Below are 112939 nucleotides of genomic sequence, written 5' to 3'. Positions count from 1 at the left end.
CTGACGGTAAGACCACGCTGTTAAAAAAATAGTGACTCTTACCCTCTGAGTTTTTCCTCGCTTTCAATCAGACTCGTCTAAGTGGTGCTCAGGCTTTCGCCCTCGCCAAGCCCGCGCAACGGCGGGCTGAGCGAGGGTAAAAGGGCGTTTAACGCCCTTTTTTCTTGCGCCCTGGCTGGGTAAAGCGCTTGCGGCCGGCCGGCGCAGCGGCTTTGTCGGCGCTTTTGGGGCCGCCGGCACTCGGTTTTTTCGCCGCGGCGGATTTGGCCGGGGCCTTCTTCGCCGGCTTGGCCTCGGACGAGGAGCCCTCGATCAGTTTGAACAGCTCGATCAGCTCGTCATCGGTCAGATCGCGCCATTCGCCCAGCGGCAAGCCTTTGAGGCTGACGTTCATGATGCGCGTGCGTTCCAGCTTGGTGACCTCGTAGCCGAAGTGTTCGCACATGCGGCGGATCTGGCGGTTCAGCCCCTGTACCAGCGTGATGCGGAACACGAAAGGTGCCTCTTTCTTCACCTTGCACTTTTTGGTCACCGTGCCCAGCATCGGCACGCCGGCGCCCATGCCGCGAATAAACTCGTCGGTCACCGGCTTGTTGACCGTCACCAGATACTCTTTCTCGTGATTGTTGCCGGCGCGCAGGATCTTGTTGACCAGGTCACCGTGGTTGGTCAGAAAGATTAGCCCCTGCGAATCCTTGTCCAAACGGCCGATCGGGAAGATGCGTTTGCTGTGGTTGACGAAGTCGGCGATGTTGTCGCGCTCGCCGTCTTCGGTGGTGGTGACGATGCCGACCGGCTTGTTCAGCGCGATCAGCACCAGATCTTCTTCATTGCGCGGTTCGATCAGCTGACCGTTAACCTTCACCACATCCCCGGCAAATACCTGAGCGCCAACGGTGGCGCGCTTACCGTTGATGAAAACGTTGCCCTGTTCGATGTATCGATCGGCGTCGCGGCGTGAGCAGATACCGCTCTCGCTAATGTATTTGTTCAGACGAATGGATGAGTTAGTCAGCATGGGATCTCCGTAAAACGCGGACTATACATTACCCGGATGACGCTGCGAAGCGAATCATGCAGGGGGGCTGGATAAGGGTATCCTGACCGCGGCTACTACAAAGGTATTTGCAATATGTTTTTTTCGTTTAATTAATTATAGAAAATCGATGAGGATCTTTCTGCAAATTATTCAAGTTATAAATGGATTGTGCCAAATGCAACTCTTTAAGAGTTCATGTATAGATTCATTTTAAAAAAGCATTAGGATATTGATAAATTCAAGGAGGGATAAATGAACGCATTAGCTGAAGAGGGGACGTTACGACGTATGACCATGGGGGAAATAAAATTGGCTCGCCATATATATGGAAGCTCAATTATATATGGTCGTGTATGGATACACTGTGATAGCTATTTCCCGTTTGGCTTACAAAACAGAAGTTATGCCATGGCACCTAATGGTGAGTTATGGTTACGAAGGGAACTCTATAAAGACGATTTTTCTGATAACACGGTTCTGATAGAAGATAAACATCTTTTCATCCATGAGTTGGGGCATGTATGGCAGCATCAGCATGGACAATGGGTAAGAATGCGTGGGTTGTTTAGTTGGGCGGCTGAGTACAACTATCGTCTTGATAAGAATAAAATTACTGATTACTCGCTGGAGCAACAAGCTTCGATTTTTGCTGATTACTGGCTGCTGTTGGTTTATGGTATTGAAACGTGGCGTTATTATCAACGTCCTGGACGAGTGGGTAAGTACAGGGGAACCGATAGTTTGCGTGACATTCATGCACTTTATCAAAAAATTATTAAGGGGTGAGAGGGAGCATGAAAAAATATGTGGTTCTATTCACGGCCTGCTTCCTGGTCGGCTGTCCGGGGCCTGGCGATAAGCTGGCTCCGCGCTTCCCCGCCGTTGTCACTGCCAAAGATAACCATGTCTGCATTCTTTCTTCTATGAAGGCGGGGGATAATATCCGCTTCGTTCAGATTTATAGCGAATCAGGCGATAAGCTCATTAAAGCTATCGATAATGACGTTTTCTTCGTTGAGCCGGGGAGGTGCATGCCGGTATTCGACTATGCTTTTCGGCCAGGGAAGCGTTATTCCGTCGCCTACGATATACAGACACCCGAAGGTTCGCATTTGATTACCGCCGCATTCATGGTTGTCTCCGACGAACGGGGCAACCTGAGGGTTAACCATTAACGCATGTTCTTAGGTTCAGTTTGTTGGACTGCGTTAGGTTGTAGAATGAAAGGCCATGAAAAAACTTGCCCTGTTGCTCGCTAACGTATTGGCTGTTGTTGGGCTGGCTGTGCTGACAATAAAGCTTTTTCCTGTACCCAGGCTAAACCAGAACCAAACCGCTTGGCTGATTGACGCCAGTGGGTTTTTTCATTTTAACGATACGGAATGGTTTGGTGCGCTCGTTTTTGGCGCGTTTTATCTGCTGGTCGGGTGTCTGGAGTGGCTCTTTATCCGCCAGGTTTTTCAGCGGGTGAGCTGCGGGCACCGCCACTAACTCTCATCACCGTTCCTCCACCTTCACCACCCGGGTATTCAGCGGGGTGAGCGTCTGCCCGGCGCTGCCGATCGGCGTCAGGCGCGGGACGGGGCGGCCGCTGTCGCTTTCCACCAGCGTTGAGTGCGCTTCTCCCTCGGCGAACAGATGATCTTCCCCCCACTGGCGCAGGCCGACGATCACCGGAAACAGCGCGCGGCCTTTCTCGGTCAGCACATACTCCTGATAGGCGCTGCCGTCTGCGGCGGGCACGATTTCCAGCACGCCGTGCGTCACCAGCGCGCGCAGGCGGGTGGCAAGGATGTTCTTCGCCATCCCCAGCCCTTTTTGAAATTCGCTGAAGCGGGTGACGCCGTCGAAGGCGTCACGCACGATCAGCAGCGACCACCAGTCGCCAATCACATCCAGCGTACGCGCCACCGGGCACGGCGCGTTTTCCAGGCTTTTACGTTTCACGACGGTTATCTCCAGCTGCATATTCTGGTTGCATTATAAAACCTCCGCACCTAAAGTTCATTGGGTTTAATAATGAAACCAGATTGAGGTGTGCGATGAGCGACAAACTGCTGGATCCCCCCTGTGCGGCGCTGGGGCGCCTGCCGGCCCCTCTGGTGCTGCTGTTGGTCGCCGCCAGCGCCTTTAGCGTGGCCAACGTTTACTATGCGCAGCCGCTGCTGGACGCCATCGCCCATGATTTTTCCATCAGCCTGGCGGCGGTCGGCATGGTGATCACCGTGACCCAACTGGGCTGCGCGCTGGCGCTGCTGTTGGTGGTGCCGCTCGGGGATCGGCTGAACCGGCATTGGTTGCTGGCGGGGCAACAGCTGGGGCTGATCGGCGCGCTGCTATTGGTGGGCTGGGCGCACAGCGCGCCCTGGCTGCTGGTAGGGATGTTGCTGGTAGGCTTATTGGGCACCGCCATGACGCAGGGGCTGATCGCTTTCGCCGCAGTCCTGGCGGCGCCGCAGGAGCGCGGGCGGGTGGTCGGTGCGGCGCAGGGCGGGGTGGTGCTGGGGCTGTTGTTGGCGCGCACCCTGTCCGGCGCGCTGGCGGACGTTGGCGGCTGGCGCACGGTGTACTTCTTCTCCGCCGGGGTGACGCTGGTATTGCTGCCGATCCTGTCGCGCCTGCTGCCCGCGCCGCGCACCGCTCCCAGTACGCTGAGCTATCCCGCGCTGCTGCGTTCGATGCTGAGCCTGTTGCTGCATGACCGCACGCTGCAAATTCGCGGCATGTTGGCGCTGCTAATGTTCGGCGCTTTCAGCCTCTTTTGGAGTTCGCTGGTGTTGCCGCTGAGCCAGGCGCCGTTCAACTTCACCCATGCCGCGGTCGGGGCGTTCGGCCTGGTCGGCGCGGTGGGCGCGCTGGCGGCGGTACGCGCCGGGCATCTGGCGGATCGCGGGCTGGGGCAGGCGGCCAGTGGCGTGTGTCTGCTGCTGTTGACGCTGGCCTGGCTGCCGCTCGGTTTGCTCGGCAGCGGCCTGGTTTGGCTGGTGGCGGGCATCGTGCTGCTGGATCTGGCGGGCCAGGCGATCCACGTGCTAAACCAGAGCATGATCTTCAGCGCGCACCCGCAGTCGCACAGCAGGCTGGTGGGCTGCTACATGCTGTTTTACGCCGTCGGCAGCGGGTTGGGCGCCTTTGCCGGCACCCATATGTATGCCTGGGCGGGCTGGAGCGGCGTCTGCTGGCTGGGGGCGGGCGTCAGCCTGAGCGCGCTGCTGTTTTGGCGGCTGACGCTGCGCGGCATGCCGCCCTCAGCGGCGGCGGTGGAGCAGTGAAAGCTGGAAGCCCAGCGCACCGCACAACTGCTGAGGCGCGGTGAAGCCGCTTTCCGCCAGGAGGAGACGGCTGCGTGCCGCCGTCATCGGGTGCCAGTTGCGGCGGGTGCGTTCGATCACCTCCTGCGCCTGCGCCGCGGAATGCCCGGCGCTTTGCAGCCAATGTTGGTAGTGGCTGACGGGCAGGCCCTCCGGTTGATAGTCGAACAGCAGCAGCGGTGCGGCGGGGGAGAGGCGCTGTGCCAGCTGCTGCAGGAAATCCAGTTTGGCGCCATCGTCGGCGATAAAGTGCAGCACCAATGAGCACACCGCAGCGTCGTGGCGGGTTTGCGGCGCTTGTTGCAGCAAGGTGGGTTGGAAACTCACCCGCTGTGCATAACCCGCGGCTTCGGCCTTGGCGCGCGCGGCCGCCAGCATGCCGGCGGAGGGTTCCACGGCGCTGAAACGCCAGCTGGCGTTGGCGGCGGCCAGCGCCGACAGTTCGCTGCCGGTGCCGCAGCCGGCCAGCAACAGCGTGGCGTCATTCGGCAGCGTTTGCGCGAGCGTCGCCGTCAGCAGCGCCTGGGCAAACTGATAGCCGGGCACCAGGGTCAGAATACGGCGATCGTAGTCCGCCGCCGCGGCATCGGGGAAGCGAGTATCCGTTTGGTGTTGCATAACCTTCCTTGCAAAGTTCATTGAGAGAGACAAGGAAGGGTATGCTTAAGTGATAATGAAATCCATTATCATTAATAAGTTCTGTGACGGGAAAGGCAGCGTTAGCGGGCCGGCGAATGCAGCAGGTAATAATCTTCTTCGCCGTCGTTGCCGGTAGAGATGATGCGCCAGCCGTGTTTGCGGTAGAACGCCAGCGCCTTTTCATTCTTCACCAGGCATTTCAGCGAGCCGGTGGCGGTGAAGGTAGCTTCCGCCGCCTGCAGCAGCGCACTGCCGACGCCGCGCGGCGGCTGATGGGGATCGACATACAGGTTATGAATGAAGTTGTCTTCGCGGTAGACGGAGACGAATCCCTGCAGCACGCCGCCGTCTTCCGCCACCCAAATCGCTTCGCCCAGCGTCGCGCCGTCGAAATCTTCCAACTGATAGTTTGAGGTATCGCGCCAGCCGAACGCCGCCTTGCGCGACGCCAGGTACAGCGTGCGCAGGAAGGGGCGATCGGTTTCTTGATAAGGTCTTATCTGCATGGCATCTCCCGGTGGTTTGTGCTCACTATAGCGCATAGCGCGGCGTATGCCCGCCGGGCAATTTATTCGCTTGTTTGTCTGCGTCGCCGCTGGCATGATCCCCTGCAGGGATTAACGCAACGTTGATCACAACCTATTGATTTTCATGACTCGGGGTGCCCTTCTACGTGAAGGCTGAGAAATACCCGTATTACCTGATCTGGATAATGCCAGCGTAGGGAAGTCACGGCCGCCCAGCCGGCGCCGCCTTCTTGAACGCCGGTTGGGAGGAATATGATCGCTCGACCTGATGCACTACCCGGCGCGCGCGCCGCGGCCTGTCTGACCCAATTCCAACAGCGGCCTCCGCTGATCCACTGCCTGACCAACGAAGTGGTGCAATCGCTGACCGCCAACGTGCTATTGGCGCTCGGTGCCTCCCCGGCGATGGTGGTGGAGCCGCAAGAGGCGGCGCAGTTCAGCGCGCTGGCCGACGGCCTGCTGATCAACGTCGGTACCCTCAATGCGCTGCGCGCCGAATCGATGCGGGCGGCGGTGGCCGCCGCCAATCAGGCCGGCAAGCCCTGGACGCTGGATCCGGTGGCGGTCGGCGCGCTCTCCTACCGCACCGCCTTTGCTAAACAGCTGCTGGACGAGAAACCGGCGGCGATACGCGGCAACGCCTCGGAAATCATGGCGCTCAGCGGGTTGCTGGCCAGCGGCCGCGGCGTGGACAGCGGCGACGATTCGCTGGCGGCATTGCCCGCCGCGCGTGAGCTGGCGCAGCGCAGCGGCGCGGTGGTGGCGGTCACCGGCGCGGTGGATTACGTCACCGACGGCCAACGCGATTGGGCGATCGAAGGCGGTTCCCCGCTGATGACGCGGGTGGTGGGCACCGGCTGCGCGCTGTCGGCGGTCGTGGCAGCGTTTTGCGCCCTGCCGGGCGATCGCCTGGACAACGTGGCGACCGCCTGCCGGGTGATGTCCCACTGCGGCGGCCTCGCGGCCAGACAGGCCACCGGGCCGGGCAGCTTTACGCCGGCGTTCCTCGACGCCCTTTATCAGCTGCGCGGGGAGGATCTGTGATGAAACGCATTAACGCCTTGACCATCGCCGGCACCGATCCCAGCGGCGGCGCCGGCATTCAGGCCGATTTGAAGGCCTTCTCGGCGCTCGGCGCCTACGGCACCTCGGTGATCACCGCGCTGGTGGCGCAGAATACCCGCGGCGTGCAGTCGGTGTATTACATCGATCCGGCGTTCGTCGCCGCGCAGCTGGACTCGGTGTTCAGCGACGTGCGCATCGACAGCGTCAAGATCGGCATGCTGGCCAACGCCGACATCGTGCAGGCGGTGGCCGAACGGCTGCGCCATTACCGGCCGGAATTCGTGGTGCTGGACACCGTGATGCTGGCGAAAAGCGGCGATCCGTTGTTGGCGCCGGAGGCGGTGGCGTCTATTCGGCGCGAGCTGTTGCCGCTGGTGTCGATCATTACGCCGAACCTGCCGGAAGCGGCGGCGCTGCTGGCGTGCGCGCCGGCGGAAGATGAAGCGCAGATGCGCGAGCAGGGGCGGGCGCTGCTGGCGATGGGCTGCCGGGCGGTGCTGATGAAGGGCGGTCACCTGAGCGAAAGCGAGAGCCCGGACTGGCTGTTTACCGCCGAAGGCGAGCAGCGCTTTACCGCGCCGCGCGTCGCCACCCGCCACACCCACGGCACTGGTTGCACGCTCTCGGCCGCGCTGGCGGCGCTGCGCCCGCGCTATGCCGACTGGCCGGCCACGGTGGCTGCCGCCAAGGACTACCTGCAACAAGCGCTGCAACAGGCGGACACGCTGGAAGTGGGGCATGGCATCGGGCCGGTGCATCATTTCCACGCCTGGTGGTGAGTCAACTTTTTGCCGCAACCGTGGTCTGACTAGTTCAGGCCCGGTTTTATGGGCGAAACCTGATTTAACCTAGGGAGAAGGACTATGACGGGACACCAGGCGCTGCGTTGCGCCCTCTTCGGCGCACTGCTCAGCTTCAGCGCGGGCAGCTTTGCTCAGCAGATCGTCACCACGTCGGATTTGATTCAGCAGCCGGGGTATCAGGCCAGCTGGCAAAACATGGTGAAAGGCCAGGCGCGGATGCCGGGCTGGGCGCGCAAAGGCGTCGGCACCTCGACGCCGGCGCAGAACCTGAGCTGGAAGGGCAAAGAGTATCTGGTCGGCAATCTGTGCAAACCGCACGACTGCGGCAACAACTTTTTGATCGTGGCGTTCAGCGCGGACAAATCCCAGGCCTGGGGCGTGCGAGTGGCGGTGGAAGACCGGCCGGAAGCCGTCGATCATCCGAAGAAGTATGCCAAGTATCAGTGGCTCGGCAAGCCGGATGACGACATGAAGGCGCTGCTGAAGCAGCAGTTCGAGAACAATCCCGACTGGAAATGATCTGACTGGGGGCGCCGGTGACGGCGCCCCCGGCGTTGATCAGCCGATGCCGGCCTGATGCAGATCGTGCAGGTTGAGCGCCCCTACCAGCACGCCGTCCATATCGACCACCGGGGCCGCGCTGATGTGCTGTTCGTGCAGCGCTTCCAGCGCCTCGCCGGCGCGCCACTGCTCCGGCAGCCGATAGCCCGGGCGGGTGATTGCCGGGCTGAGCGGATCCTGCAGGCTGTTGCCCTTCACCAGCCAGCGGCGCAGGTCGCCGTCGGTAAACACGCCCACTACCCGCTGCTGCGCGTCGCAGACCGCCACTAACCCGAGCCCGGTGCGGCTCAGTTCCAGCATCGCTTCCATCACGTTGGCGCTTTCGCTCACGCGCGGCAGGCGATCGCCGGTGCGCATCAGGTGATGCACGCGGTTCAACAGGCGCGCCCCCAGGCTGCCGCCCGGGTGCGAGCGGGCGAAATCTTCCGCGTTGAAACCGCGCTGGCGCATCAGCGCCATCGCCAAGGCATCGCCCATCATCAGCGTGTTGACCGCGCTGGAGGTCGGCGCCAGCCCCATCGGGCAGGCTTCGCGCTCGACGCCGATATCCAGCACGCAGGCTGCGGCCAGCGCCAGCGGCGACTCTTTGCCGCCGGTGACGGCGATCACCGGAATGCCGTTCTCCGCCAGCAGCGGCAGGATCAGATCCAGCTCTTTGGCGCGGCCGGAGTAGGAGATGAACACCACCACGTCGTCGGCGCCGATCATGCCGAGATCGCCGTGCAGCGCCTCCGCCGGGTGCACAAAGAACGACGGCGTGCCGGTGCTGGCCAGCGAGGCGGCGATTTTCTTGCCGATATGGCCGGACTTGCCGATGCCGGAAATCACTGCTTTGCCACGGCAGTTCAGCAGCAGTTCGCAGGCGCTGACGAAGTTGTCGTCCAGGCGCGCCAGCAGGCGTTGCGCTTCGGTCAGCTCGATCTCCAGCGTTTCGCGGGCGAAGGCGAGCAGGGCGTTGGCGTTACTCATCGGGGTCTCCTACCAGAAGGATATTGATGCCTTTCGCCTGCAGGGCGGCGAGGTAATCGGGGTTGATGTCTCGGTCGGTGATCAGCGTGTCGACGGCGCTGAGTTCGCACACCACGTTCGGGCTCTTGCGGCCGAATTTCGAGGAGTCTACCAACAGAATAATGCGGCCGGCGGCTTCGCACATCGCTTTGCTGACGTTGTGCACTTCGTTGAAGGTGGTGACGCCGGCGTTGAGATCGACGCCGTCCGCGCCGATAAACAGCTTGTCGAAGCTGAACTGCTGAAACGCCGATTCGGCCAGGCTGCCGTGGAACGAGGCCGATTTTTTGCGGTAGGTGCCGCCCGGCATCAGGATGGTCTGATCGTTGTCCAGCTCCACCAGCGCGTTGACGATGGTCAGGCTGTTGGTCATCACCGTGATGTTATTGAACTGCGCCAGGTGCGGCACCATCTGCAGCACCGTGCTGCCGGCGTCGAAGATCAGCGAGTCGCCGTCGGCGATCAGCGCCACGGCGGCGCTGGCGATGTGGCGTTTTTTCTCGGTGTTGATATGGGTTTTGCGGTCGATCGGCTGATCGCCGTCGTCGCGGCTGAGCACCACGCCGCCGTAGGTACGTATCACCTCGCCTTCTTCTTCCAGCAGGGTGAGATCCTTGCGGATGGTGGTGCCGGTGGTGGAGAAATGCTCGGCCAGGGCATCCACTGCCGTTTTGCCGTGCCGCTGCAGATATTCAAGGATAGCGGCCTGCCGCTGCTTTGGTTTCATCGCGATTCCCGTTCACAAGAGTTGGGCATTTCCCCTCGCTGAATAATTCACTATGAAAGGTAATGTCTTTTAATGTGAAAATATCACGATTTGGGTTCAATCGCTAACGATAGTGCAGACTGGCATGCGCGATCCTCGGGGAAGATCACATCCGGGCGCAAATCCCGCTGATGCAAACCGTGCAATCGAGGCAGCGGGCGGGGCCGGGCGAAAACGGTCAGGCCGCGCAGCAACAGGCTGCCGCACACCCGCCGATCGGCGTCGAAGGCCAGCGCCAACACCACTCGCGGGCGGAAGCGGCCGCCGGAACGGCCGACGCCGACGGCGCCCAGCCGGCACAGGCCGTCGAAGGCGCGGTTGAAGCGCTGCAGTTGCCACCAGCCGAAGGCGATTTGCAGCAGCCAGGCCAGCAGCGCGAAGGCGATCAGAGCTTGAGTCATGGGGTTCTCCTTAGGCCCCCTTCCGCCGAAGGGGGCATCGATGGCGTCAGAACATCACCTGGCCGCCGGTGATGTTGATCGATTGGCCGGTGCAGTAAGAGGCCTTGTCGCTGGCGTAGAACAGCAGGGTGTTCAGCACGTCCTGGTAGTCGCAGCCGCGCTTCAGCGGCACTTTGTCGATGTAGTACTGCTCCACCTGGTCCGGCGCGATGCCCAGTTTTTGCGCGTACTGCGGCAGCAGCGACTGGAACATCGGCGACTTCAGCAGGTTGCCGAGCATCAGCGAATGCACGGTAATGCCGTACTCCGCCAGATCGAGCGCCAGCGACTGCGTCAGCCCCACGCCGCCGAACTTGGCGGCACTGTAGCCGGAGTTGTGCTTGCTGCCGACCTTGCCGGACTTGGAGTTGATCTGAATGATGCGCCCGGCGATGCCGTCGCGGATCATCAGGCGCGAGAACTCGCGGGCGCAGAGGAAATAACCCACCAGGTTCACCTGCAGCGAGCGATCGAAGTCGCCCAGCGGAAAATCGGTGATCGGTGCCGCCTTGGCGATGCCGGCGCTGTACACCAGCAGGTTGGCCTGGCCGAACGCCCGGTCAACCGCCGCCGCCAGCGCCATCACGCTCTGCTCGTCGGTGGCGTCGGCCTGAAAACCGCAGGCGCTGCCCGCGCCAAACGCTTCGTTGATCTGCTGTGCCACCTGATTGGCATTGTCGGCGTTCAGATCGGCTACCGCCACCCGATAACCGGCCTGCGCCAGCCCGTGGGACAAAAAGGCGCCTAACGTTTGGCCGCCGCCAATCACTACAGCTACTTCAGACATGGTCTACTCCTTATGCGATAAATGACAGCGTGCTGCCCAACGGGATATCGGTCGGCGTCGGGCCGGATACGTGGATCGAGCCGGGGAATTCGGCTTCGGCTTCGCCGTCGAAGCGCACGGTGATGTGGCCCAGCTCGCGCAGATTCTGCGTGGCGACGCTGCCGACGGCGGTGATGGCGTAGCGCCGCTGCGCCAGTTCCATCACGCCGCCGACCTGCAGCTCGCCGGCGGTCGCGCCGTGGCGGTGGATGAAGCAGAACTCTTCGATATCCGCCGGCGCGCCTTCACGGAAGGTGATCAGCATGTTGTCCAGCAACGCGTCGCGGGCGCAGCCGCCGATCTGCGTGATGGTGGTGTGAAAAATGGTGTGCATAAACGTCTCCCTGGAAATCAGCTTATTGATAAATGAAGGCCGAGGCGGCCCAGGCGATCAACACCGTCGGCGCGCCGGTCAGGAAGCGGCCGACCAGCACCGAAGGCACGCCGACCCGCACGGTGTCCTGCTTGGCTTCCGCCAGCGACAGGCCGACCGGAATGAAGTCGCAGGCGGCCTGCGCGTTGATGGCGAACAGCGCGGGCAGCGCCAGCTGCGGCGGAATATGGCCGAGGCCGATCTGCACCCCGACCAGCACGCCGATCACCTGGGCGATGACCGCGCCGGGGCCGAGGAACGGCGACAGCAGCGGGAATGAGCAGATCAGCGCCAGCGTCACCAGGCCGATCGGGCTGTTGGCGAGTGGCGTCAGGCCGTGAGCGATAAAGTCCCCGAGGCCGGAGGCCATGATGATGCCGATCAAGGCCGAGACGAACGCCATAAACGGCAGGATGGTCTTCAGCACGGTGTCGATGGTGTCGCGCCCGGCCTGGAAGAACACCGCCACCACCGATCCCATGCCCATGCCGACCTTCGCCAGCAGCCCGTCGCTTTGCTCGGTGATCTTCTTGCTGGTGTCGTAGTCGCGCGCCTTGGGCGGCGCTGCAACGGTGGCGGCGGGTTGGCTATCTGCCGCTTCGATTCGGCTGATGTTGTGGTCGCGCACGCCGGAGACATAGATGTCTTCGAGGATAAACTGCGCCAGCGGGCCGGACTGGCCGGTGGCGTGGATGTTGACCGTCGGAATGCGGCGTTTCGGATACAGGCCGCAGCGCAGGGTGCCGCCGCAGTCGATCACCGCCACCCCGATCTCTTCCGCCGGCGGTTCACCTTCTTTGAAGCCGTCGACGGCCGGCCAGCCGGTCAATTCGCTGAGGCGATCGACGATCGAAGGTCGGGTGCCGGCGGTGATGTACACCACTTTCTTGCCGGGCTCTATCGGCAGCTCCAGGGGGCCGCCCCAGCCGCTGGCGCCTTTTTCAATACGGATATAAGCACTCATGCTGCACTCCACGAATTAAAGTTGCACCTGGCGATCCAGACGGATGCCCATCTTGCGTTCGAACAGGCTGGTGGTGAGATCGGTGACCCAGCCGCGGAAGAAGTTGGTGAACAGCCCCACCAGGAAATAGCTCACCGCCAGCGGGCCGAGCGGCAGGCCGAGGGTGGTCAGGCCGCTGGCGATGCCGAGGTAAACGAACAGCTCGCCCGGATTGATGTGCGGGAACAGGCCGTTCATCGAGTGGCAGCTGTAGGAGGCCGCCGCGTAGTAGCTCGGCTTGTATTTCTCCGGCATGAAGCGCCCCAGGCTGAGGGTCATCGGGTTGCAGAAGACAAAGGTGCCGATCAGCGGCAGCAGCAGATAACGCGACACGGGGTTGCCCGCGCAGCGCTGCGCCAATCGTTCGATACGTTCCTGGCCAACAAATTTGATCAGCGCGTTCATGATAACCAACAGGCTGATCAACAAAGGTAAAATGCCGGTCACCATGCCGACAAACACTTCACCGCCTTTCTGAAACAGGCCGATAAACCACTCGGCGCCGTGGGTGATTAGCTCAATCATTATGTTCTCCTGTAATGGACTGATATGGCCTGGAGCGAACGGCGGCTCTGTCGCCATGGGCCTTACAGTAGTCACTTTGTTGGGCCATTTGTTTTAAATAGATCACAATTTGAAAGATAAATATTTTATTTTGAAAGTTTAAAATGAAAGAAAGAGAAGGTCTGTGGCATGAGGGGGAGAGCGCGGGCGCAAAAAAGCCCGGTGAACCGGGCTTTGGGTAGGGGGTATACGGAAATCGCCGTTGTTAGCGTGTTTCTGTTACTGCTCGAGAATCTTTTGTATTGTCTCTACGGAAGCACCGTTTCTTTCGGCCGTTTGAGCCAGTTCTTGCTTTTGTTTGTCTTTTTCAGCGATTGCCATATCTTTGGCGGCGGCTATCGCGGCCAGGAAAATTTCTTTTTCCGTCGCGGTGAGCGGGCCTTGTAGTCTGGCTTCGCAGACGCGATACAACGTATCGCGGATAAAATTTACCGTGGTGGTGCGCCGAGCCAGATCGACTACGGCGGTGCTGAACTCTGCATCGCCACTGACTTTTTGAATTTGTTCCGTGCTCATTTCAGCTTTCAGCGCGGCAATAACGGACTGCGCGACATCAGGCGGTGGAGCCACGCAGTACTTGATATTTGAGTCTGCGGGAATATAAATGGCGCTGCTTCTTGTTGAGTCATAGTCAAACCAATACGTTTCTCCAGGTTTCAACTCATGCCTAGAGGCCGGAGATTTAAATAGCGCGCAAGACGATAGCGAAAGGATGAGCAGGGAGATGATTACAATATTGACTTTCATGATGGCACCACCATAAAAATGTGGGTTAACTAGCGTAAAATTTAGTCAAAAGTCCATAAATAACAATGAACTATAATAATTATTAATGCGCTAAGTTTTTGTGTTTTCGGAAAAGGTGGGGAATTTGAAATTTGATAAGGTTAACTTTTAATCTTTAATGATTTATGTCGTTCTCTTTCGCATATTTGGAATAAAAAAAGCCCAGGGAGATTAAATAAAAACCAGCTCTTATTTTTGCTCATAAAATACATTCGGTTGCATTATTTCCTTGTCAAGACCTCCCTCGATGCACAAAAAAGCCCGGCGAACCGGGCTTGAGGACAGGCGGTCCGTCACATCAGGCGATGGTGACCTTCTTGTCCAGGTAGGCGTCTTGCACGGCGTTGATCAGCGCCACGCCGTCTTTCATCGATTTCTTGAACGCCTTGCGCCCCAGGATCAGGCCCATGCCGCCGGCGCGTTTGTTGATCACCGCGGTGCGCACCGATTCCTGCAGATCGTTCTCACCGGCGGCGCCGCCGGAGTTGATCAGCCCGGCGCGGCCCATGTAGCAGTTGGCCAGCTGGTAGCGCACCAGATCGATCGGGTGATCGGTGGTCAGCTTGGTGTAGACGCGATCGTCGGTATAGCCGAATTTCACCGCGCGGTAGCCGCCGTTGTTTTCCGCCATTTTCTGTTTGACGATGTCGGCGCCGATGGTGGCGGCGATGTGGTTGGCCTGGCCGGTCAGATCGGCGCTGGAGTGGTAGTCCACGCCGTCCTTGTTGAATGCCGGGTTGCGCAGATAGGCCCACAACACGGTGACCATGCCCAGCTCATGCGCGCGCTCGAAGGCGATCGAGATCTCTTCGATTTGGCGGCGCGACTGCTCGGAGCCGAAGTAAATGGTGGCGCCGACCGCCACCGCGCCCATGTTGAACGCCTGCTCGACGCTGGCGTACAGGGTCTGGTCGTACTGGGTCGGGTAGCTCAGCGTTTCGTTGTGGTTGAGTTTGACCAGGAACGGAATTTTATGCGCGTAGCGGCGCGATACCGACGCCAGCACGCCGTAGGTGGAGGCGACGCAGTTACAGCCGGCTTCAATCGCCAGCTCGACGATGTTCTTCGGATCGAAATACAGCGGGTTGGCGGCGAACGAGGCGGCGGCGGAGTGCTCGATGCCCTGATCGACCGGCAGGATCGACAGGTAGCCGGTGCCGGCCAGGCGGCCGTGGTTGAACAGGGTTTGCATCGAACGCAGCACGCTGTTGGGGCGGTTGTTATCGATCATTACGCGGTCAACGAAGTCGTCGCCCGGCAGGTAGAGATTCTCGGCGGGGATAGTGGTACAGCGGTGTTGCAGCAGATCTTCCGCTTCCTTTCCTAGCAACTGCACAATATCAGTCATGATTCACTCCCGATTAAGCTTCTTCATACACCGGCAATGCAAGGGTTTTTGACCACCGGCGCAGTAAAAAAGCGGTGATTGAAGCTGTAAAGCGATACTACCGAACTGGATCCGGCAAGGACAAACAATAGATGCGATTGAGAGGAAATGCCATTTGCGAGGCCAAATACGCGGGGACGATCGCCCCCGGCGCGCTAAACGATTGATTATTCGATCTCGAACCACTCGGTGTTCTGCTGGGCGATTGGGGTGATGGAGTAGATCATCTCCTGCAGGTGATCGTGGATGGCGCGCTCCGCCGCCTCGGCATCGCGCGCTTTCAGCGCCTCGTAGATGCGGTAGTGCTGCTTGATCAGGCTCTCCGGCGGCGAGACTTCGCTCAGGCTGAGGAAACGCACCCGATCCATGGTGGCCTTGATGGTTTCGATGGTCTCCCACGCCAGCGGGCAGTCGGCGAACTGGGTCAGCAGCTGGTGGAATTCGTCGTCCAGCGCCAGAAACTCGCGCGTTTGCCCGTTCTGCGCCGCCAGCGCCTGGCGGTGCAGGTTATGCTCCAGCGTCATCAGCTGCGCCGGGGTGGCGCGCTCGGCCGCGCGGCGCACAATGGCGCATTCCACCGCCTGGCGGATAAAGCGCCCGTCGGCCACGCGCTTGGCGGAGATTTTCATCACGAAAGTGCCGCGCTGCGGCAGGATCTGCACCAGGCCGGCCTCCGCCAGCTTGATGAAAGCTTCGCGCACCGGCTGGCGCGAAACGCAAAAGCGCGTAGAAATCTCTTTCTCGGACAACAGGGTGCCGGGGGGGATGGTGCAGTCGACGATATCCTTGCGCAGGAAGCGATAGATCTGTTGGTTGACCGGGACGTTGTTGGTGAGACTGTACGTTTCAGACATGGCGACAATCAGGCATCTGGCTGGAATTCGAATGCCACCATACTAGCAGATTATTGGTTGAGGGCGGGTGGATAAATCCACCCGCCGGGCAGGGTAACTCAGTGATGCCAATCCTGATATTCCTGCTTGCGCCGCCCTGGCGCGGTTTCCGGCATCAGGCTCAGGCCGATGGCCGACACCACGCCCAGCACCATCATGTAACCCGCCAGCCCGTAGTAGTGGCCGCCGGTCACCTGCAGGATCTTCACCGCCAGCAGCCCGAGAATGCCGCTGCCGATCAGCGATCCGATCTGCCAGATCAGCGCGATGCCGCTGCAGCGCACGCGGGTGGGGAACAGCTCCGGGAAGTAGGAGGCCTGCGGCGCGTAGCACATGCTGTGGCCGAAGGTCAGCACCACGATCATGGCGATCTGCGTCACCCAGAAATTATCGAGGTTGATCGCCATAAAGAACGGCACGATGCACGCCACCTGCAGCAGCGCGCCGGCGATGTATACCGGTTTTCGCCCAACCCGATCGGAGAGGCGGCCCATCAGCGGAATGGCGAAAATCTCCAGCAGCACCGCCACGATCATCGCCTCCAGCAGAATGCTTTCGTTGAGGTGGTTAGCCTTGCCGTAGGCCAGTACGATCACCGTGAACATGGCGAAGGCGCAGGCTTCAATCAGCTTGGCGCACACCCCTTTGCCGATAAGGCCGGGATAGCGGCGGGCTACTTCCACCACCGGCCGGCTCTCCACCGCCTTGGTGGCACGGATTTGGGTAAACACCGGCGACTCGTCGATCTTCAGGCGAATAAACAGCCCGACAATCACCAGCAGCAGGCTGAGCAGGAACGGAATGCGCCAGCCCCAGTCCAGCATCTGCGCCGGCGATAGTACGGCGGTCAACAGCGCGAACAGCCCGGACGGCAGCAGGAAACCGGCGGGCGCGCCGATCTGTACCCAACTGGCGTAGAAGCCGCGCCGCGGCGGCGGCGCATATTCGGCGGTCATCAGCACCGCGCCGGCCTGTTCGCCGCCGACGCCGAAGCCCTGCAGCACGCGGATAAAGATCAGCGCGAGCGGCGCCCAGATGCCGATCTGCTCATAGGTGGGCAGCAGGCCGATGCAGAAGGTGCCGAGGCCGACGATCAGGATGGTGATCACCAGCGCCTTCTTGCGGCCGACCTTGTCGCCGATGTGGCCGAACACGATGCCGCCCAGCGGGCGCGCCAGGAAACCGACCGCGTAGGTGGCGAAGGCCGCCAGCGTGCTGATCAGCGGATCGGCGCTGGGGAAAAACAGCTGGCCGAAGAACAGCACCGCGGCGGTGCCGTAGGCGAAGAAATCATAATACTCGGCGGCGGTGCCGATGGCCGAAGCGCTGGCGACGCGCCGCAGCAGCGGTTGATTGCCGGTATTGACGGCGTTATGCGTGGTGACGGTCATCGGAAACCTCCCGGTCGGTAAGCGGCAGAGCGGCGACGGCGGCTTTGGCCCCCAGGCTCAGCAGTTGATGATAAGCGTGGCTGACGGCGCGGACGAAGTCAGGCGAGTCGGGCAGATCCTGGCCGAAGACGCTGTCGAGCTGCAGCAGCGCCAGGACGCGGGGCCGGCCTTCCTCGCTGCCGGCGACCAACGCGGCGATGGGGTCGCGCAGCGGATCGCTGATGTCGATCGGCGCGCCTTGCTCATCGCGGCCGCCGACGTAGCGCATCCAGCCGGCGACGCCCAGCGCCAGGCAGTCGAAGCGGCTGCCATGCGCCAGATGCCAGCGGATCGCGTCCAGCAGCCGCTGCGGCAGCTTTTGCGTGCCGTCCACGGCGATCTGTGCGGTGCGGTGCTTCAGCGAGCGGTTGCGGAAACGCCGCAGCAGCGAGTCGGCATACTGCGCCAAATCGACGTTCGGCACCTGCAGGGTCGGCGCCTGTTCCGCCAGCATCAGGTGACGGGCGGCGCGGACAAAATCCGCGTCCTGCATGCAGTCGCCAATGTGCTGATAACCGGCCAAATAGCCGAGGTAGGCGAGGAACGAATGGCTGCCGTTCAGCATGCGCAGCTTCATCTCCTCGTACGGCAGCACGTCGCTCACCAGCTCGGCGCCGACTTTTTCCCAGGCCGGGCGCCCCTGGGGAAAGCGATCCTCAATGACCCACTGGCTGAACGGCTCGCAGGCCACGCCGACCTCATCCTCGACGCCGTCCAGGCAGGCAAACAGCTGCCCGCGGGCTTCCTGCGTCATCGCCGGCACGATGCGATCCACCATGGTGGAAGGGAAGGCGACCTCTTGACGCACCCAGTCGGCCAGCGCCGGATCCTGCCGCTGCGCCAGGTCGAGCAGCACCTGGCGCGTGACCCGGCCGTTGGCCGGCATATTGTCGCAGGACATCACGGCGAACGGCGGCAGCCCGCGTTCGCGGCGCAGGCGCAGCGCCGCCAACAGCAGCCCCGGCGCCGACTGTGGCTGCGCCGGGTGAGCGATATCATGCGCGATCGCCGGGTGTTCCGCCATCAGCCGGCCGCTGGCAGGGTGGTGGCAATAGCCCTTTTCGCTGATGGTCAGCGAGACGATGGCGATCTCAGGCTGCGTCAGGGCCGCCAGCACCGCCGCCAGCCCGTCGGTTTGCAGGTGCAGCGCCTGGCGCACCACGCCGATGACCCGGCCCCGCAAGCCGTCGTCGTCCATCTCCGCCACCGAGAACAGCAGATCCTGTTGCTGCAGGTCGGCGATCTTTTGCCGGCCGTGCTGCATGCTGATTTCGCAGTAGCCCCAGTCGCTGCCGTGCTCGCTGGCCAGCCTGTCGGCGTACATCGCCTGGTGCGCGCGGTGAAACGCGCCGAAGCCGATATGCACCATGCGCGGTTTCACTCGCTCACGTGCGTAGCCGGGCCGGAGAACGGCGGCCGGCAGCGCGCTGTGGTCGGAAAGTCTCATGTTCAATGTCCCTGGAGAGGTAAGCAAAGGGGCGAAGCCGCCCCGCCTGGCGTTATGGTTTTAAGATTTGCACGCCCGCCGTTGCGCGCGGCGCCTTGATCACCAGCAGCACCAGCAGCGCGCCCAGCGCGGCGACGCCGCCCGCCAGCATAAAGGCGCTGTCGAATTTGCCGGTGTTCTGCACGATGTAGCCGGTGACGATCGGCCCGATGATGCCGGAGACGCTGCCGATCAAATGAATGAACCCGCTGGCGCCGCCGACCCGGGATTTATGCACCACGTCCTGGATGATCGCCCAGTAGAGAGCGCCGGTGATGTAAAGGAAGAAGATCGACACCGACATCAGCATCACCGCCGGCACCACGCTGCTGACGGTGCCTGCCAACGCCACGCACACCGCCGCCGCCAGCAGGCTGGTGACCAGCACGATCTTGCGCGACAGCAGCAATTTGCCGGTGATGTTGAAGATTTTGTCGGAAATATAGCCGCCGAGCGCCAGCCCGACGAAGCCGACGATCCACGGGATCATCGTGGTCAGGCTCATCTCCTTGATGTTCAGGTTGTGCGCCTGCACCAGATACGAGGGGAACCAGCTCAGGAAGAAGAACAGAATATAGTTGTAGCAGAAGAAGGCGAAGGCGGTGACCAGAATGATCGGCTGCTTCAGGTAGTAACCCAGCCCGTGCGCGGCGTCGCTCAGCGCGCTTTCCTCGCCGAGGTTTTCCTGTTTCAACCGCGCGATCAGCGCCCGTTCTTCGGCGCTGACGCGCTGGCTTTTCGCCGGGTTATCCGCCACCACGAAGAACCACACCAGCATCCAGACGATGCCGATGGCGCAGATGATCATAAACGCCGGTCGCCAACCGAACGCCAGCGCCAGATAGCCGACGATTGGCCCGGCCACCGCGCCGCCCAAAGGCGAACCGGCGCTGAGCAGGCCCATGGCGGTCGCCGCCTGCTTCTTCGGGAACCAGCCGTTGATCATCTTGTTGGCCGAGGCGCAGATCGGCCCTTCGGCCATGCCGAACAGGATGCGCAGGATCAGCATCGAGTAAAAACCGGTGGCGATCGCCGTCATGCCGCAGAAGATAGACCACAGACCGACCGCCACGCCCAGCACCAGCGTCGGGCCGAAACGGTCGACCGCCAGCCCGCCGACGAAGTTGAAGATGGCGTAGCCGAAGAAGAAGCTGCCGAAAATCAGGCCGAACTGTTCGGCGTTCAGCATCAGATCCTGTTCGATCATTGGCACGGTGATCGACAGCGCCACGCGGTCGAGGTAGTTGATCATGTAGACCATGAACAGCAGGAACACGATGGTCCAACGCAGGTTTTTAAACATAAAGCGCTCCACTGGGTGTCGTTTTAATCGTGATGCTTCGTTGTTTGCACGGGCGGCGGGTGCCGCCCAATGCCCCGATGCTGCCTTGGCGTTACTCGAACTGCAGCAGCACCTTGCAGCAGGTGCGCTGATCCCGCTCGAACATCAGCATCGCCCGTTCGACGTCGGCGGCGGGCACGCAGTGGGTGAGCAGCCGCTGCGGGTCTAGCTTGCCGTCCGCCATCCAGCCGATCACCTGCGGGAAGCGCGCGCTGTTCAGGCGCGAGGAGAAGATCGACAGCTCCTTGCTGGTGATGCTCTGCTGGGTCAGGGTGCAGGCGTCGCCGGAAAAGCCCATGATGCCGATGCGCGCCGCCGGCGAGGCCAGATTGATCGCCTCCGGCAAAATGGCGGGGTGGCAGGCGGCATCGACGATCAGCGTCGGCTGAATGCCGCGCTGCTGCAGCATCTGCGGCAATGCGGCCTCGGCGTTGTTGAACGTCTCGTCGGCGCCGTTGGCACGCGCCATGTCCAGCCGTTCGGCGATGCGATCGACGACCCACACCTGCTTGACGCCGTACACGCCTTTCAGCGTCTGGATCACCGTGAGCCCCATCGGCCCGGCGCCGTAGATCAGCGCGATGTCGTCGGGGCGCGGTTGCAGATGGGCGGTAATGTTGGCGGCGATGCTGAAGGGTTCGATCATCGCGGCGTGGCGATCGCTGATGGTGGGCGGAATCGGATAGGCGTTGCGCGCCGGCACGCAGGCGTAGTCGCTGAAGCCGCCGTCGCGGTGCACGCCGATCACCTGCAGCGAGGTGCAGACGTTGGGGCGGCCGACCGAACAGGGATAGCAGTGGCCGCAGCTCACCACCGGATCTACCGAGACGCGTTCACCGAGGCGCGCTGGATCGACGCCTTTGCCCAGCGCATCGATCAGGCCGAAGAACTCGTGGCCGATCACCCGCGGATAGCGGGCGAACGGGTTATGGCCGTGATAGATATGGACGTCGGAGCCGCAGATGCCGGCGAATTTCACCTTGACCCGCACCTCGCCGGCCGCCGGCTGCGGCAGCGCGCGCGTCTGCAGCGTCAGGCGCCCGGGCTGTTCGATCACGACGCTGCGCATGGTGTTTACCAGTTCCATAAGGTGCCATCCTCCAGACGCGCGACCGGCAGGTAGGCCGATTCATACGGATAACGCGCCGCCAGCTTCTCATCGAACTCGATGCCGATGCCCGGCTTGTCGCCCGGGTGCATATAGCCGTCGTCGAATGTCCAACTGTGCGGGAACACCTCGAGCATCTGCTCGGAATAGCCCATGTATTCCTGCACGCCGAAATTCGGCACCCACAGATCGAAATGCAGCGCCGCCGCCATGCAGATTGGCGACAGATCGGAAGGGCCGTGGGAGCCGGTGCGCACCTGATACAGCGAGGCGAAGTCGGCGATGCGCCGCATGCCGGTGATGCCGCCCGCGTGCGTCAGGGTGGTGCGGATGTAGTCGATCAGCTGTTCTTCGATCAGCTGTTTGCAGTCCCAGATGCTGTTGAACACCTCGCCGACGGCGATCGGCGTGACGGTATGCTGGCGGATCAGGCGGAAACAGGCCTGATTTTCCGCCGGCGTAGGATCTTCCATCCAGAACAGGCGATACGGTTCGGCGCTTTTGCCGAAGCGCGCCGCTTCGATCGGCGTCAGGCGGTGGTGCATGTCGTGCAGCAGATGTTCGTTGAAGCCGAACCTGTTGCGCACCGCGTCGAACAGTTTGGGGGTGAAATCGAGGTATTTTTCCGTCGACCACAGCTGCTCTTCCGGCCAGTCGCCCTTGGTGGCCGGCTCATAGGCCTGGCCTTTGCCCTTGGCCATGCCGTAGGTGGTTTTCATACCCGGCACGCCGCATTGAACGCGGATCGCCTTGAAGCCTTGTTCTTTATGTTTGGCGTAGTCGTCGAGCACCTCGTCGATCGAGTGGCCGGTGGTGTGGCAATACACCATCACACCGGAGCGCGAGGCGCCGCCCAACAGCTGATACAGCGGCATGTTGGCGGCCTTGGCCTTGATGTCCCACAGCGCCATGTCGACAGCGGAAATGGCCGACATGGTCACCGGGCCGCGCCGCCAGTAAGCGCCTTTGTAGAAGAATTGCCAGAGGTCTTCGATCCGCTGCGCGTCGCGGCCGATCAGCTGCGGGCAGAGGTGATCTTTCAGGTAAGAGGCCACCGGCAATTCGCGGCCATTTAGCGTGGCGTCACCGAGGCCGACGATGCCGTCATCGGTGGTGATTTTCAGCGTGACAAAATTGCGCCCCGGGCAGGTGACGAACACCTCGGCGTTGACGATTTTCATAACCTTCACATCCTGTAGCTGCGGAGAGATAGCGCGAAAATACGTCATGAACTAACTACCATACAAGTATGATTTGATGAATTTGCCGGAGAGGATCACATTTGATCGCGAGCGGAAGCGGGTAAACGGGGGAAGAAACGGGGCGCAGCGGCTGCGCCCGACAAGGTCAGCCCAGCAGGGCGCAGTTAGGCGGCAGGCGGCATTCGATGGCCTGCGGCAGCACTTCGATGCGGAAATGGCGGCCCTTGAGCGGTTCGCCGTCGAGGTTGAAGGTCATCTCATGCGGCGCGTCGATCTCGAGCCACGGCAGCGCCGCGCTGAGGATGCTGTTGCTCTCTTCGTCGTTGAACAGGGCGGCGACCAGCGCCGGCAGCAGCTCATCGGCGATCAGCAGGCGCAGCTGCAGCAGGCCGTCGTTGATCAGCGCGCTGGGGCACAGCTCCTGGCCGCCGCCGGCCTGCTTGCCGTTGCCGATGCCGATCACCAGCGCCTCGCCGGCCCAGCGGAAGTCCGGCCCGCGGATTTCACAGCGGTCGGCCTGCAGCGTATCCATGCGCAGCAAGCCGTGCACGAAGTAGGACACGCCGCCCAACGCCGCCTTCAGCTTCTCCGGCGTTTCGGTGGTGATGCGGGTGCCGAAGCCGCCGGTGGCCATGTTGATGAAGTAGCGCTCGCCGTTGACCTTCGCCAGATCGATCGGCACCGAGCGGCCCTTGATCGCCAGCTGCAGCGCCTGTTCCGGCGAAGGGGGGATGTTGCAGGCCATGGCGAAGTCGTTGGCGGTGCCGAGCGGCAGGATGCCCAGCGCCGGCCGGTTGTGCGCCGGCAGTTGCACCAGCGCGGCGGCCACTTCGTTGATGGTGCCGTCACCGCCGCCGGCGACGACGGTGCCGACGCCGAGCTGCGTGGCTTCTGCGACATAGCGCGCGGCGTCGCCGTGCTCCCAGGTTACGCGCACGTGCAGCGTGATTTGCTCTGCGCGCAGGCGTTTGACCGCCTGACGCAGCTCTTCGTTACCGGCGCCTTTGCCGTTGATGATAAGCAGGGCGGGCGCATGTGAGTGTTGAGGCATTGCCGATATCCTCCGGCGGAAAACCAAGAATGCCTCAAGATAAACCAGCTGCCGCCACCAGGCCATCAGAATATTCAGCTAATTCTGGTTATTTCCCGGCGTTCAGTGAATAAGAAACAAGGCGAATTTATCTGAATTTTACCCGGAAATAAGCCAGGTTTTAAAGACGAGAGGATTAATCGCTGTAGCGTTATTTATATATCGAAGCGGCGTGATTATTATTATTAAAACGGATAACGGGAATAAGTTATGGAAATCGGCGCGGCGAAAAAAATAGGCGCACCCATAAAGAAAAAGCCAGCCCAAGGGAGATTGGGCCGGCTAAGGAGGTGGTTCCTAGTATTGCTATGCAAATATTTTCGTTGTTCGTTTTAAGCAGCGTGATAGTAACCAAGCTGCGCGCACATTGATGTGATCCAATTCTAATATTTGCTAAAAATCGCCGCCGAATGACGGCGATTCATTTTTATGCCCCGGCGCTATTTTCTTCCGCCAAATTGCGGATCAGCAACGCATAATTGAGATCGATATCCTGCGGGATCGGCAAATAAACGATATGGCCGTTGCCCGGCGCCACCTCAATCGGCTCGCCTTTCTTATTTTGCATGCTCTCGAGGGTGAACACCACGTTGCCGCCCGGCGTCATCATCTCGACGCTGTCGCCGAGCGCGAACTTATTCTTCACGTCGACTTCCGCCCAGCCATCGCGGCGCACGCCGGTGAATTCGCCGACGAACTGCTGGCGCTCGGAGAGCGAGGAGCCGTAGTCGTAATTCTGCTGCGCTTCGTGCACGTGGCGGCGCAGGAAGCCTTCGGTGTAGCCACGGTGCGCCAGGCCTTCCAGCGTGGTAAGCAGAGTCGGATCGAAGGGTTTGCCGGCGGCCGCGTCGTCGATGGCGCGGCGGTAGACCTGGGCGGTGCGGGCGCAGTAGTAGAAGGATTTGGTGCGGCCTTCGATCTTCAGCGAGTGCACGCCGAGCTGCGTCAGACGTTCCACGTGCTGGATGGCGCGCAGATCCTTGGAGTTCATGATATAGGTGCCGTGTTCGTCTTCGAAGGCGCTCATATATTCGCCTGGCTTTTGCGCCTCAGACAGCATGAACACCTTGTCGGTCGGCGCGCCGATGCCCAACGTCGGCTCGACGGTTTGCACCGGGATCGGCTCGTGCAGGTGCACGATATTGCCGGTGTCGTCCTCTTTGCCTTCTTCCGCTTTGTACTGCCAGCGGCAGGCGTTGGTGCAGGTGCCCTGGTTGGGATCGCGCTTGTTGATGTAGCCGGACAGCAGGCAGCGGCCGGAGTAGGCCATGCACAGCGCGCCATGCACGAAGATCTCCAGCTCCATGTCCGGCACTTCGGCGCGGATCTCGGCGATCTCTTCCAGCGACAGTTCGCGCGAGAGGATCACGCGGGTCAGGCCCATTTGCTGCCAGAACTTCACCGTCGCCCAGTTAACGGCGTTGGCCTGCACCGACAGGTGGATATCCATCTGCGGGAAGGCTTCGCGCACCATCATGATAAGGCCGGGATCGGACATGATCAGCGCATCCGGGCCCATATCGATAACCGGCTTCAGATCGCGCAGGAAGGTTTTCAGCTTGGCGTTGTGCGGGGCGATGTTTACCACCACGTAGAATTTTTTGCCCAGCGCATGGGCTTCATTGATGCCCTGCGCCAGATTCTCGTGGTTGAACTCGTTGTTGCGCACCCGCAGGCTGTAGCGCGGCTGGCCGGCGTAAACCGCATCGGCGCCGTACGCGAAGGCGTAACGCATGTTTTTCAGCGTTCCGGCCGGGGAGAGAAGTTCCGGTGTAAACATAGTGTGTCTCGGTCTGATTTCAGGTCAGCACCACGCCACCTGATGGCGCAGTAAAAGCGGGGAATTGTAGCCGCAGCGCGGCAAGAAATCAGCAGTTAACCGGATTTATTCAGGGGAGATTGATCTTGGTCAAACGGAAAATGCGCGGCGGCGGGCCACCGCGCGGGAGAAAGGGAAATATCAGGCGCTCAAATCGCGGATATCGGTGGTCGGGCCGTTTTTCATCACCGACTGGATACCGTTTTTGGCGGCGCTTTCGGAGCTGTACATTTCGCTGACGCCGATCACCTGATGGTTCTTTGCCTTCAGCACAAAATAGGGCTGATTGCTGGCGCTGTGCTTCAGTTCGTACTGCGCTTCATGCGGCGAGTTGGTCTGCACCGAGGCGATGCCGTTCTCCGCCGAGGCTTTGCTGGCATACATCTCGCTGGCCAGAATGATCTCGCCGTTACTGGCTTTCAGGTTGAAGTGGTACTGTCCGTTCTTTGCTTTTTTCAGCTCGTAATGACCGATTGCCATGGTTCTTCTCCTGTAGGTTCCGATTCGTGATGTAAGTGTAGCCAATCGCTTGAAAATCGGCGGCTAAACCTCACAGCAGCTTAGTCGAAAAAATGCGCAGTTTTTTTGCGCCGGCGCGGAGTTTTCATTCGGTGAACCTGGCGCCGCACGGGAAGCTAAGGGAAGGCGCGGTGATTGCGCAGTGCGCCGCATAACAAGGGGAACAGGGTTTCACCCCGTGAGATTGTGCGTTACGGTTTGGCCGTTTCGTCAATATGGATGAAAAATGAGCGATACATCTTGGCATCGACACGCTACAGGCATATGCTTTGGCCTATGCCTGCTGTGGAGGTTGTCGAGATGGAAAGAATCGCAAAGCTGTTTAAAAACGGCAGAAATCAGGCGGTGAGGTTACCGGTGGAATTTGAATTTGATACGGATCGTGTCTATATCCGTCGCGATCGGGAGGGCAACGTGATTTTATCCAAATATCCGGCAAAGCCGGACAGCTGGGCACCGCTGCTGAGCATTATCGCCCAAACGCCGGTGCCACAAGAGTTTCTTGGCGCGGAAGATCGTCAGCAAGGGGTTGCAGACCGCGATCCATTCTCAGAGGAAGAGTAGGCGATGTACATGTTTGATACCAACACCGTCAGCCACTTGTTTCGGCAGCATCCGCAGGTGCTTAACGTCATGGAAAAGCTCCCGCCTTCTGCCGTATGTATTTCCAGCGTCACGGAGGCGGAACTGCTTTACGGTGTGGCTAAACGGCGGAACAAGGCGTTGCAAAGCGTGGTCGAGGCCTTTCTTGCCGCGGTGACGGTCTATGCATGGGATAGCGAGGCCGCCCGCTGCTACGGTGAAATGCGCGCGAACATGGAGAAAAAGGGCAAAATCATGGGCGCGCTGGATCAACTGATCGCCGCGCACGCGCAGAGCCGTGGCGCGACGCTGGTGACCAACGATCGCGCATTCGCCATGGTGCCCGGGTTGGCGGTTGAAGACTGGACGCGCTGATTTCCCCCTAAACCCCATTCACCAGCCGGCAGGGCTCGGCTTCCCAGCGGTAGCCCACGCCGTATACCGAGCGGATAAAGGATTTTTCCCCGTCGATCAGTTCCAGCTTGCGGCGCAGGTTTTTGATGTGGCTGTCGATGGTGCGGTCGGTGACCACCCGGTAGTCGTCGTACAGGTTGTTCAGCAGCTGCTCGCGAGAAAATACGTTGCCCGGCTGGCTGGCCAGCGTTTTCAGCAGGCGGAATTCCGCCGGCGTCAGATCCAGCAACTGCCCCTGATAGCTGGCCTGGAAGCGCGGTTCATCGATGTGCAGCAGGTCATCTTCCCGCGCGCTCTCCTGCGGCCGATAGCTGCGGCGCAGGATGGTTTTCACCCGCGCCACCACTTCGCGCGGGCTGTAGGGTTTGCAGATGTAATCGTCGGCGCCGATCTCCAGCCCCAGCAGGCGGTCAATCTCTTCGATTTTCGCCGTCACCATCACGATCGGAACGTCGCTGAAGCGGCGCAGCTCGCGGCACACCGTCAGCCCGTCGGCGCCCGGCAGCATCAGGTCGAGCAAGATCAGCGCCGGCGGATGCTGGTGCACGGTCGGCACCACCTCGTTGCCGTTGGTCAGCCAGCGGGTGGCGTAGCCCGCCGCCTGCAGATAATCCACCAGCAGCTGGCCCAGCTTGGGCTCATCTTCAACAATCATGATCTGCACGGGTTGATTCTGAATGTCCATCAGGGCGCCTTATTTTTTATCGGGGTAGCAAATTCTACTGTAATGCGCACGCCGCCTAAAGGCGAATGCACGGCGCGGATTTTCCCGTCGTGCGCTTCCACGATGTTGTGGCAGATCGCCAGCCCCAGCCCGGAACCGCCGCTGGCGCGGTTGCGTGAACCTTCCGCCCGGTAGAAACGTTCGAAAATGCGCGTCAGTTGCTGATCGCTGATGCCCGGCGCGCTGTCCTGCCAGTAGAGGAGCAGCCGCCCCGGCTGCAGCTCGGCGCCGATCTCCAGCCGGCCGCCGGCGTCGGTGTAACGCAGGCTGTTTTCCAGCAGGTTATTGAACAGCTGGTTCAGGCGATCGGGATCGCCGAACAGCGGCGCCTGGGGCGGCAGATGGGTGACGATCTCCAGCCCTTTGGCGCGGAAGCGTTCGCGAAAGGCGGCGACGGCGATCTGCAGCAGGTGCACGCAGTCCACCGACGATTTGCGATAGGCCAGCGCGCCGAGATCGGAGAGCGACAGCTGGTGCAGATCGTCGACCAGTTTGGTCAAGGTGGATACCTCGGCCTGCAGCGAACTGAGCGACGCCGGCGTCGGCTGGCGCACGCCGTCCTGCAGCGCTTCCAGTTCGCCGCGCAGCACCGCCAGCGGCGTGCGCAGCTCGTGCGATACGTCGGCCATAAAGGCGCGGCGCATCTGCTCGTTTTTTTCCAACGAGGTGGCCAGCTGGTTGAAGTCGTGCGCCAGCCGACCCAGTTCATCCTGGCTGCTGACCGCCACGCGGGTGGTGAAATCGCCCGCCGCCAGGCGGTGGGTGCCCGCCACCAGACGCTTGACCGGGGCCAGCATGCCGCGCGACAGCAGCCAGGTCACCGCCGCCGCCAGCAGGGTGGAGAGCGCGACGATAATCCAACTGGTGCGCCGCTGCTGGCGATCGAAGTTGATGTCGGTATTGCGCGTCAGGCGCTCGACCGGGGTGGTGAGCACCCAGCCGACGATCTGGTTGTTGTAGCGGATCGGGTGGCGCGGCCCCTCTTTCGGCAGGGGGCCAGAATGCCCGACCAAACGATTGAACTGGCTGTCCACCACCCAAAACTGGGTGCGCCAACCCTTGGGCGGCAGATTGTGGCTGCTGTCGCTGTTCTGCTCGAACGAACGCATGATTTGGTAGACCACCTGATCGTTGTTGCGCAGGAATATCCAGTTGCCATGGTGGCTGTACTGTTCCTCCAGCGCTTCGCTCAGCATGTTGATGCGTTGCTCGTTGCTGCTCTTGATGTAATCGATAAAGCCGCGCTCAAAGCTGACGCGCACCCCCCAATGCATGGTGATCAACACCAGCATGCAGGTAGCGAAAATGGCCAGGAACAGTTTCCCGGTAATGCCTATCCTCATTGCAACCTCGTTGAGCCGGTACCCGGCTCTTTGGTCAGCGTGCGGTTGGGCGCGCTATCGGCCGGCACGCGCGCGAAGGCCAGCGCGGGCAGAGCGATAATCAACGCCATACAGCAGTAGCTGTAAATAAATGCGCTGTGAATGGCCGGGCTATCGGCCACCACCTGATGATGGGCGAAACTGCCGATCAAGATGCCGGCGACGCTGACGCCAAGGCTCATCGACAGCTGCATGACCATCGATAACAGGCTGTTGCCGCTGCTGGCCAGCCTGTCTGGCAGATCTTTCAGCGTCAGGGTGTTCATCGCCGAGAAGCGCAGCGAGTTGACCATCCCCTGGAAGAACAGCACCACCGGCAGCAGCCACAGCCAGCCGAGCATCGCCGCCAGCAAGAAGCTCAGGCTGACCAGCGCCAGCAGCAGCGTGGCGGCCACCAGCACGTTACGGTAACCGAAGCGGTTGACCACCTGCACCACGATGCGCTTCATGCCCATGCTGCCGATGATCATCGGGATCATCATCAGCCCGGCGTGGAACGGCGTGAAGCCCATGCCGACCTGCAGAAACAGCGGCGTCATGAACGGCAGCATGCCGCTGCCGATGCGCCCCAGCAAGCTGGCCAGCAGCCCGATCTTGTAAGTCGGGGTGCGCAGCAGCCGCAGCGAGAACAGGGCACGGCTATTGCCGTAGGCATGCCAAACATACCCCAACAGCGCCGCCACGCCCAGCGCCACCAGGCCGGCGATGGCGCCGCCGGACAGCCCCATGCCCTTGTGGCCGTCGAGCGCCAGCGTCAGCGACGCCATGCCGATCGCCAGCAGGATAAAGCCGCTTAGATCGAAGCGGCGGGTCTGCATTTGGTAGTTGGGCATCAGCAGCAGCGTGGCGATGGCGCCCACGATGCCCACCGGAATGTTGATCAGGAAAATCCAATGCCAGCTGGCGTATTGCACCAGGAAGCCACCCAGCGCCGGCCCCATCAGCGGGCCGATTTGCCCCGGCAACGTCACGAAGGTCATCGCCGCCATGTACTGCTCGCGCGGCACGATCTTCATCACCGTCAGGCGCCCGACCGGCACCATCATCGCGCCGCCGATGCCCTGAAGCACGCGCGAGGCGATCAGCTCGTTCAGGGTTTCCGAACGGGCGCAGAGGAGGGAGCCGAGGGTGAACAGCAGGATGGCGCTGAAAAACACCCGCTGTACGCCGACCTTGTCCGCCAGCCAACCGCTGGCCGGCAGCGTCACCGCCACCGTCAGCACATACGAGACGATCACCGACTGCATGCGCAGCGGGTTCTCCCCCAGGCTGGCGGCCATCGAGGGCAGGGCGGTGTTGACGATAGTGGTATCCAGCGTCTGCATAAAGAAGCCGAATGCCACTATCCAGAGTTGCCAGCGTACCGTGGCGGCGTGTTTTATCAGCATCTGTCGGCCATTAATGCGGCAGCGGGGCCAGTTGCTTGTTGCGGCGGAACTTCGCCTGCAGCCGGTCGAAGTAAAGGTAGACCACCGGGGTGGTGTACAGCGTCAGCAGCTGGCTCATCACCAGACCGCCGGCGATGGTGATGCCGAGCGGCTGGCGCAGCTCCGCGCCGTCGCCGCTGGTCAGCACCAGCGGCAGTGCGCCGAACAACGCCGCCAGCGTGGTCATCATGATCGGCCGAAAACGCAGCAGGCTGGCCTGGAAAATCGCCTCGCGGGCGCTGATGCCGCCGTTGCGCTGCGCCTCGAGCGCGAAGTCGACCATCATGATGGCGTTTTTCTTCACGATGCCGATCAGCAGCATGATGCCGATCAGCGCGATCAGGCTGAACGGCGCGCCGAACAGCTCGAGCGCCAGCAGCGCGCCCACGCCGGCGGAAGGCAGCGTAGAAAGGATGGTCAGCGGATGGATATAGCTCTCATACAGCACGCCGAGTACGATATAGACCGTGGCGATAGCCGCCAGGATCAGGATCAGCTGCGACTTCAGGGTGTCCTGGAATACCTGGGCGGTGCCGGCGAACGCGCCGCGTACCGTAGACGGCACGCCGAGCTGAGTCATGGTGCGCTCTACCGCGGCGGTGGCGTCCGACAGGCTGCCGCCGTCCGGCAGGTTAAAGGAAATGGTCGAGGCGGCGGACAGCCCCTGATGGTTGACCGACAGCGGCGCGTTGGCCGGCCGCCAACTGGCGAAGTAGGAGAGCGGAATCGCCTTGCCTTCGCTGTTGATGATGAACATTTTGTCCAGCGAGCTCACGTCCTGGGTGTAGGGCGGCGCCACTTCCATCACGACTTTGTATTGGTTGAGCGGTTGATAGATGGTCGAAATCTGCCGCTGGCCGAAGGCGTTGTTCAGCAGGTTGTTGGCGTCGGATACCGAAATGCCGAGGCGCGCCATGGTTTCGCGATCGTAGACCAGATCCATCTCCGAGCCTTTATCCTGCTGATCCGAGTTGACGTCCGCCAGCTCGGGCAATGCGGCCAGCGCGGTGCGGATCTTCGGCTCCCATTCGCGCAGCGCGGCGAGATCGTCCGCCAGCAGCGTGTATTGGTAGCTGGCGTTGGCCTGCCGGCCGCCGACGCGGATATCCTGCACCGCCATCAGAAACAGGCTGGCGCCCGGTTCTTTGGCCAGGCGAGCGCGCAGGCGGGCGATCACTTTCTGCGCGTCGTCGCTGCGTACCGACAGGGGTTTCAGTGAGATGAACATCGAACCGCTGTTGGTGCGCGAGCCGCCGGTAAAACCGGTGACGTTTTCCACGTCCGGATCTTCGCGCACGATTTTCATGAAGTCTTCCAGTTTACCGCGCATCGCCTGGAACGAAATGCTTTGGTCGGCCTGGATAAAGCCCATCAGGCGCCCGGTATCCTGTTCCGGAAAGAAGGTTTTCGGGATGCTGATATACAGCCAGACGTTGAGCGCAAGGGTGGCGAGGAACACCGCCAGCACCCAGCGCGAGTGGCCGAGCACCCAGTTCAGCGAGCGTCCGTAGCCCTGCTGCAGCGCCAGCAGCATTTTGCCGAAGCCGCGCGCCCGCCGCTGCGAACGCGGCGGCTGGTGGCGCAGCAGGTAGGCGCACATCATCGGCGTGAGCGTGAGCGAGACGATGAGCGACAGCCCGATCGATACCGACAGGGTGACGGCGAACTCGCGGAACAGGCGCCCCGGCAGGCCTTCCATCAGCAGCAGCGGGATAAACACCGCCACCAGCGAAACGCTCATCGACAGCACGGTGAAGCCGACTTCCCGCGCGCCCAGCAGCGCGGCGTTGATCGGTTTCATGCCGGCTTCGACATGGCGGGAAATGTTTTCCAGCACCACGATGGCGTCGTCCACCACAAAGCCGGTGGCGATGGTCAGCGCCATCAGCGACAGGTTGTTGAGGCTGAACCCGCACAGATACATGGCGGCGAACGAGCCGATCAGCGACACCGGCACGGCGACCGCCGGGATCAGCGTGGCGCGCCCGGAGCGCAGGAAGATGAACACCACCAGGATCACCAACCCGATGGCGATCGCCAGCGACTGTTCCACCTCGGCCAGCGACGCGCGAATGGTCGGCGAACGATCCTGCGCGACGCTGAGTTTAATCGAGGCCGGGATATTCTCCTGCAGGGCGGGCAGCTCGGCGCGAATGCGATCGACGGTTTCGATGATGTTGGCGTCCGGCGCGCGGCTGATGGCCAGAATGATCGCCGGTTTGGCGTCGGTCATCCCGGCGTTGCGCACGTCTTGCACCGAGTCGTTGACCTCGGCCACGTCGGCCAAACGCACCGCCGAGCCGTTGTTGTAATGAACGATCAGCGGACGGTAGGCCTCGGCGGTTTTCAGCGCGTCGTTGGCCTGGATCTGCCAGCGCTGCTGCGGGTTTTCCACGGCGCCCTGCGGGCGGCGCACGTTGGCGTTGGCGATGGCCTGCCGTACGGTGTCCAGCGACACGCCCTGATTGAACAGAGCCGAAGGGTTCAGTTCCACCCGCACCGCCGGCAGTGAGCTGCCGCCCACGGAAACGTCGCCGACGCCCTCGGTCTGGCTGATCTTCTGCGCCAGCTGGGTGGAGGCGAAATCGTAAAGCTGCCCCTGGCTGTAGGTGTCCGAGGTCAGCGTCAGGATCATGATCGGCGCGTCGGAAGGGTTGACCTTGCGGTAGCTGGGGCGGCTCGGCATGCCGGTCGGCAGCAGGCTTTGCGCGGCGTTGATCGCCGCCTGCACGTCGCGCGCGGCGCCGTTGATGTCGCGATCGAGATCGAACTGCAAAATGACCCGGGTACTGCCGAGCGAGCTCATCGAGGTCATTTCGTTAACCCCGGCGATGCGGCCCAATGCGCGCTCCAGCGGCGTCGCCACCGAGGACGCCATGGTTTCCGGCGAGGCGCCCGGCAGCGACGCGCTGATCGAAATCACCGGAAAGTCCACCTGCGGCAGCGGCGACACCGGCAGCAGGCGAAAACCGATCGCGCCGCTGATGGCGATGGCCAGCGTCAGCAGGGTGGTGGCCACCGGCCGGTGAATGAACAGGGCGAAGAATTTCACGGCAGCTCCTGCGTATCCGGCTGGCGATGCGTGTTGCGCGCCAGTTTGTCAAACAGCAGGTAGATCACCGGCGTGGTGAACAGCGTCAGGATCTGGCTCATGATCAAACCGCCGACCATACAGACGCCGAGCGGATGCCGCAGCTCCGCGCCGACGCCGGTGCTCAGCATCAGCGGCAGTGCGCCGAGCAAGGCCGCCAGCGTGGTCATCAGGATCGGCCTAAAACGCAGCAGGCAGGCCTGATAGATGGCGTCGCGCGGCGATAAGCCCTGCTCGCGTTCCGCCGCAAGCGCGAAGTCGATCATCATGATGGCGTTCTTCTTCACGATGCCGATCAGCAGGATGATGCCGATGATGGCGATCACGTCCAGCTCGCTGCCGGCCATCATCAGCGCGAGCAGCGCGCCGACCCCGGCGGTCGGCAGGGTGGAGAGGATGGTGACCGGATGAATGAAGCTTTCATACAGCACGCCCAGCACGATGTACATCGCCACCACCGCCGCTAAAATCAGCCACAGCGTGCTGCCGAGCGCCGCCTGGAAGGCCAGGGTCGCCCCCTGGAATTGGGTGGTGATGTCCCTCGGCATGTTGAGATTTTCTTCCGCCTGGGTGACCGCGTCGACCGCCTCGCCGAGCGAATAGCCGTCGGCGACGTTGAACGAAACGGTGGCCGACGGGAACTGGTCGAGATGGTTGACCGACAGCGGGCCGAAGCGCTCTTCGATTTTGGCGATGGCGCTCAGCGGCACCACGGCGCCGTCGTTGCCGCTTAGACGGATCTCATTGAGCGCCGCCAGCCCCGGCGTCGCGCTGACGTCGTGCTCCAGCACCACACGGTATTGGTTGGCCTGGGTGTAGATGGTGGAGATCAGGCGCTGGCCGAACGCGTTGTACAGCGCATTGTCCACGTCGCTCATGGTGACGCCGAGGCGGGAGGCCGAATCGCGATCGACGTTGACGTAGGCCACCAGCCCCTGATCCTGCCAGTCGCTGGTGACGTCCGCCAGCTGCGGGGTTTGCTTCAGCTCATCCATCAGCTGCGGCACCCACAGGCTGAGATCGTCCAGCGACATCGCCTGCAGGGTGAACTGGTACTGGGTGCGGCTGACCTGGGTATCGATGGTCAGATCCTGCACCGGCTGCAGATACAGCTTCACGCCGGGGAACTGCGCCGTCTGCTGCTGCAGGCGGCTGATGATCGCCGGAATGCGCTCGCTGCGTTCGCTCAGCGGTTTCAGGTTGATCTGCAGCCGGCCGCTGTTGAGCGTGGCGTTGCTGCCGTCGACGCCGACGAACGAGGTCAGGCTTTCCACCGCCGGATCTTTGAGGATCTGCGCCGCGACCTGCTGCTGGCGCTCGGCCATATTGCTGAACGAGACGCTCTGCGGCGCTTCCAGCGTGCCCTGAATGATGCCGTTGTCCTGCACCGGGAAGAAGCCTTTCGGGATCAGCAGGTACAGCAATACCGTCAGCGCCAGGGTGCCGACGGCCACGCCGAGCGTCAGCCAGGGATGGTTAAGCACCTTTTTCAGCCACTGGCCGTATCGCGCGATCACCCGCTCGAAAAAGCGTTCGGAGGCGGCGGAAAACCGGTTCTGCTTGCGCAGCGATTCGTGGCTGAGCATGCGCGCGCACATCATCGGCGTCAGCGTCAGCGACACCACGGCGGAGATCAAAATCGCTACCGCCAGCGTGACGGCGAACTCGCGGAACAGGCGGCCGACGATGTCGCCCATGAACAGCAGCGGGATCAGCACCGCCACCAGCGAGAAGGTCAGCGAGATGATGGTGAAGCCGATCTCGCCGGCGCCTTTCAGCGCGGCGTCGAGCGGTTTTTCCCCTTTCTCGATGTAGCGCGAGATGTTCTCGATCACCACGATGGCGTCGTCCACCACGAAGCCGGTGGCGATGGTCAGCGCCATCAGCGTCAGGTTGTTGATGGAGAAGCCGAGGAAGTACATGGCGGCGAAGGTGCCGACCAGCGACAGCGGCACCGCCACGCTGGGGATAATGGTCGCCGGCACGTTGCGCAGGAACACGTAGATCACCATCACCACCAGCGCGATCGCCAGCAGCAGCTCGAACTGCACGTCGCTGACCGAGGCGCGGATGGTGGTGGTGCGATCGGTCAGCACCTTGACGTCGACCGACTTGGGCAGGCTTTTAATCAGCGTCGGCAGCATTTCGCGGATGCTGTCGGCGGTGGTGATGACGTTGACGCCGGGCTGGCGCTGAATGTTCAGCACGATCGCCTGTTGCTTGTTGGCCCAGGCCGCCAGCCGGGTGTTTTCCGCCCCTTGTTCAATGGTGGCGATATCCTGCAGGCGGATCGCCGCGCCGTTCTGGTAGGCGACGATCAGCTGGCGATAGTCGTCGGCAGATTTCATTTGGTCGTTGGCGGACAGGGTGACCGAGCGGGTCGGGCCGTCCAGGCTGCCTTTCGCCGAGTTGACGTTGGCGTTGCTGATGGCGGCGCGGATGGTTTCACTGTTCAGGCCATAGGCGGCGACCGCCGCGGCGTTCAATTTTACGCGCACCGCCGGGCGTTGGCCGCCGGCCAGCGTCACCAGGCCGACGCCGGTCACCTGAGAAATTTTTTGCGCCACGCGGGTTTCCACCATGTCTTCCACCTGCGTCATCGGCATGGCGGTGGAGGTCACGGCCAGCGTCAGGATCGGCGGATCGGCCGGGTTAACCTTGCTGTAGATCGGCGGGTAGGGCAGATCGGTCGGCAGCAGGTTGGTGGCGGAGTTGATCGCCGCCTGCACTTCCTGCTCCGCGACGTCGAGCGGCAGCGCCAGCTGGAACTGCAGTGTGACCACCGAGGCGCCGCCGGAGCTTTGCGACGCCATTTGTTTGAGGCCGGACATCTGGCCGAACTGGCGTTCCAACGGCGCGGTAATGGCGGAGGTCACCACGTCCGGGCTAGCGCCGGGATACAGCGTCACCACCTGGATGGTGGGGTAATCCACCTCCGGCAGGGCGGACACCGGCAGCGCGCGATAGCCGATAATCCCCGCCAGCAATATCGCCACCATCAGCAGCGTGGTGGCGACCGGACGCAGAATAAACAGGCGGGACGGACCGCCGCCGGCGTTGGGAGGCATCACCTGCATCAGGACTTCCTCTGAACGTCAGGTTCGCGCTTGGCGTTGGCCGCCGCCGGCGCTTCGCTCGGCGCGAGCACTTCCACCTGCATGCCTTCGGTCAGGCGATCGATGCCGTCGGTCACCACCCGATCGCCGGCGTTGAGGCCGGCGCTGATCACCACCTGCCGGCTGTCCTGCACGCCGGCGGTGACCCGATGTTTGCTGACCCTGTTGTCTTCGCCGAGCGTCCAGACGAAGTTGCCCTCGTTGCCCATCTGCAGCGCGGCGGTCGGGATAACCACCGCATCGTGCAGGGTATCCACCTGCAGCCGCGCGTTGACGAACTGGTTGGGGAACAGCGCGTCATCTTCGTTGGTGAAGCGCGCTTTCAGCTTGATGGTGCCGGTGGCGGTATCAATTTGGTTGTCCAGGCTCAGCAGCGAACCGGTCGTCAGCTTGTTCTGGTTGGTGCGATCCCAGGCTTCGACGCTCACCGGCCCGGCTTTTTGCGCCTTGAGCAGATCGGCGATGTTGCCTTCGGGCAGCGTGAACACCACGTCGATCGGGTGCGTCTGCGTGATCACCACCAGACCGGTGGTGCTGCCGCTGGTGACATAGTTGCCGACGTCGACCAGTTTCAGGCCGACGCGGCCGTCGATTGGCGCAGTGATGCGGCTGTAGGTGATCTGCAGCTTGGCGCTGTCGACCGCGCCCTGATCGGCCTTGATCGCGCCTTCGGTTTGCTGCACCAGCGAGGCCTGCGTATCCAGCTCCTGGCGGGAAACCAGATTGGTTTTCACCAGCTGCTGATAGCGCGCCAGATCGCGCCGGGCGTTGGCCAGCGTGGCCTGATCTTTTGCCAACTGCCCCTGGGCCTGGGTCAACTGAACCTGGAACGGCCGGGGATCGATCTCCGCCAGCAGATCGCCGGCTTTCACCTGCTGGCCTTCGGTAAAGTGGATCGCCATCAGTTGGCCATCGACCCGGCTGGTGACGGTCACGGTATTGGCGGCGGTGGCGGTGCCCAAGCCGGAAAGATAGCGCGGCACCGTCTGGCGGGTGGCGGTCGCCGCCTGCACCGGCGACATCGGCGCGCCGCGTCTGCCGCCCGCCGCGCGGCCCGCTCCCGTTTTACCGGCGGCCTGGTGCGCGCCCGGCGTCGTCCCGGTGGCCGGTTGGGCGGCGCTGAAATGGCGCCAGGCCAGAACGGCGACGATGATCGCAATCGCCGCAACCAGCAGGCGCAGCAGCAGGGAACGACGTTGGGGTTTTGCATTCATGGTGGTGAAAATTCTCTCCAAAAGGCAGGGGCGCGGGCACTCATTGCCACAAAAATGACACTCCTTACAGGATACTAGTTTAGCCAGCGAAGACGGCATAAAAATGAAGGAAATATGGAGGAACCGTCAGCATTGTCCTAATAAGTGGGTGATTTGAGCATGCTATGTTTATAAGTGATTTATTCCGGCTTATAGCCAATGCGTTTTAACGATTTCCTGCATTTGGCGCTAATAATTAACAGGCAAATCATTTAACCCATGGAGCCTTTGTGATGAGCAAGAAACAACTGGGCCGTTCGGGCATTCAGGTGCCGGCGTTGACCTTCGGCGGCAACGTGTTCGGCTGGACGGCGGATCAAGCGACCTCTTTCAGCCTGCTGGATGCGTTGGTGGACAATCAGCTCAACTTTATCGATACCGCCGATGTCTATTCCAGCTGGGCGCCGGGCAACCGGGGCGGCGAATCGGAAACCGTCATCGGCGAATGGCTCAAGAAGAGCGGCAAGCGCGACAAGGTGATCATCGCCACCAAGGTGGGCAAACCGATGGGCGAAGGCAAACAGGGGCTGTCGCCGCGCTATATTCAGCAGGCGGTGGAGGACTCGCTGCGCCGCCTGCAAACCGATTATATCGATCTCTACCAGTCGCACGACGATGACCGCGATACGCCGCTGGAAGAGACGCTGGCGGCGTTCGATGCGCTGATCAAGGCCGGCAAGGTGCGGGCGATTGGCGCCTCCAACTATCAGGCGGATCGCCTGGAAGAAGCGCTGCGGGTGAGCGAAAGCAACGGGCTGGCGCGCTACGAAACCCTGCAGCCGGAATATAACCTGTATGCGCGCGAAGGGTATGAGGCCGAGCTGGAAGGCGTGGCGCAGCGCCATGGCCTCGGGGTGATCAACTTCTTCGCGCTGGCCAGCGGCTTCCTGACCGGCAAATACCGCAGCAAAGCGGACGAGGGCAAAAGCCAGCGCGGCGATCGCATCGTCGAACGCTACCTTAACCCGCGCGGTTTCCGCATTCTGGCGGCGCTGGATCAGGTGGCGGGCAAGCACGGCAGCTCCCCGGCGCAGGTCTCGCTGGCCTGGCTGATTGCGCGCCCGAGCATCACCGCGCCGATCGTCAGCGCCACCTCGTTGCCGCAGTTGGATGAGTTGGTCAGCGCCACCCGCCTGACGCTGGATGCGGACGACATTCAGACGCTGAACCACGCCAGCGCTGAGTAAGAGCCGCCGGCGATTTTGCTCTATGCTGAAGGGGTCAATATGACTTATTCAGGAAACCGCAATGTCTGGCGATATCATCAACGACCTCGCGACGCTGGAACAGCTGTACGGCAAACCCGCCGCGCCCTCGGTGTTTAAAGAAGTCAGCTATATCCACCCGGCGTACCGTCCGTTTATCGAGGCGGCGCCGTTTGCCGCCCTCTCGACGGTCGGGCCGGACGGCATGGATGTCTCCCCGCGCGGCGATCCGGCCGGTTTTATCCATATCGAAGACGAGAAAACCCTGCTGCTGCCGGATCGGCGCGGCAATAACCGCATCGACAGCCTGCGCAATATCCTGCACGACAACCGGGTGGCGCTGCTGCTGCTGATCCCCGGTATCGGCGAAACGCTGCGGATTAACGGGCGGGCGGAGATCGTGGTGGCGCCGGCGGTGCTGCAGCGCTTCGCCCAGCGTAATCAGTTGCCGCGTTCGGTGCTGCGCATTCGGGTGGAGGCGGTGTTTTTCCAGTGCAGCCGGGCGATCTTGCGTTCGGGACTCTGGGAAGAGGGCAGCCGCCTCGAACGTTCGGCGCTGCCCAGCCCCGGCCATATTTTGGCCGCGGTGAGCCAAACGCGCTTCGACGGTGAGGAGTACGACCAGGCGCTGCCGCAGCGGCTGAAGGATACGCTGTATTAATCGCCGCGACGTTCGCGCCACGTTTGCCGGTTCAGCCGGTACAAGACGTGCTTTTGCAGCGGATGGCCCGTCGGCAGGCGTGGGTGCAGGAAGGTTTCGCCGTCAAACTGCATGCCGATGCGCGTCATCACCCGGCGCGACGGTTGGTTGTTTTCGGCTGTGAAGGACACCACTTCCGGCAAGTGAAGCGTGTCGAAGGCGCACGCCAGCGCCGCGCGTGCCGCTTCAGCGGCGTAGCCGTTGCCCCAATGGGCCGCCGCCAGCCGCCAGCCAATCTCCACGCAGGGGGAACAGGGCAGATCGTCGCCCGGCCGCGCCAGCCCGACAAACCCGATAAAGGGCGCGCCGTCTTTCACTTCCACCGCCCATAGCCCCCAGCCATGTTGTTGCATGAAGGCGCGGATGCGTTCGGCCTGCGCGCGGCTTTCCTCGGCCGTCATCGTCGCCGGGAAATAGCGCATCACCTGCGGATCGGCGTTAAGCGCAGCGAAGGCCGGTAGATCGTCGTCGCGCCAGGGGCGCAGGCGCAGCCTGGCGCTGTCAAGGGTAAGGATGGTTGACATGATGTATAGCCTCCAATGAGCAAGGGCGCGACGAGCCGCGCCCTTGGGCCGTCAACGGAACAGCGTTTGCGCCCAGCGCGCCAGCCCGGCGGTGACCGAGCCGAAGTCGTTGCCGCCGACGATCGGAATGCCTGGCAGCTGCTGTTGCAGCGCGGCGCGCAGCAGGGGGGAGCGCGCGCTGCCGCCGGTTAGGTAGATCACCTGCGGCGCGGTCTGGCTGCTGGCCAGCGCGGCGCTGACCTGTTCCTGGATGCGCATCAACGGCTGCGAGATGGCGTCTGCGAGCTGAGCCTGGCTGATGCTCTCCGCCAGATCGGCCTGCACGAAGCCGAGCGGCGCGCTGATGGCGGTTTGGCCGGACAGGGCTATCTTACTCTCTTCGGCCGCGCGCACCAGTCGGTAGCTCAGGCGCTGCTGGTACACTTTCAGCAGGCGTTTGACCTTTTCCGGCTCCGCCGCGTCGAGGATCAGATCGCGCAGCACGCGGCCGTTGGCGGCGCTGTAGAAGTCGTTTTGCGCCGGCACGTCGTTGGTCGCCACCGCGTTCCAGTAAGGCAGCGCCGGCAGGGCGATGCCTTTCGCGGTTTCGCCGCCCAGGCCGAACAGCGGCATCAACTGTTTGAAGGCCAGCATGATGTCCAGATCGTTACCGCCGACCCGGCAGCCGCTGTGGCCCAGCAGGCTTTGCTGGCGATCGGCGCGGTCGCGCCACTGTGGCCCCATCAGCAGCACCGAGCAGTCGGTGGTGCCGCCGCCGATGTCCACCACCAGCACGGTTTGCTCTTCGCTCAGCGTCGCCTCGAAGTCCAGCCCCGCCGCCACCGGCTCGAACTGGAATTCAATGGCTTTGAAACCGGCGCGTTCGGCGGCGCGCTGCAAAATGCCCTGCGCCTGCCGGTTGGCCTCTTCGCCGCCGATGCCCTGGAAGTTGATCGGCCGGCCGATCACCGCCTGCTCGATGCCGGTCTGCAGCACGTTTTCCGCCTGGCGTTTGATGTGGAACATCATGGCGCACACCAGGTCTTCGAACAGCGCGATCTGCTGCGGTTTCAGTCCGTTGGCGCCGAGGAAGGATTTCGGCGAGCGCACGAAGTACACCTCTTCCGGATCTTCCATGTAGTGCGCCAGCGCCTGCAGGCCGAACAACACGCTGTCGCCGTTGACCGGAATGTCCTCTTCGCGGTTGTAACTGATGGCGCGGCGCAGCAGCTGCTGGTTTTCTTCGCTGCCGGTTGGCACCTGCCAATGGCGGTGCAGGCATTCGCTCACCGCTTCGCGGGTCGGCGCGCACAGCATCGAAGGCAGATACGGTTCGTTGTTTTCCAGCGTCAGCAGCTCGGGGCCGTGGTCGCGCATCACCGCGACGGAACAGTTGGCTGTCCCGTAATCGAATCCAATAAACATCTCTTTTTTGTCCCCATGCCAATGAAGGGGGGCGACTTTACCCGAGACGGGGCCGGCGGGCAATGCGCCAATGCGCGAGTGTCGAAAAATTTAGCGGGCGCGGCATCGGCATGCTTAACTTAATGTCCGAATTCCGCACGTCAGCGCGCCAGGCGAGCCCCATAATGCAGAAAAAACCGAACCCGAGCGTTGCCATGAATACTCAACAGCAAGCGTTGTACGACGCGCTGCGCGCGCGTGACCGCAAATTCGACGGCCGCTTTTTCGTCGGCGTCTCTTCCACCGGCATCTATTGCCGCCCGGTGTGCAGCGCCCGCACGCCGAAGCTGGAAAACTGCACCTTTTATCCGAGCGCGGCGGCGGCCGAGCTGGCGGGCTTTCGCCCCTGTCTTAAATGCCGGCCGGAGCTGGCACCCGGCCTGGCGCTGATCGATCTGGGCAATCGCTATGCGCAGGTGGCGGTGCAGCTCATCGAGCAAGGCTATCTGTCCGAACACAGCTGCGAAGCGCTGGCGGCGCGGCTCGGTATTTCCGATCGCCACCTGCGGCGCATCTTCGCCGAACAGTTTGGCGCTTCGCCGATCGATTACGCGCAGTCGCACCGGTTGCTGCAGGCCAAACGCCTGCTGGCGGACACCGATCTGCCGCTCAGCGAGGTGGCGTTCGCCGCCGGTTTCGGCAGCCTGCGGCGTTTCAACGAGCTGTTCAAGGCGCGCTATCGCCTGATCCCGTCTGCGCTGCGCAGCGGCGGCGCGCGCGGTGAGCGGGCCGCCGCCAGCGGGCTGGTGTTCCATCTGGGCTATCGGCCGCCCTATGACTGGGATCGCATGCTGAATTTCCTGCAGGCGCGCGCCGTGCAGGGCGTGGAGCGGGTCGAGGGACGCCGCTACCTGCGTTCGATCGCCGTCAACCAGGGCGGCACGGAATATCGCGGCTGGGTCAGCGTGCAGCCGGAGGAAGCGCGCAACCGGGTCAGGGTCGAGATCGCGCCTGCGCTCAGTTTGGTGACGACGGAGGTGCTGCGCCGCGTGCGCCTGCTGTTTGATCTGGACGCCGCGCCGGATCGCATCAATGAGGCGCTGGGCTTGCTGGCGGCCGATGCGCCGGGGCTGCGCCTGCCGGGCTGCGTGAACAGCTTCGAGCAGGCGGCGCGGGCGGTGCTGGGGCAGTTGGTTAGCGTGAAAATGGCGGCGACCTTCGCCGGGCGGATGGCCGAACGCTGGGGAGAGCCGCTGGCGGCGCCGCACGAGGGCATCACCCACGTTTTCCCCAGCGCCGAACGGGTGGCGCAGCTGCAGCCCGAAGCACTGCGCCTGCTCGGGGTGCAGCTGAAGCGCGCGGCGGCGCTGATCGAGATCGCCCGCGCGCTGGGCGAAGGGCGGCTGCAGCTCGACAACGTGCTGGATATCGACCAGGGCATCAGGGCGCTGACCGCGCTGCCGGGCATCGGCAACTGGACCGCCAGCTATATCGCGATGCGCGCCTGGTCTTGGCCGGACGTGTTTCTGGCCGGCGACTACCTGATCAAACAGCGTTTTCCCGGCATGACGCCGCGCCAGATCGAACGCTATGCCGAACGTTGGCGCCCGTGGCGCTCTTACGCCACGCTGCATCTGTGGCACAACGACGGCTGGGCGCCGGAAGGGGAGGATTGAGTATTCGGGCTAGCGGAGGGGCTCGATCAGCTGCAGCAGGCGGCTCATGCCCTCGCGCATCAGGAACGCCAGCAGCTTTTCCCGCTCGGCCGGCGTCAGGTGGTAGTAATACTCGATCCAGACCCGTATCGGATCCTGGCGTTTGACGTCGTAGCCCGGAGGGTCTGTCTCGCGCAAGGCAGACAGGCTGCGCGCGCCGTACGGCAGGCTGTCGATATGGTATTCCAGCGCTTTGCCCTGCACGCCGCTGCGGCGGCGGCTTAGCCAGCCTTCGCGCCGGGCCATCAAATTGACCCCTTGCGGTGTTGAAGGCAACCCCGCCTTGCCCATCAGTTCCCTGGCGGAAAACCATTTCTTTTCCATAGTCCCTTATCCCTGAGCCATCACATGTCGAGGAAAATCAACGGATACGCTGATGTTCGCATGGGAGTTTCATCTTATTTAATCGTTTAAGCTTCAGGTGTTATTTATATCACTAATCTCGCATGGGTTAACACAATGTGAATAACGGGAGTGCGGCGCCGCCCGCGAGACGGCGCCGGTGAGGGGGAGGGGTTAGCGAATGCCGAAGTAGCCGTCGCTGAGCAACACCGCCAGCGGCTGCTCCAGCGCTACCTGATCGCCATCCGCCAGATCGACGCCGATATCGCGCAGCGCCTGCAGCGTCACCGGTTGGTGGGCCGGCCCGGCGAGCGTCTGCGCTTTGATCCGATGCGCCGCGCCGTTGAGCATCGAGACCATCAGTTCATCCATCTGGTTGCAGTGCACGTTGGTGATAAAGCGTTCATCGACGCGAATGATGTCGATTTTCTGATCGCCCAGCTCATCGAAGGCATTGATGTTATGTCCGAAGCCATTGACGATCAGCCGGCAGCCCAGCTGCTGCAGTTCGCGAAGACACGCCCGGCACTGCGCGGCGTGTTCCAGCACCACGGCCTCATCGACGCTGAACAACAGTGCCTGCGGCGGCAGCGAGGAAGCGCGCACCCTTTCCGTCAGCTCGCGCTGGAAGTCGGTGTTCAGCAGGCTGTCGGTGGCCAGCGGCAACGCGAGCGACAGCCCCTTGCGCTTGATGTCGTCGGCGCAGTGCACCAGCAGCTGCGCCACCGTCCAGCGGTCGATGTCCGGCATCAGGCCGTACAGCTGCGCGGCGGCGATGAACGCCTCGTGCGGCAGCGGCCGATCGTCTGGCGCCATCACCTGCAGTTTCACCTGGTGGAAAGCGGCCGACAGCGGCGTCGCCGGCGGCGCGGCCGCGCGGGTCAACAGCCGCAACTGCCCCTCGCTGATGATCGTCTGTACCTCCTGTGGGCTCAGTAATTCATGCTGTCGCTCCAGCAGCTGTTTTTGTCGTGCCTCATACAGATACACCTGGCCGCGCCCGTGGTGCTTGGCGGTGTAGCAGGCGATGTCGGCCTGGGCCAGCAGTTCGCTGCTTTTGGCGTCGCCGCCGATGCGCGTGATGCCGGCGCTGGCGCCGACGCGGTAAATTTTCCCTTCCCAGTAGAACGGGTGTTGGCTGATTTGGTTGACCACCTGTTGCATCAGCGATTTGGCCTGCTCCAGCCGGCAGTCGAACAGGATCAGGCCGAACTCGTCACCACCCAGCCGGGCCAGACAGTCGCTGTTGCGCAGCTGGTGACGCATCAGCTGGGCGATGTCTCGCAGCAAGGCATCGCCCGCCGCGTGGCCGGCGGTGTCGTTCACCGCCTTGAACCGATCCAGATCGAGAAACACCAGCGAATGCGGCGGCGACGGTTCCCCGCCGGCGACGATTGCCGCTTTCAGCTGCTTCTCGAAGCTGGCGCGGTTCGGCAGGCCGGTCAGCGCGTCGTGCGAGGCGCTGTAGCTGAGCTTTTTCATCAGTTCGCGCGAGGCGGTGACATCCTGCAGCACCATCACCGCGCCCATGGTTTCACCGTCGAGGGTTTTCAGCGGTGAGACAGACTGCTGCACGTCGAAATAGCGCCCGTCGCGGCTGTGCAGCACCAATGCGTAATCCGCCGGCCACTGCCGTGGATATTGCGTGAGGTTTTCGATTTCCGGGCCGTCTTTGCCGTTGGTCAGGCGCACCACGCCGGCGACGGGCATACCGATCGCCAGATCGAGCGGCCAGCCGCACATCTGCTCGGCCACCGGATTCATAAAGGTAATGCGCAGGTGGCTGTCGGTGGAGATCACCCCTTCGCCGATGGCGTCGAGGGTGATGTGCAAACGCTCTTTCTCCTCGTGCAGCGCTTCGGCGAGGCTCTTGAGCTCGGTCATGTCGATATTGGTGCCGATCATGCGCAGCGGCCGGCCCTGATCGTCGAGGATCACGTTGCCCTGGCCGCGAATATGGCGCACGCTGCCCTGGCGGGTCACGATGCGGTATTCCATGACGAAAGGCTTGGGGTCGGCCAACAGCGCGGCCAGCTCGCGATCGGTGCGGTCGCGATCTTCCGGCACCAACAGGGTGCGCCACAGCGCCAGCGTCGGCGTTTGGTCGGGATTGAGATCGTAGAGTTCGAACATGCGCTGATCCCAGGTGAAGTTTTCCTGGCTCATCACCCATTCCCAGATGCCGACGCCGCCCACCTGATTGGCCAGCGTAATGCGCTCCACCAGTCGGTTGTTTTCCGCCTGGCTGCGCTTCAAATCGCTGATGTCCTCCACCTGCGAGATGAAGTACAGCGGCAGGCCTTCGGCGTCGCGCACCAGCGAGACCGCCAGCAGCGCCCAGACGGTCTGGCCGTCGCTGCGGATGTAGCGTTTCTCCATGGTGTAGCTGCTGATATGGCCATCGAGCAGGTCGTGCAACTGGCTTAGATCGGCGGTGAGATCGTCGGGATGCGTAATTTCTTGAAAGGTCAGCTTATGCAGCGCCTCAGGCGTATAGCCGAGCAGCGCGCACAGCGCCTGATTGACCTGCAGCCATTTCCCCTGCGGCGACACCAGCGCCATGCCGATGGCGGAATACTCCAGCGCGCTGCGAAAGCGGCTTTCGCTCTCGACGATGTGCTGTTTTTCCACCCGAAAGGCGTGCATCACCACCGCCATCGCGTGCGCCGGGATTAAAATCAGCAGCATCGGCAAGTACAGACCGAGATCGCCAAGGTGCTTACCGGAAGCCTGGAAATGCAGCAACCCCAGCGAAATCATCACGGTGATCAGCAAGAGGGTGCAGAAGCAAACGGTGAACGCCTCAAAACGCGGCAGTGCGATGGCTGCCCACAGCAGCGGCAAAATCACGAACGTGAACGGAAAAGGCAGGTAGGTCAGCGCCATAAAGCTGAAAGCCAGCGTAACCATCAGCGTCAGCAATAATGGAAACGGGTTCAGCGCCGTCAGGGTGCGACGGTTATAAGAGAGGCCGATCGGCGCCAGCGACAGCACCCCTATCGCTTCGGAAATGAACCAGGTACCGAACGGCTGCCAAAAAGGCTGGCCTGGCGCGGGCACCAGGCCGGCGGCCAGCAGCGCGCTGAACAGCGGGGTAAAAATCACCGCGCACACCACAAAACGCAGCCAACTGGCGAGATCGTTCAACGGATCGTACGGGTGTAGCATGCGGCGCAGCAGCAGGGCGCAAACCGCCGCTTCCAGCAGGTTGATGGCGGCCAGCTTGATGGGAGTGGCGCTGACGCCGAACAGCAAGAAGCTGGCGAGCACGATGCCGAGGCCGCTGGCCAACAGCGGCAGGCCCCAGTGGCGCGGGGCGTGGCGGTACAGCACCGCGATCGCGGCGGCGGTCGGAAACCACAGCGGGGTGAAGTGGCTGGCTTCGCTGGACAGCGACAGGCTTAGCAAGGCGAGCAGAAACGTCGCCAGCGCCACTAACAGGGAATGCGTCAGCACGACGCCTTTGTGGGTGCCGAACGTGTTCGGCGCGCTGATCTCCATAGACACCCTTACCGATGGCCTCTGTCAGTGATTGGATTCATGACGTGGATGAATTAAGACGATTTATTGGCAAAGGGTAGTACAGCGCGAGAGGAAAACCTACCGGGATGGCCGACTTTACTGCGTTAACGCAAACCCGGCGACAGAATGGCGAAAAAGCCGGCGCGCGGCCGGCTTTTCGCGTATTACAGCAGGAACAGGGTGGCGAGGCCGAGGAAGATGAAAAAGCCGCCGGTATCGGTCAGCGCGGTGATGAGCACGCTGGAGCCGACCGCCGGATCGCGGCCCACTTTGAGCATGGTCATCGGGATCACTACGCCCATCAGCGCCGCCAGCAGCAGATTGAGCAGCATCGCCAGCGTCATCACGCCGCCCATCGCCGCGTCGCCGTACAGCAGCCAGGTGATGACGCCCATGATGCCGCCCCACACCACGCCGTTGATGATGGCGACGCCCAGCTCTCTGAGCATCAGGCGCGAGATGTTGCCGACTTCGATCTGGTGCAGCGCCAGCGCGCGCACGATCATGGTGATGGTCTGGTTGCCGGTGTTGCCGCCGATGCCGGCGACGATCGGCATCAGCGCCGCCAGCGCCACCAGCTGGGAAATGGTGTGTTCGAACAGGCCGATCACCCGCGAGGCGATGAATGCGGTGCAGAGGTTGATCGCCAGCCAGGCCCAGCGGGTCTTGACCGCCTTGCTGACCGGGGCAAACACGTCTTCTTCCGGGCTCAAACCGCCCATGCGGCGCAGGTTGGTGTCGCTCTCTTCGTTGACGGCGTCGACGATCTCTTCGATGGTCAGGCGGCCCATCAGTTTGCCCTTGGCGTCAACCACCGGGGCGCTGATCAGGTCGTAACGTTCGAACGCGCCGGCCGCTTCATCGGCCTTGTCTTCGGGCTGAAAGGTGGCGGGATCGCTGTCCATCACTTCGCGCACCGGGATCTCCGGATCGTTCAGCAGCACTGCGGTCAGCGGCAGCTCGCCCAACAGGGTGTTTTTGCGATCGGTGACGAACAGTTTATCGGTGGCGTCGGGAATGGTTTTGCGCATGCGCAAGAAGCGATGCACCGCGCCGAGCGTGACGTCCGGCCGCACCGTCACCAGTTCGAAATCCATCATCCAGCCGACGCTGTCTTTGGCGTACTGGCTCATCTCGCGCACCTGGGCGCGCTGCTCCGGCTCCAGCGAGGTCAGCAACCGGCCCATCAGGTTACGCGGCAGGTATTGCGCCAGGTAGGCCTGTTCGTCGACGTCCAGCGTTTTGATCGCTTTGAGCAGGTCTTTGTCGCTCATTTCCTCGATCAGGCTGTCCCAGACCGGTTCGGCGACCTCCACCAGCGTCTGGCCGCGCTTGCTGTTGCCCACCAGCCGCCACAGCGCCATACGTTCGTCCTGCGGCAGCGCCTCCAGCAGGTCCGCCAGGTCGGCGGCGTGCATATCGTCCAACAGACCGGTGATTTCCGCCGTCTGGTTCAGCAGTTCGCTTTGGCTGAGGGCGTGTTCATCCCCTGGCCGGCCGAGAATGCCGTCGACCAACTCCTTATTGTTCAACAGCAGAGTGAGAATGCGCTGGCGGTATTCAGCGACTTTTTTGACGTTATGGGTTGCGGCTGACATGGTGTTCCTTTACGGGCGCTCGGCGTTCCTGACGCAGGCTCATTAAAAGATAGAGCATAGCGGGTGCCGGCGTCATTTTTATGAAGCGGCCGGGGTGCGGCGGTTATTCAGAGGAGTCGTCCTGTTGCGGCGCGCTGACTTCGGCGGCGTTTTGCGCAGCGGCCTGCTTTTTTTCCTGATGATGAGGCACCGCCACCACGGCGGCGTACAGCAGTCGGCCGACTAAAATGATAAAGCTGATAAACAACACTATCTTCGTCATCTGTCCGGTGGTTTTCTTGCGCATATATCACCCGGTATGCCGGTGTCCTGTGTTATTCGCTCGTGAATTTGTAAGCGGATTTTAGGCGCTGATGACAAAAGTTGTCCATTTTTTTCCGGCGTGCGGGGCGGCGCATTAGGGCTTCGTTTAGGTTGACGGCGCGAGGGCGGAAAGAAAAACCCCCTGTCTGGCAGGGGGCGGGGGATCAGGCGGAGCGCTGTTCGTTTTGCGAGCCTTCTTCTTCGATCAGCAGCTTCCAGCCGACGACGTCGTTCCAGTAGGCCTGCTCGCGCTCGAAATCGAGCTGCACCAGGTTGTTTTGTGCCAGGTAGCCGGCCGGGAAGCGCAGCGTCCAGTGGTTGTCGTCGGTGGTCAGGCGCAGCGTTTCCGGCGTGGTGGTCGACTGACGCTGGTTGTTGAGCAGGGTGCTCAGACGCAGCAGCTGGATCAGCGGCAGGTAGTGCTTCTTCTTGAACAGGTTGAGGCGCGGCAGCTCTTCGAGCTTGATCGCTTTGCGGTGGAAACGCACCAGCGCCGCCAGCAGCAGCTGCTGTTCCTGGTTGAAGCCAGGCAGGTTGGAGTTTTGCAGAATGTAGGCCGAATGGCGGTGCATGCCGCTGTGGTTGATGCTCAGCCCCACCTCGTGCAGCATGGCGGCCCATTTCAGCAGCGCTTCCAGCTGCGGATGCGCCAGCTTGGTGTTTTGCGCCATCCACTGCGAGTAGAGCAGCTCGGTGGTTTCCAGCACCCGCTTGGCCTGTTCGCGGTCGATGTTGTAGTGATCGGCCAGGCTCTTGGCGGTGCGGCTGCGGATGTCCTGATGGCGGAAGCGGCCTTCCATTTCATACAGCACGCCTTCGCGCAGCGCGCCGTCGGACAGGCGCAGATCGCGGATCGCCAGCGCGTCGAACACGCCGCACAGGATAGCCAGCCCCGGCACGAACACCGATTGGCGATCCTCCGACAGCCCCGGCAGGCTCAGCGAACTGAAGCTTTTGAACTGCAGCACCTGTTCGGCGAGCATTTCCAGGCGATCCAGGGTGATGAGACCGTCTTTTTCCCCCATCGCCACCAGCACTTCGTGGGCGGCCTTGATGGTGCCCGAGGCGCCCAGCGCGTACTGCCAGCCCTGAATGCGGTACTGCCAGGCCAGCGTTTCCAATTTTTGCGCCGCCGCCAGCCGCGCGCGGCGGAAGTTGTTTTTGCTGATCTCGCCGCCCGGGAAGAACAGCTGGGCGAAGCTGACGCAGCCCATGCGGCGGCTTTCCGCCAGCAGCGGCTCGAAGTCTTCGCCGATCACCAGCTCGGTGGAGCCGCCGCCGATGTCGATCACCAGCTTGCGGCCTTTCTCCGGCTGAGTGTGCTCCACGCCCATGAAGATCAGGCGCGCCTCTTCCTGGCCGGCGATGATTTCGATCGGGTAGGGGATCACTTTGGCGGCGCGCTTGAGGAACACTTCGGCGTTCACCGCCTGACGCAGGGTGTGCGTCCCGACGATGGTCACGTTATCCGCCGGGAAGCCCTGCAGCCGTTCGGCAAACAGCGCCAGGCAGGCCAGGCCGCGTTCTATCGCCTCTTCACTGAGTACGTTGTTGCTGTCCAATCCGTCGGCGAGATGCACCCGCTGTTTTAAACGGCCCAATACCTGTAAGGCGCCGTTGACGACGCGGGCGATCACCATGTGGAAACTGTTCGACCCGAGGTCGATGGCGGCGATTTCCTGCGGTTTGTTCGTTGCAGTGTTTTTTAGCGGCATAGTTGCTGGCCTACTGTCCTGGTTGTTCCAGAGCTTTTAAATACTCGTAAATAGCCACCTGGGCACGCACTTTGCGGCGGTTGCCGCGCGGCACGTACTGGTTGCTCAGTTCTTTATCCACATAACGGGCCTTGACCGTATCGCTGAACAGGATCTCCAGAATGTCCAGAACGCGCTGTTTCAGCGCCGGATCCAGCAGCGATACCGCCACTTCGATACGGTAATCTATGTTGCGGGTCATCCAGTCGGCGGAGGACAGATACACCCGTTTGTCACCTTTATTGTCGAAAACGTAAACCCGGTCGTGCTCCAAAAAGCGATCGACGATGCTGATCACCTGAATATTGTCGCTGATCCCCGGCAGGTTGGGAATCAGGGAACACATGCCCCGCACCAGCAGGCGGATCTTCACGCCGGCGCCGGACGCGGTATATAACCGATCTACCAGCCCTTTATCCACCAGATTATTAATTTTCAACATAATGCCGGCCTGTTCCCCGGTTTGGGCGTTGGCGATTTCGTTGTCGATCAGCTCGTACAGTTTCAGGCGCGAGTTCTGCGGCGACACCATCAGGTTGTCGAAGGTGACCGGCCGGTAGGGGTTCTCGATAAAGTTGAACACCCGACGCACCTCGTTGGTGATGCGTGAGTCGGCGGTCAACAGCGAATAGTCGGTGTAGATGCGCGCGGTTTTTTCGTTAAAGTTGCCGGTGCCGATATGAGCATAGCGCACAATTTCATCGCCTTCACGGCGTGAAATCAGGAACAGTTTGGCGTGGATTTTCAGGCCCGGCGCGGAGAAGATCACGTGTACGCCGGCCTCGGTCAGGCGCTTCGCCCAATGAATGTTGGCTTCTTCGTCGAAGCGCGCCTGCAGCTCGACCACCACCGTGACTTTTTTGCCGTTGTGCGCAGCGTGGATCATCGATTCGATGATGCGTGAATCTTTCGCTACCCGGTAGATGTTGATCTTGATAGCCAACACGCTCGGATCGAACGACGCCTGGCGCAGCAGCTCCAGCACGTGCTCGAAGGTGTGGTACGGATAGTAGAGCAGCACGTCTTTTTCGCGAATGGCGTCGAAGCCGTTGCGGAAATCGTCGAACCAGATGTGGCGCAGGCGCGGCAGCGGCTTGTTGACCAGGTTGGCCTTGCCGACGTTCGGGAAGCTGATGAAATCTTTGAAGTTGTGGTAGCGGCCGCCGGCGATCACCGAATCGTAGTTGGAGATGCCCAGCTTGCCGCGCAGCAGTTCCACCATTTCGTTCGGCATGTCGCGCTGATACACGAAGCGCACCGGCTCGGCGGTCAGGCGCTGTTTCAGGCTGGAGGACATCAGTTCCAGCAGGCTGGATTCCATTTCGGTCACCAGATCGTACTCCGCGTCGCGGGTCATTTTCATCGAGTAGGCGTTGAGCGCGTCGTAGTCGAAGAAGCCCTTGAAGATATCGTCCAGGCAGTAACGCAGAATGTTGTCCAGCAGGATCATCGGCTTGCGGCGGCGCGGCGCTTCCGGCGGCAGATTGACGAAGCGCGGCACCTTGTCGGACGGGATCTCCAGCAGCGCATAGTCGATGCGCGCGCCGCGGATGATCTCCACCGCCAGATAGGTGTAATCGTCTTTCAGGAACTGCACCAGATTGGTGTCGTGATTGATCAGGATCGGCGTGATGTGCTGGCGCAGATGCTGTTTGAAATATTGCCGCAGCCAGATTTGCTGGTTCTCGGACACCTGGCGTTCGTTGATCAGGAAGATCTGGTTACGCGCCATTTCCAGCAGCAGATCGTTGTACAGGCCGTCGAACTCCTGATCGGTTTTCAGCACCTTGGCCTGGATCTTTTTCAGCAGGTGGCGCGAGGCGCCGGCGGAGCCTTGCTCTTCGCTGATCAGGATGCGCCGTTTGAGATCGGCGAAGCGGACTTTATAGAATTCGTCGAGGTTGTTGGAGTAAATGCCCAGAAAACGCATACGTTCAATCAGGGGATTGCTCTTATCTGCGGCTTCCTGCAACACGCGTTCATTAAAGGATAACCAGCTTAGTTCTTTTTCGATGTAGAGCTTTTCCTGACCCATTGCCACTCCAGTTCAAATTTAGAATAGGATCCGGGACGCAGCGCCCGGATGCCGCTCTAGTGTCCTTGATCATTATTGCGAGAGATTGACAGGAAAGTCCAACATATCCATTGCGTTGGCGCGCGGCATTTTTCGGCGGCAATAAATTTTCGCCGAGGCGGGACGCCCGGCAGTGAAGTGAGTAGCATGAAATGACGATTAGCAGGCTCATTTTTAGTGACATTAAGCGTGTTTACGGTCATTTTTCAGCAATATACCGACGCCATATTGTCTGTTTGCAGTGTAAAAAACCTGGGCAAAGCAGGGTAACTTTGTCATGCAAACGTCATAAAACTGACATAAGATGCCCGGTTATCTTACGGCGCAAGCCCGATTACATCAGCGACAGCGAGACACATGACACAGACGACGGCCAATCAACATCCCCGAGATCGCATGCGCGGGCGCATCGACCGCGGCGTGCAGGCGGCAGTGACCGCCAGCGGGCTGATGGTGCTGATGACGTTGATGCTGATCTTCGTTTATCTGCTGTTTGCGGTGCTGCCGCTGTTCAAACCGGCCTCGCTCGGCCAGGCGCAGCCGCTGCCGATCGCGGCGTCGCCCCCGGCGCTGGCGCTGGGCATGGACGTGCAGCAGCGCGTCGGTTACCGCATTGACGCGCAGGGCGCGGGGCAATTTTATCGCCTGACGCCGACCCCGAACGGCCAGCCCCAGGCGCCGCTGGCGCAGCAGACGCTGTTGGCCAAGCCGGCGCTGCTCGCGCAGGCCGCCGGAGAGCGCGATCTGTTTGCGCTGGCGCAGGCCGACGGCCGCTTGGTGGTGGCGCGCGCGGATTTCGCGACGGCGGAGACCGGCCGGCCGCAGTGGCTGTTCCCGCTCGGGCAGCAGCCGTTGGCGCTGGATCCACAGCGCAAGCCGCTGAAACTGATGACGCTGGCGGATGCGCATCGCGGGCAGTATCTGCTGGCCGGGGTGACCGACGATCGGCGCCTGGTGTTCGGCCGTTTCAGCCCCGACCGGCCGCCGCAGTTCAGCGAGCGCCCGCTGGAACATGATGCTGAGCAACTGGTGCTGACGCCGGATGGCCGCCAGCTTTACCTGCTGACCGGCAACCGGCTGGCGCGTTATCAGATCGACGGCGCGCAGCTGCAGCTGCGTGAAACGCGTGCCCTTGGCGAACATGCCCCGTATCAGATGACGGCGCTGCCCGGCGGCAGCGCGCTGCTGATCAAGGGCGCCGACGGCAATCTGCGCGAGTGGTTTGAGGTGGAAAAAGATCGGCGCTGGCGCCTGACGCCAGTGCAGCATTTCGACCACGGCGCCGACGGGCGGGAGCTGACGGTGGCCGAGCCTTACCGCCGGGTATTCGCCACTCTGCGGCCCGACGGCGGTTTTTCGCTGTTCTCCGCCATTCAGCCGCAGCCTCTGCTGAATGCCCGCTTGGGCGCCGAGGTGCGGCAGATGGCGTTCGCGCCGCGCGGCGATGGCCTGCTGCTGGAGAGCGCGCAGGGCTGGCAGCGCTACGCGCTCGACAATCCGTATCCAGACGTCACCTGGCGTTCGCTGTGGGGCAAGGTGTGGTATGAGAACTACCCGCAGCCGGCCTACGTCTGGCAGTCCACCTCCGGCGAAGACAGCTACCAACCCAAATTCAGTTTGATGCCGGTAATCTTCGGCACCTTCAAGGCGGCGGCTTACGCGATGCTGTTCGCCATTCCCCTGGCGCTGGCCGGCGCTATCTATACCGCTTATTTTATGACGCCGGGGCTGCGGCGGGTGATCAAACCGGCTATCGAAGTGATGGGCGCGTTGCCGACGGTGGTGATCGGGCTGGTGGCCGGCATTTGGCTGGCGCCGATCATCGAGCAATACCTGTTGGCGGTGCTGGCGTTGCCGCTGCTGCTGGCGGCGGCGGTGCTGCTGTGCGGCGCATTGACCCACCGCTTTATGCCGCGCTGCCGGCCGGGTGTCGATCTGCTGTTGCTGTTGCCGCTGCTGGCGTTGACGGTGTGGCTGGCGCTTAGCCTGGGGCCGCGGCTGGAGGTGGCGCTGTTCGGTGAGCCGCTGCATTTCTGGCTGGGGGATAATTACGACCAACGCAATGCGCTGGTGGTGGGTGTGGCGATGGGCTTCGCGCTGGTGCCGATCATCTTCTCGCTGGCGGAGGATGCGCTGTTCAGCGTGCCGGCTACCCTGAGCCAGGGCTCTTTGGCGCTGGGTGCCACCCAATGGCAGACGGTGATCAAGGTGGTGCTGCCTTCCGCCAGCGCCGGGATTTTCTCCGCGCTGATGATCGGCTTTGGCCGCGCGGTGGGGGAAACCATGATCGTGCTGATGGCCACCGGCAATACGCCAATTATCGACGGCAGCCTGTTCCAGGGGCTGCGGGCGCTGGCGGCCAATATCGCCATTGAAATGCCGGAGGCGGTCTCCGGCAGCAGCCATTACCGCGTGCTGTTCCTGACCGCATTGGTGCTGTTTATCTTCACCTTCGTGTTCAACACGCTGGCGGAGGCGGTGCGCCTGCGGCTGCGCAAGCGTTACACGCCAAATCAGGAGGCGCCATGAAGAACTGGGTGAAGAGCGGGTCGCCGTGGATTTGGCTCACCGCCGGTTCGGTCGCCGTCAGCCTGTTGGCGCTGATCGGCATCCTGTTGCTGCTGGCCGGGCAGGGGATGCGCTATTTCTGGCCGAGCCCGGTTTATCAGTTCGAGCTGAATCAGAACGGCGCCGGGCCGGTGACGGTGATCGGCGAGCTGTACCAGCAGCAAAGCATTTCGCGCCGCCAGCTGACGGAGGCGGGTGTGACGCCGCCGGGCGAGGCGCAAAGCGTCGAACGTTATCTGATCAAGGTCGGTAACCGCGAGCGTGAAGGGCAGGATTTCCGCACCTTGCTGGCCAGCGACATCGGCAGCCAAAGCACGCCGCGCAGCCTGCTGGTGCTGGAGCGCGACAGCCACGGCACCGCTTACGGCTATCTGGCGGGGCTGCTGGAGGACGGGCAACCGCTGACCGGCCGCAATCTGGGGCAGGCGTTGCAGCAGCGGCTGCCGCAAATCGCCGCGCTCTCGCGCCAGGCGCACGACATTCAATTTCGCGATATGGCGCGCATCAATCAGCAGTTTGACGCGCTGCGGCTGCGGGAAAAGCGCCTGCAGCGCGACGATAAGCTGGATGCCCGCGCGCAGGACGCCATCAAGGCCGAGCGGCTGGAGCTGCAGCGGCAATACCAGCTGCTGTCCGAACGCCTGGCGGGGCTGAACCGCGATCGCCAGCGCGATGCGCTGCTGCTGCGCGATATGCATGGCCAGACGTTGACCATTCCGCTCAGCCAGGTGCGCGATGCCTGGTACCCGAACGCCATGAACACCAGCGAGAAGCTGGCGCACTGGGGCGAGCAGGTGAAGAAGTTCCTCACCGACAGCCCGCGCGAGGCGAATACCGAAGGCGGGGTGTTCCCGGCCATTTTCGGCACGGTGTTGATGGTGATCCTGATGTCGATCGTGGTGATGCCGTTTGGCGTGATCGCGGCGGTATATCTGCACGAGTATGCCGGCAACAATCTGCTGACGCGGGTGATCCGCATCGCGGTGGTGAACCTGGCCGGCGTGCCCTCGATCGTCTACGGCGTCTTCGGCCTCGGCTTTTTCGTTTATATGATAGGCGGCACGCTCGACCAGCTGTTCTATCCTGAATCCTTGCCCAACCCGACCTTCGGCACGCCCGGTGTGCTGTGGGCGGCGCTGACGCTGGCGCTGCTGACGCTGCCGGTGGTGATCGTCGCCACCGAGGAAGGGCTGTCGCGCATTCCCACCTCGCTGCGGCAGGGCTCGATGGCGCTGGGCGCCAGCCGGGCCGAGACGCTGTGGCGCATCGTGCTGCCGATGGCGGCGCCGGCGATGATGACCGGCCTGATTCTGGCGGTGGCGCGCGCCGCCGGGGAGACGGCGCCGCTGATGCTGGTGGGGGTAGTGAAATCGGTGCCGGTGCTGCCGGTGGACGAGATTTTCCCGTATCTGCACCTGGAGCGGAAGTTTATGCATTTGAGCTTCCAGATCTACGATATGGCATTCCAGAGCCCGAGCGTAGAGGCGGCGCGGCCGCTGGTGTTCGCCACCGCCTTCCTGCTGGTGACGATCGTGGTGAGTTTGAATCTGGCGGCGATGGGTATCCGCCATTCGCTGAGGGAGCGGTACCGAGCATGGTCGCAGTAACAATGACGCTATTTTTGGGGAGTGCGTAATGGGTTTGATGACGCCAGGCAGTTTGCCCCGGCTGGATGTCCAGCATCTCGACGATGAACAGACCGCGCTGGCGGTCAACGGACTGAACCTGTTTTATGGTGACAAACAGGTGCTGCACGACATTTCGCTGCGCATTCCGAAGCACCGGGTGACGGCCCTGATCGGCCCTTCGGGCTGCGGCAAATCGACGCTGCTGCGCTGTTTCAACCGCATGAACGATCTGGTGGACAACTGCCGCATCGAGGGCGATCTGCAGCTGAACGGCACGACGATCTCCGGCGCGCAGATTGACGTGGCGGCGCTGCGGCGGCGGGTGGGCATGGTGTTCCAGCGGCCGAACCCGTTCCCGAAATCGATCTATGAAAATGTGGTGTACGGCCTGCGGCTGCAGGGCGTGCGCGACCGGCGCTTGCTGGATGAAGCGGTGGAGCGTTCGCTGCGCGCCGCCGCGCTGTGGCATGAGGTGAAGGATCGGCTGCGTGAAAATGCGTTCCGCTTGTCCAGCGGCCAGCAGCAGCGCCTGGTGATCGCGCGCGCCATCGCCATCGAGCCGGAAGTGTTGCTGCTCGACGAGCCGACCTCGGCGCTGGATCCGATCTCCACGCTGACCATCGAGGAGCTGATTTCTGCGCTGAAACAGCGTTACAGCGTGGTGCTGGTGACGCACAACATGCAGCAGGCAGCGCGCGTCTCCGACTACACCGCTTTTATTCATCAGGGGCGGCTGGTGGAGTACAACGATACCGACGCCATCTTCACCTCGCCGCGCCAGCGCCGCACCGAAGATTATATTACCGGGCGGTATGGGTGAGCGACGTGCCGCACCCCTAGCGAACGAAAGGCTGCAGGATAATGCAGCCTTTCGTCTTTAGGGCGGCCGTCAGTAATTTTCGCGAATGCGGATCGCTTCTTCTACCCACTCCGCCAGATTTTCCTTGATGTGATTATAGACATTGGCGCTGGTCAAATAAGGCGGGTCATAGGCTTTGGCGATTCCGGAAAGCTTTCTATCCCCCAGCTTGATATGATCCAACGGGTTGTTGCCTTTTCGGGCTTGTTCGCCGGCGCTGTCTTTCAGGTTATGGATATACACCACCAGCACGCCCATGCCTTTCTTCCAGGCTTCGCAGATTTCGAAGTTGATCCACTTGCGATTGGCGGTATCTTTACCCGCGAGAATCACGGCGCAGCTCCGATTGTCCAACTGGCCTTTGATCCAAGCGGCGATGGCGTCGTCACCGCCTTTTTTCACTTCCTCCCAATCGTTATCCGTGGCCGGCCGGTTACCTTCCAGCGAGCCCATTTCGCGTATCTGAGAAGCGCGCCAGTTGTCCGGCTCATAATGGAAACTGTAAAAACATTTTCTGGTCATCGAGGATTATCCTTAGTAATGATATCGATAAGTGCCAACAGGCATGTTTTCTTCTCCGCCAGGCTGCCCGGCTCGTTAAGTTGATCCAGCAGGTTCATGGCGACGGGATGGCGGTGATAGAGGGTGTCTTTCATCTCCTCCTTGATTTTTCGGTAGATCTCGGCGGATGCGCCGCCGGTACAACCGATAGGAATGCAGACGCAGCCTTGTTCCGCAGCGATGTGGAACTCTTTCAATAAACCGTCGGCCAGCACGCATTCGCCTTCGGCGTTACGCTTGTTGCCGAACAAAAAAACCGCGATGCCGCTGAGCGAAATCATGTTCTGGCGGTACTCGTGCCAAAGTGCCGGCAGCGTAATGCTCCCGCTGGCGAATTGGGGGAAAGGGCGCAATACCAGCTGGCTTTCGCTGATTTTCCCCCCGCTGGCGTAAATGGCTTCCAATGCGCCGTTGATCACCGCCGTGCCCACGCCCCAACCGAAGCCGTTGACGATGCGGTACTGTTTGCGGATAAGCAGGCGCGCCAGGCGGTGTATGAACTGGATGGACTCTTCACGGGTATAGGGGTGGTAGTTGTCGGCGCTGCCGGAGATAAACACCGTGCTTTTCTTGAATTGCGTTTCGATGGCATACAGCAGGTCGGTGATTTGCCGATAGTCCTCCACCAGCAGCGTTTGAATGCCGTAACGGCGCAGATCGTTGATCATCAGGCTTTGTTTTCGGCTGTTGTAATCATAAGACGCCTGATCCTCGCTGCCGCTGTCGCCAGGCTGAACGCGCCGCATGATGCAGTAGTGGTTTCTTTTCCCTTCGCCGTACTGCGCGTAAAGGCGACTCAATACGTATTGCAGGTTGGGGTCTTCAAAGCTGAAACCGATAAACAGGAAGGTTTTGGCGGTCAACTCCGCCATCAGCATGTTGATAAAAGGAAGGTGTGTACGGGAGTAAGTTTCGTATTGTTCGCGGGTGATAATCGCCTGGTTGGGTGTTCTATAATCACCATGCATTTTATATAAGACAACATCGCGCTTGTGAATATTGTTGGTCAGACTTTCCGGCGTGGTTTTAACGTCGCAGACGCGATTATAACGGGCATAGGTTTTTTCAATCAGATCGTCGTAATTGGTTGTCCAGAGTGACGCTATCGGCAATCTGGCAATGATCCGATGATTTTCAGTTTCTTCCGCTTGCTCAGCGAATTCTGTAATTATTTTTTGATTTATCTTATGCCGGTTGCCTTTTTCATTGAGATGATATTGAGCCAGAGAAATAAGGTCGCTTTCTTTTTCTATATCCAGCCCCAATTCATAAGCGATATCACCGATAAGCTCTTTCCAGCTGACAAAACCGGCGGGTATGGACAGCCCGGCGCCGGCAAACAGCGCGGCGCTGCCGGCTTTGATATCATTAACGTAATCACGAATAAACAGTTCTATATCACGTTCTGGCATTAGGAAATCCTGATATTGTTCGAGGTTCTTGATTGGTTAGTTGTAAATTATGGCTTTCATGAATAATTGCATTAAACAAAATATCACGGTAAGACGGCGGGTTAATTTTGTAAACTTTATTTTTTATTTTTAGCGATATTGTGCGTGTTATTTAACTCTTGAATTTATTATTGGCAATTATTTGGGTTTTTAATTCATGTGGTAATAATATCCGCCATCAGGAAATGTGGCGGCAAGCTCGACAAAATATATTCCTGATGTTTAACCACGTTGTGAACCCGATCAAACAAAAACAATTCTCATTATCATTGATCGTCGGCGTAAAATGTATATACTTCGATAGGCTATGTAAACTAACGTAAATGGATGTGTTTAAATGTGTGCATGGAAGCCCGGGATTTGGCCTGCACTCTTGGCGCTCTGCGCTCCGGCGTGGTGTGCGGAAATCACCAGCCCTGCTGACCGCGACAGCATTACCCAGCAGCAGAAAACGTTGCTGGAACAGGCGCAGCAGCAACGCGAGGCGCTGCAAAATAACGTTGAGTTGCCGGCCTTGCCGCTGCCTGTGTCGGCCGCCGCAGGGGCGGTTTGCCAGCCGGTGAGGCAAATCGTTTTTCAGGGCGCCGAACATCTTTCCTGGTCGGTGAAGGAAAGCCTGGCTCGCCCGTATCAGGGGCGCTGCCTGACGCTAGAGCACATCAACCGTCTGGTGCGCGAAACCACCAATGCTTATCTGCAACGCGGCTATGTCACCTCGCAGGCCTGGCTGCAGGAGCAGGATATCTCCCGCGGCGTGTTGACCGTGAGCGCCAGCGAAGGGCGAATCGAGTCCATCACGCAGAACGGCGAGCAGACGCTGGCGCTGAAAATGGCGTTTCCCGGCCTGGTTGGCGACGTATTGAATCTGCGCGATATTGAGCAGGGCATGGAGCAGCTCAACCGCCTGCCATCGCAACAGGTGGCTATCGATATTCAACCCGGCGAACAACCCGGCTTTTCCAACGTGGTTTTGCTGCGTGGCGCCCGGCGCGCGCCGGTCTCTTTCTCTTTCGGCGCCGATAACAGCGGCCAGAGAAGCACCGGCACCGGGCAGATGAACGCCGCCTTCACGCTGGATAACCCACTGCGCCTCGCCGATCAATGGTCGCTTTCCGCAGCGCGCAATAACGATTTCAGCCCGCATCACCGCAGCCGCAGCCTGAACGGCGGTGTCACCTTACCCTACGGCTATTGGCTGTTCAGTTACCAGTACGCCTGGAACGATTTTTTCCAGCGGGTGCCGTTCAACGGCGCGGCTTACCGCTATCAGGGCAACAACCAGACCCAGCGTCTGGGCGCCAACCGCACGTTGCTGCGGGATGGCAAACGCAAGCTGGCCGTCGATATCGGGCTGGCGCGGCGCACCACGGAAAATAAGCTGGCGGGGGAACGGTTGGGCGTCAGCAGCCCGAGGCTCAGCGTCGCCAGCCTGGGCCTCAATTACAGTGCGGCTGCGGGCGGCGGCTATATGACGCTGAACCCGACGGTAAGCCGCGGGCTGCGCATGCTGGGCGCCACCGCCGACGATCCTGAGCGCGACGGGGCGCCGCGCAGCGAGTTCCGCAAGCTTGGCCTCAGCGCCAGCTACTTTTATCCGCTCGCCCCCTCTCTCTACTACCTGACCTCGGCCTATGGGCAAACCAGCGCAGACAACCTGTATGCCGGCGAGCGCATTTCCATTGGCGGGCAATACTCGGTGCGTGGCTTTAAAGAGCAGTACCTGACCGGCAATCGCGGCGCCTACTGGCGCAATGAACTCAACTGGCAATGGCGGACGTTGCCGGGGCTGGGGGAGCTTTCTTTCACCGGCGCGTTAGACGCCGGTTGGTTGCAGGGGCGCGCCGGGCTGATAGACGGCGGCAGCGTCGCCGGCGCGGCGCTGAGCGCGACGCTAAACGGCCGCTGGTTCAATCAGGCGGTCACCGTCGGTAAACCGCTGACGCACCCAGGCAGCCTGCAACCGGATCGTTGGGTGGCCTACTGGCAAGCCACCGTCACGTTATAACGCCAGCACACAGCAGGAGCGCCTCGGCGTTCAAAACAACATCCTTTCGAAGGAATGAATATGGATAAGTCCACTTCCCCTTTGGCGCGGGGCGCCAGCTATTTGCTGATCTACCTGACGGCTTTCCAGCCGTTGCACCCGGCGTTCGCCGCCGGTATTACCGCCGCCAACGGCAATACGCAGGTGGTTATCAAGCCGGGCAACGTGCCGGTGGTGAATATCGCCACGCCTAACGGCGCGGGTATCTCCCACAACACCTATAAAGATTTCAACGTTGGGCCACAGGGCGCCGTATTGAATAACGCCACGCACGGGGGCAAAACGCAGCTGGGCGTGGAAATCTACAGCGCGCAGGGCAACACCTACCTGAAGGGAAAGCCGGCGGAATTGATCATTAATGAGGTGATCGGCGGCAGTCGTTCCGAGCTGCAGGGCAAGCTCGAGGTGTTCGGCAGTAAGGCCAACGTGATGATCGCCAACCCAAATGGCATAACCTGCAACGGCTGCGGCTTTATCAACGCGCCGGGCGTGACGCTGACCACCGGCAAACCGCAGTTCGACAAGCAGGGCGCGCTGGAGGCGCTGGAGGTGAAAAAAGGCGGCGTCACCATCGGCGGTAAAGGGCTGGACGGCAGCGGCGCCGACTATGTTGACATCATCAGCCGCGCCACCGAGCTGAACGGCAAAATCAACGCGCAAAACCTGTCGCTGACCCAGGGCGCTAACCGCATCAGCTTCAAGGACGGCAGCATCAAACCGATCGCCGGGGAAGGCGCTAAGCCCCAACTGGCGGTGGATACCAAGGCGCTGGGCGGCATGTACGCCAACAAGATCCGCCTGGTGGCCAACGAGAATGGGGTGGGGGTGAACCTGAAAGACCTCACCAGCAAACAGCGGGATATTACGCTGAGCGTTAGCGGGCGGATTGAGTTGGGCAATACACAGGCAGCGACAGACTTGAACGCCAGCGCCAGGGAAATTCATATCTCATCGGGCGTTAAGGTGCGCGGTGAACGTGACGTGACAATGGCTGCCGATACGCTCAATAACAACGGCAATGTTACGGCGCATCGCGATATGCGGGTGTTTGCCGATACGGTACGCAATGTGGCACTACGTGATGGCGACAACACCGCATTGCATAGCAACAATAATCTCTGGATTCAGAAAGACGCTCAGGGGAATAAAGCCAAACAGATAGAAAACCGCTCTGCACGCATTCAGACCAACAGCGGTGACTTGGTTATACGCACGGAGAATTTGAACAATGTCAGGCAAGAGGTTCAAGCCGTTTGGAAAAATACTCCCGCTAACTCTAAAGCGTTCAATAAATCCTTGGTAGGAAGTTATTACGACTCACGGCAAGGTGTTGACGCTATTGTGCTGCTGGAGCCTGAACTGAAGGACTTTGGCATCGGCAGTTGGTTTGGCGAAATCAACCTGTCGAAAGGCGACAAGGTTAATGTGGGGAAAGACGAGTATCTTCTGGTGAAATCGCAGGCGCCGGGGGTGATAAATTCAGGCAACAACGCTTATATCAACGCGACAACGTTATGGAACGATCAGTCGAATATCAGCGCGGCCAAAGATCTGATCCTGACGGGGAACGATTTTACCGTAAAGAGCATTCAACTCGGCCAGAAAGATCGGTACTGGCGTCTGGGAACGAACACGTTTGGCGTTGGGGCGTTTGCCCGTGACGAAGATGCGCCTCCCGGAGATTGGGATCTGCTGTATGTCACGGAAAAAGCGCCTTATACCAAGCAGCAGGAACTTGTCGTCTGGCGAGCAAAGGGGCAGCAAAAATCATCGATTACCGCCGGCAATAATCTCACTGCGGATTTTAAAAATAAGATAGAGATCAGTACGCCGACGCCTCATGAAAATCAGCTGAATGAAGTGGTCACCTCCGGCAGGCCAGAGTCGCTAAAGGCACGGAATGTTCTGCTGCATGCCAAAAATATCGTCGGTACTGATGCGATTCGTGCCAACGGCAATATCACCGCGATTGCCGAAGATCGGATTGTTCTTGGGCAAGGCATTTTGGCCGCCGGAAAAGAGCTGTCTCTGACGGCGGTCAACGCCATCGACGCCTGGCAAAGTGAGCTGAAAGGGCAGGACGTCACGCTAAACGCCAAAAACGGGGAGATAAAGATACATTCCAGCGAGAAACCTCACTACTTCCGCCCTGACGGTTCGCGTTGGTTGGGCAGCCTTGAGGCTTCACGCGATTTGTCTCTCACGGCTGGCAGCACCATTACGTTGCTGAATACGCTGCTGGCGCCGCAAAGTCGCAATATCGCCATGACGGCTAACGGCAGCATTGCAATCGTAAAAAACAGCGCGTTGTTGGAGGGGGCGCTATTGGGGGGGCCGGTTTCTCCGGCTAAACGGCAGGAATACTTCAACCAGCTGTTGGCCAGTGGCCAAATGAGGGCAACGGGTTCGGTTCTGCTCAATAGCGGTGGCTATCTGGCGCTCCGCGGCGCCAAGATTAATGCGGATAAGGACGTTACGCTGTTAGCCGCCCATAACGCCGATCTTAACTACCGTGAACTTGACGGCCGATTCAATGCGCTTTTCCCTGTGTCCCGCACGCCTGAACTGGGCAGCCGGGTACACGCCGGCGGCAATTTGCTGATTAACTCGGCCCGCGACATCGGCACCCAGGGCGGCGCGCTCTCCGCTAACGGCAATATCACGCTGCTGGCCGGGCAGAATCTATGGTTGTCGAACCTGGCCTATTCCGCCATTGATGCCGCCAACGACAACAACAAAGACGACCGCCATGTGGTCACAGCCCTCAGCGCGGGTAAAAACCTGACCGCGTCGGCGAATAACCAACTGCTGACTTACGGCGCCAGGCTGACCTCCGGCGCCAACATGACGCTGACCTCCGGCGGCGATATGCGTTTCGAGGCGGTGCAAAATCACACTTACCGCGAGGGCGGCAACGAGTTCACCGAAACTCGCACCCAGCAAGGCACCGAGCTGAATGCCGGCGGCCTGATGACGGTGATTTCCGGCGGCAGCATTCTGTTCCAGGCGACCAAACTGGTGGTTAAAGGATTAGGGGCGAACTGGAAACCGTCGGTGGCGGTGACGGATTGGGGAAGCCGGATAGCGGCGGCGGAGCAGGTGGTTAGAAATGCAGAGCAAAATGTTAATCAAAAACAGAATGTACTGAACAACGTTAGAAATACGCCTGAAGGTTTGTTACTCGATAATCCTGCTCAGCATCCTATTTCATACAAGCACAGTAGTTCTGTAATGATACCGGGTACGGGGACTTATCACCTCGATATGGGGAATATTGAAATAAAAACCCGTTCAGATCTGGATAGATTGCTTAATGAGGGAGGGAAGGCATTTGACCCATTCCCTTATGGTGTCGATCCTGCGGAAACATCCGGTGATGGTTATGAGATTGCGCTGGCAATTCGAAAAAAGACGATAGATGAATATGAAAATTTGCGTCAACGCATAATCAAAAAAAAGAATGAGATACACGCCGCCCAACAAGCGTTGAATTCTGTTGATAGTGAAAAGGTAAACGCAAATAGGAAATTAGTTAGCGTCCGACAGGAAGCCCAAGCTAAACATGCGGAAGAAACAAGGCTGAAAGCCCAGGTCGATGCCCACAACCAGGCAGAGGCCATGCGTGTCGGCAATATGGATATCGCCGCCAAGGGCGGCTATCTCTACGCCCAGGCGATGGAAGAGTCCAGCCACTTCGAGAAAAAGGAAACCAAGCGCAAATGGTGGGGCAAGAAAACCGAGGTTAAGCAGACCCGCCACGACGTGACCAACAAGGTTACCGAGTTTACCGCCGCCGGCAATATCACGCTGATGAGCCGCGACGACAGCACCTATGAAGCCAGCAAAATCGCCGCTGGACAAAACGCACGCCTGACCAGCTCCCGTGGCCAGGTTAACTTCCGCGCGGTGAAAAACACCTCTTTCGAACAGACCGTCAGCAATTCGAAAGGCTTCTTTATCAAGCAGGCCAATAAAGGGTACGAAGACAATAAGTGGGTGCTGCCGAGCATTCATACCGGTGGCGCCTTGACCGTAGAGGCCGCCAAGGGCGTCAGCGCCGATGTGAAGGTGAAAAACGGGCAGGCGCTGCAAAGCGCCATCGACGCCCTGGGCAATACGCCGGGCACCACCTGGGTCAAAGATCTGAACAAGCGCAACGACGTGCAGTGGAGCAAGGTCAAAGACGCTTACGATAGCTGGGATTACAAGAGCCAGCACCTGAACCCGGCGGTGGCGGCGGTGATCGCCATCGCGGCCGCGGCGGTGACCGCTGGCAGTTCACTGGCGGCCACGGCAGCCTCCAGCGTTTCCGGCGCCGTGGGCGGCGGGGCGGTAACCAGCGGTGCGGTCACCGCCGGGATGTCTTCGCTGGCCTCCCAGGCGGCGGTGGCGTTGGTGGAGAACCAGGGCAACCTGTCGAAAACCCTGCAGGCGCTGGGTAGCAATGAGAACGTCAAGGCGACCGCCACGGCGATGGCGATCGGCGGCGCGCTCAACGGTTTCGACAGCGCGATGGGCTGGAGCAAGGACGCGGCGGGCAAACCGCTCAATCCAAACAACGTCAAACTGCCGCAGTTGAGCAACGGTGACTGGAGCAAGGTGGCGCAGCGGGTGGCCGGGCAATCGGTCATCAGCTCCAGCCTGAATACCGCCATCAATGGCGGCAGCTTCAAGGACAACCTGACTAATGCGCTGCTGGCGAATATCGGCAGCCAGGTTCAGGCCGAGGGCGCCAATCTGATCGGGGATAACGGTCAGGTTCTCAATATACCGGGCCGGGCCGTAAGCCATGCCGTTCTAGCGGGCGTGGCCGCAGAAATCGGCAAGGGCAATGCCAAAGGCGCAGCGGCAGGGGCGCTGGCGGCGGAGCTGGCTGGGGTGATCATCAATGATAATTTGGTCAGAAGTGAAGGCTGGCAAGAGCGTCAGGCTCAAATCAGCCGCGTAGCGGGCGCCTTTGCAGGGGCCATCGTAACCGCCAAAGCAGCAGGTGCCACCAGCGGTGCAAATGCGGGTGAGTTTGTCGAGCGTTTTAATCGACAGTTGCATCAGGAAGAACTCAACGCCATTAAAGCGTTGGCTAAGGGTGACAAGGAAAAAGAAGCGCGTCTGATGGCGGCTTCATGCCGAAAAGTAGCTTGCACCACGCAGGAAGCGCTAAACTCAGATGAGCGCAAGCAGTTTGAAGCCCTGATGAATAAGTACCCGTCAACGCGGGATGAAGACGGCCTCATTGCCAATTACTGGGTACAAAAAGAGCGCCAGCGCTTCGGCAACTATCCGGCGTTTGCCGGCTATGACAGCGAAAAGTTATTCACGTATGATTTGGGCGACCAGATAACCGACGGCCAGCTGTTTGCACGCAACCAGCAGATAGAACAAATCAGCAAGTTGACCGGGTGGTCGCCGGACTGGGTGAATGCCTCGGTGATGGCAGTCTCTATCGCCAGTACGTTTGCCGGTATGGGTAAAGCGAACGTCGGCAACCAGTACCTGTCATCCAAACTGGTAGGGCCAACCAGCGCCTGGAAAGGGTATCTGGTCAATGAGAAGACCGTTCAACAGGCGGCTGCGTTCAGGCAGCAGGTATTAGATGCTAGAGCGCCATTTGCGGAAAAAATCCGAAAAAAAGGAAATGCGGCTGTTGCACAAATCGATGTTCCTGGTATGCCGAAAACACTTGCGGCACACAGCAGGATAGCTAAAGCAGAAAAAAGTTTCATAGGTGATGGAAACCAAAACTTTAAATATGAAACCATTAAAAGTTCTGATGGTATCCTCATATCTAGGAATACAGATTCAGAGTACAAAATTCTGGACAACCTAGCTGATAAGTTAGGTAACAATGTATCAGCTGAGGGGAGAGTCACCATTTTCACTGAACGTGCTGCATGTGAGAGCTGCTTGGGTGTCGTAGAGCAATTTCAGAAAAAATACCCTGGAATAAAAGTAGAGGTTCTCGACAATAACGACGTAATGCTGATCCCTGGGAGATTGAAATGATGGATGAAGAACGCATGACTTATGAAGAATTGCGAGCTGAGTATTTAGATTGCTTTTATAGCTGTTGTAGAAGTCACATTAATGCTTTTAATAAAAATGGTACGACCTGGGAGTACGGTATTGAAGAAATAGGGTATGCATCTTATCAATACGAAAATGCACATTTATCGCCTGTGGAAATGTTAATGCTGAAAGTGTTTACACTCATCCTTATAGCCGGCAGAGGGCCAAAAGATGTTGAGAATAATTACCGAAACTCAATTTCTTCCATTTTGGAAAAAACAAACCTTGAGTCTCTAATTCAAGGTATTGGCGAAGATGAAAAAAGCGATTTGCTTTATGATATGGAGTTGCTTGGATTGCTTGAGAAGCCTGAGTAACCTCACCGCTCCCAACAGTTTGAGGTTAGGCACGCTTTGCTCATGCAAATGAGCCAAGGTAAAAAGTACCACTATAGGCCACGGTTGACGGAAATCTAACGCCCATGCGAACGGCTCTCCGGAGCCGTTTTCTCTTGATGTTGTATTCCATATAAACGCCGATAGGACGCGGCGGGCAAACCGCTTAATCCAAACAACGTCAAACTGCCGCAGCTGAGCAACGGTGACTGGAGCAAGGTGGCGCAGCGGGTGGCCGGGCAATCGGTCATCAGCTCCAGCCTGAATACCGCCATTAACGGTGGCAGCTTCAAGGACAACCTGACCAATGCGCTGCTGGCGAATATCGGCAGCCAGGTTCAGGCCGAAGGCGCCAACCTGATTGGGGATAACGGCGACGTTCTGGGTGCGGCCGGGAAGTCAGTCAGCCATGCGGTTGTGGCGGGCATCGCCGCGGAAATCGGGCGCGGCGACGGTAAAGGGGCTGCTGCAGGAGCGCTGGCGGCGGAGCTGGCCGGGGTCGTGATGCAGAGCACGCTGTTCGAACCGGCCAATCTCAACGAAAAGGAACGCCAGCTCTACCGTCTGCAGGAAGCGCTAAACGGCAATGAAGTAAAAGAGCAAACGGCACGAGTGATCGGGGCTTTGACCGGGGCGTTGACAACGCATACGCCGGAAGGCGCCTACAGTGCTGCGGACAGCGCGCAGTCGGTTTATCGCTACAACATGACCGAACATATGTTGATGCAGTATGCGCTGGATAATCAGAAAGACATTTTGGCCGCTGATAAAGGTGATGTTGCTGCGGCAAAACGTGTTGTGGCTCGCCGAGAAGCTGCCGCAATAGTGGCGACCGTAGGTGGCGGCGGTCTGGTACTTACTGCGGGGGGGAATGACGCTGGTGGGAGCTGCGCCAGAATTGGTTCTGGCGGCACGATTGGCGATTGCCGGTTGCAAAACCAACCCCGCGCTTTGCCTGAACCAAGCCGGTATTTATGCGGCAGACATTGTGGCTCCAGAGGCGATTATTGGTACTGGCGCCATAACGACCGGCAGCACATTGATTTTGGGTAAGACTGAAGACAGCGTGAGGAAGTTGAGCCGACAGCTGGTGAACGCTTCCGATGAAATATACAAAACAAAAACGCTCAACACTCAGCCGGTTGCCGATTTTATCAAAGGAGAAACAGCAGCCGGGGCGAATTTGTCGACTAAAACGGCAGATTATTTGCGGGAAATACAGAAGGTTAACACTAATCAGTTGGTTAAACTTTTCGACAAAACGCAGCCAGATGGTAATGTAACTGTTTTTGGTAAGTCTGTAGCTCAAGTTTTAGGCGATGGAGGGAGTAATAGAAAAGGAACAACAAAAGTTTTTGCTTCTGAATCACTTAGCGATAAGGATATCTATGATTATGCGCAATCACTTGCTGGAGGTCTCCCTCTCAACGAGGTGAGAAACGCGAAAGGTATTGTGTACTATGCAAAGTTTGAAGGGAAAATAATAAACCTTAGAAACTATTCTACAAGTGCACAAGAGTCGAAAGCTCGGTGGACGATTGATATTATTGGGAATAAAGATATAAACAAAGTATCGAATCTCTCCGATAACAAGTTTGAACTCAAGTTTAGATAGGTGATCTATATGCTTACAATAGAGCAATATGAAAATAGGAAGGAAGCTCTTGTGGGAGCATCGATGGTGACTATTTGGGAAAATATTCATCCGGATAGTCTATCAGGGAAGATCTGCCTTTCTTTTTGTGAGGAAAAGGAGTTATTCCTCTGGTTTATTAAGCATTTGATGAATGAAGGGATAGTAAAACTTGGCAACGGGGGTGAGTTTTTGAAAGGAACAGTGAAAGAGCAGCTCGATAAACTTAGAGCCAGTTTCCCTAATACTCCTGAAGAGATGGAGTATGGCGCTTTTAATGGGTATTGGTTTTTATCTGATGCATGTCCCGCTGGCCTTGTCTGGATTCACGAAAACGGTTATCAAGATTGGACTTAGATGCTGTTATTATAAATAATGTGTAATATTATTGTTTAACTGCTAAAAACCCGCTGTTGCGGGTTTTTAGTTTTTTTTAACTTATATCTATTCCCTCTCGGTTGCTATAAGTGATTCTGTTAGAGTGCATATGCGTTACAAAGTACTCTTTTTGATAATACGTCTCGCGCATAACTTGTTCTGCGATATCTATGATGAAAGTTGGCCTTTAACGTCCCCGCCCCGAAACCCGCAAGACCAGCCCTATCAACAGCAACGCAGCGCCCGAGGCATAGAGCGGGAACCAGCGTGTCCACCAGAGCGGGGAAAACAGCGGTACAGCGTTTGAGTTACTGGTGGCGTAGTGGCCATAGAGATTCAATGAAAACGCAATAATTAAAATAATAAGGCTAATAAAGATAAATAAGCTTGATACTTTATGCATGAAATTTCTCGCTCGTAGGTAACATAAAATAGGTCTGAATTTTTATTTAATCTTACTATCTTAATGTGACTCTGTTGTTAACGTTACTCCGTAATGTGAGCGCGTTCATAGAATACTTCCCTTTTTTCGAAAAAAGATAGTCCTATAGGTGTGCATTATTTTATCGGATGATGAATGATCTGTCATCGATTATACAACACATATGACTTTGCATTTTTATATCTGCGGGTAATCTGTCTATACAAGCCTTGGCTCAGCTCCGTGACAGAAGAGTCAATCTACAATGAGACAGTATAAACAGGAGAAGTAATATGGCGTCATCCAATGCAATGAATATTCTCGACTTTGTTGAGGCAGGCGAAGGAAATAATTTAACTAACGCATTTCTTCGCCTTGCCAAGAAAATTAATGAGAATCCTAACCCGGTCTGGGAATCCCTCGGCGGTAAGGTCATCGTGCCTGCCGGTACCTACAGCATCACTAAGCAGATCGTTTTTTTAAAGCCAGGGGTACACATCGTTGGGGAGGGGATTCAGTCAACGAAGTTACTCCTCACGGCTGACCTGGGGGAGCTGGGGGCCGTTTTCAAATTTGACTCTGATATTGCGGGGTACTCTACCGTTGGTGTGTGCGTCAAAGATATCTCGATCAATATGGCCAGTCATACCGGGAGCGCAATTGTTTTACGTAAGCCCTATGACGGTTTTATCCTGGAGAATATCAATATTGATAATTTGGCGGACAGCGGTATCGGCATCGTTATCGAGCCAGATAACGATAATAATCCGTCGGACAAAGTCTCCCAGACGCTAACGGCAGTAAACGTCATCGTAAAACATACCAATATGACGGCAACAGCGCCTTGTTTTTATGCTGAGGCATTACAAGAGGCCGTCTTCATCAATTGCAAAGCGTTTGGCGGCCCAGAGAGCTATGTTAACCAGGCGCCATGCCACGGTTTTTTATTTGTAGATTGCCGCGGTATCACCTTGATTGGCTGCAGCGTGGCGTTTACCGGTTTGCACGGTATTTCTATCGTTTGTTCTAACCGCCCTTCAACAGGGTTCTTCTTGTATGGCACAACGGCAGAATCTTGCAAAGGGATCGTTAAAGCGTCAGGAAGCACCAATGGCAGTGTCAGTCAGCTTTATATTGACTTCGTACGCTCGGAGGGAGGAACGGAGAATACGGTAGGCACCTTTTCACTCAATAAAGTTATCGAGGCCAGCATTAATTCGGGAACGAACTCGGTCACGATCGATAGCCAAAGCGCTCTGGTATCCGTTTCATCTCTTGATGTGGGTAAAGTCAAAAATTCCGGTCAGAACTGCTTGGTCATCGGATTGCCTTCGGGGGCAAATAATGGGTATTCGATTAATGCTAGTGCTTTCAGCGTGGCGAAAGAAGGAACTAAAATTATCAATGGCAATACCGATTTGATTGAAATGCATGCCTCCGGTGCCCGTGTGGTCGCTATCGATTACCCCTGGAGCGAAGGCAATACGTCGCTAAGCCTGCTGACGAACAGAAAAGGGAAGATGGGGTTTGAGCGAGTGTTGCTGGGGGAGGAGAACAGTGCCGGAACCGGTTTTAGAGCGCTTAAAATAGTGAACTAACCGGGCTAATGCCTTTATATGATAGGAAAAAACCCGCCTGCGCGGGTTTTCTCTTTTTCTTGCTGACCGTCACTTCACCAGCGGCTTATCATTGGGGGTTTTGAACTTCGCCAGGTATTGCGGCTGGAAGATGCACATGCGCAGCACGGTGCGGTATTCGCCGTTGACGAAGAACTCGTCGATCAGCTCGCCTTCCACGTTGAAGCCCAGCTTGCTGTAGATGTGGATCGCCTTCGGGTTCTCTTTGTCGACGATCAGGTACAGCTTGTACAGGTTCAACACCGAGAAGCCGTAGTCCATCGCCAGGCGGGCGGCGGTGCTGGCATAGCCTTTGCCCTGGTGGGCGGGATCGATGATGATCTGGAACTCTGCGCGGCGGTGGATGTGATCGATCTCCACCAGCTCCACCAGGCCGACCTTGGCGCCTTCGTGCTCGATGATAAAGCGGCGCTCGCTCTGATCGTGGATGTGTTTGTCGTAGAGATCGGAAAGCTCGACAAAGGCTTCGTAAGGTTCTTCAAACCAATAGCGCATAACGCTGGCGTTGTTGTCCATCTGGTGGACGAACGACAGATCGTCCCGTTCCAATGGGCGTAACCTGACGCTGGCAGTGCTGGACATGTGGGCTCCTCTGTGCCGTGAAATTGTGCAAAGTATAACTTCACAGAATGGATGAAGGCGAAAAAAAACGGCGCCGCGTGGGCGCCGTTTAGGCAAGGTTCAGGCTGCGCGCATCAGTCGGCGGCGTGGCCCTGCTCAGGCAGGCGTTCGCCGTCCAGCCAGGCGGCGCCATCGCGCATCGCCAGGCGGCCGTCGACGAACCAGCTCACCACCAGCGGATAGATCGTGTGTTCCTGGGTTTGCACCCGTTCAACCACGTCATCCTCTTCGTCGTCAGCGAAAATCGGCACCTTGGCCTGCAAAATCACCGGGCCGCCGTCGAGCTGTTCGGTCACGAAGTGCACCGAGGTGCCGTGTTCGCTGTCGCCGTTGTCGATGGCCTGACGGTGGGTATGCAGCCCGGGGTATTTCGGCAGCAGGGAAGGGTGGATGTTCAGCATGCGGCCGGCATAACGCTGCACGAACTGCGGGCTGAGGATGCGCATGTAGCCGGCCAGCACCACCAGATCGGGTTGGTGCTGGTCGATGGCGTCCGCCAACGCGGCGTCGAACGCCGTGCGATCGGCATAGGCCTTGGCATCCAGCGCCTGGGTGGCGATGCCCGCCGCCTCGGCGCGCTGCAGGCCGTAAGCCTGCGCCTTGTTGCTGAACACCGCCACGATCTCGGCGGCGATGCGGCCCTGCTGGCAGGCGTCAATCAGCGCCTGGAGATTGCTCCCCTGGCCGGAGACCAACACCACGATCTTTTTCATCAGTTGATGACCACTTGTTGTTCGTCGGAAGAGGCGGTCAGTTTACCGATTTTCCACGCTTTTTCACCTGCCGCGGTCAGCAGCGCGATGGCCGCTTCCACTTCGGCTTCCGGCAGGGCGATGACCATGCCTACGCCGCAGTTGAAGGTGCGGTACATTTCATGACGGCTGACGTTGCCGGCCTGCTGCAGCCAGGTGAACACCGCCGGCCACTGCCAGCTGGCTTCGTCGATCACCGCCTGCATGCCTTCCGGCAGCACGCGTGGAATGTTTTCCCAGAAGCCGCCGCCGGTGAGGTGAGCGATGGCGTGTACGTCCGCCTTCTCGATCAGCTCCAGCACGGACTTCACGTAAATCTTGGTCGGCGCCAGCAGGTGGTCGGCCAGCGGTTTGCCTTCCAGCTGGGTGGCGGTCGGATCGGTGTTGCTCACTTCCAGGATCTTGCGCACCAGCGAGTAGCCGTTGGAGTGCGGGCCGGAAGCGCCCAGGGCGATCAGCGCGTCGCCGGACTGCACTTTGCTGCCGTCGATGATCTCGGATTTTTCGACTACGCCGACGCAGAAACCGGCCACGTCGTAATCTTCGCCGTGGTACATGCCCGGCATTTCAGCGGTTTCGCCGCCCACCAGCGCACAGCCGGACTGTTTGCAGCCTTCGGCGATGCCGGTGATCACGCTGGCCGCGGTGTCCACATCCAGCTTGCCGGTCGCGTAGTAGTCGAGGAAGAACAGCGGCTCGGCGCCCTGAACCACCAGATCGTTGACGCACATCGCCACCAGATCGATGCCGATGGTGTCGTGGCGTTTCAGATCCATCGCCAGACGCAGCTTGGTGCCCACGCCGTCGGTACCGGAAACCAGCACCGGCTCGCGGTATTTCTGCGGCAACGCACACAGGGCGCCAAACCCGCCCAGACCGCCCATCACTTCCGGGCGACGGGTCTGTTTAACTACACCTTTGATGCGGTCTACCAATGCGTTGCCAGCATCGATATCGACACCTGCGTCTTTATAGCTGAGAGAGGTTTTGTCGGTCACTGCGCGATTCCCCACGACGGTTTGCGGTTTGAAAACTGTGCTTCCGATGTTGATTCCGGAATAAGGCGCGGCAATTCTAACAGCGCAGGCAAACGTTTGCGAGCGGCTTGTGAACCGGCTCCGCTTTTTCGTCATCTATACTGATATTCAAACTTTTGTTGATCCCGATCGGGCTATTGTGGGTGGCGCGGCGAAAAAAAGGAGGTATAATCCCGCGATTTTTTTGGCCGCAACCACCTTAATAGGAGAAAAATGATGAAGATCGTTGAGGTGAAACACCCGCTGGTAAAACACAAGCTTGGCCTGATGCGCGAAAATGACATCAGCACCAAACGCTTCCGTGAGCTGGCCTCAGAAGTGGGTAGTTTACTGACCTATGAAGCGACCGCCGATCTGGAGACGGAAAAAGTCACCATCGAAGGCTGGTGCGGGCCAGTTGAAGTGGATCAGATCAAAGGGAAAAAGATTACCGTAGTGCCGATCCTGCGCGCAGGCCTGGGCATGATGGAAGGGGTGCTGGAGCATGTGCCGAGCGCGCGCATCAGCGTGGTGGGCGTATACCGCGACGAAGAAACCCTGGAGCCGGTGCCGTACTTCCAGAAGCTGGTTTCCAACATCGAAGAGCGCATGGCGCTGGTCGTCGACCCGATGCTGGCCACCGGCGGTTCGATGATCGCCACTATCGATCTGCTGAAGAAAGCCGGCTGCCACAGCATCAAGGTGCTGGTTCTGGTGGCGGCGCCGGAAGGCATCGCCGCGCTGGAGAAAGCGCACCCGGACGTTGAGCTGTACACCGCCTCCATCGATCAGTGCCTGAACGACAAGGGCTACATCGTGCCTGGCCTGGGCGATGCGGGCGACAAGATATTTGGTACCAAGTAAACATTTGAGCCGACTTAACGAGTCGGCTTTTTTTTGACTAAAACCTATAAAACCAATAAACCGAGGAAAAGCACACATGACCCGTCGCGCCATCGGCGTCAGCGAGCGCCCGCCGCTGCTCCAGACCATTCCGCTCAGTTTCCAGCACCTGTTCGCCATGTTCGGCGCCACCGTGCTGGTGCCTATCCTGTTCAAGATCAACCCGGCGACCGTGCTGCTGTTCAACGGCATTGGCACGCTGCTGTATCTGTTCATCTGTAAAGGCAAGATCCCGGCCTACCTCGGTTCCAGCTTCGCGTTTATCTCGCCGGTGCTGCTGCTGTTGCCGCTCGGTTACGAAGTGGCGTTGGGCGGTTTCATCATGTGCGGCGTGCTGTTTTGCCTGGTGGCGCTGATCGTGAAAAAGGCAGGCACCGGCTGGCTGGACGTGATGTTCCCGCCGGCGGCGATGGGGGCGATCGTCGCCGTCATCGGGCTGGAGTTGGCGGGCGTGGCGGCCAACATGGCGGGGCTGCTGCCGGCGGAAGGCACCAGCGCCGATTCGACCACCATCACCATTTCGCTGGTGACGCTGGCGGTCACGGTGCTCGGCTCGGTGCTGTTCCGCGGCTTCCTGGCGATTATCCCGATCCTGATCGGTGTGCTGGTGGGCTATGCGCTGTCGTTCTTCATGGGCGTGGTGGATTTGACTCCGATTCGCGAGGCGCACTGGTTCGCGCTGCCGACCTTCTACACTCCGCGCTTTGAGTGGTTCGCCATCTTCACCATTCTGCCGGCGGCGCTGGTGGTGATCGCCGAGCACGTCGGCCACCTGGTGGTGACCGCCAACATCGTGAAGAAAGATCTGATCCGCGATCCCGGGCTGCACCGCTCGATGTTCGCCAACGGCATTTCGACGGTGTTCTCCGGCTTCTTCGGCTCTACGCCGAACACCACCTACGGTGAGAACATCGGCGTGATGGCCATCACCAAGGTCTACAGCACCTGGGTGATCGGTGGCGCGGCGGTGTTGGCGATCCTGCTGTCCTGCATCGGTAAGCTGGCGGCGGCGATCCAGGCGGTGCCGGTGCCGGTGATGGGCGGCGTTTCCCTGCTGCTGTACGGTGTGATCGGCGCCTCGGGCATTCGCGTGCTGATCGAGTCCAAAGTGGATTACAACAAAGCGCAAAACCTGATTTTGACCTCGGTGATCCTGATCATCGGCGTGAGCGGCGCCAAGGTGCATATCGGCGCGGCGGAGCTGAAAGGCATGGCGCTGGCGACCATCGTGGGTATCGGCCTGAGCCTGCTGTTCAAGGTCATCAGCCTGTTCCGCAAGGAAGAAGAGGTGCTCGACGCGCCGGACGAACCGGCGAAGCAGAAGTAACGAAAAGGGCAGCCCAGGGGCTGCCCTTTTTACTCGTATTTCTGCCTTTACATCCGTTGGGATAAAGTAGCTGATAGCATTAACAACATCGATTAAAAGGAAAAGGATATGGAGTACTACGGATATATTTTGCTCAAATTTGTTATTGGCTTTGTCATTGTTATCACCCACTTGAACCTGTCCGGAAAGACCCAGCTATCGCAAATGACCCCTGTGGATTTTATCGGCAACTTTGTGCTCGGGGGCATTATTGGGGGCGTTATCTATAGCGACAGCATCCCTTTGTACCAGTATGTCGTTGTACTGCTTATCGGGGTAGGGCTAATTTCTCTGTTGAATGCAATCAGTAAACACTGCAACTTCTTTCGTTCGGTCACTATCGGCAACCCGATACCAATTATAAAAAACGGCCGCTTTTTAATGGAAAATATTTTAGCCAAGAAAAATAAAATCGATATCTTGAACGTTTCCTCACAGCTGCATGCGCAGGGGATTCACGCTTTTCAAGAGATTGTTTATGCGCAAATTGAGCCGGGCGGTCAGATCACCGCGGTATGTGAGGGAAATGAGCTGCCTTCGATTATCATTATGAAAAATGACAGGGCCAGGCCTTATGAGCTGCAGGAGATTAATAAAGATGAGGAGTGGTTGAGCCAAACTATCCGTGAACACGGTATAGAGCCGAAAGATATTTTTATTGCTGAGTTTTGGGACGGGAGAACCGCGTTCATTCTTAATGACGGACGCATGGTCAAATAGTGAAAAAGGGGGGAGCCTCAGCCCCCCAATATCATATTAGCTGCGAATTTTGCGGTACACGAACAGCACCACGATAGCGCCGATGACCGCCACCACAAAGCTGCCGAAGTTGAAGCCGTCAACCTTGCCGTAGCCGAAGAAGGTGCTGATATAGCCGCCGACCACGGCGCCGATGATCCCCAGCACGATGGTCAGGATAAAGCCGCCGCCGTCTTTGCCGGGCATGATCCACTTAGCCAAAATACCGGCGATCAGGCCGAAAATAATCCAGGAAATAATCCCCATTTACTGCTCCTTTCTTTTGTGGCTGAGAATAGCTTACTGCTGGGTGGCCGGCTGCGTATTGCCGTTCACCGCCGCATCGGTCTCTTGTTTCAACTCTTGCGCTTTGTTTTCGGCGCTGCTCTTGATGGCTTCGGTCTTGGCCTTGGCCTGCTCGGTCAGATCGTTGGCGCCGTTGATGGCGTCGTTCTTGATGGCTTTAGCCTGATCCACCAACTGCTGGCTCTGTTTGCCTGCGTCGTCTTTGATCGCGGCGGCTTTGGCCTTGGCGTCGTTGGTGATGGCGTCCGCCTGTTTGGCGGCTTCATCTTTAATCGCCGAGGCTTTGTCCTTCAGCTGGTCTGCCTGGGTGGCGGCCTCTTTTTTGATTTCATCTGCCGTCGCTTTCGCCTTGTCCGTCAGATCGTCCGCTTTTTTCTGGGCGGCGTCTTTCATCTGCTCGGCGCTGTCTTTGGCTTTATCCAGGTTGGCGTCAACCTTGGACGAGTCATCACAGCCGGCAACCAACAACCCGATAAAGGAGGCCAACAGCACTTTATTCCATACTTTCATCGTCTATATCCTTGCAGAAACCTTGTTGATGGTGATTGCATTTAGCCTACCTATACTAGGTCAGATTTTACTTAAATTACAAATTTAACCTGCGCAGGCATGGAGTTAGGGAATGATATCGGACAATTCTTGCCTTGGCGGACACCGCAGCCGATCAAGCGGCGCTTAGGCATTGCTCACTATTGCGGCATAAGATCCTGCCGGTTCAACAGCGCCCGTTTTCTGTGTTAAACTGCCCACGTTTTTCTGCCAGTTTTGGTTGAGGTGCTTCTCTGAATACGCCGGCACAGCTTTCACTGCCACTTTATCTTCCCGATGATGAAACTTTCGCCAGTTTTTATCCGGGCGAGAACCCATCCCTATTAGCCGCGATCCAATCCGCCGTCCGTCAGGAACATGGCAGCTATATCTATTTTTGGTCGCGTGAAGGCGGCGGGCGCAGCCATCTGCTGCATGCGGCCTGTGCCGAGCTTTCGCAGAAGGGCGAGGCGGTGGGCTATGTGCCGCTCGACAAGCGCGCCTACTTCGTGCCTGAAGTGTTGGACGGCATGGAGCAGCTGGCGCTGGTCTGCATCGACAATATTGAATGCATCGCCGGCGACGAAGAGTGGGAGATGGCGATCTTCAACCTCTACAACCGCATTCTGGAAACCGGCCGCACCCGTTTGTTCATCACCGGAGATCGCCCGCCGCGCCAGCTGAACCTGCGTTTGCCGGATCTGGCTTCGCGCCTGGACTGGGGGCAGATCTACAAGCTGCAGCCGCTGTCGGACGAAGAGAAACTGCTGGCGCTGCAGCTGCGTGGCAAACTGCGCGGCTTCGAGCTGCCGGAAGACGTGGGCCGCTTCCTGTTGAAACGGCTGGATCGCGAGATGCGCACGCTGTTTATGACCCTCGATCAACTCGATCGCGCCTCGATCACCGCCCAGCGCAAGCTGACCATCCCGTTCGTTAAAGAGATCCTGGGGCTGTAGCGAGCCATCAAACCTGTTTTTCTGCATGTTCCAGCAGGGAGCTGTAGTGCTCAACCTGCTGGCGTTGCCGATCGCTTCGCAGTTGCAAAGCGAGATTGATATGTTCCAGACACTGCGCATTGTCTGCAAGCCGTGGGTCGATTTTCCCTTGTTGCGCCAACCAGGCCGCCACGTCAGCCCAGCGCCATAACGGTGAGGTGCCGCCGAGCCGTTGAATGGGAGAAGGGAAGCCGCCGGGGCCGCGAGTCCCGTCTTTTAGCATCGCGATCGCCTGACGCGACAGTTCAGTGAGCTCGGCAATATCGCTTAATCCCACCAGGCTGGAGTCTACCGATATCACCTTGGCGCCAATATTGGCAGACTCAATATCACTGATGGCGCTGCAAATCGCGTGCGCAAAGTTATCGCTTTCTCGATCGAACTCCAGGTAGACGGTTTTACCGTAGAAACAGATCAGCGCGTCATCGCATCCCGCTGCATGCAGCGCATCCTCCAACCCGGTGGTATCCGCGGTCACTCCATCTAGCGTCAATGAGAAATGAAAGAGCGTCATGGTGATTCTCCGGTTATTTTTTCTGCGACAGCGCCAGGCAGTGATCGACTTTGCGCCGAATCTGTTTGGCATGTACCTCTGGATTTTTCGGCGTGCTCCAGATGCTCATCATATGTTCTTGATGTCCGGCAAAGGCGCAATGCAGTCGTCCAAATGCGTGCCCTTTGCTGGGGCGAAAATGCCACCCCTGAGAAAGGGCGTAAGCTAATGCCGCCTGGATATGCTTGTCTGGGTGTTTTTTCATCGCTCGTCCAGTGATGCGATTAGGGTAGTGGGGGTGTTGACGATTGTCAACGCCTGTCTTGCCGTGAGGCTCGGCATTTGTGCAGCATAGCAACAGGAGAAGTTGAGGATGATGAAAAGTATTTATATAACAAACAATTAAAAATAGCCCTGTTCAGGGCTATTGGTATGTTACGGCTCAATAAGAGGCGGGTTGACCGTTTACAAAATCTCCAGCACCTGCTCCGGCGGCCGGCCGATGCGCGCCTTGCTGCCTTTCACCACGATCGGGCGTTCGATCAGTTTCGGGTTCGCCGTCATCGCCGCCAGCAGCTGTTCTTCGCTCAGGCTGTCGTCCGCCAGCTTCAATTCCTTGTACAGGTCTTCTTTCTTGCGCATCAGATCGCGCGCCGATGTGAAGCCCAGTTCCTTCAACAGCTTTTTCAGCTCATCGGCCGACGGGGGCGTTTCAAGGTACAGTACCACCTTGGGATCGACGCCGTGCTGTTCCAGCAGCGCCAGGGTTTCACGGCTCTTGGAGCAGCGCGGGTTGTGGTAAATCGTGACGTTTTTCATGGCGTTCATTCCTTGTTGCATCAGCTGCGCTGGTATTGGCGGAAGCGCTGTTGCAGTTGGCGCAGCTGGTCGATGCGCGCATCGTAGCGCGCCTGTTTCAGGCTGCCGAGTTTCTGCAGCGAGCTGGCATTGCTGAGCAGGCCGATGGCCTGATCGAGCCGGCCGGTCAGCGCCAGGCTTTCGGCGCGGGCCGACAGTTCTTCATCGCGCAGCCCTTGGGCGGCGCTGGCCTGCGCCAGCAGATCCCAGCCGTTCGGATCGTCCGGATGGGCAAAGGTGTAGCGGTTCAGGATCTTCGAGGCCTGCGCCGGCTGGTTGCCTTCGACATAGGCGTTGGCCAGGTTGAGCTGCAGCACCGGGTTGTTGCTCTGGGCGGCGTTGGCCGCCTGCAGCCGGGCGATGGCCTGCGGCGCGCGTTTCTGGCCGAGATCGATGTCGGTCATCAGGTCGATCAGCCAGACGTTTTTCGCATCCTGCGCCAGCATCGGCTGAATGATGTTGCGCGCGTCGTCGTATTTTTTCGCTTCATAGAACAGGATGGCGCGGCCGTATTTGGCGGCCGCCTGTTCGCGCACGTTGCCCTTGCTGAGCGAGCCGAGCAGCTCTTCGTTCAGGCCATAGCCCTCCGAACTGTACATGCCCAGTGCGCGCACCTTGGCCATCAGGTAATCCTGCGAAGACTGCACGATGTGTTTCGGCATCTGGTTGGCGCGGTTGCGCGCGTCGGAAAGGCGGCTGTCCGGCAACGGGTGCGTCAGCAACATTTCCGGCGGTTTGGAGGCGTAGCGCGACTGATCCGAGAGCTTCTGCAGGAAGTCGGGCATCGCTTCCGGATCGAATCCGGCGCGCTGCAGCACCTGAATGCCGATGCGGTCGGCTTCCTGTTCGTTCGACTGGGTAAAGCTGATCATGCCCTGCTGGGTGCCGGCCAGGGTGCCGCTCAGCGCCGCCATGCCCATAGTCGGGTTGGCCATCGCCAGCAGGATGGAGCCGAGCGCGCCCACCCAGGTCAGCGGGGCGTTGCGCTGCTGATCTTCCATTGCGCGCGCCAGGTGGCGCTGGGTGACGTGCGAGATTTCGTGTGCCAGCACCGAAGCCAGCTGGCTTTCGTTGTCGCTGACGCGCAGCAGCGCGGAGTGCAGCACCACGTTGCCGCCGAAGAAGGCGAAGGCGTTGATCTCGTCGTTGCGCACCAGATAGAAATGGAACGGCGTGCGCACCGAATAGGCGCTGGCCACCAGCCGGTTGCCCAACTGGTTGATGTACTGGCTCAGCAGCGGATCGTTGATCAGCGGGGCGCTGGCGCGCAGTTGGCGCACGTAGAAATCGCCCATCGCCAGCTCTTGTCCGATGCTCAGGGTGCCGCCGGCGGAGGTGCCCATATCCGGCAACTGATCCTGGCTTTCCGCCTGTGCTGGCGCCAGGGCGGTGGCGTTCAGCGTGCCGAGCAGCAGCACCGCTAACGCGGTTTTGGTCAACCGGTTGGTCATAGTCAGGCGTTTCCCTTAAATAATCATTTCTAAGACGTCAGCAGCAGACAAGAGTTCTTTATTCCCGCGGCGCAATCCGCGCGAAAGTGCGGCGGCTCACAAACCGCGGCGGCGGCACCCATCACATCATAGTCAGCCGCAGGCGACAAGGAAACGTTCGCCGGGCGCGGATCGGGCAAAAAAGTTTTATTTTTCATTTTGAAGGGCGTTTTTTCGTCGCTGGTGGTATGCATTCTGAATAAAACACGGATCAACTTTGTCCGTGTTTTATTGACAAGAGAAACGCAGACTCATATAGTCTGCGTTATTGAAGATTCATTGACGGTCGAAAACGGACACATGGCGTACATCACAACCAGCGTTGAATATGGCATCCACTGCCTGCTGTGGCTGGTCGGCGATAACCAGCGCGCGCTCAGCAGCCGCGAGCTCGCTGAACTGCAGGGCATCTCCCCCAGCTTTCTGGCCAAGATTTTCCCCAAGCTGGAAAAGGCAGGGATCGTCGCTGCCAGTGAAGGGGTGCGCGGCGGTTATCGTCTGGCGCGCCCGGCGGACGAGATCAGCTTCCTGCAGATCATCGACGCCATTGAAGGGCACAAGCCGCTGTTCGATTGCCAGGAGGTGCGCGGGCGCTGTGCGGTGTTCGACGATTCCCCGCCGGATTGGGCGGTTTCCGGCAAATGTGCCATCCACGCGGTGATGCTGCAGGCGGAGAAAGCGATGCGCGACGCGCTGGCGGTGCAGACCCTCGGCGCCGTCGCGGCCCGCTTTGGCCGCAAGGCGCCGCAGGGCTTCTTCGGTGAGGTCAACCTCTGGCTCGACGAGCGCATGACGGAACGCACCGCGCGCAGCGGCAAAACGGCGCGCGCCAAGACCTAACCACCACCTTTCCTTAAAGCGAAACACACTTTTCCCGCCTCTTCGGAAGGGGCGGGCGGGCCTTCTGCACCCTGTTACGGGAGCGGAACGGCATCGTTCATCCGAAAACTTGCGGGCAGCCTTATCGCCCGGTTAACCCTGTATGAAGGAGTCATCCCATGACGCAGAAAATAGTGATTGCCGGTTCCGGTTTTGCCGGTTTTTGGGCCGCCGTATCCGCCATGCGCGCCATTAACATCGCCGGTAAGCATGACGAGATCGAGGTGCTCATGGTTTCACCGACGCCCACGGTCACCATCCGGCCGCGCCTGTATGAAGCGGTGCTGGAAAACATGAACCCGGACATTTCCGCGCAGCTCGCCGCCGTCGGCGTGCGCCACCTGGCCGGGGCGGTAGAGCGCATCGACGCCGCCGCCAAGACGCTCACGGTGGCGCAGGCGACGGGGGAATCCCTTGAGCTGGTCTACGACCGCCTGGTGTGGGCCACCGGCAGTCGGCTCTCCGTGCCTGCGGTGCCGGGCTTTGCCGAATACGGTTTCAACGTCGATACGCTGGAAAGCGCGCAGCGTTTGGATGCCCATATCAAAGCACTGGCGGCCAAACCGTCGACGCCGGCGCGCAACACCGCCGTGGTGGTGGGTGCGGGGCTGACCGGGCTGGAGAGCGCGGCGGAGATGCCGCAGCGGCTACGGGATGTGCTGGGCAAAGACGAGAACGTGCGCGTGGTGATCGTCGATAGCGCGCCGGAAGTGGGCGCCGGGATGGGGGCGGAGCCGGGGGCGGTGATACGCCAGGCGCTGGCGGAGTGCGGCGTGGAAGCGCGGGCCGGCCTGCGCGTCTCGGCCATCGACGCCGAGGGGGTGATGCTGTCGAACGGTGAGCGCATCGCCGCCAACACGGTGATCCTGGCGGCGGGCGTGCGGGCGCATCCGCTGACCGAGCAGATCCCCGGCGAGCGCGACGGCAGCGGCCGGGTGATCGGCGACGCCTTCCTGCGCGCGCCGGCGGCGGCGGGCATTTTCGTGACCGGGGATACGGTGAAGGCGGCGACCGACGATCTCGGCAACCACAACCTGATGACTTGCCAGCATGCGATGAGTCTTGGCCGCGTGGCCGGCCACAATGCGGCGGCGGAGCTGGCGGGATTGCCGACGCACCCGTACAGCCAGCCGAAGTATGTGACCTGTCTGGATCTGGGGCCCTGGGGCGCGCTGTATACCGAAGGCTGGGATCGCCAGGTGCGTTTTACCCGTCAGGAAGGCAAAAAGATTAAGCAGGAGATCAATACGCAGTGGATTTATCCACCGGCGGCGGATCGCGAGGCGCTGTTCGCCGTAGCCAATCCGGATTTCGTGATTGTGCCTTAAAGAAGTCAAAACGGGAGCGGCAACGCTCCCATCGTCATTTTCCCAGCGGCAGGAACGAGCGCTCCGGCACCACGGTCTTCATCACCAGCGTGGAGCTCAGGCGCTGCACGCCCGGCAGAGCGGAGAGTTTCTCGTCGTAAAGCTGTTGAAAGGCGGGCAGATCTCGGGCGATCACGTGCAGCAGGTAGTCGGGATCGCCGAACAGCCGCTGCGCCTGCACCACCTGCGGAATGTCCATCATGGCGTTTTCGAAGGTTTCAACGGCGCGGCGATCGCCTTCGCGCATGGTGACGAACACCAGGGCGGAAAAGTTATAGCCCAGGCTGCCGGGGTCGAGCTGGGCGCGGTAACCTCTGATCACCCCGGATTCCTCTAACGTCCGCACCCGGCGGTGGCAGGGGGATACGCTCAACCCGATCCGCTCGGCCAGCTCGGTCACCGACAAACGGCCGTCGGCCTGCAGTTCAGCAAGAATCTTGCGATCAATCTTATCCATTTAGAAGAATTTCCCCTCTTATGCCGATTTCAGGCAAGTAATTGAAAGCACATTTTAATCCCTTGAGGATATTCTTGCCATCTGTTGAACGGTTTTGACGGCCGTCGCGGCAGGCGGGGCCGTTCTTCTTCCACGAGGAAAGCGCAATGGTTCTCTGTTCAGTGTGGCGCAGCGCGTTTGAGAGGGCGGCGGTATGACGCTCGCTCTGTTCGCCGCTTTTTGGGCGGTATCGATTTTGTTGGTGATCACGCCGGGTATGGATTGGGCCTATGTGATCTCGGCGGGCATTCGCGGCCGGGTGGTGGTGCCCGCCGTCGCCGGCTTGCTGTTTGGCCATTTATTGATGATTGCGATCGTAGTGGCGGGCGTCGGCGCGCTGCTGGTCGGCAACCCGCTGGCGCTGACGGCGCTTACCTTGCTGGGAGCGGCTTACCTCTTGTGGATCGGTTGCAACATGCTGCTGCACCCGCCGGTGCCCGGCGCCGGTGAAGATCAGCGTTCCGATTCCTGGCTGCGCTGGGCCGGCAAGGGCGTGTGCGTCAGCGGCCTGAACCCCAAGGTGTTTCTGCTGTTTTTGGCGCTGCTGCCGCAGTTTACCGACGCCCGGGCCGAATGGTCGGTGCCGATGCAGATGCTGGCGTTGGGCGTCGTGCATTTGATCAGCTGCGGCCTGGTGTATCTGCTGGTGGGATTCGGATCGCAGTCGGTACTGCGCACGCGCCCACAGGCCGCGAAGGTGGTGGGGCGCATCTCCGGCGCGGCGATGATCGTCATCGCCCTCGGGCTGCTGGCCGAGCAGGCGCTGAAATAGCGCCTGGTCAGCGAAAACACCTATCGTCGGTAGATGTCCGGCCGGGCGATCTGCCAGACAAAGTCGGGGCGGTTGATGGCGCTATAGCCCACTTTTTCATAGAGCCAGGGGGCGGTGCTGGTGACCAGCATGACTCGCCGCAGCGTCGCCATCAGCGGATGGGCCTGGCAGCATTCCGCCAGCCACAGACCCAGCCCGCTTTTTTGGTACGTTTCCAGCACGTACACGTCACACAGATAGCCGAAAGTGGCGTAATCGGTAACCAGCCGGGCGAACCCGATTTGCCTGGCGCCGTGATACAAACCGAAACACAGGCTGTGGGCGAGGGACTGGCGGACGGTCTCTTTATCAATGCCTTCCGCCCATGACGAACGGGTCAGAAATGCATGGATGGCATCGAGATCCAGCAGAGCGGGATCGGTGCTGACGAGATAGTCCGCACGCTGCCACTCCCGTGGGGCAGGGGTTGTCATGAGGGGGCTTCTCCTGTTGTCTGCTCGCTCGTTGTTAAGTGCCTGTACGCAGGGTGAGGCCGTTTATCGACGGTGTAAGGCGAGATAACCATGCGCGGCACCGGGATCGATAGCTGGCGTATTGGTTTTGATAATACGAGATGTCACCATGACTTTTAGAGAAGGAAGGAAAATAATTACGCTTGATTGCGTAAATAATAATGAGTATGTTTCTCATTCTCTTTGTTGTTCGCGGGCGCATGAAGGAGTTATTAGCCTGCATTAGCGTGATAGTTGATTCACAGGGAAACACTGAGACGCGCGGTGGCGCTCATTTCTCGTGATGAGAAAGCTCAAAACTAAACTGCAGAGCCCGCCGTAAACACCGTTTTGAATGGTCAAGGATTTCCCCGATGAAAATGAAAACCTCTGTGCTCGCCCTGCTGACGGGGATGGCGCTCAGCGGCTGCACGCCGCACCAAACCTCTTCCTCTTCCCCTGCCGTGCAACCTCTGGCGCAAGCGGCGCAATCCGACAGCGTCGTCAAACGCCAACTGGCTTATGGCTTGTATGAAATGGCGCTGACGCCAGGGGGAGATGCGCTGTACGTCGCCAGCGCCGAAAGTTTTAAAGATGTACAGGGTGGCGTGGTCTATAAGCTGGACGCCAAGACCCTGAAAACCCTTGGCACGACGCATACCGATCTGAAAAATTTCGCCATGCAGGCCGCTGCGGATGGGAAAACCCTTTATGTCAGCAATTCGCTGGACGGCGGCATCAGCGCAATCGGCGCCGCCGACGGTAAGGTGAAAGGGCGTTTGCTGTTCAGCGAGCGCAATGAGAAAGGGTTGCCGTATGGTGCGCGCCAAATTCTGGCTCACGACAACACGCTGTATGTGGGGGCGGTGGCCGACCCGGCGCAAATTTGGGTGGTTGACGCTGAATCGCTCAAGCTGAAAACGCGCATTAAAAATACCGGCAAATGGATGACCGGCCTGCATTACTCCGAACAGACCCAACGCGTGTATGCCGCCAATGGCAGCGGCGAGATCCTGGTGATCAACCCGCGTTCCAACCGCATCGAAAAACGCTGGAAACCGTTGGGAGACCAACCCGCACTGCTGCTCAATATGGCGGAGGACGAGGCTACCGGTCGTTTGTTCGTCACCGACAACTCCAAGGCGAAGACCACGCTGGTCTTGGATATTCACACCGGGAAGTTATTGAAGCGGCTTGATGTGGGCGACTCTTTGGCTGTCGTTTTCAATCCACGGCGCAACGAAATTTACATCTCGCAGCGTGAATCCGGCAATGTGCTGAGCCTGGATGCGACGACCTATGCGGTGAAACAGCGCTGGCCGCTGCCGCCGAATCCAAACAGCTTGCTGCTGTCGGCAGACGGCCAGACATTGTTCGTTACGGTCAAACAGCCGTTTAACAAAGATCATTCCACTCAGGGGCCGGACAGCGTGGTTCGCATCGCGTTGAATAAATAAGCCCCATCGGCCCGGCGACGGGCCATTTAACTTTTATCCTCATTCATGAGTGAATTATGCACAACACCAGTACAACGAATTTCCCTTTACGTAAAACGCTGCTGGCGCTGACTATTGGCGCGCTGAGCCAGGGGGCGCTGGCCGCAGACGGCGACGCCAAGAAAAGCCAGGAGGACACCCTGGTTGTCCGGGCCGAAAAACACGGCGATTTCAACTCCGGCGGCAATGATTTGGTTCCCGCCTACCTGGATGGACAGGTCGCCCACGGCGGCCGCCTGGGAATGTTGGGCGAACAGAAAGCGATGGACGTTCCGTTCAACGTCATAGGTTATACCGCGAAGCTGGTACAGGATCAGCAGGCGAAGACCATCGCCGACGTGGTCAGCAACGACGCGGGTGTACAGGCGGTGCAGGGGTACGGTAACTTCGCCGAAACCTATCGTATCCGCGGTTTCCAACTGGACGGCGACGACATGACGATGGGCGGGCTGCCGGGCGTGGTGCCGCGCCAGGTGATGGATACCCAGATGCTGGAGCGGGTGGAGATCTTCAAAGGGGCGAACGCCCTATTGAACGGCCTGGCTTCCAGCGGCGTTGGCGGCATGATCAATCTTGAACCGAAGCGGGCGGAAGAAACGCCGACCACCCAGATCGGCCTCGACTACACCTCCGATTCTCAGGTGGGCGGCACGCTGGATCTGGGCCGCCGTTTTGGTGACGACAACCAGTTTGGCGCTCGCGTCAACCTGGTGCACCGTGAGGGTGAAACGGCGGTTGAGGATGATAAGCGGCGCACGACGCTGGCATCGGTTGGGCTGGACTATCGCGGCGATCGTTTCCGTTCATCGTTGGACTTCGGTTATCAGAAAAAGACCTTCCATGGGGGAACGATGGGGGTCAACATCAGCGGCATCGATGTGATACCCGCGGTGCCTGACACCCGTAAAAATTACAGTCAGCAGTGGGGCTACAGCGATATCGAGAACGAATTCGGCATGGCGAAAGCGGAATATGATTTAACCCGCGACTGGAAGGCCTATGCCGGCTTGGGCGCGCAGCATGGCCATGAAACCGGTGTTTACAGCGCACCGAAGCTCATCAACGCCAACGGCGACGCCACGGTTGGGCGCCTGGACACCAACCGCATTATCGACGCTTTCAGCGGCATGGCGGGGCTTGAGGGCAAGTTCACGACCTGGGCGGTTTCGCATCGGGTCAACGTCGGCTATTCCGCGCAGATTAAACGCGACAAAACCGCGTGGCGCATGTCCGCCAACAATCCGACGACCAATATCTACGATAACCATGATGTCGCAATACCGGACAACGCCTATTTCGGCGGCAACTACAGCGATCCGCTGACCACGGCGCGTAACCGGACGCAGGGCTGGTTGTTCAGCGATACGTTGGGCTTTTTCGGCGACCGGGTGTTGTTAACGGCGGCGGCGCGCCATCAGAAAGTGGTGGTGCGTAATTACAGCAACGCCACCGGCCTGGAGGATACCGCCTCCCGTTATACGCAAAGCCGCTGGATGCCGACGTTCGGGCTGGTCTACAAGCCGTGGGAAACGGTGTCGCTTTATGCCAACCATACCGAGGCGTTGCAGCCTGGCGGCATTGCGCCGAAAGAGGCGGCTAACTTCGGGCAGAGTACCGGTATCGCCCGTTCCAAGCAAAATGAAGTGGGCGTGAAAGTTGATTTCGAACGCGTGGGCGGCTCGTTGGCGCTGTTTGAAATCAAAAAGCCGGCCACCATGATCGACAGCAACAACTACTACACGTTGAACGGCGAGCAACGTAACCGCGGCGTGGAGTTGAATGTATTTGGCGAACCGGCCTTCGGCCTGCGCCTTAACGGCAGCGCTACCTGGCTTTCGCCCGAGCTGACCAAAACCCAGGGCGGCCGTAACGATGGCAAAGACGCTATCGGCGTAGCGCACTTCTACGCGGTGCTGGGGGCGGAATACGATATCAGGCCGGTCGATGGCCTGACGGCGACGGCGAAAGTGCGGCATACCGGTTCGCAATATGCCGACTCCGCCAATACCAAAAAGCTCGATAGTTTCACGACCCTGGATCTCGGCCTTCGCTATCGCATGCGTTTGAATGAGGATCAAAATACGCTGGTATGGCGTGTGGGGTTGGACAACGTCACGAACGAGAAGTATTGGTCCGGCGTAGAAAGCAATGGCACTTACGTCTTCCAGGGACAGGCGAGAACGCTGAAAGCGTCGGTAACTTACGACTTCTAAGCGATACAGAAACGACGGCGGCCCACATGTGATGGGGCGCCGGTTTCTTCGTCACCGGGGGATCGTTTTTCACTATGACCGATGGGTGAGCACGCTGATCAGATCCAGCGCGTCGTCCGCCGCCGCGATTTCGCTTTCGCTGAGCGCCTGCCGTTCGATGAAGCTCTCGATGGCTTCCAGCAGGGAGAAGACGCTGATTTCATCCCCTATCTTCACGACTTCGCAAACGCCACGCCCGATCGCCAGACAGATGGCTTCATCAAATTCACACGGTTTGCTGTTCATCTTTTTTCCCCTACGGCGTTTGGGATGATATCGGCCATGCTACCGGTTTTTGCCCGGCGGCTGTCTGACGAAAATCTCATTTTTTCGTTGATGCTGGCGGGCCCACGATCGCGTGCAGTGGCGAAATTCTGATTTCCTCACCGTGGCCAAATTTCCCTTGTGACCGCCGTGCCGGCGCGGTATTGTCGCCAAATGACGACAATACCGCCTCATTGTCCGCATAAAAAATTCATGACGTTATCATCCCTTCATCCCGCTGCCGTGCGGGATTTTTTTATGAGGTTTATCTCAAAGTGCGGATAACCTCGACGCGATCGCTTGCCATGCTCTGGGAATAATCCTAGCTTGAAATAGTCATTTAGGGTTAGCAATCCCTCATGACCTCCTTGTAACACTTGATGCACCAGAACGTTTTCTCCCCCGCTGCGGCGGGGGTTTTTAATGACGTGCATCAGAAAAGGCCGCAACGCAAGAACCGACAGAGTTCGTGACGATAACCCGTTTAAGCATCAGGGGATGGGACAATGAAAAATGATCTGGCGGCGGCGATCGCGATTGGCTGTGTGCTGTTGTTCGCATTGGCGGTCGGTTCGCCCCTTTCTATCGGTACCTCGCTGTAATCTTCCGCGGCCCCGTTCGGGGCCGCTCACCGCGCCTGTCGCCGCGTCTGCGGATTTTTGCGCCGATCGCCTGCCCACGCGATAAAATCAGCCAAATTGCGGTTGATGTATGGCGAACTTTGAGTACTCTGAGTGCTTTGCACACCTCGCGTGCGCCCGTTCTATCTATGCTTTAATCACGCCCATCACAGGAATCGCCATGCCCGCCCGTCAAACCTCGAGGAGCCCGCTCTGATGCTGGAGATGTTATTACAGTGGTACCGCCGACGCTTCACCGATCCGCAGGCTATCGCGCTGCTGGTGATCCTGGTTGCCGGCTTCCTCATTCTCTATTTTCTGCACGGCATTCTGACCCCGTTGCTGGTCGCCATTGTGCTGGCCTATCTGCTGGAATGGCCGACCGCGCGCCTGCAGCGCATCGGCTGTTCGCGCACCTGGGCGGCGAGCATCATGCTGCTGGTGTTTGCGGGCGTCGCCATGCTGCTGGTGTTCGTCGTCGCGCCAACCGCCTGGCAACAGGGCATCAATCTGATGAGCGATCTGCCGGGCATGCTCAACCAGTTCTATAACTTCGCCGCGACGCTGCCGAAGCGTTACCCGGCGCTGGTGGATGCCGGCATCATCGACATGATGGCGGAAAACCTGCGCAGCCGGCTGTCCGGCATGGGCGAATCGGTGGTGAAATTCTCGCTGGCGTCGCTGGTCGGCCTGCTGACGTTGGCTATCTACCTGATCCTGGTGCCGATGATGATGTTCTTCCTGCTGAAAGACAAAGAGCAGCTGCTGAACGCGGTGCGCCGCGTGCTGCCGCGCAATCGCGGCCTGGCGGGGCAGGTCTGGAACGAGATGAATCAGCAGATCACCAACTACATTCGTGGCAAGGTGCTGGAGATGGTGATTGTCGGCGTGGCGACCTACCTGGTGTTCGCCGTGCTGGACATGCGCTATTCGCTGCTGCTGGCGGTGCTGGTGGGCTTCTCGGTGCTGATCCCCTACATCGGCGCGGTGCTGGTCACCATACCGGTGGTGGTGGTGGCGCTGTTCCAGTGGGGCGTCGGCGCCGATTTCTGGACGCTGATCGTCGCCTATCTGGTGGTGCAGGGGCTGGACGGCAACCTGCTGGTGCCGATCCTGTTCTCCGAAGCGGTCAACCTGCATCCGCTGGTGATTATCCTTTCTGTGATCGTGTTCGGCGGGATGTGGGGCTTTTGGGGGGTGTTTTTCGCCATACCGCTGGCGACGCTGGTGAAGGCGGTGATTCACGCCTGGCCGGATGAACTGCGGGTCGAGGTGGAAGACGAGGCCGGCTGAGAGGGAATAACGAAGCGCAGCAGGCCGCTGCGCTTCGTGAGATTTACTGCTGCAGGTAGTTCAAAACGATGTCGTGGTGATTGGTGGTTTTGAAATCATCAAACACTTTTTCAATCTTGCCTTTGCCATCGATCAGGAAACTGATGCGGTGAATACCGTCGTAGGTCTTGCCCATGAAGGTTTTCTCGCCCCACACGCCAAACTGTTGCGACACCTGATGATCTTCATCAGACAACAGCGTGAAGTTGAGCAGCTCCTTTTCGGCGAAGCGCGACAGTTTTTCCGGTTTGTCGGTGCTGATGCCCAGCACTTCGACGCCGGCCTTTTTCAATTCGTCCATGTTGTCCCGCAGGCCGCAGGCTTGCACGGTGCAGCCCGGCGTCATCGCCTTCGGATAGAAGTAAACCAAAACTCGCTGTCCCTGGAAGTCGGCCAAATTAATTTCCTCACCGTCCTGGTCAGGCAAACTAAATTTCGGCGCTGTGTCACCGGCTTTCAATGGGCTCATCACTACTCTCCATCTTTCTCGTCATGCTGTGGATAGTTCACCACGCTAATACTGCCTTGCGCGTTCAATTCTGTACATAGGCGATGGAAGGCTTGCTCAATATTTGAGGCGTCCCGATCGCCGGAGCTGTGGGCGGTGATTTGGATATACAGCTGCGGCGGCAGGTCGCCGTCCGCCGGCTGCGTGCGCGAGACCAGTTCGGCGATATTCATCTGGCTGGAGTCGAACAGATCGGTAAAGCGTTCGATGATGTGCGGCGAGTCCTTCACTTCCACCTGCACCCACACCGTGGCCGGCATCGGCGGCCTTTCGTGCGAGTTTGTGCGCTTCATCACGATCAGCAGATCCAGCTCCGCGCCTTTTTGCGGCAGGGTGGATTCGATCAGGGTGATGGCGTTCCAGCTGCCGGACAGCAGCATGATGAACGTGAACTCCTCTCCCAGCATGGCCAGACGGCTATCTTCGATATTGCATCCGCAACTGCTGACGTGGCGGGTGATGGTATTGACGATTCCGGGGCGGTCGGCGCCGAGCGCGGTAATCACGAGATAGTGTTCGTCTGACTGAGGCAAAATAGCGCTTCCTGTCGTGCTTAATGGGGTTACCATGGTAAACATAAAAAAAACCGCCTGCCAAGCGCTTACAACGCGGTTGTGCGCTTGCTTTTGGATAGGCAGCAAAAGTACCATGAGTGACTTGTTTGTGGAGGGGACGGCCAATGTTTACGGGAAGTATTGTTGCACTGGTTACGCCGATGGACGACAAAGGTGCTGTCGATCGCGCGAGCCTGAAAAAATTGATCGATTATCATGTAGCCAGTGGCACCGCGGCGATCGTTTCCGTAGGGACCACCGGCGAGTCCGCAACGCTTGCCCATGACGAGCACGTTGACGTGGTGCTGCAGACGCTGGAGCTGGCTGACGGCCGCATTCCGGTGATCGCCGGCACCGGCGCCAACGCCACCGCCGAAGCCATCGCGCTCACCACCCGCTTCGCCAACACCGGCGTGGTGGGCTGCCTGACGGTGACGCCGTACTACAATAAGCCGACGCAGGAAGGGCTGTATCAGCACTTCAAGGCGATCGCCGAGAGCACCGAGCTGCCGCAGATCCTGTACAACGTGCCTTCGCGCACCGGCTGCGACATGCTGCCGCCGACCATCGCTCGGCTGGCGAAAATCAAGAATATTGTTGCTGTAAAAGAAGCGACGGGGAACTTAAGTCGCGTTAGTCAGATCCAAGTGCTGGTTGACGATGAAGACTTCATTTTGCTGAGCGGCGACGACGCCAGCGGGCTGGACTTCATGCAACTGGGCGGCAAAGGGGTGATTTCCGTGACGGCCAACGTGGCCGCGCGCGAGATGGCGGAACTTTGCGCGCTGGCGGCGCAGGGCAAGTTTGCGCAGGCGCGCCGCTTAAATCAGCGCTTGATGCCGTTGCATCAGGATCTATTTGTAGAAGCAAACCCAATTCCGGTGAAGTGGGCCTGTAAGGCGTTGGGATTGATGGCAACCGATACGCTGCGTCTGCCGATGACGCCGTTGAGCGAAGCCGCCCGCCCGGTGGTGGAGCGCGCGCTGAAAAGCGTCGGTTTGCTGTAACTCTAAGGGAAATTTGATGGCTTATTCATTGCAAAAGTCGACGGTAGCAAAAGTAGTGGGCATCTCTTTGGTGATGATGCTGGCGGCCTGCAGCAGCGATCAGCGCTACAAGCGCCAGGTCAGCGGCGACGAGGCCTACCTCGACGCCGCTCCGCTCAAGGCGCTGAACGCGCCGTCCGGCATGATCCTGCCGGTGCAGAGCGGCAACTATGACGTTCCCGCCACGACGCTGCAAGGCAACGTCGGCAAGCAGTTGGACATTCGTCCGCCGGTGCAGCCGTTGGCGCTGCTGAGCGGTTCTCGCGCGCAATACGCCGGCGACAGCGGCACGCTGCTGCTGGAAAACAGCCCGCAGAACCAGAACCTGTGGTCGCGCGTGGTCAGCCTGCTGCAGGCGAAGAACATCGCGATCGCTTCGCGCCAGGACGCCGGTCAGACCCTGACCACCGACTGGGTGAAGTGGAACCGTCTGGACGAAGACAACCAGTACGAAGGCCGTTATCAGATCAGCGTGCAGCAACAGGGCTACCAGCAGGCGCTGGTGGTGAAAAGCGTTGGCCTGCAGCAGCAGGGCAAGACCGAGCAGGTGACCGATCAGTCTGAGATCCAGCGCTACAACGGCATGATGATCAACACCCTGATCGAAGGCCTGGACAAGCAGGACAACCTGGCGAGCAGCCAGACCGCCAGCCGCTTCGGCGCGCTGGACGTGCAGAGCGGCGCCGATGATACCGGCCTGCCGATGCTGGTCGTGCGCGGCCCGTACACCGTGGTGTGGGATCGCCTGCCGCCGGCGCTCGAAAAACTGGGGATGAAAGTGGGTGACCGCAGCCGTCCGCAGGGCACCGTCGCCGTGACCTACAAGTCCCTGAGCAGCAGCGATTGGGATGCGTTGGGCGTCAAGGATCCTGAACTGGCGGAAGGGGATTACAAGCTGCAGGTCGGCGATCTCAACAACCGCACCAGCCTGCAATTTATCGATCCGAAAGGCAAACCGCTCACCCAGTCGAAAAACGACGCACTGGTGGCGGCATTCCAGTCTGCCTTCAGTAAAACCAGCGTTAACTAATCAAAAAGGGGCTTCGGCCCCTTTTTGTTTTGTCTATACGGTATCGTTTGCGTCGCAGGTTTGGCACAATAGTGTCCGGCACGCCAAAGAATTCATTAGGTCAATTCTATACCCCCTAATTTCGGGCCGCGCTCGGGAGACATCGGGGATACATCACTGGAGTAAGTAAGATGCAAAAGCTAGCTGAGCTGTATCGCGGAAAGGCAAAAACCGTTTACACCACCGAGAATCCCGATCTGTTGGTGTTGGAGTTCCGCAACGATACGTCAGCACTGGATGGTCAGCGCATTGAGCAGTTCGATCGCAAAGGCATGGTGAACAACAAGTTCAACCATTTCATCATGAGCAAACTGGAAGAAGCCGGCATCCCGACCCAGATGGAGCGTCTGCTGTCCGACAACGAAGTGCTGGTGAAGAAGCTGGACATGGTGCCGGTGGAATGCGTGATCCGCAACCGCGCCGCCGGTTCGCTGGTGAAGCGTCTGGGCATCGAAGAAGGCCTGGTGCTGAACCCGCCGCTGTTCGATCTGTTCCTGAAAAACGACGCCATGCACGATCCGATGGTCAACGAATCCTACTGCGAAACCTTCGGCTGGGTGAGCAAAGAACATCTGGCGCGCATGCGCGAGCTGAGCTACCGCGCCAACGACGTGTTGACCCAGCTGTTCGACGACGCGGGCCTGATCCTGGTCGACTTCAAGCTGGAGTTCGGCCTGTTCAACGGCGAAGTGGTGCTGGGCGATGAGTTCTCGCCGGACGGCAGCCGCCTGTGGGACAAAAACACCCTGGACAAGATGGACAAAGACCGTTTCCGTCAAAGCCTGGGCGGCCTGATCGAAGCCTATGAAGAAGTGGCGCGCCGCATCGGCGTGAAGCTCGACTAAGCGTCGGCACCGCCATTCGGGGCGATCCGGCCGGATCGTCCCGCTATTCTGCGTTTTTCCAGAAAATTTCTACATTTCCTCTGCTGCAGACCATTTATAATAATGGATGCGAGATGACTAAAACCTATCCCACTCAGGCTTGAAGCTGCCTTTGCGCTTACCATCGCGGCGCAACTTCAACGAGCAGGGGAAATATCTGGAGTATATTTATGCGTTGGCAAGGGCGTCGGGAAAGTGACAATGTTGAGGATCGTCGCGGGCAATCTTCCGGTTTGGGCGGCGGCGGCTTCCGCGTGCCGGTGCGCGGCAAGGGCGGCATCGTCATTCTGGTGGTGGTGCTGGTGGCCGGCTATTACGGCATCGATCTGTCGCCGCTATTGAACGGCGGTAACGTTGCGCCGCAGGGGCAACAACAGAGCGCCAACATCAGTCCGAAAGATGATGAGCTGGCCAAATTCACCTCGGTGGTGCTGGCCTCGACCGAGGACAACTGGAAAGAGATTTTCCAGCGCATGGGCAAAACCTATCAACCGCCGAAGCTGGTGATGTATCGCGGCGTGACGCGCACCAGCTGCGGCACCGGTCAGGCGGCAATGGGGCCGTTCTACTGCCCGGGTGACAGAACGGTGTATATCGATTTGTCTTTCTATCAGGACATGAAAACCAAGCTGGGCGCCGGCGGTGATTTCGCTCAGGCCTATGTGGTGGCGCACGAAGTCGGCCACCACGTGCAGAACCTGTTGGGTATCGAGCCCAAGGTGCGCCAGATGCAGCAGGGCGCCAGCCAGGCGGAAGTGAACCGTCTGTCGGTGAAAATGGAGCTGCAGGCGGACTGTTTCGCCGGCGTGTGGGGCAAATACGCCGAGAAGCAGCAGATGCTGGAAGAGGGCGATCTGCAGGCGGCGCTGAACGCCGCGCAGGCGATTGGCGACGATCGGTTGCAGCAGCAGAGTCAGGGCCGCGTCGTGCCGGACAGCTTCACTCACGGCACCTCGCAGCAGCGCTACACCTGGTTTAAACAGGGCTTCGACAGCGGCGATCCCAATACCTGCAACACCTTCGCATCCCGTTAACGCCTCAAGTGCCGGAGCCTGACTCCGGCATTTTTTTCGGATTGAGATACAGCCTTATGTTACAGGCAGCGCAACAACTCATGTGGCGGCAGGGCATCCGGCGCCTGCTGGTGCTCAGCGGTGAACCCGGCTGGTGCCGCGAACAGGCACAGCGGCTGGCGGCGACGCTGCCGGGCGACTGGCCGTGGGTGGGGGAAAACCCGCCGCCCGGCCTGACGGCGTTGGCGAGCAGCGCGGTGCGCCAATTGCTGGGGCAGGAGCGGCTGCACGCGGTGTTCGACGCCGGTCAGTCGCTGGACGTGGAGGCGTTGGCGGCGCTGTGCGGCGCATTGCGCGCCGGCAGTTGGCTGCTGTTGCTGACGCCGCCCTGGCGGCAATGGCCTCAGCAGCCGGACGGCGACAGCCTGCGCTGGAGCGATTGCCCGCAGCCTATTACCACTCCGCATTTCATCCACCATCTGCAGCAGCATCTGGCCGATGACCGCGAAGTGACGATCTGGCGGCAGGATGAGCCCCTGACGCTGGCCGCACTGCCGGCGCGCGAGGGTTGGCAACCGCCGGATGGCCGACCGACCGAGGAACAGCAGGCGATCTTGACGACGCTGCTGCAGGCCGAATCCGGCGTGTGGGTGCTGACCGCCGCGCGTGGCCGCGGCAAATCGACGCTGGCCGGCATGCTGGTGGCGCAGTCGCCGCTGACCTGTTGGATAACCGGGCCGAGCCGCGCCGCCACTGAGGTGGCCGGGGAATGGGCGCAGGGGCGCGCGCAGTTTTGGGCGCCCGATGCCTTGCTGGCGCAGTGTCGGGAGGGGGACGTCGGCGCCGTGGGCTGGCTGCTGGTGGATGAAGCGGCGGCGATCCCCGCGCCGCTGCTGCAACAGCTGATCGGTTATTTCCCGCGCGTGCTGCTGACCACCACGGTGCAGGGGTATGAGGGTACCGGCCGCGGTTTTCTGCTGAAGTTTTGCGCCGGGCTGCCGTCTTATCAGGCGTTGAGCCTGCAACAGCCGATGCGCTGGGCACAGGGCGATGCGCTGGAACGGGTCACGGACAATGCGCTGTTGTTCAATGAGCTGCCCGCCTGGCCGGCGGATGGCCAGGCGATCGATTACAGCCAGGCAGAGCAGCGTGAGCTGTGCGCCGATCCGCAGCGGCTGGCGCGTTTCTACGCCCTGCTGAGCAGCGCGCATTACCGCACCTCGCCGCTGGACTTGCGCAGGCTGATGGATGCGCCCGGCATGCACTACGGGCTGGCGCAGGCCGGACCAGAGGTGGTCGGCGCCGTGTGGCTGGTGGACGAAGGCGGCTTGAGCACCGAGTTGGCGCACGATGTGTGGGCCGGCCGCCGTCGGCCGCGCGGCAACCTGGTGGCGCAGTCGCTGGCAGCGCATGGCGGCCAGTGGTGGGCGCCGACGCTGCGGTCACGGCGCATTACCCGCATCGCCACGCTGCCGGCGTTGCGGCGGCGGGGTATCGCGCGTCAGCTGGTCGAGCGGCAACGCCGTCAGGCGCAGGGGCTGGATTTCCTGTCGGTCAGCTTCGGCTATACCGAGCCGCTGTGGCGTTTTTGGCAATCCTGCGGTTTCGAGCTGGTGCGCATCGGCAGCAAGCCGGAGGCCAGCAGCGGCTGCTATACCGCGATGGCTATTTTGCCCTTGAGCGAGCAAGGGGAGGCGCTGCGGCACGCGGCGCACAAGCATCTGGCGCGCGACTGGCCCTGGTTGCGGCAGCGCATCGAGCTCGCGCTGGCGATCCTGGGCGACGACGGCGATACGTCGCTCGGCGAAGAGGACTGGCGTGAGCTGGCCGGGTTCGCTTTCGCCCATCGGCCGCTGGAGGCCAGCCTGGGGGCATTGCAGCGTTTGCTGTTGGCCAGCAATTTGCCGCTGCCCGCGCTGCGCGGCCATCTGCAGCGGCGGCAATCCCCGGCGGCCTGCGCGGAGCTGGCGGGCGTTAGCGGCCAGAAAGCCTTGCTGCGCCACTGGCGGCACGAAGCGGCGCAGGCGCTGGAACAGCTGAATGCGCAGCACTGCCGCTACTGGCGCGACTGGACGCAGTCGTTGCAATAAATTGAATAACTCGCTCAATAAAACCCGATTTTCCCGATTTCTCAACGGCGTATAGTCACTGTCAGCGGTGTGGCGGCGACTGTCGCCGCACCAGGTTTGGTTACTATTAAGGAGTCATCGATGAAACATGAGCATTTCGTTGTCCAAAGCCCGGCGGCCCCGGCGGCGCAGCTGATCTTGCTGTTTCACGGTGTCGGCGACAACCCGGTGGCGATGGGGGAGATCGGCAGCTACTTCGCCAAAGAGTTTCCTCAGGCGCAGGTGGTGAGCATCGGTGGCCCCGAAGCGTTTGGCAACGGCGCCGGGCGCCAGTGGTTTTCGGTGCAGGACGTGACCGAAGAGAACCGCGCGGCCCGTATTGCAGACGTGATGCCGCAGTTTGTGGCGGTGGTGCGCCATTGGCAGCAGCTGAGCGGCGTGGGCTATGCCGGCACGGCGCTGGTGGGGTTCTCGCAAGGGGCCATTATGGCGCTGGAAGCGTTGAAAGCGGAAACCCGGCTGGCCGGGCGCGTGGTGGCGTTCAGCGGGCGTTTCGCCCAGCTGCCTGAGCAGGCTTTCGGTGACAGCGTGGTGCATTTGATCCACGGTGCAGAGGACGCGGTGATCGCGGTGCAACACGCTCACGCGGCGGCGGAAGCGCTTCGAACCGGCGGCGCCGATTTCACGCTGGACGTAGAGGAAAACGTCGGGCATGCGATCAACCAGGGCATGATGAACGCCGCGCTGGAAAGGCTGCATTATTACGTGCCGCAGCGCTACTGGGACGAGGCATTGTCCGGCAAGCGCGGCGAGCTGATCGCCTTTCGCTAAAAACTCAGGGCGCCGATAAGCGCCCTGGTGTCATTTCTTTTTCGGCCAGTCGTCTTCGTCATCCCACTGGGCATTATTGTCGCGGTGCGGCGGTATCTCCGGCTTGTTGGCCAGATAGCTTTTCACGTCGACGCGGCGCAGTTCCTTGATACCGCTGACGACCATTCCCACCAGAACCAGCAGGATAATCCACCAGTAATCAGCTAACCATTGCATAGCTACTCCTTTACTTCACTGCGTATAAAACGCGAAAAAATCGAGGGCAGATGGCGTTCGAGCCATTCGGCACCGGCGACCTCCTTGTCTTGCCAAGCCGCCAGCAACAGCGCCGGGGTCAGCAAGCGTTCGGCCTCTTGTGCCAGCGGCCGGTAGCTCAGATGCCACGGCTCCACCGCCACGCCACCACTGTCTTCGGTAAAGGGGCGATAGAAACCGAACTCGGCCATATGCGCCGTCAGCCACTGGTTAAGCGGCGCAAAGTAACCGCCTTCTTCATATTCCCACGGCTCCAGCTGCAGCTTTTTCCCTTCCGGCAGCAGCGACGGATCGTACACATCCAGATCGCTGCCCCAGTGATGGCGGCTGGCGCCCGGCAGGGCCGACCAGCGCAGGATCGCCTCACAGCGCTCAGCGGCGGGCAGCGGCGCGACGTCGATCGGGCGGCTGTCCTTATCTAATACTGGCCGCTGGCCGCAGAATTTGCCATTCCAAATCGCCAACTGCCGGTCGAAATCGCGGAAGGTGCTGGCGGGCTGGAGATCGAATCCCGCCTCACGCGCCGCTTGCTGCATCGCCAGGAAGGCGTTGACCGCCTGCGGCTGCAGCCGATGGTTCCCGCTCAGCGGCGCCAGGTGTTCGGTTGAGCGGCCGGTGAGCATCTCTGCGTTGATCATGCGACCAATTGCTCCATGATGCGTTGATACATGCGGCTCAGCAGCTGCAGATCTGCGGCGTTGACGCATTCGTTGACCTTGTGGATGGTGGCGTTGACCGGCCCCAGCTCCACCACCTGCGCGCCCATCTGCGCGATAAAGCGGCCGTCGGAGGTGCCGCCGGTGGTCAGCAACTGTGGCGTCAGTTCAGAATAGTGCTCGACGGCGTTGACCACCGCATCCACCAGCGCGCCGCGCGAGGTGAGGAACGGTTGGCCGGACAGCCGCCACTCGATGCTGTAGTTCAGCTGGTGGCGTTCCAGCAGCTCTTCCACGCGCTGCTTGATCATCGCGTCGGTCAGCTCGGTGCTGAAACGGAAGTTGAACTGCACGTAAAGATCGCCCGGGATCACGTTGTTGCTGCCGGTGCCGGCCTGCACGTTGGCGATCTGCATGCTGGTCGGCGGGAAGAACTCGTTGCCGCGATCCCATTCGATCGCCACCAGTTCATTCAGCGCCGGCATGGCACGGTGCACCGGGTTGTCCGCCAGGTGCGGATAGGCGACGTGCCCCTGTACGCCGTGGATATGCAGGTTGGCGGTGATGGAGCCGCGACGACCGTTTTTCACCACGTCGCCGACGCGCTCGGTGCTGGACGGCTCGCCGACCAGGCAGTAATCCAGCCGTTCGTTGCGCGCCATCAGCGCTTCGACCACCTTAACCGTTCCGTGGGTGGCGCTGGCCTCTTCATCCGAGGTGATCAGGAATGCCAGGCGGCCCCGGTGATCCGGGTTGGCGGCGACAAAGCGTTCCGCGGCCACCACCATTGCGGCCAATGAACCTTTCATGTCCGCCGCGCCGCGGCCATACAGCATGCCGTCGCGGATCGCCGGTTCAAACGGCGGGTTGTCCCAACGCTTTTCATCGCCGGTCGGCACCACGTCGGTGTGCCCGGCAAACGCCAGGGTTTGCCCTTCGCCGCGCCAGGCCCAGAAATTCTGGGTGTCTTCGAAGTCCATCGCTTCGACGGTGAAGCCGATTGCCTGCAGACGATCGATCATCAGTTGCTGGCAGCCTTCGTCATTCGGGCTGAGGGAAGGGCGCTTGATCAGCTGCTGGGCCAGTTCGATAACCGGGCAAGTCATACGGCGACCTCGGCGATAAATTGCTGGTAAGCGTCGGCATTGAAACCGAGCAGGGCGCGGCCGTTGCCGTCGTCCAGCAGCGGGCGTTTAATGATTGCCGGCTGCGCCAGCATCAGCGCGATGGCGGCGTCGGCGTTATCGCAGGCGTTGCGCTGCGCTTCATCCAGCTTGCGCCAGGTGGTGCCGCGGGTATTGAGCAGCGGCTCCCAACCCAGTTGCGCGACGAAACCGCGCAGCTGCTGTTCGGTCAGGCCGTCGGCGCGGTAGTCGTGAAAATGATAGGCCACGCCCTGATCTTCCAGCCAGCGGCGGGCTTTCTTGATGGTGTCGCAGTTTTTGATGCCGTACATCGTCAGCGTTGTCTGTTGCGGTTTGTTTGCCATGGCGTAAAGCTACCTGTCTCGTCGAGTCGATACTGGGCGGCGGGCGCGATCTTAGGCCTTCTCGCCGCCCGGCGATAGCAGAGATAATGCCAGTAAAGCGGCGGCGAGATCCAGACAACGATGCGCGCGAGATGCGATTGAGCACCAGGGAGAGAGGTTGGCAATGTGGTTGAACGGCAGACTGCGCCGACGGTGCTTGTAAAAGACGCCGGCGAACGCGTTCAGCCGCCAATGCGGATCTGGGCTCAGAGGAACTATTCTTTATTAATTTTTATATTTAAACGATCGGTTAAACACCGTACGCGGGTAATATGCAACAGCGGTTTTATTCTGCTGGCCCCAAGCTTTTTCATGATTCTCGATTTGTAATGATTGGCGGTTTTGTTTCTTATATTCATAGCGTTGCTGATATCGGTCAGCGATTTTCCCGTCGACCACTCCGACAGGAAAAGGGACTCGCGCCGAGAGAGCTGCGGCGGCTCGGTATAGTGACTGTAGCGCGTATATAAATCGCCGATCAGGTGGCTGAAACGGCTTAAAGATATAAGATTTGATAATATAATGGTCTTATTGTCGACAATCACCATCTCATGCGGACAGTCGGTAATAATGACTATTTTGTAGGTTTTGGGGTTGGCATATTCATCGCGGTAACGCGCTTCAAAATTGGCGAGGGTGACATCGATAAAGCAGACCCTTCTGCGGTTAAAGTCGGCTGGCGTGTTTTTTTCTGACCATGTTTGATTTATCAGTTGTCTGATACCGATAATGGTATAGGTACATTCGCTGAAAATATCGATCTTCATATTATTATAATCCTTTATTTTTTATTCCCGGTGGCGACGGTTATCTTAAAGTATAAAAATAGAAATAATTGAAATAATTAAATGTTGAATTATTTCCTATGATGAATCTCAACATTTACCTATACCGCTGGTTTAGTTGGATTATTTAATAACTTATTGATAACTAAATGATAAATAATTTAAGTTAAAACTGCCGCAAGAGGGGGAGGGATTTTTAAATAGATGTCAGCTATCAATCAAGGAAGATTAAAAGGAAATATCATAGATAATTCCTATCGTAAATTAATATTCGATCGTTTTTACCGATCTTTTGGTTCGTGATATCTTTGTAAGAGGTCTAATGACTAAGAAATATCTCTGACAGGAAGTTCAAACGTTTTCTCATTCATGGTTGCAAAGGTGAATAATAGTGAAAATAAAAAGTTAAAAGAGAGAGTGCGTTTTTTTTGGGCGCTTTGGCTAAGCATTTTATCTGTCTCAAGCATATCGTCAGCTGTATTCTGCTGAGAAAAGTATTTTGATCAAGATGATCAGCGGATATAACCGCCGTTTTGCAACCGTTGCAGTGAGGCGCCGTCCGCATACACCATGCCGGTGGTCAAATCGTGAAAGCCGTACTTTTTATAGAAGGCCAGTTTTTCCGGCACGGAATAGATGAAAATCTTGCCGAGCGGCGCCAAATCTTGCATCACCCGATCCATCAACCTGCGCCCCAGCCCTTGCCCCTGAAAGCGCGGATCGATCGCCACGTCGGCCAGATAGGCGACCGAGGTCAGGTCGCTGATGGCGTGCGCGGTGGCGATCAGCTCGTCACCGATAAACCCCCAATAGCAAAACTGGCTGTGTTGGTAAATGCGCCGCAGGGTGTGCGGATCGCGCTTGCCCAGCCCGGCGGCCTCCAGCAATTCACACAGCCGCTGCCAGTCGATGGCGCGGCGGTTCGGGTCGGTGATAATTTCCATCGTTTTCCTCTAACCAATAAGACTGAGGTCGGCGGCATAGTACCGAATGGCGTGCTGATACCCGCGGATGTCGGCGCTCCATTGTCGTATTTTTATACCTTTTACACGCTACCGCGGAGAAATTGATATCACAAGGGAATAGCAGCACTGAGTATTGATCAGATAAATACGAAAATGTGCGCTAAGCCCGGTTTCCGGGCCCGGCATCGTTCCCGTTTCCCTTCACATGGTCAAAAAACAGGCGTAGAATCCGCTTCGTCAAATAATTGAGGTTGTAAAGTATTATGGTTGATCGTGAATTAGGAAACTGGAAAGACTTCATTGATGAGATGTTGGGCAACTGACACAGCGTTGAAGCAGATGGCAAGGTTGAGTCATTGGAAAGTCACTGAAACACCTTGGGAACGAGATTATCGTTCGAAATAAAGCAGCATCGGTAACCCGACGCTGCTTTTTTTATGCCCAGGCTATCACTCCCCGGCGGCCGTCGTATTGCCTGCCGGATGCGCTTTGCCCGGGAAGCGGCGGCGCACCAGCACGAAGAACAGCGGCACGAAGAAAATCGCCAGCAGGGTGGCGGAGATCATGCCGCCCATCACCCCGGTGCCGACCGCATGCTGGCTGCCGGAACCGGCGCCGCTGCTGGTGGCCATCGGCAGCACGCCGAAGATGAACGCCAGCGAAGTCATCAGGATCGGCCGCAGACGCATGCGTGATGCGTCGAGCGTCGCGGACATCAGATCCTGCCCTTTGTGGTTCAGCTCGTTGGCGAATTCGACGATCAGAATGGCGTTTTTCGCCGACAGCCCAATGATGGTCAACAGGCCGACCTGGAAATAAACGTCGTTCTCCAGGCCGCGCAGCCAGGTGGCGGCGACCGCGCCGATCACCCCCAGCGGCACCACCAGCATCACTGAGAACGGTATTGACCAGCTTTCATACAGCGCCGCCAGGCACAGGAACACCACCAGCAGCGAGATGGCGTACAGCGCCGGCGCCTGCGAGCCGGACAAGCGTTCCTGGTAGGAGAGCGCCGTCCATTCCAGCCCGAAGCCGGTCGGTAACTGGCTGACCAGTTTTTCCATTTCCGCCATGGCGGTGCCGGTGCTGACGCCGTTGGCCGCCTCGCCGACGATTTCCAGCGCCGAGTTGCCGTTATAGCGCTCCAGCCGCGGCGAGCCGTATTCCCAGTGTGAACTGGCGAAGGCCGAGAACGGCACCATGCCGCCCGCGCTGTTGCGCACATACCATTTGTTGATGTCTTCCGGCAGCATGCGGAACGGCGCGGCGGCCTGCACGTAAACTCTCTTCACCCGGCCGCGATCGACGAAGTCGTTGACGTAGGTCGAACCCCAGGCGGTGGAGAGGGTATTGTTGATGTCGTCGATAGATACGCCCAGCGCCTGCGCCTTGCGCTGATCGATATCGATCTGCAGCTGCGGGCTGTCGTCCAGGCCGTTGTGGCGCACGCGCGACAGCAGCGGATTTTGCGCCGCCAGCTGTAACAGTTGGTCGCGAGCCGCCATCAGTTTGGCGTGCCCCAACCCGGCGTGATCTTCCAGTTCCATGTCGAAGCCGGAGGAGTTGCCGAGGCCGGTGATCGCCGGCGGGCTGCTGGCGATCACCCGCGCTTCGTTAATCTTGTTGAATGCCAGCGTGGCGCGATCGATGATGTCGAACGAGCTGTTGGCGCCCGAGGTGCGCAGATCCCAGTCTTTCAGCCGAACGAACAGACGCGCCACGTTTTGGCCGTTGCCCCCCGGCCCGGAGCCGATGATGGCGAACACCGACAACACGTCCTGTTTCTCTTCGGTGAGGAAATACTGCTCGACCTTTTCCACCACTTTAGAGGTTTGCTGCAGGGTCGAGCCCGCCGGCAGCTGTACCTGTACGGTGAAGATGCCGCGGTCTTCCTGCGGCAGGAACGAGGTCGGCAGCTTGATGAACAGCAGCGCCATGCCGCCGAGCAACAGCAGATAAATCACCATGTAGCGGCCGCTGGCGTGCAGAATGCGCCCCACGCCGCGCTCATAGCGTTTGGCGTTGCGGTTGAACATGCGGTTGAACCAGCCGAAGAAGCCGCGCTTGCCGTGATGGTGCCCCTTGGCGATCGGTTTGAGCAGCGTGGCGCACAGGGCCGGGGTCAGGATCATCGCCACCAGCACCGACAACACCATGGCGGAAACGATGGTGATGGAGAACTGGCGATAGATGGCGCCGGTGGTGCCGCCGAAGAACGCCATCGGCACGAACACCGCTGACAGCACCAGGGCGATGCCGACCAGCGCGCTCTGAATTTGCCCCATGGATTTGCGCGTGGCTTCACGCGGCGGCAGGCCTTCTTCGCTCATCACGCGTTCGACGTTTTCCACCACCACGATGGCGTCGTCCACCAGCAGGCCGATCGCCAGCACCATGGCGAACATGGTAAGGGTATTGATGCTGAAGCCGCAGGCGGAAAGGATGGCGAAGGTGCCCAGCAGCACCACCGGCACGGCGATGGTGGGGATCAGCGTGGCGCGGAAGTTCTGCAGGAACAGATACATCACCAGGAACACCAGCAGGATGGCTTCCAGCAGCGTTTTCACCACGTCCTTGATCGAGGCTTTGACGAAGGGGGTGGTTTCATAGGCCACTTTGGCCTCCAGCCCGTGCGGGAAGTATTGCGACAGCTCGGCGATCTTGTCCTTCACCAGTTGGTCGGTCTGCAGTTCGTTGGCGCCGGAGGCCAGCTTGATGTTCATGCCCGCGGCCTGCATGCCGTTGTAGCGGCTGAGGTAGTTGTAGTTCTCGCCGCCCAGTTCGACGGTGGCGACGTTGCCCAGCGTCACCAGCGAACCGTCCTGATTGACCCGCAGGGTGATTTGGCGGAACTGTTCCGGCGTCTGGAGCTGCGACTGGGCGTTAATGGTGGCGTTCAGCGCCTGCTTATCGACCGATGGCGTGCCGCCCAACTGGCCGACCGCGACCTGGGCGTTCTGCGACTGAATGGCGCTGACCACATCCTGGGTGGTCAACTGGTAGCTGTTGAGCTTGTTGGGATCGAGCCAGATGCGCATGGCGTATTGCGAGCCGTACACGTCCATGCTGCCGACCCCGTTGATGCGGCTGAGCGGATCCTGCAGGTTGGAGACGATGTAATCGGCGATGTCCTGCCTGTCCATGCTGCCATCGGTGGAGACAAACGCCACCATCATCAGCGTGGTGTCGCCGGATTTCGAGACCGTCACCCCCTGATTTTGCACCGCCTGCGGCAGGCGTTTGATCGCGGCCTGCAGCTGGTTTTGCACCTGCTGCATCGCCTCGTTGGGATCGGTGCCGGCTTCGAACGTCAACGTCACGGTCGCCTGGCCGGTATTGGTGCTCTGCGACGACATGTACATCATGTTGTCGAGGCCGGTCATATTCTGTTCAATGATTTGGGTAACGGTGTTTTCCAGCGTTTGCGCCGAAGCACCTGGGTAAGTTGCGCTGATGCGCACGTTCGGCGGCGCCAAATTCGGGTATTGTTCTACCGGTAAAGAAAAAATCGCCAACGCCCCGGTCAGGCAAAGAATAATTGCCAGCACCCAGGCGAAAATCGGGCGATCAATAAAAAAATTGGCCATGCAGCGCGAACCTCGTTATGACTTGTTCTATCTTTAAAACGCATCGGAAATATGCATTTCAGCGGCAGGGAAGGATTCCGGCGCTATTGCACTTTACTCGGGATAGCCGAGGAAAGCGTGGAGAAAAAAAGGAGATAGTGTAAATAACGGTAGCGGAAAACGGCGTGGGCGTATCGGCGTCGGTAATTGTACGCTATTAAGACATTTTTATTACTATCAAAGGCCTTGCGCATTTTTTCGCCGCAGGGAATCGAAAAGTAAAAACTGGCCTCACCTTACAGCAGGAGCTTGGCATGGGAATTAACCCGGTATTTGCCCGTCGGCTTTATTTATGCTGGCTGATCAGCCACAGTGAGCGGCCCAATGTGCCGCGGTTGATGGCGCTGACCGGCTGGCCGCGCCGTACGTTGCAGGATGTGCTGAAGGCGCTGCCCGGCATGGGCATCGAGCTGCAGTTCGTGCAGCAGGGCGTGCGCAACAACGACGGTTTCTATCAGTTGGAAAGCTGGGGGCCGTTCAACAAGAGCTGGGTGCACCAGCATCATCAGGCGCTGCTCAGCGCCATCGAGTAAGCGGCCCCGGCGGATCGGCCGGGGCGGGGCGATCAGTGGCTTTTGTACTCCAGGTACATCACCGTCGCCGCCACGCGAGAACGCGCGTTCAGCTTGCGCAGTATGTTGCGGATGTGCACCTTCACGGTTTCTTCAGAGATATGCAACTGCGCCGCCACCTGCTTGTTGGACAGGCCGCGCGCCACCTCTTGCAGGACGTCCAGTTCGCGTTCGGTCAAGGCGGCGAAGGGGTCGCGCTGCTCGCTGCGCGCCAGCAAATAGTCGGCCATGGCGTCGCTGATCACGTTCTGGCCCTCGGCGGCGGCGCTGATGTGCTCCAGCAGTTGTTCGGGTTCGCTGTCTTTCAGCAGATAGCCGTCGGCGCCGGCGTCGATCAGCGCATACAGATCGCTGCGCGCGTCGGAGACCGTCAGCACGATGATGCGCGCGTCCACGCCTTCGTCGCGCAGGGCCCGCAGCGTATCCAGCCCCGACATGCCCTTCATGTTCAGATCCAACAAGATCACGTCTGGAGCGTGTTGCAGCGCCAGCGCAACCGCCTCGCTGCCGTTGCCGGCCTCTGCCACCACGCCAAATCGCGCATCCAGTCCCAGCAGTTGTTTGATGCCGCGCCGCATCAACGGATGATCGTCAACGATCATGACTCGGTATTGCTTCATCACCATGAAATATGCTCCCTGTAGCAAGTAAAGCCACTCAAACGCGCCCGGAGGCGTGCTTCACAGTGGGACTGTCTCTTCAAAAATAGCGGCATTCTGCACCGCAAACCTCTCCGGGCGGCCTTCAGGCCGGCGGCAACCGTAACGCAGAGTGAACAGCCGCAAGGTCAGGGCGAGAATGTCAGGCAGACCGCCGTGCCGCCGCCGCTTCTGCGCCGGATGCGCAGCGTTCCTCCCAGTCGCGCCGCGCGTTCGCTCATGATGGTCAAGCCGTAATGCCCTTCCGGTTCTTCCAGACTGGCGATGCCGCAACCGTCGTCGGTAATGCTGAATACGTTGTCGCCAGCGGCGTTGACCTCGCAACATACCGCGATCTCGTTCGCTCCGGCGTGCTTGACGGCATTGAGCACCGCCTCGCGCACGATCTGCAGCGCGTGCACCTGCTGCTGGGCGTTGAGCGCCTGCGAGGGCAGCCGACAGTGTAACTGAATCCGCGCGGGGGTTAGCGCCTTTAATGGCTGCAACAGTTGCTCCAGCGCGGCATTCAGATCCGCCTCCTGAATGTTGAGGCGGAAGGTGGCCAGCAATTCTCTCAGCTGGCGATAGGCATCGGCCAGCGTGCGATCGAAATCGTCGATAATCGCCTGCGCCGCCGGATCGTCGGCGGCGCGCCGGAGCAGCGTCAGCTGGATGCGCAGGAACGACAGCGTCTGCGCCAGCGAATCGTGCAGCTCGCGTGCGATGGTTCCACGCTCTTCCATCAACAGCAGATATTGGTGCTGCTTTTGCGCCCGGTTGAAGTAGACGCCGCGCCCCAGCATGTTGGCCAGGCTCTGCATCAGGTGAGGATGCGGCGGCTGCGCTTCGGGCTGCCATCGCAACTCGCCCAGCAGTTTATCGCCTTGGGTGATCGGCAGCGCGCTCCAGGTTTGCGCCGGCGCCGGCTCTCCTTCATTCAGTTGCCACTGGCCATGATCGTCCGCCACGTTCAACCGGATGCAGCGCAGTCGTTCACTTTGGCGCACGATGCGCAGCGCATTTTCGAACGCCTGCTGATCGATCTGACGCACGCTCAGCGCCTGCGAGCAGCGATAGAGCACCTCCAGCGTGTCGTTGGCCTGCTGCAGGCGCTGGGTCTTTTCCTGCACTTTCAGCTCCAGCGACTGATAGAGGCGGGCCAGCTCGTCAGACATGGCGCTGAAAGTTTGCGACAGCACGCCGAGCTCGTTCGGCAGCGCCACGTCCAGCTGCGGATGGCGAAAGTCGCGCTGTTGCACGCGCTGGCTGGCGTCGACCAGATGCTGCAGCGGCGTGACCACCTGGCGGCGCATAAAGCGGATGCAGAACAGCACCAGACCGATGATGGCGGCGTAGCCCAGTACGCTGACGGCGGCCACCAGGGTGAGTTTCAACTCGGAATAACGCTGCAGAGCGGAAACGAAATGATCGACGCGGTTGACGTAGCCGGCGACCTCAGCCCGGTAGGCGGCCGCCTGCCCGTCGCGGATCTGCCGCTCCATCGTTTGCCATGTTCGTTGCAGCGCCAGATAGTGGTTGCGCACCTCGGCCGGGACGTAAAAGCGCGCCAGCTTTTGCAACGCGGGCGCCTGCAAAGATTGCTGATACTGCTGCAGGTGCAGCTCCAACTCCGGGCTCTGCCGCTCGAGATCGAAGGCCAAGCGGTAGCTTTGCATGCGCAGCGAACCGGCAATGTTGATCGCCTCGGCATCGCTCTGGCTGCCGGCGACGGTCGTCAACGCCAACCCGGTGGCGAGCACCGACAGTATCACGATGCCGAACAGCGCTCTGGCCAGGCTGCCGGTCACGGAACGTTTAACAAGCAATCACGGAATCCTTTTCTCTCAGGTGAGGCGCTTCGCCAGTTTCATTCGAAAGCAAAACTATAACTTTTGCAACTAAATTGCACCGCGATTTGTATCAAGTTGTCAACAAAACGGGAACAATTGTCGTTGTGTAATCAAATGAATAGCGAAATGCCCGCCGATGTTCAGCGGCGGGCCGGTTTTCTCTGAAGATTTGCCTTTGGGGGGCGAATCGCACTGGGTTTTATGCAATGTCATGCGCCTGAGCGCGACTTATTTTCCATTATTTTAAGCAATGTTAAGTCCCGGCTTGTCCGGCGGGGTACGGTGTGATTTTTGTTGCAAATCGTCTGCCGCGGCGCGGCGTAATCGCGGTATGATCTTCAGGTTGCAACTCAAGGAAAAAGGGTCATGTCGTCGAAAATTGAGAATGTGAAGAAAGAGCTGTTGTCGGACAACTGGTATGTGCTGCATAAGTACACGTTCGATCTGAAACGCAAAAACGGCGGTTCGGTGCAACAGATGCGCGAGGTCTACGATCGCGGCAACGGCGCCACCATTTTGCTGTACAACCGCGCCAAGGGCACGGTGGTGCTGACCAACCAGTTCCGCATGCCGACCTATGTCAACGGCAACGAGAGCGGCATGCTGCTCGAGGCCTGCGCCGGCCTGCTGGACGCCGATTCTCCGGAGCAGTGCGCGCGCCGCGAAGCGGTGGAAGAGACCGGTTTTCAGGTGGGCGAGGTCAAGAAAATCTTCGAAGCCTACATGTCGCCGGGCGGTGTGACCGAGATCGTGCACTTCTTTATCGCCGAATACCATGACGATGAGCGGCGTGCGGCCGGTGGCGGCATTGAAGATGAAGATATTGAAGTGATCGAACTGCCGTTCAGCGAAGCGGTGGCGATGATCGCCGACGGCCGCATTAAAGACGGCAAAACCATCATGCTGCTGCAGTATTTGCAGATTCATCGGGTGATGGCATAAAAAAAGCCGGTCACGATGACCGGCTTTCTTATCGGCTGGCGCCAGGCCGCTTACTTCAGCAGCGCCTGCGCCTTGGCCACCACGTTGTCCACGGTGAAGCCGAACTCGGCGAACAGCTGCTCCGCCGGTGCCGACTCACCGAAGGTGGTCATGCCCACGATAGCGCCGTTCAGCCCCACGTACTTGTACCAGTAGTCCGCGATACCCGCTTCCACCGCCACGCGCGCCGTTACCGCCGCCGGCAGTACCGACTCGCGGTACGCCGCATCCTGCTTGTCGAACGCGTCGGTCGACGGCATCGACACCACGCGCACCTGGCGGCCCGCCGCGGTCAGCTTGTCCGCCGCTTCCACCGTGATGCCCACTTCGGAGCCGGTGGCAATCAGGATGACGTCCGGCGTGCCCGCGCAGTCTTTCAGCACGTAGCCGCCGCGGT

At 59.8% G+C, this 112939-nt stretch carries 103 protein-coding genes, 1 pseudogene and 1 riboswitch (1 of these 105 cut by a window edge); of the genes and pseudogenes, 41 read left to right on the top strand and 63 right to left on the bottom strand.

Annotation, left to right across the window (positions count from 1 at the left end):
- Positions 1 to 32, top strand: partial view of a DUF943 family protein gene (locus tag ACJ8HB_RS16020; protein ID WP_047570954.1) — the 3' end only. 421 nt of this gene lie to the left of the window's left edge; only the last 32 of its 453 coding nucleotides appear in the window; the start codon falls outside the window, past its left edge; it ends in the stop codon at positions 30 to 32.
- Between the two features lie 116 nt (positions 33 to 148).
- Here ACJ8HB_RS16020 and rluF read toward each other — a convergent pair whose 3' ends face one another.
- Entirely contained in the window at positions 149 to 1018 is an 870-nt protein-coding gene (gene rluF, locus ACJ8HB_RS16015) for a 23S rRNA pseudouridine(2604) synthase RluF (RefSeq protein WP_021504493.1), read from the bottom strand.
- Between the two features lie 273 nt (positions 1019 to 1291).
- Between rluF and ACJ8HB_RS16010 the strand changes: the two genes are divergently transcribed.
- From ACJ8HB_RS16010 to ACJ8HB_RS16000, 3 genes are read left to right on the top strand one after another with little or no spacing between them, the layout of a single operon-like run.
- Entirely contained in the window at positions 1292 to 1825 is a 534-nt protein-coding gene (locus ACJ8HB_RS16010) for a type IV secretion protein Rhs (RefSeq protein ID WP_072021611.1), read from the top strand.
- Between the two features lie 8 nt (positions 1826 to 1833).
- Positions 1834 to 2214: a putative T6SS immunity periplasmic lipoprotein gene (locus ACJ8HB_RS16005; RefSeq protein WP_049234936.1), complete on the top strand. Its 381-nt coding sequence runs from the start codon at positions 1834 to 1836 to the stop codon at positions 2212 to 2214.
- Between the two features lie 55 nt (positions 2215 to 2269).
- The gene (locus tag ACJ8HB_RS16000) at positions 2270 to 2530 is read left to right on the top strand and encodes a DUF1158 family protein (RefSeq protein ID WP_047570957.1); all 261 of its coding nucleotides are present in this window, start codon (positions 2270 to 2272) and stop codon (positions 2528 to 2530) included.
- 6 nt (positions 2531 to 2536) lie between these two features.
- Here the strand turns inward: ACJ8HB_RS16000 and ACJ8HB_RS15995 are convergent, their stop codons facing one another.
- Entirely contained in the window at positions 2537 to 2986 is a 450-nt protein-coding gene (locus ACJ8HB_RS15995) for a winged helix-turn-helix transcriptional regulator (protein ID WP_047571750.1), read from the bottom strand.
- Positions 2987 to 3081: 95 nt separating this feature from the next.
- Here ACJ8HB_RS15995 and ACJ8HB_RS15990 point away from each other — a divergent pair, with 95 nt between their 5' ends.
- Positions 3082 to 4311, top strand: a complete 1230-nt coding sequence (locus ACJ8HB_RS15990) for an MFS transporter (RefSeq protein ID WP_047570959.1) — start codon at positions 3082 to 3084, stop codon at positions 4309 to 4311.
- On the opposite strand, the gene ACJ8HB_RS15985 is transcribed toward ACJ8HB_RS15990, so the two are convergent.
- Both ACJ8HB_RS15985 and ACJ8HB_RS15980 read right to left on the bottom strand, forming a co-directional pair.
- Positions 4288 to 4968 carry a methyltransferase gene (locus tag ACJ8HB_RS15985; RefSeq protein WP_047570960.1) on the bottom strand — a complete coding sequence of 227 codons (681 nt, stop codon included), beginning with the start codon at positions 4966 to 4968 and terminating at the stop codon, positions 4288 to 4290. The genes ACJ8HB_RS15990 and ACJ8HB_RS15985 overlap by 24 nt on opposite strands.
- A 101-nt stretch (positions 4969 to 5069) precedes the next feature.
- Positions 5070 to 5495, bottom strand: coding sequence for a GNAT family N-acetyltransferase (locus tag ACJ8HB_RS15980; RefSeq protein WP_047570962.1), 426 nt, complete (start codon positions 5493 to 5495; stop codon positions 5070 to 5072).
- Between the two features lie 141 nt (positions 5496 to 5636).
- Positions 5637 to 5733, top strand: a riboswitch (TPP riboswitch).
- Positions 5734 to 5768: 35 nt separating this feature from the next.
- On the opposite strand from ACJ8HB_RS15980, the gene thiM reads away from it, so the two are divergent.
- From thiM to ACJ8HB_RS15965, 3 genes are all read left to right on the top strand, one after another.
- Positions 5769 to 6560: a hydroxyethylthiazole kinase gene (gene thiM, locus ACJ8HB_RS15975; protein ID WP_041036301.1), complete on the top strand. Its 792-nt coding sequence runs from the start codon at positions 5769 to 5771 to the stop codon at positions 6558 to 6560.
- A complete protein-coding gene (gene thiD, locus ACJ8HB_RS15970; RefSeq protein ID WP_047570965.1) occupies positions 6560 to 7360 on the top strand; it encodes a bifunctional hydroxymethylpyrimidine kinase/phosphomethylpyrimidine kinase in 801 nt (266 codons plus the stop codon). Before thiM ends, thiD begins: the two co-directional genes overlap by 1 nt.
- Positions 7361 to 7444: 84 nt before the next feature.
- Positions 7445 to 7903, top strand: a complete 459-nt coding sequence (locus ACJ8HB_RS15965) for an inhibitor of vertebrate lysozyme family protein (RefSeq protein ID WP_033648850.1) — start codon at positions 7445 to 7447, stop codon at positions 7901 to 7903.
- Between the two features lie 39 nt (positions 7904 to 7942).
- On the opposite strand, the gene gutQ is transcribed toward ACJ8HB_RS15965, so the two are convergent.
- The 18 genes from gutQ to ACJ8HB_RS15875 all read right to left on the bottom strand — a co-directional run bounded on the left by gutQ (position 7943) and on the right by ACJ8HB_RS15875 (position 25948).
- Complete coding sequence (gene gutQ, locus ACJ8HB_RS15960; protein ID WP_047570967.1) at positions 7943 to 8914, bottom strand: arabinose-5-phosphate isomerase GutQ; 972 nt, start codon at positions 8912 to 8914, stop codon at positions 7943 to 7945.
- Positions 8907 to 9680, bottom strand: coding sequence for a glucitol operon DNA-binding transcriptional repressor SrlR (gene srlR / locus ACJ8HB_RS15955; RefSeq protein ID WP_033635559.1), 774 nt, complete (start codon positions 9678 to 9680; stop codon positions 8907 to 8909). The genes gutQ and srlR overlap by 8 nt, the downstream gene beginning before the upstream one ends.
- Before the next feature lie 83 nt (positions 9681 to 9763).
- Entirely contained in the window at positions 9764 to 10120 is a 357-nt protein-coding gene (gene gutM / locus ACJ8HB_RS15950; protein ID WP_033648849.1) for a transcriptional regulator GutM, read from the bottom strand.
- A gap of 46 nt (positions 10121 to 10166) precedes the next feature.
- Positions 10167 to 10946, bottom strand: a complete 780-nt coding sequence (srlD, locus tag ACJ8HB_RS15945) for a sorbitol-6-phosphate dehydrogenase (protein ID WP_041036296.1) — start codon at positions 10944 to 10946, stop codon at positions 10167 to 10169.
- 10 nt (positions 10947 to 10956) lie between these two features.
- Positions 10957 to 11319, bottom strand: a complete 363-nt coding sequence (gene srlB, locus ACJ8HB_RS15940; protein ID WP_021504438.1) for a PTS glucitol/sorbitol transporter subunit IIA — start codon at positions 11317 to 11319, stop codon at positions 10957 to 10959.
- Between the two features lie 22 nt (positions 11320 to 11341).
- Positions 11342 to 12322 (bottom strand): PTS glucitol/sorbitol transporter subunit IIB, encoded by a 981-nt coding sequence (srlE, locus tag ACJ8HB_RS15935; protein ID WP_033635556.1) that lies wholly within the window; start codon positions 12320 to 12322, stop codon positions 11342 to 11344.
- A gap of 15 nt (positions 12323 to 12337) precedes the next feature.
- Positions 12338 to 12886, bottom strand: coding sequence for a PTS glucitol/sorbitol transporter subunit IIC (srlA, locus tag ACJ8HB_RS15930; protein WP_004941528.1), 549 nt, complete (start codon positions 12884 to 12886; stop codon positions 12338 to 12340).
- Between the two features lie 258 nt (positions 12887 to 13144).
- Positions 13145 to 13672 (bottom strand): hypothetical protein, encoded by a 528-nt coding sequence (locus tag ACJ8HB_RS15925; protein WP_033648847.1) that lies wholly within the window; start codon positions 13670 to 13672, stop codon positions 13145 to 13147.
- Between the two features lie 337 nt (positions 13673 to 14009).
- On the bottom strand, positions 14010 to 15059 hold the full coding sequence (fbaB, locus tag ACJ8HB_RS15920) for a class I fructose-bisphosphate aldolase (protein WP_033635553.1): 1050 nt from the start codon (positions 15057 to 15059) through the stop codon (positions 14010 to 14012).
- Positions 15060 to 15265: 206 nt separating this feature from the next.
- Positions 15266 to 15952, bottom strand: coding sequence for a GntR family transcriptional regulator (locus ACJ8HB_RS15915; RefSeq protein ID WP_033635552.1), 687 nt, complete (start codon positions 15950 to 15952; stop codon positions 15266 to 15268).
- 98 nt (positions 15953 to 16050) lie between these two features.
- Positions 16051 to 17382 carry an MFS transporter gene (locus tag ACJ8HB_RS15910; RefSeq protein ID WP_033654553.1) on the bottom strand — a complete coding sequence of 444 codons (1332 nt, stop codon included), beginning with the start codon at positions 17380 to 17382 and terminating at the stop codon, positions 16051 to 16053.
- Positions 17363 to 18868 (bottom strand): mannitol dehydrogenase family protein, encoded by a 1506-nt coding sequence (locus ACJ8HB_RS15905; RefSeq protein WP_094860010.1) that lies wholly within the window; start codon positions 18866 to 18868, stop codon positions 17363 to 17365. Before ACJ8HB_RS15905 ends, ACJ8HB_RS15910 begins: the two co-directional genes overlap by 20 nt.
- Before the next feature lie 52 nt (positions 18869 to 18920).
- A complete protein-coding gene (locus tag ACJ8HB_RS15900) occupies positions 18921 to 20210 on the bottom strand; it encodes an MFS transporter (RefSeq protein ID WP_033648844.1) in 1290 nt (429 codons plus the stop codon).
- Positions 20211 to 20301: 91 nt separating this feature from the next.
- Positions 20302 to 21318 (bottom strand): Zn-dependent oxidoreductase, encoded by a 1017-nt coding sequence (locus ACJ8HB_RS15895; RefSeq protein ID WP_094860027.1) that lies wholly within the window; start codon positions 21316 to 21318, stop codon positions 20302 to 20304.
- Positions 21319 to 21323: 5 nt separating this feature from the next.
- Entirely contained in the window at positions 21324 to 22538 is a 1215-nt protein-coding gene (gene manD, locus ACJ8HB_RS15890; RefSeq protein ID WP_094860009.1) for a D-mannonate dehydratase ManD, read from the bottom strand.
- Between the two features lie 166 nt (positions 22539 to 22704).
- Positions 22705 to 23610 (bottom strand): lipid kinase YegS, encoded by a 906-nt coding sequence (gene yegS / locus ACJ8HB_RS15885; RefSeq protein WP_033635546.1) that lies wholly within the window; start codon positions 23608 to 23610, stop codon positions 22705 to 22707.
- Between the two features lie 466 nt (positions 23611 to 24076).
- Positions 24077 to 25429: a prephenate-dependent tRNA uridine(34) hydroxylase TrhP gene (trhP, locus tag ACJ8HB_RS15880; RefSeq protein ID WP_033635545.1), complete on the bottom strand. Its 1353-nt coding sequence runs from the start codon at positions 25427 to 25429 to the stop codon at positions 24077 to 24079.
- A 180-nt stretch (positions 25430 to 25609) separates the two neighbouring features.
- On the bottom strand, positions 25610 to 25948 hold the full coding sequence (locus ACJ8HB_RS15875; protein ID WP_094860008.1) for a YegP family protein: 339 nt from the start codon (positions 25946 to 25948) through the stop codon (positions 25610 to 25612).
- A gap of 339 nt (positions 25949 to 26287) precedes the next feature.
- On the opposite strand from ACJ8HB_RS15875, the gene ACJ8HB_RS15870 reads away from it, so the two are divergent.
- Complete coding sequence (locus ACJ8HB_RS15870) at positions 26288 to 26551, top strand: antitoxin (RefSeq protein ID WP_004941563.1); 264 nt, start codon at positions 26288 to 26290, stop codon at positions 26549 to 26551.
- 3 nt (positions 26552 to 26554) lie between these two features.
- Positions 26555 to 26944, top strand: a complete 390-nt coding sequence (locus tag ACJ8HB_RS15865; RefSeq protein ID WP_033648839.1) for a type II toxin-antitoxin system VapC family toxin — start codon at positions 26555 to 26557, stop codon at positions 26942 to 26944.
- A 7-nt stretch (positions 26945 to 26951) separates the two neighbouring features.
- Here the strand turns inward: ACJ8HB_RS15865 and baeR are convergent, their stop codons facing one another.
- Genes baeR through ACJ8HB_RS15835 form a run of 6 tightly spaced genes read right to left on the bottom strand, consistent with a single transcriptional unit; the run spans position 26952 to position 37937 of the window.
- Positions 26952 to 27668, bottom strand: coding sequence for a two-component system response regulator BaeR (gene baeR / locus ACJ8HB_RS15860; protein ID WP_033635542.1), 717 nt, complete (start codon positions 27666 to 27668; stop codon positions 26952 to 26954).
- Positions 27668 to 29050: a two-component system sensor histidine kinase BaeS gene (baeS, locus tag ACJ8HB_RS15855; RefSeq protein ID WP_094860007.1), complete on the bottom strand. Its 1383-nt coding sequence runs from the start codon at positions 29048 to 29050 to the stop codon at positions 27668 to 27670. Before baeS ends, baeR begins: the two co-directional genes overlap by 1 nt.
- Positions 29047 to 30477, bottom strand: a complete 1431-nt coding sequence (locus tag ACJ8HB_RS15850) for an MFS transporter (protein ID WP_160866766.1) — start codon at positions 30475 to 30477, stop codon at positions 29047 to 29049. Before ACJ8HB_RS15850 ends, baeS begins: the two co-directional genes overlap by 4 nt.
- Positions 30478 to 30487: 10 nt before the next feature.
- Positions 30488 to 33568 carry a multidrug efflux RND transporter permease subunit MdtC gene (gene mdtC, locus ACJ8HB_RS15845; RefSeq protein ID WP_047570975.1) on the bottom strand — a complete coding sequence of 1027 codons (3081 nt, stop codon included), beginning with the start codon at positions 33566 to 33568 and terminating at the stop codon, positions 30488 to 30490.
- The gene (locus ACJ8HB_RS15840; RefSeq protein ID WP_047570977.1) at positions 33565 to 36684 is read right to left on the bottom strand and encodes an MdtB/MuxB family multidrug efflux RND transporter permease subunit; all 3120 of its coding nucleotides are present in this window, start codon (positions 36682 to 36684) and stop codon (positions 33565 to 33567) included. Before ACJ8HB_RS15840 ends, mdtC begins: the two co-directional genes overlap by 4 nt.
- Entirely contained in the window at positions 36684 to 37937 is a 1254-nt protein-coding gene (locus ACJ8HB_RS15835; RefSeq protein WP_033648835.1) for an MdtA/MuxA family multidrug efflux RND transporter periplasmic adaptor subunit, read from the bottom strand. The genes ACJ8HB_RS15840 and ACJ8HB_RS15835 overlap by 1 nt, the downstream gene beginning before the upstream one ends.
- Positions 37938 to 38209: 272 nt before the next feature.
- Here ACJ8HB_RS15835 and ACJ8HB_RS15830 point away from each other — a divergent pair, with 272 nt between their 5' ends.
- Together ACJ8HB_RS15830 and ACJ8HB_RS15825 are read left to right on the top strand one after the other, a co-directional pair.
- Positions 38210 to 39163 carry an aldo/keto reductase gene (locus tag ACJ8HB_RS15830; RefSeq protein ID WP_033648834.1) on the top strand — a complete coding sequence of 318 codons (954 nt, stop codon included), beginning with the start codon at positions 38210 to 38212 and terminating at the stop codon, positions 39161 to 39163.
- Between the two features lie 61 nt (positions 39164 to 39224).
- Positions 39225 to 39842 carry a pyridoxamine 5'-phosphate oxidase family protein gene (locus tag ACJ8HB_RS15825; protein ID WP_047570979.1) on the top strand — a complete coding sequence of 206 codons (618 nt, stop codon included), beginning with the start codon at positions 39225 to 39227 and terminating at the stop codon, positions 39840 to 39842.
- On the opposite strand, the gene ACJ8HB_RS15820 is transcribed toward ACJ8HB_RS15825, so the two are convergent.
- On the bottom strand, positions 39839 to 40405 hold the full coding sequence (locus ACJ8HB_RS15820) for a GNAT family N-acetyltransferase (RefSeq protein ID WP_033648832.1): 567 nt from the start codon (positions 40403 to 40405) through the stop codon (positions 39839 to 39841). The genes ACJ8HB_RS15825 and ACJ8HB_RS15820 overlap by 4 nt on opposite strands.
- 51 nt (positions 40406 to 40456) lie before the next feature.
- On the bottom strand, positions 40457 to 41809 hold the full coding sequence (yegD, locus tag ACJ8HB_RS15815; protein WP_033648831.1) for a molecular chaperone: 1353 nt from the start codon (positions 41807 to 41809) through the stop codon (positions 40457 to 40459).
- 164 nt (positions 41810 to 41973) lie between these two features.
- On the opposite strand from yegD, the gene alkA reads away from it, so the two are divergent.
- Complete coding sequence (gene alkA, locus ACJ8HB_RS15810; RefSeq protein WP_033648830.1) at positions 41974 to 43464, top strand: DNA-3-methyladenine glycosylase 2; 1491 nt, start codon at positions 41974 to 41976, stop codon at positions 43462 to 43464.
- Between the two features lie 9 nt (positions 43465 to 43473).
- On the opposite strand, the gene ACJ8HB_RS15805 is transcribed toward alkA, so the two are convergent.
- The 6 genes from ACJ8HB_RS15805 to ppk1 all read right to left on the bottom strand — a co-directional run bounded on the left by ACJ8HB_RS15805 (position 43474) and on the right by ppk1 (position 53057).
- Entirely contained in the window at positions 43474 to 43827 is a 354-nt protein-coding gene (locus ACJ8HB_RS15805; protein ID WP_047570981.1) for a DNA-binding protein, read from the bottom strand.
- A gap of 192 nt (positions 43828 to 44019) precedes the next feature.
- Positions 44020 to 47346 (bottom strand): diguanylate cyclase, encoded by a 3327-nt coding sequence (locus ACJ8HB_RS15800; RefSeq protein ID WP_047570983.1) that lies wholly within the window; start codon positions 47344 to 47346, stop codon positions 44020 to 44022.
- Positions 47347 to 47531: 185 nt separating this feature from the next.
- Complete coding sequence (gene mgtE / locus ACJ8HB_RS15795; RefSeq protein ID WP_033654569.1) at positions 47532 to 48965, bottom strand: magnesium transporter; 1434 nt, start codon at positions 48963 to 48965, stop codon at positions 47532 to 47534.
- 103 nt (positions 48966 to 49068) lie between these two features.
- Positions 49069 to 49251, bottom strand: coding sequence for a YfgG family protein (locus ACJ8HB_RS15790; RefSeq protein WP_047570985.1), 183 nt, complete (start codon positions 49249 to 49251; stop codon positions 49069 to 49071).
- Between the two features lie 181 nt (positions 49252 to 49432).
- Entirely contained in the window at positions 49433 to 50983 is a 1551-nt protein-coding gene (ppx, locus tag ACJ8HB_RS15785; RefSeq protein WP_033635528.1) for an exopolyphosphatase, read from the bottom strand.
- A 10-nt stretch (positions 50984 to 50993) separates the two neighbouring features.
- Positions 50994 to 53057: a polyphosphate kinase 1 gene (gene ppk1, locus ACJ8HB_RS15780; RefSeq protein WP_047570988.1), complete on the bottom strand. Its 2064-nt coding sequence runs from the start codon at positions 53055 to 53057 to the stop codon at positions 50994 to 50996.
- Between the two features lie 396 nt (positions 53058 to 53453).
- Here ppk1 and ACJ8HB_RS15775 point away from each other — a divergent pair, with 396 nt between their 5' ends.
- Genes ACJ8HB_RS15775 through pstB form a run of 3 tightly spaced genes read left to right on the top strand, consistent with a single transcriptional unit; the run spans position 53454 to position 58112 of the window.
- Complete coding sequence (locus ACJ8HB_RS15775; protein WP_047570990.1) at positions 53454 to 55625, top strand: ABC transporter permease subunit; 2172 nt, start codon at positions 53454 to 53456, stop codon at positions 55623 to 55625.
- Positions 55622 to 57271, top strand: a complete 1650-nt coding sequence (pstA, locus tag ACJ8HB_RS15770; protein WP_033648825.1) for a phosphate ABC transporter permease PstA — start codon at positions 55622 to 55624, stop codon at positions 57269 to 57271. The genes ACJ8HB_RS15775 and pstA overlap by 4 nt, the downstream gene beginning before the upstream one ends.
- Positions 57272 to 57299: 28 nt before the next feature.
- Positions 57300 to 58112: a phosphate ABC transporter ATP-binding protein PstB gene (pstB, locus tag ACJ8HB_RS15765; RefSeq protein WP_047570992.1), complete on the top strand. Its 813-nt coding sequence runs from the start codon at positions 57300 to 57302 to the stop codon at positions 58110 to 58112.
- Positions 58113 to 58181: 69 nt separating this feature from the next.
- Here the strand turns inward: pstB and ACJ8HB_RS15760 are convergent, their stop codons facing one another.
- Complete coding sequence (locus ACJ8HB_RS15760) at positions 58182 to 58673, bottom strand: TIR domain-containing protein (RefSeq protein ID WP_033635524.1); 492 nt, start codon at positions 58671 to 58673, stop codon at positions 58182 to 58184.
- Complete coding sequence (locus tag ACJ8HB_RS15755) at positions 58670 to 60124, bottom strand: SIR2 family protein (protein WP_047570994.1); 1455 nt, start codon at positions 60122 to 60124, stop codon at positions 58670 to 58672. The genes ACJ8HB_RS15760 and ACJ8HB_RS15755 overlap by 4 nt, the downstream gene beginning before the upstream one ends.
- 376 nt (positions 60125 to 60500) lie before the next feature.
- Between ACJ8HB_RS15755 and ACJ8HB_RS15750 the strand changes: the two genes are divergently transcribed.
- From ACJ8HB_RS15750 to ACJ8HB_RS15730, 5 genes and pseudogenes are all read left to right on the top strand, one after another.
- Positions 60501 to 62168, top strand: a complete 1668-nt coding sequence (locus ACJ8HB_RS15750) for a ShlB/FhaC/HecB family hemolysin secretion/activation protein (protein ID WP_047570996.1) — start codon at positions 60501 to 60503, stop codon at positions 62166 to 62168.
- Positions 62169 to 62228: 60 nt separating this feature from the next.
- A complete protein-coding gene (locus ACJ8HB_RS15745) occupies positions 62229 to 68210 on the top strand; it encodes a DUF637 domain-containing protein (protein WP_047570998.1) in 5982 nt (1993 codons plus the stop codon).
- Positions 68207 to 68590 carry a hypothetical protein gene (locus ACJ8HB_RS15740; protein WP_126192347.1) on the top strand — a complete coding sequence of 128 codons (384 nt, stop codon included), beginning with the start codon at positions 68207 to 68209 and terminating at the stop codon, positions 68588 to 68590. Before ACJ8HB_RS15745 ends, ACJ8HB_RS15740 begins: the two co-directional genes overlap by 4 nt.
- Before the next feature lie 165 nt (positions 68591 to 68755).
- A pseudogene (locus tag ACJ8HB_RS15735) lies at positions 68756 to 70223 on the top strand (DUF637 domain-containing protein); the annotation flags it as partial.
- Between the two features lie 9 nt (positions 70224 to 70232).
- Entirely contained in the window at positions 70233 to 70598 is a 366-nt protein-coding gene (locus ACJ8HB_RS15730; protein WP_047571751.1) for a DUF596 domain-containing protein, read from the top strand.
- Between the two features lie 208 nt (positions 70599 to 70806).
- Here ACJ8HB_RS15730 and ACJ8HB_RS15725 read toward each other — a convergent pair whose 3' ends face one another.
- On the bottom strand, positions 70807 to 71022 hold the full coding sequence (locus ACJ8HB_RS15725) for a hypothetical protein (RefSeq protein WP_071883832.1): 216 nt from the start codon (positions 71020 to 71022) through the stop codon (positions 70807 to 70809).
- 311 nt (positions 71023 to 71333) lie between these two features.
- On the opposite strand from ACJ8HB_RS15725, the gene ACJ8HB_RS15720 reads away from it, so the two are divergent.
- Positions 71334 to 72638, top strand: a complete 1305-nt coding sequence (locus ACJ8HB_RS15720; RefSeq protein ID WP_047571003.1) for a hypothetical protein — start codon at positions 71334 to 71336, stop codon at positions 72636 to 72638.
- A 69-nt stretch (positions 72639 to 72707) separates the two neighbouring features.
- On the opposite strand, the gene speG is transcribed toward ACJ8HB_RS15720, so the two are convergent.
- From speG to purM, 3 genes are all read right to left on the bottom strand, one after another.
- On the bottom strand, positions 72708 to 73259 hold the full coding sequence (speG, locus tag ACJ8HB_RS15715) for a spermidine N1-acetyltransferase (RefSeq protein ID WP_004941631.1): 552 nt from the start codon (positions 73257 to 73259) through the stop codon (positions 72708 to 72710).
- A gap of 113 nt (positions 73260 to 73372) precedes the next feature.
- Positions 73373 to 74011 (bottom strand): phosphoribosylglycinamide formyltransferase, encoded by a 639-nt coding sequence (purN, locus tag ACJ8HB_RS15710; protein ID WP_049194849.1) that lies wholly within the window; start codon positions 74009 to 74011, stop codon positions 73373 to 73375.
- Positions 74011 to 75048, bottom strand: a complete 1038-nt coding sequence (gene purM / locus ACJ8HB_RS15705; RefSeq protein ID WP_025303843.1) for a phosphoribosylformylglycinamidine cyclo-ligase — start codon at positions 75046 to 75048, stop codon at positions 74011 to 74013. The genes purN and purM overlap by 1 nt, the downstream gene beginning before the upstream one ends.
- Before the next feature lie 255 nt (positions 75049 to 75303).
- On the opposite strand from purM, the gene upp reads away from it, so the two are divergent.
- The 3 genes from upp (at position 75304) to ACJ8HB_RS15690 (ending at position 78055) form a co-directional block, all read left to right on the top strand.
- Positions 75304 to 75930: a uracil phosphoribosyltransferase gene (upp, locus tag ACJ8HB_RS15700; RefSeq protein ID WP_004941642.1), complete on the top strand. Its 627-nt coding sequence runs from the start codon at positions 75304 to 75306 to the stop codon at positions 75928 to 75930.
- A 76-nt stretch (positions 75931 to 76006) separates the two neighbouring features.
- On the top strand, positions 76007 to 77296 hold the full coding sequence (gene uraA, locus ACJ8HB_RS15695) for a uracil permease (protein ID WP_033635515.1): 1290 nt from the start codon (positions 76007 to 76009) through the stop codon (positions 77294 to 77296).
- Positions 77297 to 77404: 108 nt separating this feature from the next.
- Entirely contained in the window at positions 77405 to 78055 is a 651-nt protein-coding gene (locus ACJ8HB_RS15690; RefSeq protein WP_094860006.1) for a DUF421 domain-containing protein, read from the top strand.
- A 36-nt stretch (positions 78056 to 78091) separates the two neighbouring features.
- Here ACJ8HB_RS15690 and ACJ8HB_RS15685 read toward each other — a convergent pair whose 3' ends face one another.
- Both ACJ8HB_RS15685 and ACJ8HB_RS15680 read right to left on the bottom strand, forming a co-directional pair.
- Positions 78092 to 78340, bottom strand: a complete 249-nt coding sequence (locus ACJ8HB_RS15685) for a GlsB/YeaQ/YmgE family stress response membrane protein (RefSeq protein WP_033635514.1) — start codon at positions 78338 to 78340, stop codon at positions 78092 to 78094.
- A 33-nt stretch (positions 78341 to 78373) separates the two neighbouring features.
- Positions 78374 to 78889 (bottom strand): hypothetical protein, encoded by a 516-nt coding sequence (locus tag ACJ8HB_RS15680; RefSeq protein ID WP_060423957.1) that lies wholly within the window; start codon positions 78887 to 78889, stop codon positions 78374 to 78376.
- A gap of 272 nt (positions 78890 to 79161) precedes the next feature.
- Here ACJ8HB_RS15680 and hda point away from each other — a divergent pair, with 272 nt between their 5' ends.
- Positions 79162 to 79863, top strand: a complete 702-nt coding sequence (gene hda, locus ACJ8HB_RS15675; protein WP_025159568.1) for a DnaA inactivator Hda — start codon at positions 79162 to 79164, stop codon at positions 79861 to 79863.
- A gap of 7 nt (positions 79864 to 79870) precedes the next feature.
- Here hda and ACJ8HB_RS15670 read toward each other — a convergent pair whose 3' ends face one another.
- From ACJ8HB_RS15670 to ACJ8HB_RS15655, 4 genes are all read right to left on the bottom strand, one after another.
- Positions 79871 to 80416, bottom strand: coding sequence for a helix-turn-helix transcriptional regulator (locus ACJ8HB_RS15670; RefSeq protein ID WP_041036242.1), 546 nt, complete (start codon positions 80414 to 80416; stop codon positions 79871 to 79873).
- Between the two features lie 13 nt (positions 80417 to 80429).
- Positions 80430 to 80660, bottom strand: coding sequence for a hypothetical protein (locus ACJ8HB_RS15665; RefSeq protein ID WP_033644019.1), 231 nt, complete (start codon positions 80658 to 80660; stop codon positions 80430 to 80432).
- 200 nt (positions 80661 to 80860) lie between these two features.
- Positions 80861 to 81214, bottom strand: a complete 354-nt coding sequence (gene arsC / locus ACJ8HB_RS15660) for an arsenate reductase (glutaredoxin) (RefSeq protein WP_033648817.1) — start codon at positions 81212 to 81214, stop codon at positions 80861 to 80863.
- A 20-nt stretch (positions 81215 to 81234) separates the two neighbouring features.
- A complete protein-coding gene (locus ACJ8HB_RS15655) occupies positions 81235 to 82704 on the bottom strand; it encodes a beta-barrel assembly-enhancing protease (RefSeq protein ID WP_033635508.1) in 1470 nt (489 codons plus the stop codon).
- A gap of 339 nt (positions 82705 to 83043) precedes the next feature.
- Here ACJ8HB_RS15655 and ACJ8HB_RS15650 point away from each other — a divergent pair, with 339 nt between their 5' ends.
- Together ACJ8HB_RS15650 and ACJ8HB_RS15645 are read left to right on the top strand one after the other, a co-directional pair.
- On the top strand, positions 83044 to 83583 hold the full coding sequence (locus tag ACJ8HB_RS15650) for an RrF2 family transcriptional regulator (RefSeq protein WP_047571015.1): 540 nt from the start codon (positions 83044 to 83046) through the stop codon (positions 83581 to 83583).
- A gap of 158 nt (positions 83584 to 83741) precedes the next feature.
- Positions 83742 to 84950, top strand: a complete 1209-nt coding sequence (locus ACJ8HB_RS15645; RefSeq protein ID WP_094860005.1) for an NAD(P)/FAD-dependent oxidoreductase — start codon at positions 83742 to 83744, stop codon at positions 84948 to 84950.
- 34 nt (positions 84951 to 84984) lie between these two features.
- Here the strand turns inward: ACJ8HB_RS15645 and ACJ8HB_RS15640 are convergent, their stop codons facing one another.
- Positions 84985 to 85446, bottom strand: a complete 462-nt coding sequence (locus ACJ8HB_RS15640) for an Lrp/AsnC family transcriptional regulator (protein WP_041036238.1) — start codon at positions 85444 to 85446, stop codon at positions 84985 to 84987.
- A 193-nt stretch (positions 85447 to 85639) separates the two neighbouring features.
- Between ACJ8HB_RS15640 and ACJ8HB_RS15635 the strand changes: the two genes are divergently transcribed.
- Complete coding sequence (locus ACJ8HB_RS15635; protein ID WP_033635505.1) at positions 85640 to 86257, top strand: LysE family translocator; 618 nt, start codon at positions 85640 to 85642, stop codon at positions 86255 to 86257.
- Between the two features lie 20 nt (positions 86258 to 86277).
- On the opposite strand, the gene ACJ8HB_RS15630 is transcribed toward ACJ8HB_RS15635, so the two are convergent.
- Positions 86278 to 86730 carry a GNAT family N-acetyltransferase gene (locus ACJ8HB_RS15630; RefSeq protein WP_033635504.1) on the bottom strand — a complete coding sequence of 151 codons (453 nt, stop codon included), beginning with the start codon at positions 86728 to 86730 and terminating at the stop codon, positions 86278 to 86280.
- Between the two features lie 392 nt (positions 86731 to 87122).
- On the opposite strand from ACJ8HB_RS15630, the gene ACJ8HB_RS15625 reads away from it, so the two are divergent.
- Together ACJ8HB_RS15625 and ACJ8HB_RS15620 are read left to right on the top strand one after the other, a co-directional pair.
- Positions 87123 to 88205 (top strand): YncE family protein, encoded by a 1083-nt coding sequence (locus ACJ8HB_RS15625; RefSeq protein WP_094860004.1) that lies wholly within the window; start codon positions 87123 to 87125, stop codon positions 88203 to 88205.
- Positions 88206 to 88261: 56 nt separating this feature from the next.
- On the top strand, positions 88262 to 90457 hold the full coding sequence (locus ACJ8HB_RS15620) for a TonB-dependent receptor (protein WP_094860003.1): 2196 nt from the start codon (positions 88262 to 88264) through the stop codon (positions 90455 to 90457).
- Positions 90458 to 90529: 72 nt separating this feature from the next.
- On the opposite strand, the gene ACJ8HB_RS15615 is transcribed toward ACJ8HB_RS15620, so the two are convergent.
- Positions 90530 to 90742, bottom strand: coding sequence for a hypothetical protein (locus ACJ8HB_RS15615; protein WP_033648813.1), 213 nt, complete (start codon positions 90740 to 90742; stop codon positions 90530 to 90532).
- 854 nt (positions 90743 to 91596) lie between these two features.
- Here ACJ8HB_RS15615 and ACJ8HB_RS15610 point away from each other — a divergent pair.
- Positions 91597 to 92673: an AI-2E family transporter gene (locus ACJ8HB_RS15610; protein ID WP_033635501.1), complete on the top strand. Its 1077-nt coding sequence runs from the start codon at positions 91597 to 91599 to the stop codon at positions 92671 to 92673.
- 43 nt (positions 92674 to 92716) lie between these two features.
- On the opposite strand, the gene bcp is transcribed toward ACJ8HB_RS15610, so the two are convergent.
- Positions 92717 to 93181, bottom strand: coding sequence for a thioredoxin-dependent thiol peroxidase (bcp, locus tag ACJ8HB_RS15605; protein WP_033654587.1), 465 nt, complete (start codon positions 93179 to 93181; stop codon positions 92717 to 92719).
- A gap of 2 nt (positions 93182 to 93183) precedes the next feature.
- Positions 93184 to 93789: a glycine cleavage system transcriptional repressor gene (locus ACJ8HB_RS15600; RefSeq protein WP_369783268.1), complete on the bottom strand. Its 606-nt coding sequence runs from the start codon at positions 93787 to 93789 to the stop codon at positions 93184 to 93186.
- A gap of 110 nt (positions 93790 to 93899) precedes the next feature.
- Here ACJ8HB_RS15600 and dapA point away from each other — a divergent pair, with 110 nt between their 5' ends.
- The 6 genes from dapA to ypfH all read left to right on the top strand — a co-directional run bounded on the left by dapA (position 93900) and on the right by ypfH (position 100686).
- Positions 93900 to 94781 (top strand): 4-hydroxy-tetrahydrodipicolinate synthase, encoded by an 882-nt coding sequence (gene dapA, locus ACJ8HB_RS15595; protein ID WP_033635499.1) that lies wholly within the window; start codon positions 93900 to 93902, stop codon positions 94779 to 94781.
- Between the two features lie 16 nt (positions 94782 to 94797).
- Positions 94798 to 95850, top strand: a complete 1053-nt coding sequence (bamC, locus tag ACJ8HB_RS15590) for an outer membrane protein assembly factor BamC (protein ID WP_033648812.1) — start codon at positions 94798 to 94800, stop codon at positions 95848 to 95850.
- A gap of 170 nt (positions 95851 to 96020) precedes the next feature.
- On the top strand, positions 96021 to 96734 hold the full coding sequence (gene purC, locus ACJ8HB_RS15585; protein ID WP_004941708.1) for a phosphoribosylaminoimidazolesuccinocarboxamide synthase: 714 nt from the start codon (positions 96021 to 96023) through the stop codon (positions 96732 to 96734).
- A 209-nt stretch (positions 96735 to 96943) separates the two neighbouring features.
- The gene (gene ypfJ / locus ACJ8HB_RS15580; protein WP_033635497.1) at positions 96944 to 97807 is read left to right on the top strand and encodes a KPN_02809 family neutral zinc metallopeptidase; all 864 of its coding nucleotides are present in this window, start codon (positions 96944 to 96946) and stop codon (positions 97805 to 97807) included.
- Between the two features lie 56 nt (positions 97808 to 97863).
- Positions 97864 to 99876 (top strand): tRNA(Met) cytidine acetyltransferase TmcA, encoded by a 2013-nt coding sequence (locus tag ACJ8HB_RS15575; protein ID WP_047571027.1) that lies wholly within the window; start codon positions 97864 to 97866, stop codon positions 99874 to 99876.
- 120 nt (positions 99877 to 99996) lie between these two features.
- Positions 99997 to 100686, top strand: a complete 690-nt coding sequence (gene ypfH, locus ACJ8HB_RS15570; protein ID WP_047571029.1) for an esterase — start codon at positions 99997 to 99999, stop codon at positions 100684 to 100686.
- A 30-nt stretch (positions 100687 to 100716) separates the two neighbouring features.
- Here the strand turns inward: ypfH and ACJ8HB_RS15565 are convergent, their stop codons facing one another.
- The 6 genes from ACJ8HB_RS15565 to ACJ8HB_RS15540 form a co-directional block, all read right to left on the bottom strand.
- Positions 100717 to 100902: a YpfN family protein gene (locus ACJ8HB_RS15565; protein ID WP_004941720.1), complete on the bottom strand. Its 186-nt coding sequence runs from the start codon at positions 100900 to 100902 to the stop codon at positions 100717 to 100719.
- 2 nt (positions 100903 to 100904) lie between these two features.
- Positions 100905 to 101579 carry a M15 family metallopeptidase gene (locus ACJ8HB_RS15560; RefSeq protein ID WP_033648808.1) on the bottom strand — a complete coding sequence of 225 codons (675 nt, stop codon included), beginning with the start codon at positions 101577 to 101579 and terminating at the stop codon, positions 100905 to 100907.
- Positions 101576 to 102703 (bottom strand): succinyl-diaminopimelate desuccinylase, encoded by a 1128-nt coding sequence (gene dapE / locus ACJ8HB_RS15555; protein WP_033648807.1) that lies wholly within the window; start codon positions 102701 to 102703, stop codon positions 101576 to 101578. Before dapE ends, ACJ8HB_RS15560 begins: the two co-directional genes overlap by 4 nt.
- Entirely contained in the window at positions 102700 to 103086 is a 387-nt protein-coding gene (locus ACJ8HB_RS15550; protein WP_033648806.1) for an ArsC family reductase, read from the bottom strand. Before ACJ8HB_RS15550 ends, dapE begins: the two co-directional genes overlap by 4 nt.
- Before the next feature lie 254 nt (positions 103087 to 103340).
- Positions 103341 to 103892 carry a LuxR C-terminal-related transcriptional regulator gene (locus ACJ8HB_RS15545; RefSeq protein ID WP_033648805.1) on the bottom strand — a complete coding sequence of 184 codons (552 nt, stop codon included), beginning with the start codon at positions 103890 to 103892 and terminating at the stop codon, positions 103341 to 103343.
- A 530-nt stretch (positions 103893 to 104422) separates the two neighbouring features.
- On the bottom strand, positions 104423 to 104854 hold the full coding sequence (locus ACJ8HB_RS15540; RefSeq protein ID WP_047571036.1) for a GNAT family N-acetyltransferase: 432 nt from the start codon (positions 104852 to 104854) through the stop codon (positions 104423 to 104425).
- A gap of 284 nt (positions 104855 to 105138) precedes the next feature.
- Here ACJ8HB_RS15540 and ypfM point away from each other — a divergent pair, with 284 nt between their 5' ends.
- The gene (ypfM, locus tag ACJ8HB_RS15535) at positions 105139 to 105198 is read left to right on the top strand and encodes a protein YpfM (protein ID WP_100396732.1); all 60 of its coding nucleotides are present in this window, start codon (positions 105139 to 105141) and stop codon (positions 105196 to 105198) included.
- Positions 105199 to 105324: 126 nt separating this feature from the next.
- Here ypfM and acrD read toward each other — a convergent pair whose 3' ends face one another.
- Positions 105325 to 108462, bottom strand: a complete 3138-nt coding sequence (gene acrD, locus ACJ8HB_RS15530) for a multidrug efflux RND transporter permease AcrD (protein ID WP_047571038.1) — start codon at positions 108460 to 108462, stop codon at positions 105325 to 105327.
- Positions 108463 to 108755: 293 nt separating this feature from the next.
- Between acrD and ACJ8HB_RS15525 the strand changes: the two genes are divergently transcribed.
- The gene (locus tag ACJ8HB_RS15525) at positions 108756 to 109034 is read left to right on the top strand and encodes a winged helix-turn-helix domain-containing protein (RefSeq protein WP_047571040.1); all 279 of its coding nucleotides are present in this window, start codon (positions 108756 to 108758) and stop codon (positions 109032 to 109034) included.
- Between the two features lie 32 nt (positions 109035 to 109066).
- Here the strand turns inward: ACJ8HB_RS15525 and ACJ8HB_RS15520 are convergent, their stop codons facing one another.
- Entirely contained in the window at positions 109067 to 109699 is a 633-nt protein-coding gene (locus ACJ8HB_RS15520; RefSeq protein ID WP_442520187.1) for a response regulator, read from the bottom strand.
- 161 nt (positions 109700 to 109860) lie between these two features.
- Entirely contained in the window at positions 109861 to 111537 is a 1677-nt protein-coding gene (gene narQ / locus ACJ8HB_RS15515; RefSeq protein ID WP_047571044.1) for a nitrate/nitrite two-component system sensor histidine kinase NarQ, read from the bottom strand.
- A 390-nt stretch (positions 111538 to 111927) separates the two neighbouring features.
- Here narQ and nudK point away from each other — a divergent pair, with 390 nt between their 5' ends.
- Entirely contained in the window at positions 111928 to 112503 is a 576-nt protein-coding gene (gene nudK / locus ACJ8HB_RS15510) for a GDP-mannose pyrophosphatase NudK (RefSeq protein ID WP_033635486.1), read from the top strand.
- A 50-nt stretch (positions 112504 to 112553) separates the two neighbouring features.
- Here the strand turns inward: nudK and ACJ8HB_RS15505 are convergent.
- A partial coding sequence (locus ACJ8HB_RS15505) for a transketolase-like TK C-terminal-containing protein (RefSeq protein WP_442520186.1) occupies positions 112554 to 112939 on the bottom strand: 386 nt, incomplete at its 5' end.

This window comes from Serratia sp. CY27727, from assembly GCF_052169275.1.
In the GTDB taxonomy this organism is placed as follows: Bacteria; Pseudomonadota; Gammaproteobacteria; order Enterobacterales; family Enterobacteriaceae; genus Serratia; species Serratia sarumanii.
This window is presented reverse-complemented; position numbering and strand designations above follow the sequence as displayed.

Excerpts from the sequence above, each read along its gene's own strand:
- ACJ8HB_RS15725 (WP_071883832.1), bottom strand. The coding sequence starts at position 71,022 with ATGCATAAAGTATCAAGCTTATTTATCTTTATTAGCCTTATTATTTTA.
- ACJ8HB_RS15775 (WP_047570990.1), top strand. The coding sequence starts at position 53,454 with ATGACACAGACGACGGCCAATCAACATCCCCGAGATCGCATGCGCGGG.
- ACJ8HB_RS15640 (WP_041036238.1), bottom strand. The coding sequence starts at position 85,446 with ATGGATAAGATTGATCGCAAGATTCTTGCTGAACTGCAGGCCGACGGC.
- srlR (WP_033635559.1), bottom strand. The coding sequence starts at position 9,680 with ATGAAACCAAAGCAGCGGCAGGCCGCTATCCTTGAATATCTGCAGCGG.
- bcp (WP_033654587.1), bottom strand. The coding sequence starts at position 93,181 with ATGAGCCCATTGAAAGCCGGTGACACAGCGCCGAAATTTAGTTTGCCT.
- ACJ8HB_RS15805 (WP_047570981.1), bottom strand. The coding sequence starts at position 43,827 with ATGGAAAAGAAATGGTTTTCCGCCAGGGAACTGATGGGCAAGGCGGGG.
- ACJ8HB_RS15650 (WP_047571015.1), top strand. The coding sequence starts at position 83,044 with ATGGCGTACATCACAACCAGCGTTGAATATGGCATCCACTGCCTGCTG.
- ACJ8HB_RS15925 (WP_033648847.1), bottom strand. The coding sequence starts at position 13,672 with ATGAAAGTCAATATTGTAATCATCTCCCTGCTCATCCTTTCGCTATCG.
- ACJ8HB_RS15870 (WP_004941563.1), top strand. The coding sequence starts at position 26,288 with ATGGAAAGAATCGCAAAGCTGTTTAAAAACGGCAGAAATCAGGCGGTG.
- ACJ8HB_RS15750 (WP_047570996.1), top strand. The coding sequence starts at position 60,501 with ATGTGTGCATGGAAGCCCGGGATTTGGCCTGCACTCTTGGCGCTCTGC.
- ACJ8HB_RS15800 (WP_047570983.1), bottom strand. The coding sequence starts at position 47,346 with ATGGAGATCAGCGCGCCGAACACGTTCGGCACCCACAAAGGCGTCGTG.
- ACJ8HB_RS15740 (WP_126192347.1), top strand. The coding sequence starts at position 68,207 with ATGATGGATGAAGAACGCATGACTTATGAAGAATTGCGAGCTGAGTAT.
- ACJ8HB_RS15625 (WP_094860004.1), top strand. The coding sequence starts at position 87,123 with ATGAAAATGAAAACCTCTGTGCTCGCCCTGCTGACGGGGATGGCGCTC.
- ACJ8HB_RS15910 (WP_033654553.1), bottom strand. The coding sequence starts at position 17,382 with ATGACCGTCACCACGCATAACGCCGTCAATACCGGCAATCAACCGCTG.
- ACJ8HB_RS15865 (WP_033648839.1), top strand. The coding sequence starts at position 26,555 with ATGTACATGTTTGATACCAACACCGTCAGCCACTTGTTTCGGCAGCAT.
- ACJ8HB_RS15610 (WP_033635501.1), top strand. The coding sequence starts at position 91,597 with ATGCTGGAGATGTTATTACAGTGGTACCGCCGACGCTTCACCGATCCG.
- ACJ8HB_RS16005 (WP_049234936.1), top strand. The coding sequence starts at position 1,834 with ATGAAAAAATATGTGGTTCTATTCACGGCCTGCTTCCTGGTCGGCTGT.
- purN (WP_049194849.1), bottom strand. The coding sequence starts at position 74,011 with ATGAAAAAGATCGTGGTGTTGGTCTCCGGCCAGGGGAGCAATCTCCAG.
- mgtE (WP_033654569.1), bottom strand. The coding sequence starts at position 48,965 with ATGTCAGCCGCAACCCATAACGTCAAAAAAGTCGCTGAATACCGCCAG.
- ACJ8HB_RS15820 (WP_033648832.1), bottom strand. The coding sequence starts at position 40,405 with ATGTCAACCATCCTTACCCTTGACAGCGCCAGGCTGCGCCTGCGCCCC.
- uraA (WP_033635515.1), top strand. The coding sequence starts at position 76,007 with ATGACCCGTCGCGCCATCGGCGTCAGCGAGCGCCCGCCGCTGCTCCAG.
- ACJ8HB_RS15620 (WP_094860003.1), top strand. The coding sequence starts at position 88,262 with ATGCACAACACCAGTACAACGAATTTCCCTTTACGTAAAACGCTGCTG.
- ACJ8HB_RS15655 (WP_033635508.1), bottom strand. The coding sequence starts at position 82,704 with ATGACCAACCGGTTGACCAAAACCGCGTTAGCGGTGCTGCTGCTCGGC.
- ACJ8HB_RS15670 (WP_041036242.1), bottom strand. The coding sequence starts at position 80,416 with ATGACGCTCTTTCATTTCTCATTGACGCTAGATGGAGTGACCGCGGAT.
- ACJ8HB_RS15905 (WP_094860010.1), bottom strand. The coding sequence starts at position 18,868 with ATGAGACTTTCCGACCACAGCGCGCTGCCGGCCGCCGTTCTCCGGCCC.
- ppx (WP_033635528.1), bottom strand. The coding sequence starts at position 50,983 with ATGCCGCTAAAAAACACTGCAACGAACAAACCGCAGGAAATCGCCGCC.
- purC (WP_004941708.1), top strand. The coding sequence starts at position 96,021 with ATGCAAAAGCTAGCTGAGCTGTATCGCGGAAAGGCAAAAACCGTTTAC.
- ACJ8HB_RS15745 (WP_047570998.1), top strand. The coding sequence starts at position 62,229 with ATGGATAAGTCCACTTCCCCTTTGGCGCGGGGCGCCAGCTATTTGCTG.
- gutM (WP_033648849.1), bottom strand. The coding sequence starts at position 10,120 with ATGACTCAAGCTCTGATCGCCTTCGCGCTGCTGGCCTGGCTGCTGCAA.
- ACJ8HB_RS15560 (WP_033648808.1), bottom strand. The coding sequence starts at position 101,579 with ATGATCAACGCAGAGATGCTCACCGGCCGCTCAACCGAACACCTGGCG.
- ACJ8HB_RS15685 (WP_033635514.1), bottom strand. The coding sequence starts at position 78,340 with ATGGGGATTATTTCCTGGATTATTTTCGGCCTGATCGCCGGTATTTTG.
- ACJ8HB_RS15540 (WP_047571036.1), bottom strand. The coding sequence starts at position 104,854 with ATGGAAATTATCACCGACCCGAACCGCCGCGCCATCGACTGGCAGCGG.
- manD (WP_094860009.1), bottom strand. The coding sequence starts at position 22,538 with ATGAAAATCGTCAACGCCGAGGTGTTCGTCACCTGCCCGGGGCGCAAT.
- ACJ8HB_RS15545 (WP_033648805.1), bottom strand. The coding sequence starts at position 103,892 with ATGAAGATCGATATTTTCAGCGAATGTACCTATACCATTATCGGTATC.
- dapA (WP_033635499.1), top strand. The coding sequence starts at position 93,900 with ATGTTTACGGGAAGTATTGTTGCACTGGTTACGCCGATGGACGACAAA.
- ACJ8HB_RS15895 (WP_094860027.1), bottom strand. The coding sequence starts at position 21,318 with ATGCGCAGCGTCGTGATCGAACAGCCCGGGCGCCTGACGCTGCAGACG.
- srlD (WP_041036296.1), bottom strand. The coding sequence starts at position 10,946 with ATGTCTGAAGTAGCTGTAGTGATTGGCGGCGGCCAAACGTTAGGCGCC.
- pstB (WP_047570992.1), top strand. The coding sequence starts at position 57,300 with ATGGGTTTGATGACGCCAGGCAGTTTGCCCCGGCTGGATGTCCAGCAT.
- ACJ8HB_RS15720 (WP_047571003.1), top strand. The coding sequence starts at position 71,334 with ATGGCGTCATCCAATGCAATGAATATTCTCGACTTTGTTGAGGCAGGC.
- bamC (WP_033648812.1), top strand. The coding sequence starts at position 94,798 with ATGGCTTATTCATTGCAAAAGTCGACGGTAGCAAAAGTAGTGGGCATC.
- ACJ8HB_RS15835 (WP_033648835.1), bottom strand. The coding sequence starts at position 37,937 with ATGAATGCAAAACCCCAACGTCGTTCCCTGCTGCTGCGCCTGCTGGTT.
- upp (WP_004941642.1), top strand. The coding sequence starts at position 75,304 with ATGAAGATCGTTGAGGTGAAACACCCGCTGGTAAAACACAAGCTTGGC.
- alkA (WP_033648830.1), top strand. The coding sequence starts at position 41,974 with ATGCAGAAAAAACCGAACCCGAGCGTTGCCATGAATACTCAACAGCAA.
- ppk1 (WP_047570988.1), bottom strand. The coding sequence starts at position 53,057 with ATGGGTCAGGAAAAGCTCTACATCGAAAAAGAACTAAGCTGGTTATCC.
- ACJ8HB_RS15630 (WP_033635504.1), bottom strand. The coding sequence starts at position 86,730 with ATGACAACCCCTGCCCCACGGGAGTGGCAGCGTGCGGACTATCTCGTC.
- srlA (WP_004941528.1), bottom strand. The coding sequence starts at position 12,886 with ATGATTGAGCTAATCACCCACGGCGCCGAGTGGTTTATCGGCCTGTTT.
- rluF (WP_021504493.1), bottom strand. The coding sequence starts at position 1,018 with ATGCTGACTAACTCATCCATTCGTCTGAACAAATACATTAGCGAGAGC.
- ACJ8HB_RS15825 (WP_047570979.1), top strand. The coding sequence starts at position 39,225 with ATGTCTGGCGATATCATCAACGACCTCGCGACGCTGGAACAGCTGTAC.
- ACJ8HB_RS15575 (WP_047571027.1), top strand. The coding sequence starts at position 97,864 with ATGTTACAGGCAGCGCAACAACTCATGTGGCGGCAGGGCATCCGGCGC.
- ACJ8HB_RS15550 (WP_033648806.1), bottom strand. The coding sequence starts at position 103,086 with ATGGCAAACAAACCGCAACAGACAACGCTGACGATGTACGGCATCAAA.
- ACJ8HB_RS15790 (WP_047570985.1), bottom strand. The coding sequence starts at position 49,251 with ATGCGCAAGAAAACCACCGGACAGATGACGAAGATAGTGTTGTTTATC.
- ACJ8HB_RS15680 (WP_060423957.1), bottom strand. The coding sequence starts at position 78,889 with ATGAAAGTATGGAATAAAGTGCTGTTGGCCTCCTTTATCGGGTTGTTG.
- ypfJ (WP_033635497.1), top strand. The coding sequence starts at position 96,944 with ATGCGTTGGCAAGGGCGTCGGGAAAGTGACAATGTTGAGGATCGTCGC.
- yegD (WP_033648831.1), bottom strand. The coding sequence starts at position 41,809 with ATGTTTATTGGATTCGATTACGGGACAGCCAACTGTTCCGTCGCGGTG.
- ACJ8HB_RS15900 (WP_033648844.1), bottom strand. The coding sequence starts at position 20,210 with ATGTTTAAAAACCTGCGTTGGACCATCGTGTTCCTGCTGTTCATGGTC.
- ACJ8HB_RS15635 (WP_033635505.1), top strand. The coding sequence starts at position 85,640 with ATGACGCTCGCTCTGTTCGCCGCTTTTTGGGCGGTATCGATTTTGTTG.
- ACJ8HB_RS15840 (WP_047570977.1), bottom strand. The coding sequence starts at position 36,684 with ATGCAGGTGATGCCTCCCAACGCCGGCGGCGGTCCGTCCCGCCTGTTT.
- ACJ8HB_RS15980 (WP_047570962.1), bottom strand. The coding sequence starts at position 5,495 with ATGCAGATAAGACCTTATCAAGAAACCGATCGCCCCTTCCTGCGCACG.
- ACJ8HB_RS15730 (WP_047571751.1), top strand. The coding sequence starts at position 70,233 with ATGCTTACAATAGAGCAATATGAAAATAGGAAGGAAGCTCTTGTGGGA.
- ACJ8HB_RS15565 (WP_004941720.1), bottom strand. The coding sequence starts at position 100,902 with ATGCAATGGTTAGCTGATTACTGGTGGATTATCCTGCTGGTTCTGGTG.
- srlE (WP_033635556.1), bottom strand. The coding sequence starts at position 12,322 with ATGAGTGCTTATATCCGTATTGAAAAAGGCGCCAGCGGCTGGGGCGGC.
- ACJ8HB_RS15665 (WP_033644019.1), bottom strand. The coding sequence starts at position 80,660 with ATGAAAAAACACCCAGACAAGCATATCCAGGCGGCATTAGCTTACGCC.
- ACJ8HB_RS15645 (WP_094860005.1), top strand. The coding sequence starts at position 83,742 with ATGACGCAGAAAATAGTGATTGCCGGTTCCGGTTTTGCCGGTTTTTGG.
- acrD (WP_047571038.1), bottom strand. The coding sequence starts at position 108,462 with ATGGCCAATTTTTTTATTGATCGCCCGATTTTCGCCTGGGTGCTGGCA.
- thiM (WP_041036301.1), top strand. The coding sequence starts at position 5,769 with ATGATCGCTCGACCTGATGCACTACCCGGCGCGCGCGCCGCGGCCTGT.
- ACJ8HB_RS15760 (WP_033635524.1), bottom strand. The coding sequence starts at position 58,673 with ATGACCAGAAAATGTTTTTACAGTTTCCATTATGAGCCGGACAACTGG.
- ACJ8HB_RS16000 (WP_047570957.1), top strand. The coding sequence starts at position 2,270 with ATGAAAAAACTTGCCCTGTTGCTCGCTAACGTATTGGCTGTTGTTGGG.
- ACJ8HB_RS16010 (WP_072021611.1), top strand. The coding sequence starts at position 1,292 with ATGAACGCATTAGCTGAAGAGGGGACGTTACGACGTATGACCATGGGG.
- ACJ8HB_RS15990 (WP_047570959.1), top strand. The coding sequence starts at position 3,082 with ATGAGCGACAAACTGCTGGATCCCCCCTGTGCGGCGCTGGGGCGCCTG.
- thiD (WP_047570965.1), top strand. The coding sequence starts at position 6,560 with ATGAAACGCATTAACGCCTTGACCATCGCCGGCACCGATCCCAGCGGC.
- srlB (WP_021504438.1), bottom strand. The coding sequence starts at position 11,319 with ATGCACACCATTTTTCACACCACCATCACGCAGATCGGCGGCTGCGCC.
- ypfH (WP_047571029.1), top strand. The coding sequence starts at position 99,997 with ATGAAACATGAGCATTTCGTTGTCCAAAGCCCGGCGGCCCCGGCGGCG.
- ACJ8HB_RS15830 (WP_033648834.1), top strand. The coding sequence starts at position 38,210 with ATGAGCAAGAAACAACTGGGCCGTTCGGGCATTCAGGTGCCGGCGTTG.
- ACJ8HB_RS15875 (WP_094860008.1), bottom strand. The coding sequence starts at position 25,948 with ATGGCAATCGGTCATTACGAGCTGAAAAAAGCAAAGAACGGACAGTAC.
- fbaB (WP_033635553.1), bottom strand. The coding sequence starts at position 15,059 with ATGACTGATATTGTGCAGTTGCTAGGAAAGGAAGCGGAAGATCTGCTG.
- pstA (WP_033648825.1), top strand. The coding sequence starts at position 55,622 with ATGAAGAACTGGGTGAAGAGCGGGTCGCCGTGGATTTGGCTCACCGCC.
- ACJ8HB_RS15520 (WP_442520187.1), bottom strand. The coding sequence starts at position 109,699 with ATGGTGATGAAGCAATACCGAGTCATGATCGTTGACGATCATCCGTTG.
- baeR (WP_033635542.1), bottom strand. The coding sequence starts at position 27,668 with ATGGACATTCAGAATCAACCCGTGCAGATCATGATTGTTGAAGATGAG.
- ACJ8HB_RS15755 (WP_047570994.1), bottom strand. The coding sequence starts at position 60,124 with ATGCCAGAACGTGATATAGAACTGTTTATTCGTGATTACGTTAATGAT.
- ACJ8HB_RS15615 (WP_033648813.1), bottom strand. The coding sequence starts at position 90,742 with ATGAACAGCAAACCGTGTGAATTTGATGAAGCCATCTGTCTGGCGATC.
- nudK (WP_033635486.1), top strand. The coding sequence starts at position 111,928 with ATGTCGTCGAAAATTGAGAATGTGAAGAAAGAGCTGTTGTCGGACAAC.
- yegS (WP_033635546.1), bottom strand. The coding sequence starts at position 23,610 with ATGCCTCAACACTCACATGCGCCCGCCCTGCTTATCATCAACGGCAAA.
- baeS (WP_094860007.1), bottom strand. The coding sequence starts at position 29,050 with ATGAGGATAGGCATTACCGGGAAACTGTTCCTGGCCATTTTCGCTACC.
- ACJ8HB_RS15965 (WP_033648850.1), top strand. The coding sequence starts at position 7,445 with ATGACGGGACACCAGGCGCTGCGTTGCGCCCTCTTCGGCGCACTGCTC.
- trhP (WP_033635545.1), bottom strand. The coding sequence starts at position 25,429 with ATGTTTACACCGGAACTTCTCTCCCCGGCCGGAACGCTGAAAAACATG.
- ACJ8HB_RS15600 (WP_369783268.1), bottom strand. The coding sequence starts at position 93,789 with ATGGTAACCCCATTAAGCACGACAGGAAGCGCTATTTTGCCTCAGTCA.
- arsC (WP_033648817.1), bottom strand. The coding sequence starts at position 81,214 with ATGAAAAACGTCACGATTTACCACAACCCGCGCTGCTCCAAGAGCCGT.
- gutQ (WP_047570967.1), bottom strand. The coding sequence starts at position 8,914 with ATGAGTAACGCCAACGCCCTGCTCGCCTTCGCCCGCGAAACGCTGGAG.
- ACJ8HB_RS15915 (WP_033635552.1), bottom strand. The coding sequence starts at position 15,952 with ATGTCTGAAACGTACAGTCTCACCAACAACGTCCCGGTCAACCAACAG.
- ACJ8HB_RS15525 (WP_047571040.1), top strand. The coding sequence starts at position 108,756 with ATGGGAATTAACCCGGTATTTGCCCGTCGGCTTTATTTATGCTGGCTG.
- ACJ8HB_RS15985 (WP_047570960.1), bottom strand. The coding sequence starts at position 4,968 with ATGCAACACCAAACGGATACTCGCTTCCCCGATGCCGCGGCGGCGGAC.
- speG (WP_004941631.1), bottom strand. The coding sequence starts at position 73,259 with ATGTCCAGCACTGCCAGCGTCAGGTTACGCCCATTGGAACGGGACGAT.
- ACJ8HB_RS15850 (WP_160866766.1), bottom strand. The coding sequence starts at position 30,477 with ATGCTGATAAAACACGCCGCCACGGTACGCTGGCAACTCTGGATAGTG.
- ACJ8HB_RS15690 (WP_094860006.1), top strand. The coding sequence starts at position 77,405 with ATGGAGTACTACGGATATATTTTGCTCAAATTTGTTATTGGCTTTGTC.
- dapE (WP_033648807.1), bottom strand. The coding sequence starts at position 102,703 with ATGACTTGCCCGGTTATCGAACTGGCCCAGCAGCTGATCAAGCGCCCT.